The 115343-nt window shown below is 69.5% G+C and carries 109 protein-coding genes, 2 tRNA genes and 1 pseudogene (1 of these 112 running past the window's edge); 45 read left to right on the top strand and 67 right to left on the bottom strand.

Annotated elements, in window-relative coordinates; translation table 11 throughout:
* From L615_RS09860 to L615_RS09780, 17 genes are all read left to right on the top strand, one after another.
* Positions 1-380, top strand: the 3' end of a protein-coding gene (locus L615_RS09860; protein WP_145724956.1) for a transglycosylase SLT domain-containing protein. The gene continues 583 nt to the left of window position 1, outside the view; the window shows 380 of its 963 coding nt (coding positions 584-963); the start codon falls outside the window, past its left edge; the stop codon is at positions 378-380.
* A 2-nt stretch (positions 381-382) separates the two neighbouring features.
* Complete coding sequence (locus tag L615_RS09855) at positions 383-1489, top strand: flagellar hook-length control protein FliK (protein ID WP_145724955.1); 1107 nt, start codon at positions 383-385, stop codon at positions 1487-1489.
* Positions 1490-1501: 12 nt separating this feature from the next.
* On the top strand, positions 1502-1996 hold the full coding sequence (locus L615_RS09850) for a flagellar hook assembly protein FlgD (RefSeq protein WP_051486128.1): 495 nt from the start codon (positions 1502-1504) through the stop codon (positions 1994-1996).
* A 14-nt stretch (positions 1997-2010) separates the two neighbouring features.
* Positions 2011-2859 (top strand): flagellar hook protein FlgE, encoded by an 849-nt coding sequence (locus tag L615_RS09845; RefSeq protein WP_028656833.1) that lies wholly within the window; start codon positions 2011-2013, stop codon positions 2857-2859.
* 168 nt (positions 2860-3027) lie between these two features.
* The gene (locus L615_RS09840; protein WP_028656834.1) at positions 3028-3303 is read left to right on the top strand and encodes a flagellar FlbD family protein; all 276 of its coding nucleotides are present in this window, start codon (positions 3028-3030) and stop codon (positions 3301-3303) included.
* A gap of 4 nt (positions 3304-3307) precedes the next feature.
* Positions 3308-4078, top strand: a complete 771-nt coding sequence (locus tag L615_RS09835) for a motility protein A (RefSeq protein WP_036518807.1) — start codon at positions 3308-3310, stop codon at positions 4076-4078.
* Positions 4079-4080: 2 nt separating this feature from the next.
* Complete coding sequence (locus L615_RS09830; RefSeq protein ID WP_051486130.1) at positions 4081-5061, top strand: flagellar motor protein MotB; 981 nt, start codon at positions 4081-4083, stop codon at positions 5059-5061.
* Positions 5058-5495, top strand: coding sequence for a flagellar basal body-associated protein FliL (gene fliL / locus L615_RS09825; RefSeq protein ID WP_145724954.1), 438 nt, complete (start codon positions 5058-5060; stop codon positions 5493-5495). Before L615_RS09830 ends, fliL begins: the two co-directional genes overlap by 4 nt.
* 106 nt (positions 5496-5601) lie before the next feature.
* Complete coding sequence (locus tag L615_RS09820; RefSeq protein WP_145724953.1) at positions 5602-6591, top strand: flagellar motor switch protein FliM; 990 nt, start codon at positions 5602-5604, stop codon at positions 6589-6591.
* The gene (fliN, locus tag L615_RS09815; protein WP_145724952.1) at positions 6588-7484 is read left to right on the top strand and encodes a flagellar motor switch protein FliN; all 897 of its coding nucleotides are present in this window, start codon (positions 6588-6590) and stop codon (positions 7482-7484) included. Before L615_RS09820 ends, fliN begins: the two co-directional genes overlap by 4 nt.
* Before the next feature lie 4 nt (positions 7485-7488).
* Positions 7489-7971, top strand: a complete 483-nt coding sequence (locus L615_RS09810; RefSeq protein WP_051486135.1) for a flagellar biosynthetic protein FliO — start codon at positions 7489-7491, stop codon at positions 7969-7971.
* Positions 7968-8717, top strand: coding sequence for a flagellar type III secretion system pore protein FliP (gene fliP / locus L615_RS09805; protein WP_051486136.1), 750 nt, complete (start codon positions 7968-7970; stop codon positions 8715-8717). The genes L615_RS09810 and fliP overlap by 4 nt, the downstream gene beginning before the upstream one ends.
* A 10-nt stretch (positions 8718-8727) precedes the next feature.
* The gene (locus tag L615_RS09800) at positions 8728-8997 is read left to right on the top strand and encodes a flagellar biosynthetic protein FliQ (RefSeq protein WP_028656839.1); all 270 of its coding nucleotides are present in this window, start codon (positions 8728-8730) and stop codon (positions 8995-8997) included.
* Between the two features lie 9 nt (positions 8998-9006).
* A complete protein-coding gene (locus L615_RS09795; RefSeq protein WP_028656840.1) occupies positions 9007-9774 on the top strand; it encodes a flagellar biosynthetic protein FliR in 768 nt (255 codons plus the stop codon).
* Between the two features lie 7 nt (positions 9775-9781).
* A complete protein-coding gene (locus tag L615_RS09790; protein ID WP_145724951.1) occupies positions 9782-10912 on the top strand; it encodes a flagellar biosynthesis protein FlhB in 1131 nt (376 codons plus the stop codon).
* A gap of 212 nt (positions 10913-11124) precedes the next feature.
* Positions 11125-13203 carry a flagellar biosynthesis protein FlhA gene (flhA, locus tag L615_RS09785; protein ID WP_028656842.1) on the top strand — a complete coding sequence of 693 codons (2079 nt, stop codon included), beginning with the start codon at positions 11125-11127 and terminating at the stop codon, positions 13201-13203.
* Complete coding sequence (locus L615_RS09780) at positions 13200-13562, top strand: hypothetical protein (protein WP_028656843.1); 363 nt, start codon at positions 13200-13202, stop codon at positions 13560-13562. Before flhA ends, L615_RS09780 begins: the two co-directional genes overlap by 4 nt.
* Here the strand turns inward: L615_RS09780 and L615_RS09775 are convergent.
* From L615_RS09775 to L615_RS09760, 4 genes are all read right to left on the bottom strand, one after another.
* Positions 13543-15108 carry a GAF domain-containing sensor histidine kinase gene (locus L615_RS09775; RefSeq protein WP_145724950.1) on the bottom strand — a complete coding sequence of 522 codons (1566 nt, stop codon included), beginning with the start codon at positions 15106-15108 and terminating at the stop codon, positions 13543-13545. The two genes, L615_RS09780 and L615_RS09775, sit on opposite strands and share 20 nt — an antisense overlap.
* A 132-nt stretch (positions 15109-15240) precedes the next feature.
* A complete protein-coding gene (locus L615_RS09770; protein WP_028656844.1) occupies positions 15241-15681 on the bottom strand; it encodes a PaaI family thioesterase in 441 nt (146 codons plus the stop codon).
* 43 nt (positions 15682-15724) lie between these two features.
* Positions 15725-16537: an alpha/beta fold hydrolase gene (locus L615_RS09765; RefSeq protein WP_036518813.1), complete on the bottom strand. Its 813-nt coding sequence runs from the start codon at positions 16535-16537 to the stop codon at positions 15725-15727.
* Between the two features lie 658 nt (positions 16538-17195).
* The gene (locus L615_RS09760) at positions 17196-24008 is read right to left on the bottom strand and encodes a choice-of-anchor P family protein (RefSeq protein WP_186449810.1); all 6813 of its coding nucleotides are present in this window, start codon (positions 24006-24008) and stop codon (positions 17196-17198) included.
* A gap of 193 nt (positions 24009-24201) precedes the next feature.
* Between L615_RS09760 and L615_RS23230 the strand changes: the two genes are divergently transcribed.
* The gene (locus tag L615_RS23230) at positions 24202-24786 is read left to right on the top strand and encodes a class I SAM-dependent methyltransferase (protein WP_222430514.1); all 585 of its coding nucleotides are present in this window, start codon (positions 24202-24204) and stop codon (positions 24784-24786) included.
* Between the two features lie 132 nt (positions 24787-24918).
* Here the strand turns inward: L615_RS23230 and L615_RS09750 are convergent, their stop codons facing one another.
* Positions 24919-25104, bottom strand: a complete 186-nt coding sequence (locus L615_RS09750; protein ID WP_145724947.1) for a hypothetical protein — start codon at positions 25102-25104, stop codon at positions 24919-24921.
* 190 nt (positions 25105-25294) lie between these two features.
* Between L615_RS09750 and L615_RS09745 the strand changes: the two genes are divergently transcribed.
* The 3 genes from L615_RS09745 to L615_RS09735 all read left to right on the top strand — a co-directional run bounded on the left by L615_RS09745 (position 25295) and on the right by L615_RS09735 (position 27715).
* Positions 25295-26287: an alpha/beta hydrolase gene (locus L615_RS09745; RefSeq protein ID WP_145724946.1), complete on the top strand. Its 993-nt coding sequence runs from the start codon at positions 25295-25297 to the stop codon at positions 26285-26287.
* A gap of 64 nt (positions 26288-26351) precedes the next feature.
* A complete protein-coding gene (locus L615_RS09740; protein WP_145724945.1) occupies positions 26352-26903 on the top strand; it encodes a hemerythrin domain-containing protein in 552 nt (183 codons plus the stop codon).
* Positions 26900-27715 carry an MBL fold metallo-hydrolase gene (locus L615_RS09735; RefSeq protein ID WP_145724944.1) on the top strand — a complete coding sequence of 272 codons (816 nt, stop codon included), beginning with the start codon at positions 26900-26902 and terminating at the stop codon, positions 27713-27715. Before L615_RS09740 ends, L615_RS09735 begins: the two co-directional genes overlap by 4 nt.
* On the opposite strand, the gene L615_RS09730 is transcribed toward L615_RS09735, so the two are convergent.
* Positions 27705-28184, bottom strand: a complete 480-nt coding sequence (locus tag L615_RS09730) for a MarR family winged helix-turn-helix transcriptional regulator (RefSeq protein WP_186449808.1) — start codon at positions 28182-28184, stop codon at positions 27705-27707. The two genes, L615_RS09735 and L615_RS09730, sit on opposite strands and share 11 nt — an antisense overlap.
* A gap of 65 nt (positions 28185-28249) precedes the next feature.
* Between L615_RS09730 and L615_RS09725 the strand changes: the two genes are divergently transcribed.
* A complete protein-coding gene (locus L615_RS09725) occupies positions 28250-28648 on the top strand; it encodes a nuclear transport factor 2 family protein (RefSeq protein WP_145724942.1) in 399 nt (132 codons plus the stop codon).
* Between the two features lie 113 nt (positions 28649-28761).
* Here the strand turns inward: L615_RS09725 and L615_RS09720 are convergent, their stop codons facing one another.
* From L615_RS09720 to L615_RS09705, 5 genes and pseudogenes are all read right to left on the bottom strand, one after another.
* Positions 28762-29244 (bottom strand): CinA family protein, encoded by a 483-nt coding sequence (locus tag L615_RS09720; protein ID WP_145724941.1) that lies wholly within the window; start codon positions 29242-29244, stop codon positions 28762-28764.
* On the bottom strand, positions 29241-30056 hold the full coding sequence (gene nadE / locus L615_RS09715) for an ammonia-dependent NAD(+) synthetase (protein WP_261376622.1): 816 nt from the start codon (positions 30054-30056) through the stop codon (positions 29241-29243). The genes L615_RS09720 and nadE overlap by 4 nt, the downstream gene beginning before the upstream one ends.
* A gap of 448 nt (positions 30057-30504) precedes the next feature.
* Positions 30505-30629: pseudogene (locus tag L615_RS24160) on the bottom strand (IS3 family transposase); the annotation flags it as partial.
* A 290-nt stretch (positions 30630-30919) separates the two neighbouring features.
* Positions 30920-31582 (bottom strand): GntR family transcriptional regulator, encoded by a 663-nt coding sequence (locus L615_RS09710; protein WP_186449807.1) that lies wholly within the window; start codon positions 31580-31582, stop codon positions 30920-30922.
* A gap of 282 nt (positions 31583-31864) precedes the next feature.
* The gene (locus tag L615_RS09705; protein ID WP_222430513.1) at positions 31865-32569 is read right to left on the bottom strand and encodes a TetR/AcrR family transcriptional regulator; all 705 of its coding nucleotides are present in this window, start codon (positions 32567-32569) and stop codon (positions 31865-31867) included.
* Positions 32570-32663: 94 nt separating this feature from the next.
* Here L615_RS09705 and L615_RS09700 point away from each other — a divergent pair, with 94 nt between their 5' ends.
* Positions 32664-33014 carry a nuclear transport factor 2 family protein gene (locus L615_RS09700; protein ID WP_145724939.1) on the top strand — a complete coding sequence of 117 codons (351 nt, stop codon included), beginning with the start codon at positions 32664-32666 and terminating at the stop codon, positions 33012-33014.
* Positions 33015-33872: 858 nt separating this feature from the next.
* Here L615_RS09700 and L615_RS09695 read toward each other — a convergent pair.
* The 7 genes from L615_RS09695 to L615_RS09665 all read right to left on the bottom strand — a co-directional run bounded on the left by L615_RS09695 (position 33873) and on the right by L615_RS09665 (position 41277).
* The gene (locus tag L615_RS09695) at positions 33873-34973 is read right to left on the bottom strand and encodes an ABC transporter ATP-binding protein (RefSeq protein ID WP_145724938.1); all 1101 of its coding nucleotides are present in this window, start codon (positions 34971-34973) and stop codon (positions 33873-33875) included.
* A gap of 151 nt (positions 34974-35124) precedes the next feature.
* Entirely contained in the window at positions 35125-36207 is a 1083-nt protein-coding gene (locus tag L615_RS09690; protein WP_145724937.1) for a 2-oxoacid:ferredoxin oxidoreductase subunit beta, read from the bottom strand.
* Positions 36204-36533: a ferredoxin gene (gene fdxA / locus L615_RS09685; protein ID WP_145724936.1), complete on the bottom strand. Its 330-nt coding sequence runs from the start codon at positions 36531-36533 to the stop codon at positions 36204-36206. The genes L615_RS09690 and fdxA overlap by 4 nt, the downstream gene beginning before the upstream one ends.
* Positions 36530-38470, bottom strand: a complete 1941-nt coding sequence (locus L615_RS09680) for a 2-oxoacid:acceptor oxidoreductase subunit alpha (protein WP_145724935.1) — start codon at positions 38468-38470, stop codon at positions 36530-36532. Before L615_RS09680 ends, fdxA begins: the two co-directional genes overlap by 4 nt.
* Positions 38471-38477: 7 nt before the next feature.
* On the bottom strand, positions 38478-38957 hold the full coding sequence (locus L615_RS09675; protein WP_145724934.1) for a VOC family protein: 480 nt from the start codon (positions 38955-38957) through the stop codon (positions 38478-38480).
* A 13-nt stretch (positions 38958-38970) separates the two neighbouring features.
* Entirely contained in the window at positions 38971-40428 is a 1458-nt protein-coding gene (locus L615_RS09670; RefSeq protein WP_186449806.1) for an aldehyde dehydrogenase family protein, read from the bottom strand.
* Positions 40429-40491: 63 nt separating this feature from the next.
* The gene (locus L615_RS09665; RefSeq protein ID WP_186449805.1) at positions 40492-41277 is read right to left on the bottom strand and encodes an enoyl-CoA hydratase/isomerase family protein; all 786 of its coding nucleotides are present in this window, start codon (positions 41275-41277) and stop codon (positions 40492-40494) included.
* A gap of 97 nt (positions 41278-41374) precedes the next feature.
* On the opposite strand from L615_RS09665, the gene L615_RS09660 reads away from it, so the two are divergent.
* Positions 41375-42580, top strand: a complete 1206-nt coding sequence (locus L615_RS09660; RefSeq protein WP_145724931.1) for a CaiB/BaiF CoA-transferase family protein — start codon at positions 41375-41377, stop codon at positions 42578-42580.
* Positions 42581-43549: 969 nt separating this feature from the next.
* Here L615_RS09660 and L615_RS09655 read toward each other — a convergent pair.
* The 4 genes from L615_RS09655 to L615_RS09640 are packed head-to-tail and all read right to left on the bottom strand — an operon-like array spanning position 43550 to position 49163.
* The gene (locus tag L615_RS09655) at positions 43550-44776 is read right to left on the bottom strand and encodes a CaiB/BaiF CoA-transferase family protein (RefSeq protein WP_261376621.1); all 1227 of its coding nucleotides are present in this window, start codon (positions 44774-44776) and stop codon (positions 43550-43552) included.
* A 45-nt stretch (positions 44777-44821) separates the two neighbouring features.
* A complete protein-coding gene (locus L615_RS09650) occupies positions 44822-46267 on the bottom strand; it encodes an aldehyde dehydrogenase family protein (protein ID WP_145724930.1) in 1446 nt (481 codons plus the stop codon).
* A 34-nt stretch (positions 46268-46301) separates the two neighbouring features.
* Positions 46302-47495: an acyl-CoA dehydrogenase family protein gene (locus L615_RS09645; protein ID WP_145724929.1), complete on the bottom strand. Its 1194-nt coding sequence runs from the start codon at positions 47493-47495 to the stop codon at positions 46302-46304.
* A gap of 57 nt (positions 47496-47552) precedes the next feature.
* Positions 47553-49163: an NAD(P)/FAD-dependent oxidoreductase gene (locus L615_RS09640; RefSeq protein ID WP_222430512.1), complete on the bottom strand. Its 1611-nt coding sequence runs from the start codon at positions 49161-49163 to the stop codon at positions 47553-47555.
* Positions 49164-49387: 224 nt separating this feature from the next.
* Between L615_RS09640 and L615_RS09635 the strand changes: the two genes are divergently transcribed.
* Positions 49388-50044 (top strand): GntR family transcriptional regulator, encoded by a 657-nt coding sequence (locus L615_RS09635; RefSeq protein ID WP_145724927.1) that lies wholly within the window; start codon positions 49388-49390, stop codon positions 50042-50044.
* Positions 50045-50241: 197 nt separating this feature from the next.
* Here the strand turns inward: L615_RS09635 and L615_RS09630 are convergent, their stop codons facing one another.
* The 18 genes from L615_RS09630 to L615_RS09545 all read right to left on the bottom strand — a co-directional run bounded on the left by L615_RS09630 (position 50242) and on the right by L615_RS09545 (position 68779).
* Positions 50242-51396 (bottom strand): NAD(P)/FAD-dependent oxidoreductase, encoded by a 1155-nt coding sequence (locus L615_RS09630; RefSeq protein ID WP_261376626.1) that lies wholly within the window; start codon positions 51394-51396, stop codon positions 50242-50244.
* A 32-nt stretch (positions 51397-51428) separates the two neighbouring features.
* The gene (locus L615_RS09625) at positions 51429-51620 is read right to left on the bottom strand and encodes a ferredoxin (RefSeq protein WP_145724925.1); all 192 of its coding nucleotides are present in this window, start codon (positions 51618-51620) and stop codon (positions 51429-51431) included.
* Positions 51621-51668: 48 nt separating this feature from the next.
* A complete protein-coding gene (locus tag L615_RS09620; protein ID WP_186449803.1) occupies positions 51669-52364 on the bottom strand; it encodes an HpcH/HpaI aldolase/citrate lyase family protein in 696 nt (231 codons plus the stop codon).
* 56 nt (positions 52365-52420) lie between these two features.
* Positions 52421-53620 (bottom strand): alpha-hydroxy acid oxidase, encoded by a 1200-nt coding sequence (locus tag L615_RS09615; RefSeq protein ID WP_145724923.1) that lies wholly within the window; start codon positions 53618-53620, stop codon positions 52421-52423.
* The gene (locus L615_RS09610) at positions 53620-54396 is read right to left on the bottom strand and encodes a cyclase family protein (RefSeq protein WP_222430511.1); all 777 of its coding nucleotides are present in this window, start codon (positions 54394-54396) and stop codon (positions 53620-53622) included. The genes L615_RS09615 and L615_RS09610 overlap by 1 nt, the downstream gene beginning before the upstream one ends.
* Before the next feature lie 178 nt (positions 54397-54574).
* The gene (locus L615_RS09605; protein ID WP_145724921.1) at positions 54575-55780 is read right to left on the bottom strand and encodes a cytochrome P450; all 1206 of its coding nucleotides are present in this window, start codon (positions 55778-55780) and stop codon (positions 54575-54577) included.
* 66 nt (positions 55781-55846) lie between these two features.
* Positions 55847-56776, bottom strand: coding sequence for an SMP-30/gluconolactonase/LRE family protein (locus L615_RS09600; RefSeq protein ID WP_145724920.1), 930 nt, complete (start codon positions 56774-56776; stop codon positions 55847-55849).
* Positions 56777-56778: 2 nt separating this feature from the next.
* Positions 56779-57684 (bottom strand): NAD(P)-dependent oxidoreductase, encoded by a 906-nt coding sequence (locus L615_RS09595; RefSeq protein ID WP_145724919.1) that lies wholly within the window; start codon positions 57682-57684, stop codon positions 56779-56781.
* On the bottom strand, positions 57681-58082 hold the full coding sequence (locus L615_RS09590) for a carboxymuconolactone decarboxylase family protein (protein WP_186449802.1): 402 nt from the start codon (positions 58080-58082) through the stop codon (positions 57681-57683). Before L615_RS09590 ends, L615_RS09595 begins: the two co-directional genes overlap by 4 nt.
* A complete protein-coding gene (locus L615_RS09585; protein WP_186449801.1) occupies positions 58075-59286 on the bottom strand; it encodes a serine hydrolase in 1212 nt (403 codons plus the stop codon). The genes L615_RS09590 and L615_RS09585 overlap by 8 nt, the downstream gene beginning before the upstream one ends.
* Positions 59255-59572 (bottom strand): putative quinol monooxygenase, encoded by a 318-nt coding sequence (locus tag L615_RS09580; RefSeq protein WP_145724916.1) that lies wholly within the window; start codon positions 59570-59572, stop codon positions 59255-59257. The genes L615_RS09585 and L615_RS09580 overlap by 32 nt, the downstream gene beginning before the upstream one ends.
* Before the next feature lie 36 nt (positions 59573-59608).
* Positions 59609-61417: an NAD(P)-binding domain-containing protein gene (locus tag L615_RS09575; RefSeq protein WP_145724915.1), complete on the bottom strand. Its 1809-nt coding sequence runs from the start codon at positions 61415-61417 to the stop codon at positions 59609-59611.
* Positions 61418-61490: 73 nt separating this feature from the next.
* Complete coding sequence (locus L615_RS09570; protein ID WP_145724914.1) at positions 61491-61910, bottom strand: Zn-ribbon domain-containing OB-fold protein; 420 nt, start codon at positions 61908-61910, stop codon at positions 61491-61493.
* Positions 61907-63070, bottom strand: coding sequence for a thiolase family protein (locus tag L615_RS09565; protein WP_145724913.1), 1164 nt, complete (start codon positions 63068-63070; stop codon positions 61907-61909). Before L615_RS09565 ends, L615_RS09570 begins: the two co-directional genes overlap by 4 nt.
* Positions 63067-63732 (bottom strand): nitroreductase family protein, encoded by a 666-nt coding sequence (locus L615_RS09560; protein WP_145724912.1) that lies wholly within the window; start codon positions 63730-63732, stop codon positions 63067-63069. The genes L615_RS09565 and L615_RS09560 overlap by 4 nt, the downstream gene beginning before the upstream one ends.
* A 9-nt stretch (positions 63733-63741) precedes the next feature.
* Entirely contained in the window at positions 63742-64647 is a 906-nt protein-coding gene (locus L615_RS09555; RefSeq protein WP_145724911.1) for an SDR family NAD(P)-dependent oxidoreductase, read from the bottom strand.
* A 54-nt stretch (positions 64648-64701) separates the two neighbouring features.
* The gene (locus L615_RS09550; RefSeq protein WP_222430510.1) at positions 64702-66198 is read right to left on the bottom strand and encodes an aldehyde dehydrogenase; all 1497 of its coding nucleotides are present in this window, start codon (positions 66196-66198) and stop codon (positions 64702-64704) included.
* An 847-nt stretch (positions 66199-67045) separates the two neighbouring features.
* Complete coding sequence (locus L615_RS09545) at positions 67046-68779, bottom strand: iron ABC transporter permease (protein ID WP_145724910.1); 1734 nt, start codon at positions 68777-68779, stop codon at positions 67046-67048.
* A gap of 316 nt (positions 68780-69095) precedes the next feature.
* Between L615_RS09545 and L615_RS09540 the strand changes: the two genes are divergently transcribed.
* Entirely contained in the window at positions 69096-70133 is a 1038-nt protein-coding gene (locus L615_RS09540) for an ABC transporter substrate-binding protein (RefSeq protein WP_186449800.1), read from the top strand.
* 116 nt (positions 70134-70249) lie between these two features.
* On the opposite strand, the gene L615_RS09535 is transcribed toward L615_RS09540, so the two are convergent.
* Entirely contained in the window at positions 70250-71410 is a 1161-nt protein-coding gene (locus L615_RS09535) for a CaiB/BaiF CoA-transferase family protein (protein ID WP_145724908.1), read from the bottom strand.
* Between the two features lie 46 nt (positions 71411-71456).
* Complete coding sequence (locus L615_RS09530; RefSeq protein WP_145724907.1) at positions 71457-72755, bottom strand: cytochrome P450; 1299 nt, start codon at positions 72753-72755, stop codon at positions 71457-71459.
* A gap of 214 nt (positions 72756-72969) precedes the next feature.
* Here L615_RS09530 and L615_RS09525 point away from each other — a divergent pair, with 214 nt between their 5' ends.
* Both L615_RS09525 and L615_RS09520 read left to right on the top strand, forming a co-directional pair.
* Positions 72970-73773 (top strand): crotonase/enoyl-CoA hydratase family protein, encoded by an 804-nt coding sequence (locus tag L615_RS09525; RefSeq protein ID WP_261376620.1) that lies wholly within the window; start codon positions 72970-72972, stop codon positions 73771-73773.
* 45 nt (positions 73774-73818) lie between these two features.
* Positions 73819-74748 carry an NAD(P)-dependent oxidoreductase gene (locus tag L615_RS09520; RefSeq protein ID WP_145724906.1) on the top strand — a complete coding sequence of 310 codons (930 nt, stop codon included), beginning with the start codon at positions 73819-73821 and terminating at the stop codon, positions 74746-74748.
* A 12-nt stretch (positions 74749-74760) separates the two neighbouring features.
* On the opposite strand, the gene L615_RS09515 is transcribed toward L615_RS09520, so the two are convergent.
* The 3 genes from L615_RS09515 to L615_RS09505 all read right to left on the bottom strand — a co-directional run bounded on the left by L615_RS09515 (position 74761) and on the right by L615_RS09505 (position 78941).
* A complete protein-coding gene (locus L615_RS09515; RefSeq protein ID WP_145724905.1) occupies positions 74761-75717 on the bottom strand; it encodes an aldo/keto reductase in 957 nt (318 codons plus the stop codon).
* A gap of 2 nt (positions 75718-75719) precedes the next feature.
* A complete protein-coding gene (locus L615_RS09510) occupies positions 75720-76868 on the bottom strand; it encodes a nitronate monooxygenase family protein (protein WP_222430509.1) in 1149 nt (382 codons plus the stop codon).
* Positions 76869-77516: 648 nt separating this feature from the next.
* The gene (locus tag L615_RS09505; RefSeq protein ID WP_145724904.1) at positions 77517-78941 is read right to left on the bottom strand and encodes an MFS transporter; all 1425 of its coding nucleotides are present in this window, start codon (positions 78939-78941) and stop codon (positions 77517-77519) included.
* An 859-nt stretch (positions 78942-79800) separates the two neighbouring features.
* Between L615_RS09505 and L615_RS09500 the strand changes: the two genes are divergently transcribed.
* Positions 79801-80130 carry an AlpA family transcriptional regulator gene (locus L615_RS09500; RefSeq protein ID WP_145724903.1) on the top strand — a complete coding sequence of 110 codons (330 nt, stop codon included), beginning with the start codon at positions 79801-79803 and terminating at the stop codon, positions 80128-80130.
* Positions 80131-80527: 397 nt separating this feature from the next.
* Here the strand turns inward: L615_RS09500 and L615_RS09495 are convergent, their stop codons facing one another.
* Together L615_RS09495 and L615_RS09490 are read right to left on the bottom strand one after the other, a co-directional pair.
* Positions 80528-81319 (bottom strand): nuclease-related domain-containing protein, encoded by a 792-nt coding sequence (locus L615_RS09495; protein WP_145724902.1) that lies wholly within the window; start codon positions 81317-81319, stop codon positions 80528-80530.
* Between the two features lie 62 nt (positions 81320-81381).
* On the bottom strand, positions 81382-81780 hold the full coding sequence (locus L615_RS09490) for a hypothetical protein (protein ID WP_145724901.1): 399 nt from the start codon (positions 81778-81780) through the stop codon (positions 81382-81384).
* Positions 81781-81864: 84 nt separating this feature from the next.
* Here L615_RS09490 and L615_RS09485 point away from each other — a divergent pair, with 84 nt between their 5' ends.
* The 7 genes from L615_RS09485 (at position 81865) to L615_RS09455 (ending at position 90301) form a co-directional block, all read left to right on the top strand.
* The gene (locus L615_RS09485) at positions 81865-82245 is read left to right on the top strand and encodes a helix-turn-helix transcriptional regulator (RefSeq protein ID WP_145724900.1); all 381 of its coding nucleotides are present in this window, start codon (positions 81865-81867) and stop codon (positions 82243-82245) included.
* Between the two features lie 129 nt (positions 82246-82374).
* Positions 82375-83304, top strand: coding sequence for a 5'-nucleotidase (locus L615_RS09480; RefSeq protein ID WP_145724971.1), 930 nt, complete (start codon positions 82375-82377; stop codon positions 83302-83304).
* A gap of 426 nt (positions 83305-83730) precedes the next feature.
* Positions 83731-85344 (top strand): carbamoyltransferase C-terminal domain-containing protein, encoded by a 1614-nt coding sequence (locus tag L615_RS09475; RefSeq protein WP_145724899.1) that lies wholly within the window; start codon positions 83731-83733, stop codon positions 85342-85344.
* Positions 85341-86303 (top strand): glycosyltransferase family 32 protein, encoded by a 963-nt coding sequence (locus tag L615_RS09470; RefSeq protein ID WP_222430508.1) that lies wholly within the window; start codon positions 85341-85343, stop codon positions 86301-86303. The genes L615_RS09475 and L615_RS09470 overlap by 4 nt, the downstream gene beginning before the upstream one ends.
* The gene (locus tag L615_RS09465; protein ID WP_145724898.1) at positions 86300-88513 is read left to right on the top strand and encodes a family 16 glycosylhydrolase; all 2214 of its coding nucleotides are present in this window, start codon (positions 86300-86302) and stop codon (positions 88511-88513) included. The genes L615_RS09470 and L615_RS09465 overlap by 4 nt, the downstream gene beginning before the upstream one ends.
* Before the next feature lie 416 nt (positions 88514-88929).
* A complete protein-coding gene (locus tag L615_RS09460) occupies positions 88930-89109 on the top strand; it encodes an AlpA family transcriptional regulator (RefSeq protein WP_145724897.1) in 180 nt (59 codons plus the stop codon).
* Positions 89110-89128: 19 nt separating this feature from the next.
* Entirely contained in the window at positions 89129-90301 is a 1173-nt protein-coding gene (locus L615_RS09455) for a tyrosine-type recombinase/integrase (protein WP_145724896.1), read from the top strand.
* A gap of 85 nt (positions 90302-90386) precedes the next feature.
* Here L615_RS09455 and L615_RS09450 read toward each other — a convergent pair.
* The 8 genes from L615_RS09450 to L615_RS09415 form a co-directional block, all read right to left on the bottom strand.
* A tRNA-Ala gene (locus L615_RS09450) sits at positions 90387-90462 on the bottom strand.
* An 81-nt stretch (positions 90463-90543) separates the two neighbouring features.
* Positions 90544-91008 carry a hypothetical protein gene (locus L615_RS09445; RefSeq protein WP_028656172.1) on the bottom strand — a complete coding sequence of 155 codons (465 nt, stop codon included), beginning with the start codon at positions 91006-91008 and terminating at the stop codon, positions 90544-90546.
* A 69-nt stretch (positions 91009-91077) separates the two neighbouring features.
* Positions 91078-92034, bottom strand: a complete 957-nt coding sequence (locus tag L615_RS09440; RefSeq protein WP_145724895.1) for a hypothetical protein — start codon at positions 92032-92034, stop codon at positions 91078-91080.
* Between the two features lie 109 nt (positions 92035-92143).
* Positions 92144-92809, bottom strand: a complete 666-nt coding sequence (locus L615_RS09435; protein ID WP_232221803.1) for a GNAT family N-acetyltransferase — start codon at positions 92807-92809, stop codon at positions 92144-92146.
* On the bottom strand, positions 92806-93294 hold the full coding sequence (locus tag L615_RS09430; protein ID WP_232221802.1) for a molybdenum cofactor biosynthesis protein B: 489 nt from the start codon (positions 93292-93294) through the stop codon (positions 92806-92808). Before L615_RS09430 ends, L615_RS09435 begins: the two co-directional genes overlap by 4 nt.
* Entirely contained in the window at positions 93291-93761 is a 471-nt protein-coding gene (moaC, locus tag L615_RS09425) for a cyclic pyranopterin monophosphate synthase MoaC (protein WP_145724894.1), read from the bottom strand. The genes L615_RS09430 and moaC overlap by 4 nt, the downstream gene beginning before the upstream one ends.
* A gap of 16 nt (positions 93762-93777) precedes the next feature.
* Complete coding sequence (gene glp / locus L615_RS09420; protein WP_145724893.1) at positions 93778-94944, bottom strand: gephyrin-like molybdotransferase Glp; 1167 nt, start codon at positions 94942-94944, stop codon at positions 93778-93780.
* A complete protein-coding gene (locus L615_RS09415) occupies positions 94937-96340 on the bottom strand; it encodes a UTP--glucose-1-phosphate uridylyltransferase (RefSeq protein WP_145724969.1) in 1404 nt (467 codons plus the stop codon). The genes glp and L615_RS09415 overlap by 8 nt, the downstream gene beginning before the upstream one ends.
* A gap of 29 nt (positions 96341-96369) precedes the next feature.
* Here L615_RS09415 and L615_RS09410 point away from each other — a divergent pair, with 29 nt between their 5' ends.
* On the top strand, positions 96370-96972 hold the full coding sequence (locus L615_RS09410; RefSeq protein ID WP_261376619.1) for a 5-formyltetrahydrofolate cyclo-ligase: 603 nt from the start codon (positions 96370-96372) through the stop codon (positions 96970-96972).
* Between the two features lie 182 nt (positions 96973-97154).
* Here L615_RS09410 and L615_RS09405 read toward each other — a convergent pair whose 3' ends face one another.
* A complete protein-coding gene (locus L615_RS09405; protein WP_145724892.1) occupies positions 97155-99827 on the bottom strand; it encodes a penicillin acylase family protein in 2673 nt (890 codons plus the stop codon).
* Between the two features lie 123 nt (positions 99828-99950).
* Here L615_RS09405 and L615_RS09400 point away from each other — a divergent pair, with 123 nt between their 5' ends.
* The 3 genes from L615_RS09400 to L615_RS09390 all read left to right on the top strand — a co-directional run bounded on the left by L615_RS09400 (position 99951) and on the right by L615_RS09390 (position 101456).
* The gene (locus tag L615_RS09400; RefSeq protein WP_145724891.1) at positions 99951-100289 is read left to right on the top strand and encodes an FmdB family zinc ribbon protein; all 339 of its coding nucleotides are present in this window, start codon (positions 99951-99953) and stop codon (positions 100287-100289) included.
* A 79-nt stretch (positions 100290-100368) separates the two neighbouring features.
* Entirely contained in the window at positions 100369-101028 is a 660-nt protein-coding gene (locus L615_RS09395; protein ID WP_145724890.1) for an SAF domain-containing protein, read from the top strand.
* Positions 101029-101084: 56 nt separating this feature from the next.
* The gene (locus L615_RS09390; RefSeq protein WP_036518204.1) at positions 101085-101456 is read left to right on the top strand and encodes an MscL family protein; all 372 of its coding nucleotides are present in this window, start codon (positions 101085-101087) and stop codon (positions 101454-101456) included.
* A 67-nt stretch (positions 101457-101523) separates the two neighbouring features.
* Here L615_RS09390 and L615_RS09385 read toward each other — a convergent pair whose 3' ends face one another.
* Together L615_RS09385 and L615_RS09380 are read right to left on the bottom strand one after the other, a co-directional pair.
* Positions 101524-101703 carry a hypothetical protein gene (locus tag L615_RS09385; RefSeq protein ID WP_028656160.1) on the bottom strand — a complete coding sequence of 60 codons (180 nt, stop codon included), beginning with the start codon at positions 101701-101703 and terminating at the stop codon, positions 101524-101526.
* A 13-nt stretch (positions 101704-101716) separates the two neighbouring features.
* Positions 101717-102916 carry an LCP family protein gene (locus tag L615_RS09380; RefSeq protein ID WP_186449799.1) on the bottom strand — a complete coding sequence of 400 codons (1200 nt, stop codon included), beginning with the start codon at positions 102914-102916 and terminating at the stop codon, positions 101717-101719.
* A gap of 386 nt (positions 102917-103302) precedes the next feature.
* On the opposite strand from L615_RS09380, the gene L615_RS09375 reads away from it, so the two are divergent.
* The 5 genes from L615_RS09375 to L615_RS09355 all read left to right on the top strand — a co-directional run bounded on the left by L615_RS09375 (position 103303) and on the right by L615_RS09355 (position 109142).
* A tRNA-Arg gene (locus L615_RS09375) sits at positions 103303-103378 on the top strand.
* 174 nt (positions 103379-103552) lie between these two features.
* Entirely contained in the window at positions 103553-104215 is a 663-nt protein-coding gene (locus tag L615_RS09370; protein ID WP_051485892.1) for a lipoyl protein ligase domain-containing protein, read from the top strand.
* Between the two features lie 25 nt (positions 104216-104240).
* Positions 104241-105119, top strand: a complete 879-nt coding sequence (locus tag L615_RS09365) for a LysR substrate-binding domain-containing protein (RefSeq protein WP_145724888.1) — start codon at positions 104241-104243, stop codon at positions 105117-105119.
* 82 nt (positions 105120-105201) lie between these two features.
* Positions 105202-107850 carry a pyruvate dehydrogenase (acetyl-transferring), homodimeric type gene (aceE, locus tag L615_RS09360; RefSeq protein ID WP_028656158.1) on the top strand — a complete coding sequence of 883 codons (2649 nt, stop codon included), beginning with the start codon at positions 105202-105204 and terminating at the stop codon, positions 107848-107850.
* Between the two features lie 23 nt (positions 107851-107873).
* The gene (locus L615_RS09355; RefSeq protein ID WP_222430507.1) at positions 107874-109142 is read left to right on the top strand and encodes a 2-oxo acid dehydrogenase subunit E2; all 1269 of its coding nucleotides are present in this window, start codon (positions 107874-107876) and stop codon (positions 109140-109142) included.
* Between the two features lie 265 nt (positions 109143-109407).
* Here the strand turns inward: L615_RS09355 and L615_RS09350 are convergent, their stop codons facing one another.
* The 9 genes from L615_RS09350 to L615_RS09310 all read right to left on the bottom strand — a co-directional run bounded on the left by L615_RS09350 (position 109408) and on the right by L615_RS09310 (position 115248).
* On the bottom strand, positions 109408-109674 hold the full coding sequence (locus L615_RS09350; RefSeq protein WP_028656156.1) for a hypothetical protein: 267 nt from the start codon (positions 109672-109674) through the stop codon (positions 109408-109410).
* Complete coding sequence (locus L615_RS09345; protein WP_145724886.1) at positions 109671-109958, bottom strand: hypothetical protein; 288 nt, start codon at positions 109956-109958, stop codon at positions 109671-109673. The genes L615_RS09350 and L615_RS09345 overlap by 4 nt, the downstream gene beginning before the upstream one ends.
* Positions 109955-110704, bottom strand: coding sequence for a 4'-phosphopantetheinyl transferase superfamily protein (locus L615_RS09340; protein ID WP_084255251.1), 750 nt, complete (start codon positions 110702-110704; stop codon positions 109955-109957). The genes L615_RS09345 and L615_RS09340 overlap by 4 nt, the downstream gene beginning before the upstream one ends.
* A 26-nt stretch (positions 110705-110730) precedes the next feature.
* A complete protein-coding gene (locus tag L615_RS09335) occupies positions 110731-111141 on the bottom strand; it encodes a carboxymuconolactone decarboxylase family protein (protein WP_028656154.1) in 411 nt (136 codons plus the stop codon).
* On the bottom strand, positions 111141-112052 hold the full coding sequence (locus L615_RS09330; protein WP_051485891.1) for an NAD(P)-dependent oxidoreductase: 912 nt from the start codon (positions 112050-112052) through the stop codon (positions 111141-111143). Before L615_RS09330 ends, L615_RS09335 begins: the two co-directional genes overlap by 1 nt.
* A gap of 19 nt (positions 112053-112071) precedes the next feature.
* Positions 112072-112821, bottom strand: a complete 750-nt coding sequence (locus tag L615_RS09325) for an SDR family oxidoreductase (protein WP_222430506.1) — start codon at positions 112819-112821, stop codon at positions 112072-112074.
* Between the two features lie 117 nt (positions 112822-112938).
* Entirely contained in the window at positions 112939-114399 is a 1461-nt protein-coding gene (locus L615_RS09320; RefSeq protein WP_028656152.1) for an aldehyde dehydrogenase, read from the bottom strand.
* Entirely contained in the window at positions 114396-115040 is a 645-nt protein-coding gene (locus L615_RS09315; protein ID WP_051485890.1) for a hypothetical protein, read from the bottom strand. The genes L615_RS09320 and L615_RS09315 overlap by 4 nt, the downstream gene beginning before the upstream one ends.
* Before the next feature lies 1 nt (position 115041).
* Positions 115042-115248, bottom strand: a complete 207-nt coding sequence (locus L615_RS09310) for a ferredoxin (protein WP_028656151.1) — start codon at positions 115246-115248, stop codon at positions 115042-115044.
* Positions 115249-115343 lie beyond the last annotated feature (95 nt).

Below are 115343 nucleotides of genomic sequence, written 5' to 3'. Positions count from 1 at the left end.
CCGCGTCCACGCCGTACGCCGACCTGATCAACGCCGCGGCGACGCGCACCGGCGTCCCGGGCGAGCTGCTCGCGGCCGTCGCGAAGCAGGAGTCCGGCTTCAACCCGCGCGCGGTCAGCCCCGCGGGTGCGCAGGGGCTGATGCAGCTGATGCCCGCCACCGCGCGCGGCCTCGGCGTCACGAACTCGTTCGACCCCGCCCAGGCCGTCGACGGCGCCGCCCGGCTGCTGCGCTCGCTGCTCGACCGGTTCGGCAGCACCGAGCTCGCCCTCGCGGCCTACAACGCCGGCCCCGGTGCGGTGACGCGCTACGACGGCATCCCGCCCTACCGGGAGACCCAGAACTACGTCCGCAACATCATGGCGATGGTGAGGAGCTGACCGTGAGCATCGCACCCTTCCTGCCCGGGCTGCCGGCGGCGACCGCCGAGCCCGGCACCGGTGCCGCGCCCGGCGGCCCCGGCCCCACGGCCGAGGGCACTGCTGCGTCCGCCTTCGGCGACGCGCTCGCCGCGGCGCTGGCGGGCTGTGCCGGCGCCACGGGGTCTCCGGCCCCCGCCGCCACCACGGACCCCGTGCCCGCTGCCCCGCTCGAGCCGGCACCTGCGCCCGTCCAGCCGTCCCTCCTCCCCGTCGAGGCGTCAGCTGTGGCCGTCGAGGCGTCACTTGTGGCCGTCGATGCGTCACTTGTGGCGGTCGAGGCCTCGCTCCCGACCCTCGCGCAGACCCCGCAGCAGGACGCACCGGCCGGCCGTCGTACGACGGGCGAGGCGCTGCCGGGCGGACCCGCCGGCCCCGCCGGCCCCGCCGGCCTCGCCGGTGCCGGACGTGACGCCTCGACGGTCACAACTGACGTCTCGACGGCCACAGCTGACGCCTCGACGGTCACAAGTGACGTCTCGGCCGTCAGCGGCGTGGGCGGTGCCGCGGCGACCGCAGGCGGCACGGCGCTCGACCTGGCGCCGGAGAAGGTCACCCGCGCGGTCGTGCAGCAGGTGTTCCCGGAGGTGACCCGCATGGCCAGCACCGCCGGCAACGGCACGCACCGGATCACCCTGACCCTCCAGCCCGAGCAGCTCGGCGAGGTGCGGGTGACCCTGGTCGTCCGCGACGGCTCGGTGCAGGTGCGCCTGGCCGGTGGCGACGGCGCGGAGGGAGCGGCCGTGCACCGGGCGCTCGCCACGCGCGTCGCGCCGTCGTTGTGCGGCGCGCGGTCTCTCGCGCGGCCCCTCTGCGCCCCGCTGCTCCCGACGACCGCCGCCACCGCCGGCGCCTCGACCACGACCGGACAGGGCGCCGGCCCCCAGTCCGGCCCACAGGCCGGACCCGACGCGCACGCCCGCCAGGAGGCGCAGGCCCGCCAGGAGCAGGGTGGCGGCCAACCCGGCCGCGACCAGCCCCGTGACGAGCCGCGCCAGCAGCAGCCGGCGCGCGCGTCGTACCCCATCGCACCGACCCCGCTCGCCGGTCGCCTCGACCGGACCGTCTGACAGGAGGCAGCAATGTCCGTCATGCCCACGGAGGGCGTCGGCTACGGCGTCACCGGCACCGCCCGCGGCGGGACCGCGCCCGCGTCGTCGAAGGACGACAAGGACATGTTCCTGCAGCTGATGGTCGCGCAGATGAAGTACCAGGACCCGCTCAACCCGACGGACTCCTCGGAGTTCCTCGCCCAGACCGCGCAGTTCACGGCGCTGGAGAAGATGCAGGAGGTCGCCGACCAGTCGGCGATGCTGCTCAGCACCCAGCTCGCGTTCGGCGCGAGCTCGCTCATCGGCCAGACCGTGCGCTGGTACGACGAGAGCGGGGTCGAGCAGAGCGGGACCGTGCAGGGCACGACCTACCTGGCCACCGGCCCGGTCCTCAGCGTCGACGGCCGCCAGGTCGCCATCACCGACGTGCTCAGCGTCGGCGACGCACCCACCATCTCGGCGCCCACCACCAGTGGTGGTGGCACCTACGTGCCGCCCAGCGGCGCTCCGTCCACCACCGCCTGAAGGAGAAACTGACCATGCTTCGTTCGCTCTTCGCCGGCATCTCCGGCCTCCGTGTCAACCAGACCATGCTCGACGTCACGGGCAACAACATCGCCAACGCCAACACCACCGGCTTCAAGGCGAGCACCACCGTCTTCTCCGACACCCTCAGCCAGATGCTGACCGCGGCGTCGGGCGGCAACGCCGAGCGCGGCGGCACCAACCCGATCCAGGTCGGCCTCGGCGTGCAGCTCGCCGCCACGTCGACCAACTTCGGGCAGGGCTCGGCGCAGCTGACCGGCCGCGCCACCGACGTGATGCTGCAGGGCGACGGCTTCTTCGTGCTGCGCGACGGCATGGAGAACGTCTACTCCCGCGCCGGTGCGTTCACCTTCGACCAGACCGGTGTGCTCGTCGCGCCGAACGGCATGCGGGTGCAGGGCTACGCCCTCGACGGCGCCGGCCTGCCCACCGGTGGCCCGATCGACGTCGACCTGCACATGGTCGACGGCTCCCTGCCGGCCGGCGTCGAGCTGACGTCGTACTCCATCTCGGCCGACGGCAAGGTCCGCGGCGTGTTCTCCGACGGCGTCCAGCGCGACATCTGCCAGCTGGCGATCGCCGACTTCACCAACCCGATGGGCCTGGAGAAGATCGGCGACACCGCCTTCCGGGAGTCCGCCAACTCCGGGCCCGTGCAGCTCGGCGTCGCCGGCGAGGGCCAGCGCGGCCAGGTGATGGCCGGCGCGATCGAGATGTCCAACGTCGACCTGTCCGCCGAGTTCACCAACCTGATCCTCGCCCAGCGTGGCTTCCAGGCCAGCTCGCGCGTCATCACGACCAGCGACCAGGTGCTCGAGGAGCTCGTCAACATCAAGCGCTGACCCGCCCGCACGGCCGGTAGTCCCTGACGAAAAGCACCGCGACACACCGATTTCCGGTGCTTTTCGTCAGGGACTACCGCCGCCGGCCGATCAGACAGGCGAAGTGCCACGGACGGCACGACGCACGACCGATCGACTACTCGACCAGCTGCACACGGAGGTGCCGCGGTGATCTCGCTGACCCGACTCTCGGGGTCCACGTTCCTGCTGAACGCCGACCTCGTCGAACGCGTGGACTGCACCCCGGACACGGTGGTGACCCTCGTGGACGGCACGAAGTACCTGGTGTCCGAGTCCCTCGACGAGGTGCTGGCCGCCGTCATCGACTACCGCGCCGCCATCGTCGCGCGGGCCTCGCTGCCGGACGCCGAGCCCGTCCCCCGGCCCCGGGTGCGCAACGCCCGGCTCGCCGCCGTCCCCCTGCCCGACGTCGGCGAGGAGTGATCCCGTGAAGGACATCGCAGCACCGCTCGGCATCGGCGCCGCCCTCGGCGTCATCATGCTCGCCAACATCCTCGAGGGCGGCAGCCCGGCGAGCCTCTTCCTGCTCCCGCCGCTCCTGCTCGTCTTCGGCGGCACGTTGTGCGTCGCCGTCGCCGGCGGCACGGTCGCCGACGCGAAGAACGCCGTCGCGTCGGTCAAGCGGGCGCTCTTCGGCAAGGTCGCCACGTCCGCCGACGTGGTCCCGGTCGTGGTCAGCCTCTCCGACGCCGCGCGGCGCGAGGGCATGCTCGCGCTGGAGAGCCGCGTCGAGGAGATCGACGACCCGTTCCTGGTCAAGGGCGTCACCCTCGCCGTCGACGGCACCGACCCCGAGGAGCTGCGCGAGATCCTCGAGGGCGAGCTGCACGCGAAGAAGGCCGTCGACAAGCACTCCGCGAAGTTCTTCACCGACGCCGGCGGCTACGCGCCGACCATCGGCATCGTCGGCACCGTGATGAGCCTGGTGCACGTGCTGGAGAACCTCGCCGACCCCGGCGCGCTCGGGCACAGCATCGCCGCCGCGTTCCTCGCCACCCTGTGGGGCGTGCTCAGCGCGAACGTCCTGTGGCTGCCGATCGCCGCGCGCCTCAAGCGCCTCAGCGAGCTCGAGTGCAACCGCATGGAGCTGGTCATCGAGGGCATCGCCGCCATCCAGGCCGGCGCGAACCCGCGCATCGTCGCGCAGAAGCTCCAGTCGCTGCTGCCCCCGCAGGAGCAGCTCGAGGCGGCGGCCTGACCATGTCCAGCCCGAAGCGCCGACGCCGCGAGGTCGAGGAGGAGCACGAGAACCACGAGCGGTGGCTGGTGTCGTACGCCGACATGATCACCGTGCTCATGGCGCTCTTCATCGTGATGTTCGCGATGAGCCAGGTCGACGAGCAGAAGTACCAGCAGCTCAAGGACGGCCTCGCGGTCGGCTTCGGCCACGAGAAGTCGATCCTCAGCGGCGCCAGCCCCGCCAGCAACAGCAAGGGCGTCAGCGACCCCGGCGACGCGTCGTACGAGATGCTGCTCGCCCAGGTGCCCGAGGCCCAGCGCGCGACGGTCACGAAGATCCTCGAGAAGTCCGACCGCCTCCGCAACGGACGCGCGGCGGGCGAGGCCCGGGCCGAGGTCGACCGGCTGCTGAAGGTGTGGAAGCGCATCGACACCGCGCTGCGCCGCAAGGGCCTGCGCGACGACGTGCGCGCGACGATCGACGACCGCGGCCTGGTCGTCAGCCTGGTCTCCGAGCACGTCGTCTTCGAGCCGAACGTCGCCCAGCTGACCAACCGCGGCCGCCGCGTGGTCGACACCCTCGCCCCGGTGCTGGTGGAGCTGACCGAGCCGATCGAGCTCGACGGCCACACCAACCAGGAGAAGGTGAAGCCGAAGTACTACCCGACTGACTGGGAGCTCTCGCTCGCCCGGGCCGCGCACGTGCTGCGCCGGCTCGAGGAGGTGCACGGCATCCGCGCGACCCGGCTGCGGGCCACTGGCTTCGGCCACACGAAGCCGCTGGTGGACCCGAAGGTCCGCGGCTCGCAGAAGGTCAACAAGCGCGTCGACATCCTCGTCCTGAGCCAGGCCCCGGCCGAGACCCGGGCGCTGATGACCGACGCCTACGAGGAGGTACGCCGGGAGGCGGGCCTCGACCCCGAGGTCGGCGTGACCGGCCGCCGCGCCGACGGCGCCAGCGCCGCCGGCCGCCCCGCCACCACCCGAGAGGAGCTCCCGTGAGCGCCACCATCGCCGCCCCCGCCCCGAACCAGCAGGACGCCGAGGCCCCGCAGGGCAAGGGGAAGAAGCTCGTCGTCGTCCTGCTCCTGCTCGCCGTCGCCTGCGGCGCCGGGTGGTGGTTCTTCCTCAAGCCGGCCGGCTCGACCGAGCCGGAGCCGGGCGAGGTCGTCCCGCTCGAGGCGATCCAGGTCAACCTCGCCAGCGGTCACTACCTGCGCCTGGGCATGGCCCTGCAGCTGACCGACGGCGCCCACGAGGTCGACGGCAGCCAGGCCCTCGACGCCGCGATCGGCGTCTTCAGCGGCCTCCCGGTCGGCGAAGTGAACAAGCCGGCGAAGCGTGAGGCCCTGCGCCACCAGCTGGAGGAGGAGCTCGACCACCGCTACCACGGCGACGTGATGGGCGTGTACTTCACGGAGTTCGTCACCCAGTAGGCGTGCGGGCACGGCAGCCCCGCACCTGCTGCCGACCCGGACCCGGGACCGTTCCCGGGACCCCGGGTAGTCACAACGGACCACGGGACCCTGACCGTCCGTCGTCGTGGCGACCCCTCAGGTCGCCCGGCCGGCCGACGATGGGCTGGTCGTGACCCTCGCCCCGCAACGGCCCCGGCGTCGCCCGCGCACGAGCGAGCCGACGCCGTACGACTTCCGTCGGCCGATCCAGCTCAGCCGCGAGCACCAGCGCACCCTGCAGCTCGGGTTCGACGGCTTCGCGCGCCAGGCCACGACCGTGTTCACCAGCTCGCTGCGCACCGTGTGCACGGTGACGCTGGTCGGCATCGAGCAGCGCACCTACGCGGAGTACGTCGACAGCCTCGGCCCGTCGACCTACATGACCCTCTTCACCGCGGAGCCCGTGCCGGGAACGTGCGTCCTGGAGGTGCCGCTCTTCGCGACGATGTCGTGCCTGGACCACATGCTCGGCGGCCCCGGGGGCGACGAGCAGCCGGMCCGGCCGCTGACCGAGATCGAGGACGCGGTCGTCCGTGGGCTCGTCGAGCGCCTGCTCGGCGAGATGCGCTACTCGCTCGACGGCCTGGTGGCCCTCGAGCCCGAGGTCACCGGCATCGAGTACAGCCCGCAGTTCGCGCAGGTCGCGGCCGCGGCGGACGTGATGGTCGTCGTGACCATGGAGCTGCGCATCGGCGAGCGCGCGCACCGGATGTCGGTGTGCCTGCCGTTCGGTGGCCTGCTCCCCCACCTGCAGAACGCTGCCGGCAGCGGTGCGATGTCCGAGCGGGAGCGCGCGCAGCGCGCCGAGTCCGCGCTGCTGCTGCAGGAGCAGTTCAACCGCGTGCCGGTCTCGGTCGCGGTCCGCTTCCGCCCGGTCACCCTCGACCCCGCGGTGCTGGCAGCCCTGGAGCCCGGCTCCGTCGTCCGGCTGCACCACCCGGCCTCCGCCCCGCTCGACGTCTGCGTCGCCGGCGGCGGCCCCGACACCGGCACCCCGATCGCCCACGCCACCCCCGGAGCCCGCGGCCAGCGCCTGGCCGCGCTCATCGTCACCACGCCCGAGGAGACCCCATGACCGACGCCACCCCCGCCCTCGCCGAGGCCGTCGCCGAGGCGGCCGCGGCCGTCCTGCCGTCCGTCAGCCCGCTGGTCCTCGGCCCGGTCCAGCCCGGCTCGCCGCACGTGGCGGCCGCGTTCGCCGGCGGTGCGGTCGCCGAGCTCGACGGCGGCGTGCCCGGCGTCGTGGCGGTCCTCGTCGGCCGCGAGCTGGTCGACGCGCTCGCCTCCAGCCCGTTCGGCGGCCTCGACGTCGCCGCCGCGGTGCAGCCCGCCCTCGACGCCGCGGCGCTCCGCCTCGGCGCCCGGGCCCGCAGCGCCAGCACCCTCGACCTGGACGCCGCCGACTTCGACGTCACCGCCGTGCTCGGCGGCGAGTTCAGCACCGTGCCGCTGATCGGCACCGGCATCGCCGCGGCAGTGCTCGTCCCCGAGGCGACCCTCGCCGGCGCGCGGGAGCCGATCACCGAGGACGCCGGCGGCGCCGACGCCGCGGCCCCTGCGGCTGCTGCCCCGGCGAGCCAGACCGGCCAGACCGGCCAGACCGGCCAGGCCGGTCAGACCGGCCAGGCCGGTCAGACCGCCGCTGCCGCCGCCGTCGCGGCCTCGATCAGCGACGAGCCCTTCGTGCCCGCCTTCGGCTCCCCCGCCTCCCCCGTCGTGCCGCGCGGCCTCGAGCTGCTGCACGGCGTCGACATGGAGGTCACCGTCGAGCTCGGCCGCACCCGGATGACGGTGCGCGACCTGCTCGCGCTGACCCCGGGCGCCGTGCTCGAGCTCGACCGTGCCGCCGGGAGCCCGGCCGACCTGCTCGTCAACGGCCGCCTCGTCGCGCGCGGCGAGGTCGTCGTCGTCGACGAGGACTTCGGCCTGCGCGTCACCGAGATCCTCGACGCCGCCGCCACGGCCTGACCCGATGCTCGCCCTGTCCGCCGCCGACCCGAGCATCGGCGGCCTCCTGCTCCGGCTGCTCGGATCGCTCGCCGTCGTCGTCGGCCTGCTCCTGCTGATCGCCCGGTTCGCCGGTCGCCGCTTCCGCACGCCGGCAGGCGCCCCGGTCCAGGTCGTGCACCGCCAGGCGCTCGGCCGCGGCCAGGGCGTCGCCGTCGTCGCCGTCGGCACCCGCGTCCTGGTCCTCGGCACCACCGAGCAGCAGGTCACCCTGCTGGCCGAGGTGGAGCCCGACGAGGTCGGCATCGACCTGACGGCCGAGCCGTTCGCCGTCGTACCGCACGAGGACGGGGACGCGGAGGGTGACGCCGACGGCGACGCCGAGCCGGTCACTGGTCCGCGGGGCTTCACCGTGCCCGCTGCGCAGGGCGCGCTCGCGGGCTCGCTGCTGTCGGCGCAGACCTGGAAGCAGACCTGGGCCGCCGTCAGCGGGAAGCGGGCGTCGTGACCCTCGTCCAGCGCCTCGTGCTCGTGGCTGCGGAGCCGCTCGGCCCCAACGGGCCGCGCGGGCCGGGCAGCGACAGCACCGTGCAGATCGACCTGTCGGGGCTGACCGACAAGCCGAGCAACAGCCTGGTCGTCTTCCTCGCGCTGACCCTGCTCAGCCTGCTGCCGGCGATCGTGCTGACCTGCACCAGCTTCACCAAGATCCTCGTGGTGCTCGGGCTGACCCGCAACGCGCTGGGCCTGCAGCAGACGCCGAACAACCAGGTGCTCGCCGGCCTCGCCCTGTTCCTGAGCCTGTTCATCATGGCGCCCGTGCTGGGCGACATCAACGAGGCCGGGGTGCAGCCCTACCTCGACGGCGACAAGACGACGTCGGTCGCGTTCGAGGACGGCATGGAGCCGTTGCGTGCCTTCATGCTCGACAACACCGACGACGAGGAGCTGATGCTCCTCACCAGCGTCGCGAAGCGGGACATGCCGGAGAACCGCGACGACGTGTCCACCGCGACGCTCATCCCGGCCTTCGTGCTCTCCGAGCTCAAGGACGCCTTCATCATCGGCTTCATCATCTTCATCCCGTTCCTGGTCATCGACATCGTCGTGAGCGGGGCGCTGATGAGCCTCGGCATGATGATGATGCCCCCGGTGATGGTGTCGCTGCCGTTCAAGCTGCTGCTGTTCGTGATGGTCGACGGGTGGGCCCTGGTGATCAGGTCGCTCGTCGCGTCCTACGGCGGATCCGGTTAGGGGTACGACGATGACCGACACCGCGATCATCGAGATCGCCCTCAAGACGATGCTGGTGGCACTCAAGCTGTCGGCGCCGATCCTGGCGACCTCGCTGGCCATCGGCTTCACCATCTCGCTGTTCCAGTCGATGACGCAGATCCAGGAGTTCACGCTCTCGTTCGTGCCGAAGCTGCTCGGCGTCGGGATCGCGCTGCTGTTCTGCGGCAACTGGATGCTGCACACGCTGATGGAGTTCACGGCCGAGCTCTTCGCGATCCTGCCCGAGCTGCTCGTCTAGGCGGCACCCATGGTCCTGTCCGTCGACGGTGCGGCGCTGACCGCCCTGCTGCTCGCGTCCGTGCGCGTGGTGGCGTGGCTGGTCGTCGTACCTCCCTTCGCGACGCGGGGCATCCCGGCCATGGCCAAGGTGATCCTGTCGCTGGGGCTGTCGCTGACGATGGCGCCGACCCTGGCCGAGCAGGCGCTGCCGAGCGACATGCCCGGCCTGGTGATGGCGACCGCCGCGCAGGCGCTGATCGGCGTGGGCATGGGATACGTGACGATGCTGCTGTTCGCCGCCATCGGCGCGGCCGGCTCGCTCATCGACCTCTTCGGCGGGTTCGCGATCGCCTCCGCGTGGGACCCGCTCGGGCAGAACATGAACACGGTCTTCGGGCGTTTCCACCAGATGCTCGCGACCGTGCTGCTCCTCGCCACCGGCGGGCACCTGCTGGTGATCGGCGGCCTGCTCAGCACCTTCCGCTACCTCCCGCTGACCGGGATGCCCGACGTGTCGAGCTGGGACGACGTGCTGCTGACGGCGTTCTCGATGTTCTTCACCGTCGCGGTGCAGATGGCGCTGCCGATGATCGCGGTGCTCTTCGTCGCCGACCTCGCGCTGGCACTGCTCACCAAGGTCGCGCCGCAACTCAACGCGCTCAACGTGATGTTCCCGGCCAAGGTCGGGATGACCCTGCTGCTGCTGGGCCTGTCGTTCCCGATGCTGCCGCAGGCGGTCGACAAGCTGGTCCGCCTCGCCAACGAGGCGATGGCGACGATGGCGGGAGCGGGGTGAGCCGGCGGTGACCGACCAGGAGAAGACCGAGAAACCCACACCCAAGCGGAAGAAGCAGGCCCGCAAGGACGGGCAGGTCCCGCGCACGCCCGAGCTCGGCGGCTGGCTCGGGCTCTTCCTCGTCACGCTGGTGATGGGCCCGCTCCTCGACCGCGAGGGCGACGCGCTGCGCACGATGATGACCACCTCGCTGCGCGCGGCCGAGCTCGAGCCGTCCGTCCCGCTCGCGCTGACCCTGCTGGGCCAGGGCGCGAAGCACGTGCTGGTCGTCCTCGTCGTCCTCGGCTCGATGGTGATGGTCGTCGGCGTCGCCTCCGCGCTCGCGCAGGGCGGCTTCTACCTCTCTCCCAAGCTCGCCAAGCCGGACCCCAAGAAGCTCAACCCGCTCAAGGGCGCCAAGCGGCTCTTCGGCCCGCACGCGCTGTGGGAGGGCGTGAAGGTGCTCGGCAAGAGCGCCGTCGTCGCCCTGCTGGCCTGGACCGCGATCCGCTCGATCATGCCGCTGGTCGGCGGCCTGCTGCCGATCCACACCGTGCTCTCCACGATGGTCGACGAGATCTCCGACCTGCTGCTGTCGGTCTCCGTCGCCGGCCTGGTCATGGCGGCGGCCGACTACGCGATGATGCGCCGCCGGATCGGCAAGCAGACCCGGATGAGCCACGCCGAGATCAAGCAGGAGCACAAGCAGTCCGAGGGCGACCCGATGCTCAAGGGCGCGATCCGCAGCCGCCAGCTCGCCGCCGCCCGCAACCGGATGATCGCCGACGTCGGCACCGCCGACGTGCTGCTGGTGAACCCCACCCACGTCGCCGTCGCCCTGCGCTACGACCCCGAGCAGGGGGCGCCCCGCGTGGTCGCCCGCGGCGCCGGCGCGATCGCCGCGAAGATCCGCGAGCGTGCTGCCGAGGAGCGGGTGCCGCTCGTGCAGGACGTGCCCCTCGCCCGCGCCCTCTACCGCCACTGCCAGGTCGGCCAGGAGATCCCGCGCGAGCTGTGGGCCGCCGTCGCCCAGGTGCTCGCGTTCGTGCTCAGCCGCCGCAACGCCGGCCAGCACGGCGGCGAGCACCGCACCCCCCGTCGTACCGACGACCTGCCGGAGGTGCTGGCCGGGGCGCGGCGGCGCCGGGCGGGGGTGTGAGGGGTGCGGGAATCGCCGCCTAGGCGGTGAAACTCGAACTTGTTGACCTTTGCAAGGGCCAACAACCTCGGGAATCACCGCCCAGGCGGTGATTCCCGACCCCCGACTCCTCACCCCACCCCCACCCTTGCCGATGGGACGTCCGGCGACAGGACGGCGCCACCCGCAGTGCCACGGACGGCGCTCGCTCTCATCGAGAGGCTCGACGCCCCATGCCCGTGAAGTCGCTGACGAAGCTCGGCGTGCCCCTCGGCATCGTCCTCATCGTCGTGATGCTGGTGGTGCCGCTGCCGGCGGTGGTGCTGGACCTGCTCATCGCGCTCAACATCACCGGTGCGCTGCTGGTGCTGATGGTGGCGATGTTCATCCACCGCCCGCTCGACTTCGCCGCCTTCCCGTCCGTCATCCTCGTGATGACCCTCTTCCGCCTCGCGCTCAACGTCAGCGCCACCCGCCTCGTCCTGCTCGACGGGTACGCCGGCAAGGTGATCGACACCTTCGGGCACTTCGTCGTCGGCGGGTCCCTGATCGTCGGCCTGATCGTGTTCGCGATCCTGCTGGTCATCCAGTTCGTCGTCATCACCAACGGTGCCGGCCGCGTCGCCGAGGTCGGCGCGCGGTTCACCCTCGACGCGATGCCCGGCAAGCAGATGGCGATCGACGCCGACCTCAACTCCGGGCTCATCGACGAGGAGGAGGCGCGGCGCAGGCGGGCCGAGGTGCACGCGGAGGCCGACTTCCACGGCGCGATGGACGGTGCGTCGAAGTTCGTCAAGGGCGATGCGATCGCGGCCATCGTGATCACGCTGGTCAACCTGCTCGGCGGCTTCGCGATCGGCGTCGCGCAGTACGGCATGCCGTTCAGCGAGGCGATCCAGACCTACTCGCTGCTGTCCATCGGCGACGGCCTGGTCAGCCAGATCCCGGCGCTGCTCCTGTCGGTCGCGACCGGGCTCATCGTCACCCGCTCGGTGGCCGACTCCGACATGGGCTCCGACATCGTCGGCCAGATCTTCGCCCGCAAGATGCCGCTGCGCGTCGCCGGGTTCGGCGCGCTCGCGCTGTGCATCATCCCGGGCCTGCCGAAGCTGCCGTTCCTCGTCGCCGGCGGCGTCATGCTGCTGGCTGCGAGCCGGATCGACGAGTCCCCGGGCAGCACCGCGGCCGAGGCGGCCGACGCCGCGGCGGAGCTGGTCGAGTCGCCCGACTCCCCGGAGGCGCTGGTCGCGGAGATCCGCGTCGACCCGCTGGGGCTGGAGCTGTCGGCCGACCTCATCGACCTGGTCGACACCCGCAGCGGCGGGGACCTGCTCGACCGGGTCAAGGCGCTGCGCCGCAAGGTCGCCGGCGAGCTGGGCATCGTCATCCCGCCGGTGCGCACCCGCGACAACCTCGAGCTGCCGCCGGCGACGTACGCCATCACGCTGTTCGGCGCCGAGGTCGCCCGCGGCGAGGCGCCGCGCGGCACGGTGCTCGCCATCGGCGACTTCCTCGGCTCGCTGCCGGGCACGCCCACCCAGGAGCCGGTGTTCGGGCTCGAGGCGAAGTGGATCCCGGCCGAGCTGCGCCACCAGGCCGAGATCGGCGGCGCGACGGTCGTCGACCGCGCCTCGGTCGTGACCACGCACCTGTCCGAGGTCGTCCACCAGCACGCCAGCCGCCTGCTGGGCCGCGAGGACGTGCGCCTGCTCACCGACATCGTCAAGCGCACCCACCCCGTCGTCATCGAGGAGCTCACCCCGACCCAGCTGCCGCTGGGCGACGTGCAGCGCGTACTGCGCTCGCTGCTGGAGGAGCGGATCCCGATCCGCGACCTGGTCTCGATCTTCGAGGCGCTGTCGGTGCGCGCCGCGGTCTCCAAGGACCACGACGGACTCGTCGAGGCGGCGCGCGCCGCACTCGAGCCGTCGCTGGCGGCGCCGTACGTCGTCGACGGCACGCTGCACGCCATCAGCCTCGAGCCGGTGCTGGAGCAGCAGATGCTGGAGTCGATGCGACCCACCGAGCAGGGCTCGGTCATCGTGCTCGACCCGGACGTGGCGCAGAACGTGCTGCTCGGGCTGGTCCAGGCGTCCCAGAACGCCGAGAACGAGGGGGTTCGTCCCGTGCTGGTGTGTGCACCCCAGATCCGCGCAGCGGTACGACGACTGGTCGCTCCCGCTGCCGAGCGGCTGCCCGTGCTCGCCTACTCCGAGCTCGGCGCCGCGCGTGAGGTCCGCTCCGTCGGCGTGGTCGGTCCCGCCGGCGCGCACGCCGCGCTCAGCGCCGTGGGTGCCGGAGGCCGGTCGTGAGCCGCCCGGCCCGGCGGCCCTCGCCGCGCACGCCGGTGCTGCTCGACGTGCGCATCCTCGTCGTCGCGGCGCTGGTGTCCGCCCCGGCGGCCTACCGCGCCAGCCAGGGCCTGCTCACGCCGGACGAGGCGGTGAGCCGGTTCCTGGTCGTGCTCGTCGGGTGTGCGGCGCTGGCCATGCTGCTGCGGGTGGTGTGGCCGATGGTCGCGGGCGAGACGACGACCGGCACCGACAGCGGCACCGCTGACGGCGATGGCACTGGCGGCGATGGCGCCGGCGGCAACGACGGCGCAGCCGGGGACACCCGGCTGCTGGACGCGCAGGACGCAGGGACCAGGATCAGCCGACCGCAGGGATGACCCACTCGACGACGGTGCCGCCGCCGGGGGTGGAGCTCACGTCGACGTGGCCGCCGAGGTCGGTGGCGCGCGAGGCGAGGTTGCCGGTGCCGTGGCCGCGCTCGACCGTCGCGGGGTCGAACCCGACGCCGTCGTCGCCCACCCGGACGCGGAACCACGCCGAGGACGCGGTCAGCTCGACGGTGACCGACGACGCCTGCGCGTGGCGGGCCACGTTGGAGAGCGCCTCGCGCAGCGCGGTCAGCACGTGCGTGCCGGCCTCGGGGACCAGCGCCCGGTCGACCGGCCCGGAGATGCGCAGCACCGGCTGGAAGCCGAGCACGCCGGCATACTCCGCGAGCAGCGCCCGCACCTCCTCCAGCAGCGGTCGGCCGGTGCCGGTGCCGAGCTCGAAGATGGCGGCGCGCAGCTCCTTGATGGCGACGTCGAGGTCGGCGACCGCGCCGTCGATGCGCTCGCGCATGTCGGCCGGGTCGAGCGCGCGGGCGCCCTGGAGCTGCATGCCGGTGGCGAAGAGCCGCTGGATGACGAGGTCGTGGAGGTCGCGCGCGATGCGGTCGCGGTCCTTGGCGACCAGGAGCTGGGCGCGGTCGCGCAGCGCCTGGTCGCGGTCGAGGATCAGCCCGACCTGGAGGGCGGTGACGGCGACGAGGTCCAGCATGATCCCGCGCAGGGAGGGGCTCTCCTCGGCCGCCTCGACGACGATCACGCCAGACCCGGCGAGCCGGGTGGTCACGGGCACGACGAGGGTCGCCCGGCCGGGGGCGACGGAGATCCGAGTCGGCGAGCCGGCAGCGTCGACGTCGAGGATCTCGGCGGCGAGGCGCTCGACGACGGCCGAGGCGTCGCCGTCGCCGGCCACCTGGCGGATCTCCATGAGGTCGCCGTCGCGTCGGACGTAGGCGACGAGCTGGGCGTTGCACAGCGCGCGCAGCTTCACCACGAGCTCGTCGAGGGCCTCTTGCACCCGCACGGTGCCGGAGACGTCCTGGCCGACCTCGGCGGTGCTGGCCAGCCAGCGACGGCGCCACTCGGCCYGCTCGTAGGTCCGGGCGTTGTCGATCATCACGCCGGCGGCGCGTGCGAGGGCCTCGACGAGCGCCTGGTCGGTGGGGGTGAACTCCTCGCCGCCGCGCTTGTTTCCCAGGTAGAGGTGGCCGAAGGCCTGGTCCCCCACCAGCACCGGCGCGCCGAGGAAGCGGTCGATGGCGGGGTGGGAGCTGGGGAAGTGCCCAGTCGAGACGGGGTGCTCGGCGACGTGGTCGACCCGGATCGCGCGCCGCTCGCGCGGGACGAGGCCCAGCAGGCCGTGCCCGGCCGGCATCCGGCCGACGTCGGTGAACTGCGAGGCGACCGCCTCGTTGGGGACCAGGTCGGTGAACCGGCCCTCGTCGTCGACGATCCCGAGCACGCCGTACTCCGCGTCGGTGAGGCGGCACGACGCCTCGACGATGCGGGACAGCACGCCACGCACGTCGAGGTCGGAGCCGATCGCGACCATCGCGTCGAGCAGCGCTCGCGCCTCCGGTGGCAGCTCGAGGTCCATCAGTTCGATCCCCTCCCACAGCGATCGCCGTCGTCTCAGGCTAGCCCTTCTCCCGCGGGCTGCGGCGCACGGCCTGACCGCACCATCGGCACCGGGACCAAGGACCTGAGCGGTCGGGACCCGGCGGCGACCTCAGAAGCGGCGCAGCTGGTACTGGCCCGTCGTCCGGGCGACGACGGTCCCGGCCTCGTCGGTGACCTCGGTGACCAGCTCGAAGTCGGACTTGCCGGCGGCCTCGGTCTCGGCGAGCACCCGGGCGATGGTGTCCTCGGTGAGGCTCGCCCGCGCGGTGACGTCGGTGGTGGCCGGGCGCAGGAAGTCGATGGTGAGCTGCTTGACGAGCGGCACGGCGTTCTCCAGCACGAGCGAGGTGCTGGCGAAGAGGCCGCCGAGCACCTCGGCGACGGAGAACAGCGAGCCGGCGTAGATCGCACCGAAGTGGTTGACGTTCGGCCCGGCCGGGATCCGCGCGGCGACGGTCGTCCGGCCGGCCTCGACGACCTCGACCTGCATCGCGTCGAAGACCGGGATCATGGTCCGCACGTAGGCGGTGAGTTCCTCGGGGGTGGCCACCGGGTCAACGTAGTGGATGCCGCGCCGACGTCAGGGACGGGCGTCAGGCGACGTCGTACGTCGCGCTGGACCGGCGCGGGTGGTCCGAGCCCTCGAGCAGCACGTCCACCACGCGGTCGACGTCGTCGGTCATCGGGACGTGGCCGCAGCCGCGCAGCGTGATGTGGGTGGCGTGCGGCAGCGCCTTGCGGGCGAGCCGGGCCTGGTACGGCAGCAGGACCAGGTCGCGCGAGCCCCAGGCGACGGTCACCGGGATGCTCGGGTCGATGGTGCGCTCGAAGCGCGGGCCGCCGTCCATGATCGTGCGCAGCGCGGGCTTGGCGGCGACCAGGCCACGCGCGTCGCCCACGGCCTGCTCGTAGCCGAGGCGGCCGCCGCGGGTCATCAGCATGCCCATCGCCAGGTTGCGGCCGATGGGGGTGCGCAGCACGGCCGGGGCGAACGGCTGGAGCGCGGTCGCGGTGCCGGTGAGCGCCACGAACACCGCGCGGATGTAGAGGAACTCGAGGTCGTTGCGCCAGAAGCCCGCCGGCGCGAGGGTGGTCGCGCTGCTGACCAGGTCGTCGGCCGCGGCCTCGAGCGCGATCCGGCCGCCCAGGGAGTTGCCGGCGATGTGCGGACGGTCGAGGCCGAGCTCGGCGAAGAAGTCCTCGAGGATGCCGCGCAGCTGCTCCTTCACGGGCCGCCCGTCGGGCACGAGCGCCGGGGACTCACCGTGGCCGGGCAGGTCGAGCAGGATCACCTCGCGGTGCTCGGCGAGCCGGTCGACCAGCGGGTACCACGCCTGTCGTCGATGCCCGATCCCGTGGACCAGGACGAGGGGTTCTCCCGAGCCGAAGCGTTCGTGGGCGAGCATCGTGACCTCGTTTCCGCGCACCGACGCTGGTGCGACTGTGTGCAACTGGCAGTTGCGGATACCGACAGTAGGTCCGGCCGCTAGCTGCGCGCAAGCACCTTGCTCGCCGCCCGGACCGTGACCCGGGTCACAACATATAACTCAGGTTACGCGACCGGCAGGCGGGTCCCGGCGGGCGGACGCGCGGCGTCACCGGATGCGAAAACACCGACTCCACCGAACCGTCGAGACGTCACTTGTGGCCGGCCGAATGGTCACCTGTGGCCGGTCGAGTGGTCAGTTGTGGCCGGTCGAGAAGTCAGTTCCGGCCCGGCGAGTGGTCGGATCCGGCCGGTCGAGGCGTCACTCCCCGCGCGGCCGGGCCCTGACGTCGTACGGCGGCGGGGCTGCTCGCCGTACGTGACCTCTCGAAGGGCCACAACTGACGTCTCGACGAGCCACAACTGACGCCTCGACGAGCCACAAGTGACGCTTCGACGGGCCACAAGTGACGTCTCGACGGGCCAGACGAGCCGGGGAGGTGTCCTGGCCGGAGGAGCGGGTCCCCCAACCAGCGGCTCGCCCGGCCAGGACGAGACCCCGCCGGACGGGGGGCCGTGGCGGGCCGCAGCCGTGGGACACGAGGACTGCGACCCGGCCGTCATTCGGCCGGTGGGAATCAGCCGAAGGACGAGTCAGCGTGTGCCTCCGCGACCATCACCTCGATGCCCGGGCCCAGGGGGAGCAGGGCGTTGGCGACCGTGACCACCACGCGCAGCGCGCGGACGGCGATCCCGCTGTGCGGCGTGCCGGAGCAGCTGTGGGTGGCCGCTCCCCCGCCGTCGCAGAACTGCTCGTTGAGGACGATGAAGCCGATGCCCGGCAGGGTGTAGGTGGTGTTGGGCGCCGGGTTCAGCCCGACGGGCACCCCCAGGACCTCGAGGTCGACCAGTGTCGTGCCGGCGTCGGTGGACGTCGACCCGGACGGACCCGCGGTGGACCTTGCCTCGGACCTGACGGCGGTCGCCGAGACCACGCACGTGGAATCCGTGAGCCGCAGGACGCACAGGGGTCCGGACCCGTCACCGGCGACCTCGGCCCAGCTGCGCGCCGTGGCGCCGGAGGTGGTCAGGGCGCCGCTGGTGGCGGTGTCCGCGACCTTCGCCCCGACGATCCCCGGGAGCGCCACGCCCACGACCTGCTCGGTCTCGTCGCCGCCCAGGGGCGAGATCTGCACGTAGCCCTGGAGCAGGTCGGCCAGCAGCACGTTGGTGCCCAGGCGGGCGGCGTAGGCGTGCCCGCTGACGGACCGCTTCGGCTGGTTGGCGCACAGCGGGGTCTTCGGGAACTCGCTGTGGGCCGTGGCCTCGCCGACCTTGATCTCGACGGCCTGGAGCCCGAGCAGGACGCCGGTGATCTTGACGTGGATCGCCGTGACGCTGGCGTCGGCGACGTACTTGCCGCCCTTCTCCGAGATCGACGTCGAGCGCTCGTTGATCGCGATGTAGCTGTTCTTGCCGAAGATCGCGGCGTTGAGCGGGATCGTCGTCGTCTGGTTGAGGTTCACCGGCGTCTCCAGACCGAGGACCTTCAGGCTCTGGATCGTCGACCCGGTCGTGCTCGCCGTCGAGTAACCGCCGTTGGCCGTGGTCGACGCGACCGCGCGGACCGTGCCGGTCTCGACGGTGCAGACGCCCGCCACCGGGACCAGGCAGACGCCGGCGACCTCGGAAGTCGTGGTCTGCCGGGTCTCCGCCGGGGCGGCGGTGACCGAGCTGTTGCTGGTGGTCGACAGCACGCCGGCCGAGAGGATGGCCCCGTTGGCCGGCAGCTTCAGTGCCGCGACCGCGTCACTGTCCGTGGACGGCCCGCCGAGGCCGGACTGGCTGCTCACCGACTCGCTGAGGACCACCGTTGCCTTGTCCTTGATGATCACCGACAGCAGGTTGGTCACCAGGGTCAGCAGGCCCGACGCCCTCACCTCGAGGCCGACCGCCGTGCCGTTCGACTTCGCGCCGGCCGGGTTGGGCTGCGGGCTGACGAGGTCGGAGGTGACGTTCGAGCTGACGTCCGCGCCGTTGGCCAGGGACATCCGGGCCTGGTTCGGCACGGTGCAGACGGCGTTGTTGGTCACCTTGACCACCAGCCTGACCGACCCGGTGCCGCCACGCGGGGCGATCGAGCCGACGTTCCAGCTCGCCGTCGGTACGGCGCCCACGACCGTGCAGCCTCCGGTGCACGACACGAAGCCGGTGCCACCGGGGATCGCGTCGGTGAGCACGGCACCCAGTGCCTCCGCGGGTCCGTGGTTGGTCCAGGTGATCGTGTAGGTGAGCACCTGGTCGCCGTTGGACCGGACGTCGACGGACGACGTCTTGGTGAGGGTGACGTCCGGGGTGGCCGCGACGCAGCCGGTCACGCCGCCCGTGGCCCCGCTGGCCAGCAGGACGCCGTTGCTGATCGCGAAGGTGCCGGGCTGGCACCCGTTGCCGCCGGAGGTGCCGGTGAAGGTCTCCGGGACGGTCGCGGTGTAGGTGAACACCTTGCTGCCACCGGCCGCGATGGTGCCGGTCTCGCAGGTGAGCTTCCCGTCGGCCTTGGTGCAGCCGTCCGGGACGGTCGGGTCGAGCCGGTCGTCGTAGTCGTCGGTGAAGCTCGTCGAGCCGGCCGCCGAGCCGTCGTTGGTGACGGTCACGGTGTAGGTGACCTCCTGGCCCGGGTCGAGGGTCGTGTCGCTCATCTCCTTGGCGACGCTCAGGTCCGGCGCTGCCGGGACGCAGACCGTCTTCGACGCGACCTCGGCGCCCTGGATGGTGACCGAGTTGACGACGCCGTACTCACCGGGTGCGCAGGGCGCCACCCCCGACTCGCCGTCGTACGACGACGGGAGCTCGGCGGTGTACTCGAAGACCTGGTGGTCGCCGCCTGCGATGGTGCCGGTCGTGCAGGTGAGCATGCCGTCGCCCTGCTCGCAGCCGTCGGGGACGGTCGGGGTGAGCCGGTCGTCGTAGTCGTCGACGAAGGTGGTCGAGCCGGCCGCGGCACCGGTGTTGGTGACGGTGATCGTGTAGGTCACCTCGTCGCCGGGCTCGGCCAGCGCCTTGTCGACGCTCTTGGCGACGACGAGCTCGGTCCGCGCGTCCACGCACACCACGTCCGCTGCCGACCCGCCGCCCGCGAGGGTGGCGACGTTGCGGACCGGATAGGCGGGCGGCGTGCAGGTCTCCGCGTCGGGGTCGCCGGTGTAGGTGGCCGGCAGGACCGCGTCGTAGCTGTAGGTGATGCTCTCACCGGCCGCCAGGACGGGGGTCTCGCAACGCAGCTCGTGCGTGCCCACCAGCTCGCAGCCGTCGGGGGCCTCGGTGATCTCGGCCTCGGAGACGTCGGTCCACGTCGTGGAGCCCGCGGCGTCGCCGGTGTTGCGCACCACCACCTGGTAGGTCACGTCACCGCCGGGGCCGGCGACCTCGAGGTCGGCCTCCTTGCTGATCTCGAACGCCGGCGCGGCGCTCACGCAGACCTCGACGGTGTGCGAGCTGTCCCCGGTCTCGGCGGTGTTGAGGACCGAGAACCGGCCGTCGGCGCAGTCACCCTGCTCGGCACCGGCCGCGAAGGACGCGGGCATCGCGACGGTGTAGGTGAACGTCTGCGAGTCACCGGGGTCGAGACGGGTGGTCGTGCAGTCGAAGACACCACCCGACGGCGCACAGTCGTTGCCCTCGGGGTCCGACACGGCGATCGGCGGGTCGAGGTCGTCGACCGGGTAGCGCGAGGAGACCCGCACCGGGCCGTCCTCCTCGCCGATCCGGTGGGGGGGGGGGAGCCGCTCGTCGTACTCGTCGGTGAAGGTCGTGCTGCCCGGCGCCTCGCCGGTGTTGGTGACCGTGATGGTGTAGGTCACCGGGTCACCGGCTGCGACCGTCGTGGAGCTGGCCTCCTTGGTGACGAGGAAGCCCGGCTCCGCGGGCACGCACACGTCGGCGTCCGCGACGGTGGTGCCGGAGATCCGCACCCGGTTGGCCACCTGGAACTCGCCGGGATCGCACGTGCCGGTGCCGGACTCGCCGGTGAACGAGGTCGGCAGCGTCGCCGAGTAGGTGAACACCTGGGTGCCGCCGTTGGCTGCGACGACCCCCGTGGTGCAGGTCAGCTTGCCGTCGGCCTTCTCGCAGCCGGCCGGCACGGTCGGGTCGAGCCGGTCGTCGAAGTCGTCGACGAAGGTCGTCGACCCGGAGCTCGTGCCGCTGTTGGTGACGGTGATCGTGTACGACACCTCGGCGCCGGGTGCCACCTCACCGTCGACCTCGGCCGTCTTCACCACGCCGAAGTCCGGCGTCGCCCCGACGCAGAAGGTGACGTCGCCCCGCGCCCCGTCGGCGAGCTCGACCAGGTTGTGGATGCGGAACGTGCCGGGCTCGCAGGTGCCCTCACCACCGGGGCCGTCGAAGGCGGCCGGCAGCGTGGCGACGTAGGTGAAGGTCTGCGACCCGCCGGCCGGGATGACGCCGGTGTCGCAGGAGAAGACGCCGTCGGTGGCCTCGCAGTCGTCGCCCTCCGGGTCGGACGTCGCGGTGCCGACGGTGAGCCGGTCGTCGACGTCGTCGGTGAACGACGTGGCCCCTGCGGCCGTGCCGCCGTTGGTGACCGTGATCGTGTAGGTCACCGTGCCGCCCGGCTCCAGCGGGCCATCGGCCTCGTAGGACTTCGCCACGCTGAACGCGGGCGCCGCCGGGACGCAGACGGAGACGCCGGCGTCGGCGCCGTCGCTCAGCTCGACCGCGTTGGCGACCTCGTAGCTGCCCGGTGCGCAGGCTCCCCGGTCGCCGGCGAAGGTCGCCGGCAGGGTGACGTCGTAGGTGAACACCTGCGACTCACCGGCCGGGATCACCCCGGTCGCGCACTGCAGCACCTTGTCGTCGTCACCGACGACGGAGCAGGTCCCCGTGTCCGGGGCGCTCGTGATGGCGGACGGCGTCAGCCGGTCGTCGAAGTCGTCCTCGAAGGCCGTGGCGCCCGCAGCGTCGCCCTCGTTGGTGACGGTGATCGTGTAGGTGACCTGCTGCCCGGGATGCGGCGTGGTGTCGCTGACCGCCTTCGTCACCGTGTACGACGGTGCGGCAGCCACGCAGAGCTCGACGGCTGCGCCGGGGCCCTCGGCCAGGGAGGCGGTGTTGCCGATCGGGTAGCTCCCCTGGGCACACTCGCCGCCGCCCGAGGTGGGGCCGAAGGTCGCCGGCACGACAGCGGTGTAGGTGAAGCTGACCGGGTCGCCGGCGGCGACCTCACCGGTCTCGCAGGTGAAGCTCGCGGGGCCGGGGCCGGCCTCGCAGTCGTCCGGCAGCGTGACGTCCATCCGGGCGTCGTACTCGTCGGTGAAGCTGGTGGACCCGGCTGCCTTGCCCGTGTTGGTGACGGTGACCGTGTAGGTCACCGTCGCGCCGGGCTCCGGGCTGGCGTCGTCCACGGACTTCGCGATCTCGAAGTCGGCGGCGGCGCCGACGCAGACCGTGCTGTCCGCCGCCTGGGCGTTGGCCAGGGCGACCGCGTTCAGGACCGGGTAGGTGCCGGGCTCGCAGCCCTCGCCACCGGACGGGCCGCTGAAGGAGGTCGGCATCGCGGCGCTGTAGGTGAAGGTCTGCGAACCGCCGGCCGGGATCGTCCCGGTCGTGCAGTCGAGGACCTTGTTGCCCTCGTCGGTGGTCGGCTCGCAGTCCGCGCCGGTCGGGGCCGACGTCGCAGTCGACGGCGAGAGCCGGTCGTCGAAGTCGTCACGGAAGGTGGTCGTGCCCGGGGCCTTGCCGTTGTTGGTGACGGTGACCGTGTAGGTCACCTCCTGGCCCGGCGTCGCGACCGCATCGTCCACGGTCTTGGTGACCTCGAACTGCGGGTCGGCCTGGACGCACAGCGTCACGACGGCCGGCGTGCCGCCGGGGAGCGCCGCCGTGTTGGCGACCGGGTAGGTGCTGCCGGCGCAGCCGTCACCGCCGGGGCTGCCCGCGAACGTGGCGGGCATGGTGGCGGCGTAGGTGAACGCCTGCGACCCGCCCGGCGCGATGGTCCCGGTGGTGCAGCTGAAGAGCTCGTTGCCGCCGCTGGCCGTCGGCGCACAGTCGTTGCCGGACGGCGCCGAGACGGCGGTGCTGGGCGCGAGCCGGTCGTCGAAGTCGTCGGTGAAGGTGGTGGACCCGCTGGCCTTGCCGGAGTTCGTGACGGTCACGGTGTAGGTCACCGTGTCACCGGCTCCCACCCCCGAGGCGGGGGAAGCGGTCTTGGTGATGCTGAACTGTGGGCTCGCGGCGACGCACACGGTCACGACCGGCGCGGCGGTGCCGTCGACGAGCGTGGCCCGGTTGCGGACCGGGTGCTGGCCGGCCTCGCAGCCGCCTCCACCGCCGGCCCCGCTGAAGGTGGCGGGCATGTCGGCGGTGTAGGTGAACACCTGCTGCTCACCGCCGGCGATGGAGCCCGAGGTGCACTGCAGGACCTTGTTGCCGCTGACCGTGGCGGGCGTGCAGCTCCCACCCGAGGCCGGGGTGGGCGTCACCGCGGACGGGGTGACGGCGTCGTCGAAGTCGTCGGTGAACGACGTGGATCCTGCGGTGCCGCCGGTGTTCGTCACCGTGATCGTGTAGGTGACCTGCTGGCCGGGGACGGCCGCGGTCGTGCTCGCGGTCTTGGTGATGGCGAAGGCGGCCGGCGGCAGCGGCTGCGTGGCGTTGGCCTGGATGGTGTTGGCCATCGCGCCGGTGCTCTTGCCGTCGAGCTTCTCCAGCTTGAAGGCGTAGGGGCCACCGCTGACGTTGCTCGCGCCGAGGCCCTGGCCCCAGGCCCGGACGTGGCTGTCCGGGCCGCCGACGGCCAGGTGGCCGCCGAAGAGGAGCACCGCCTGGCGGGACTGACCGGGCGTGGGGTTGCGGAAGGTGACGCTGACAGTGACCAGGTCGTCCCCGCCGGCGGGCGCGCTGTGCGGCCCCACGGAGTCGCCGACAAGCACGCCGCCGTACATGGTCCACTCGCGGTCGGCGTCGGGCAGGTCGTGGTCGGAGACGAGCGGGGAGATGCCCGTGCCGGACGGCGGCACCGCGGCACCGTCGGTCGCCATCGGCAGCGTGGACGGCGGGTCCGCGCAGAGGGACGCCGACAGGCCCTGGCAGGGGTCGGCGTCCTCGACGGTGTGGTTCCACGTCGCCATCGAGTCGTAGGCGTGGATGCTGCCCTTGCGGTCCTGGTAGGTGAAGGTCAGCGTGTGCTCGAGGTCGTCGGCCGGCAGGTTGACGACCGCCCGGTGCGGCACGACGTCGTCCTCGCGGAAGTGCGAGTTGCTGCCCTGGATGGCGCCGTTGATCCAGCCGCCGGCGCACGTGGTCGCGGTGCCGGTGCCGTTCGCACACTGGTTGAACGCAGCGACGGTCGCGTCCGCCGCGGTTGCTGGCGACGACGACGCGACGGTGAGACCCGCCGCTGCCATCGCGCCGACGATGAGAAGACGCACGCCACGCATATGGAAAGCCCCCATGACTCGGTTGTGCGGCCACCCGAGTGCCTTGTTGCTCCAGCGAGGGAGACGCTGGAGCCGGGTCCCCCCACGAGACCCGTGGACGACCCTAGGGAGAGATCCCGGATCTGGTGAGCCCTTTGATGTAGGCATTGACTTCCGGCCCACGGCGGTGCTACGGCTGGCGCCCATGGCCCGGATGTCCGACCTCGAGTCCGTCTTCTGCCGGACGGCGCTGTGGCGCGCCTGGGCGCGTCGCGCCGTCCTGCCGCGGGTGCTGCCGCGCGGCCTCTCCGGCGAGGTGCTCGAGATCGGTTGCGGCAGCGGTGCGATGGCCGCGGAGGTGCTGCGCTCGGTGCCGGACATCGAGCGGTACGTCGCCACGGACGTCGACCCGGCGATGGTGGCCCGCGCTCGACGCGAGCTCGGAGAATTCGCCGCACGTGCGGAGGTCCTGGAGGTCGACGCCGCCGGGCTCCCGTTCGCCGACGCGTCGTTCGACGCAGTCGTCAGCTGGCTGATGCTGCACCACACCATCACGTGGGAGCAGGTGCTGGCCGACGCGGCTCGCGTGCTGCGCCCGGGCGGGCTGCTGGCGGGCTACGACCTGCCGGACTCGCGGCAGAGCCGCGTCGTGCACCGGCTCACCCGCTCGACGGTGCGCATGGTCGCCGCGGACGACCTCGCCGCCGAGCTGCGGGGCCTGGGCCTGTCCGACGTCGAGGTACGACCGCTCGGGGTCGCTGGCGCGTACGGGTTCTCCGCCCGTCGCTGAGCCCGCCTGCCGGCCCGCGCGTCAGGGTGCGGGCGTGAGCGGCTGCACGCGGCGGAAGAACACCAGCGGTCCTGCAGGCGCACCCTCGAAGATGGGCCCGCAGGCGCCGCGGGTCCCGTCAGTCGCCAGCCGTCAGACGGCGCCGGAGGTCGGCGGCCCGCACACCAGGCGGGCCAGGCGGCAGCGGAGCCGGCTCAGCTCCCACTGGAGGTTCGGCCGCTGGTCGCGGCGCTCGCGCAGGTGGCGTCCGCGGGGACGCCGGGGCGACCGGACCGGGCCGCCGAAGGGGGACCGGGGGTCGCGGGTGATGTCGCTCATGGATGTCCTAGCCCGAGTAACAGTGCCCAAGCGGGCGTCGCCAGCTGCTCGACGACAGGACCTCGCTACCCGCGCGCCGGGTGCGCATACCCCCACCGGGTGAATTCCGTCGGCAGAGGGTCGATCCGGGTGCCCGACGTCCTGCCGGGCACCGGGACGACGTGGTCGTCAGCAGATCGTGAGGTCGTCGATGTCGGAGTCCGAGCAGCCCAGGCCCGGGGCGCCTGCCCGCGGCGGGCGGCGTCCGCCCGCGCCGCCGGGGCTCAGCCCGGAGGCACGGGACTACCTGGAGAAGAACCGGGACTTCCCCGACCCGCCGCCCTGGCCACCGCTGGAGGACCGCGCCGCCTGGCGGGAGCTCGTCGACACCACCGACCGCGACCTGCGCCCGCTCTTCGAGGCGCTCTACCCGGGCGAGCGGCTCGAGCACCGCGAGCTCGAGCCGGGCGGTGTGCCGACGTACGAGCTCCGGCCCCGGGGCCTGCAGCCGACCCCGGACGAACCGCTCGTCCTCCAGCTCCACGGCGGCGCACTGCTGATGGGCGGCGGCGAGCTGGCCCGGCTCGGCGCGGGCGCCCAGGCGGTGCGGCGGGCCGGGCCGACCTGGGCGCCCGACTACCGGATGCCGCCGGACCACCCCTTCCCGGCGGCCCTCGACGACGTCCTCGCGGTCTACCGCGCCGCGCTCGAGGAGCACGCACCGGGCCGGGTCGTCGTCACCGGCACCTCGGCGGGCGGGAACCTCGCGGCAGCGCTCGTGCTGCGCGCCCGCGACGAGGGCCTGCCGCTGCCCGCCGGGCTGGTGCTGCACACGCCGCAGCTCGACCTCACCGAGTCCGGCGACTCGTTCACCGTCCTCGACGGGGTCGACCTGATGCGGCCCGTGCCGCCGGTGGTCCGCCTGTACGCCGACGGCCGCGACCCCGCCGAGCCGTACCTCTCCCCCCTCCTCGGCGACGTCACCGGTTTCCCGCCGACGCTGCTGCTGGCCGGCACCCGCGACCTGTTCCTGTCCACCACGGTGCGGATGCACCGCAAGCTGCTCGCCGCCGGGGTCCCGGCCGAGCTGCACGTGTTCGAGGCGATGCCGCACGGCGGGTTCGGCGGCACCACCCCGGAGGACGAGGACCTGCTCGCCACGGTCGCGGCGTTCGAGCGGCGCTGCGTCGGCGTGACCGGCTGACCCCGCATCGGGGCCCTCGTGGCGGGTACCGCGAATGGACCCGATCCCCCAGGAGGACCCCCCGATGACCTCATCGACCCAGAACGTCGTCGAGCTGCTCACCGCGCAGCACCGCCAGGTCGAGCGGCTCTTCGACGAGGTGCAGACCACCACCGACACCGACCGGTGCGCCCGTGCGTTCGACGAGCTCCGGCGGCTGCTGTCCGTCCACGAGGCAGCCGAGGAGATCGTCACCCACCCCAACGCCACCCGCCACGGCATCGGCGACGTCGTCGAGGCGCGGCACGCGGAGGAGCACGAGGCGAAGGAGCTGCTCGCCTCGCTCGACGGGCTCGACGTGAACTCTGCCGAGTTCGCCTCCGGCATCGAGCGGCTGCGGACGATGGTGCTCGAGCACGCCAGGAACGAGGAGGAGCTGGAGTTCCCCACCCTGCTGGCCGAGGCCAGCGAGGCGGAGCTGGAGAAGATGGCCGCCGCCGTGCTGGCCGTGGAGAAGATCGCGCCCACGCGCCCCCACCCCGCCGCGGGCGAGTCCGCGGTCGTCAACGCCGCCGTCGGCCCCCTCGCGTCCCTGGTCGACCGGGCCCGCGACGCCGCCCGCGCGGCGATGAGGTGAGGCCCGACGAACCGGGGTCGGGCGCCAGCCTGACCTTCGTCGGTACGGCGACGACGCTGATCCGCCTCGGCTCCTTCACCGTCCTCACCGACCCCAACTTCCTGCACCGCGGGCAGCGCGCCTACCTCGGCAAGGGCCTCTGGTCGCGCCGGCTCACCGACCCGGCTCTGCGGCCGGACCAGCTGCCACCGCTCGACGCGATCGTGCTGTCCCACCTGCACGGCGACCACTTCGACCGTGTCGCGCGGCGCGAGCTCACCCGTGAGCCGCCCGTGCTCACCACACCTGCGGCTGCGGACCGGCTGGCGGACTGGGGCTTCGACGCCCGTCCCCTGGAGACGTGGGGTCGCCACGAGCTCGTCCGGGACGACGAGTCCCTCACCGTCGAGGCGCTGCCCGCGATCCACGCCCGTGGCGTCATGGGGCGCCTGCTGCCGCCGGTGATGGGCTCGCTGCTCGTCCACCGCGTCGGCGGGGAGGTCCGGCACCGGATGTGCATCAGCGGCGACACCCTGACCGGCGACCACGTCTCGGAGATCGCCCGCCGCCACCCGGACATCGACACCGCCGTGGTCCACCTCGGCGGCACCCGGGTCCTGCTGCACACCGTGACCATGGACGGCGAGCAGGGCATCGACTACCTGCGCCGCCTGGGCCCGCGCCACGCCGTACCCGTGCACCACGACGACTACCGGGTGTTCCGCTCCCCGCTGTCGGACTTCCTCGAGCGCGTCGGCTCGGCCGGCCTGCCGACCGGCGTGCACGTGGTGCAGCGCGGGGCCACGGTGGAGCTGGGCGACCTCAGTCGGTGACCGGGCGCACCCGTCGTGCCCGCACCCGCTCCTCGCCGCCGGCCCGGCCGAGGAGGGTGGCGAGAACCCGTCTGGTGGCGGCGAGGTCTTCCTCGCCGACAGCGCGGGCGAGCGTGCGCTCGAGGTCGCGTCGGGCGCGGCGCGCGGTGCGCACCGCGTCGCGGCCGTGGTCGGTCAGGGCGAGCCGGGTGACGCGGCGGTCGGCGGCGTCCGCGTGGCGGGTGACGTAGCCGAGGACCTCGAGCTCACGGGTCGCCTTGGACGCGGCTTGCTGGGTCACGCCGAGCGCCTCGGCCAGGTCACCCACGGTCGGGTCGCCCTCGACGAGGTGCTGGAAGACGAAGCCGTGCGAGACCCGGAGGTGCGGGTGGCCGCGGCCGCGGATCCGTTGCAGGAGCATCTCGTTGGCCGCGCTGCCCGCGAGGAAGGACAGCGTCGCGACGTCGAGCTCGCTGGGGTCGACAGGCACGGGCATCCTCCTGCAGCGCGGACCATCCTGTTGACAACCATGCTTGCACAACTACGGTTGTTGATATGAGCAACGCGGTCGACGTAGTCCGTTCCTTCTATGCCGCCGTGGAGTCCGGCCAGCACGGTGAGCAGCTGGCCGGACTGCTCGCCGACGACGCCCGTACGGTCGAGCGGCCGAACCTCGTGTCACCGTCGGGCCGGGTGAGCGACCGCGACGCGATGCTCGCGGCGTCCACCGCCGGGGCACGGCTCCTCGCCTCGCAGCGGTACGACGTCCGGTCGGTCCTCGAGGTCGGCGACCTCGTCGTCACCCGGCTCACCTGGACCGGCACGGTCGCGGTCGACGCGGGCCCCTTCCACGCCGGCCAGCAGCTGACGGCGCACATCGCCCAGTTCGTCCGGGTCGTCGACGGACGGGTCGCGGAGATCGAGACCTACGACTGCTACGAGCCGGTCACCTGAGCCGCTCGCGGCGGCGAACCTGATGACGTCTTCTTGCGCTTGTCGGCCGTTGCAACGGCCGACAAGCGCGGGAATCCCCGGCTGAGCGGGGATTCCTGCACCGCCCGCCAGCCTCACCCCAGCCGGTCGAGCAGCACCTCGATCGCGGTGGCGACGGTCTCGTCCAGCACCTCGGCCGGGTCGCCGTCGAAGTCGCGGCGCACCACCTCGGTCCGGCCACCGACGCAGGTGCCGATGTAGACCGTGCCGGGCGGCTCGCCCTCCTCGTCGTCCGGTCCACCGACGCCGGTGACGGCGACGGCCAGGTCGGCGCCGAGGAGCTCGGCCACGCCGTCGACCATCTCGCGGGCGCAGGACTCGGTGATGACGGGGCCCGGCGTGACGCCGAGGACCTCGAACTTCACCTCGCTCATGTAGGACACCACCCCGCCGCCGAACCAGGACGACGCGCCCCTGCCGCGTGCCAGCGTGCTGGCGATGGCGCCGGCGGTCAGCGACTCCGCGCAGGCGACGGTGAGGTCGTGGGCGGTGGCGTGGTCCGCGATCTGGTCGACCGCGCGGGCGACGGCCTCCGCGGGCTGGGACGGGGCGCTCACGACGTCGGTCCCGCGGGGAGCTGGCGCTTGTGGGCGGTGCGGCGGTAGGCCTCCTCGATGACGGAGGCAGCCTCCTCGCCGACGTCCTCGCCGACGAGGTAGGCGTCGATCTCGGCGTAGGTGACGCCGTAGGCGACCTCGTCGGGCAGCGCCGGGCGCAGGTCCTCGAGGTCGGCGGTCGGCACCTTCTCGACGAGGTGCGCGGGGGCACCGAGCTCGCTGCCGATGGCCCGGACCCGGGACTTGGTGAGGCCGAGCAGCGGCCCGACGTCGAACGCGCCGTCGCCGTACTTGGTGAAGAAGCCCATCACCGCCTCCGCGGCCTGGTCGGTGCCGACCACCAGCGCGCCGAGGCGGCCGGCGACGGCGTACTGCGCCACCATCCGCTGGCGGGCCTTGATGTTGCCCTTGACGAAGTCGGCGACCTCGGGCGGGGTGTCGTCGGCGGTCGTCGCGGCGTGCAGTGCGTCGACCGCGGGCTTGATGTCGACCGTCAGCGTCTGCGTCGGGGCGATGAACTCGACGGCCGCGGCGGCGTCGGACTCGTCGCCCTGCGTGCCGTAGGGCAGCCGCATCGCGGTGAACGTCTTCCCGGTGCGCTCGCAGGCGACGCTGGCCAGCCGCCCGGCGACGGTGGAGTCGACTCCCCCACTGATGCCGAGCACGTAGCCCGACGCGCCGGACCGCTCGAGGTAGTCGGCCAGGAACGCGATCCTCCGCTCGGTCTCCGCGGCCGCGTCGAACTCCTCGGGCACGCCGAGGGCGGCCCGGATGGTGGCCTGGTCGACCTGTTGCTCCTGGTTGGTGCTCACGCTCTCGCCTCCTGCGTCGCGGTCTCGTGCGGCGAGGTACCCGGGTCCGGGAGGCGCAACCAGCGCCACGTCGGTCCGGCTCGCCGGCGAGGTCGCCGAGTCCCGGAGGAGGCGGAAATGACTCAGGGCCCCGTCCCTCGATGAGGTCCGGAGCCCTGGTGCCGGGTGGAGGTGAGGGGATTCGAACCCCTGACCTTCTCATTGCGAATGGCTCTCCCGGCCTTCGCGCGTCGGATTCACGCTTGCGCAGGGGTCAGATCAACTCATGCAACCACGGAGGTTGCGGCCTCGGGGTACGCCGGGGGCAAGCGCCTGTGGGGAAACGGCAGTTCGTCGCCAGCGGTCCGGACCAGTCTGGGTCGTCGACCTGACTTCCGTCGAACCGCACGCGGACTGGACCTACGTCGCGCTCGTCCTGGACGCTTCTCCCGAATGACCGTGCCACCGCTGTGAGGTCTTCGAGGGCTTCGTGGGGTCGTTGTCGTTGTTGAAGGAGTCGACCCAGTTCAGGTCCTCGACGTCGACGTGCTCGACGCCGCGCCAAGGACCTTCGGGGCGAATGAGCTCGGCCTGGTAGAGCCCGATCTGGGATCAGCGAGGGCGTTGATGCTCCTCAGATCGTTACGTCGGGTGGACCAGGGCCAACTAACTCGAGGGGAACTTCCCGGCCCCGCGGTAGATCTGCGCTACCGATTTGTGATCGCCGGCGACCCCATCACGACCCTGTCCATTGAACCCTAAGCCGGCTGGAGTCCGTACCCTCTCGACCGCCCTCGGCGGACGAGGCGAACTACGTCTCCGGCGTTGCTGTAGGCGTCAACGGTCCGGCTGCTTCGCGAAGGGTCACGACGCCCCTCCACAGGTCATCCTCCAACGAGTCCCAGGATGACCTGTGCAGCGCCCGAGCGATGCTCCTCACTGATCCCTACCAGATTGTCCAGGTCGTACTCGCGCAACGCACGGAGCATGCGCTCGTGGTCGCGGATGATGTTCTCCCTGGAGTCAGGGAGTCTGAGGTAGATCGCGCGATAGACCTCGGACAGTTGCCACAAGCGGCGCACCTGCCGCCGGAAAACGGTCAGATCGGAGAGATCGAAGATCGCAAAGTGGAAATCTCGGATGAGCCCAAGCATCTCGCCCACGTCGCCGTCACGAGACGCCTTCTCGATTCGCTTGTTGATGTCGACCAGTGCGGCCATCTGGGCCTTCGAGGGCTTGGGTAGCGACCGGAAGATCTCGGTCTCGAGAAACGCACGAAGCTTGTACACCTGCGCCAGCTCGGCAGCGCTGATCCGAGCCACGGCATAACCGCGATTCGCCTCGTATGAGACCAACCCGTCCGATTCAAGTTCCCGTAGCGCCTCGCGGAGCGGGCTGCGCGAGACACCCAGTCGGTTCGCCAGGTCAATCTGCACGATCTTCTGACCAGGCAGCAGCTCCTGGCGGGCAATGAGGGCGCGGATCTGCTCTGCGACCAAACCGCTCCCCACATCGGTTTGCTCGTCGGCGTTTGCTATCGACGTCATGGCACCAGATCTCTCAACTATCGCGCACAGCTGCGGCATTCACATGCTACCGCCGCACCCGGAGAGGCAACCAACGGCCGAACCCCGCATGGCATTCGCACCGGCTGCAACAGGAGGGTGCCGAGCAATCCTCGTAGCGAGCGGGCCTAGTCGGCCTCCGCGTCGCCCGCGAGGTCTGTGCAGCCTCGCGGGGGCGCGACTTCACCCATCACGGCGGTCCAACCTCGCGCCGCTGACAGGCTTTCAACTGCACTGCGAACAGTGCGTCCCGCCTTCCGCTGTCTAACGGGCATCCTCTGCGTTGGCGATGCGCTCCAGGAGCTCAAGCAGGAGCGCGCGCTCCGCGTCGCTGAGCGACACGTTGGCCCGCGGCAGCCCCGCGGCCAGCGCGATCGCATGGGACGCGACGCCGACGGTCGGCCGATGAGCCGACACCAGATCTTCGAAAACAGACGCTAGGACTGCCTCGCACAACGCCGCCGACAGGTCCGGATCGCGCGCATCCTCTGGCTGGCCGATCAGGCTGAGCGTCACACCGACGTTCGCCGCCAGGATTCGGGGGGCCGCCTGCCGTGGCGCCACCAGGAGGCGCCCGTCAATGGCCGCCGGCTCGAGAACGCGCAGCAGCATGTCCAAGGCCGGAGCGGTGACGGCGCAGGGCCGGCCCGGCTCGATGTTGCCGTAGAGCCGGGCATAGAAGCGAGGGTGCTCCAGCCCGAACTCTACGTGCTGCCGCCAGCCGTCGCGGATAGCTCCGACTGCGTCCGCCGAAGTGGGGGCGATGACGACGTACTGGCTGAAGCCATGCCGGGCGACCGCGTCCGTCAGACCCTGCTTGTTGCCGAAGTGGTGGTACAGCGTTGGAGCGGTGACTTGGGCGGCCGCCAGGACATCGCGGGTCGAGAAGTCCTCGCCACGATCCATCAGGTTGGTCGCCGCGAGCAGGAGCCGATCCTTGGCCGAGAGGTCGTTCCTCGAGTCGCTCACATTGCTAGCGTACCGTATATATCGCTGATATACTCGAAGGTGGCGTCCCAGGATGCATCCGGTCGCCCGCGCCCTGCCAGAAAGGAATCTCGAGATGGCCAGCACCCGCCCCTTCACCTACCAACAGGTGCCGCCGCCGATCGCCGCCTACCTCCGAGCGCACATCGACCACCGGTACGACGACGCGGTCACCCACTTGGCCGCAGGCGTTACGGTCGTCGACGACGGCAGGACCGTTCGAGGCCGCGACGCCGCTCTGGAACATTTCCGCCAGGCGTCCACCGAGTTCGAGTACGAGACCGACCTCCTGACGGTCACCGACGACAACGAGGTCTGGACCGTCGCTACGCACATCGAGGGGAACTTCCCCGGCGGCGAGGCAGATCTCAACATGGCCTTCACCCTCACGGAGGACCAGATCATTCGCCTGGAAATCAGCACCTGATCGCCCGCAGGGATCGGGGCCGAGCCGAGCCAGCCTCCGCACGTCCGGCGCCGGCGCGACGCTCCAGACCCGACCCGGGTCGCAAACCCAGCCGGCCGCCTACACGCAGGCTCTGGACGTCATCCAGGTTCCCGTCGTAGACACCAAGAGCCGGAACGAGCCGCCAGAGCGGCACCGAAACTCCCGGCGCGTTTCACAGCCACCATCCGACGTCGTGCCTCCGAGTCGCCATGCATCAGGCCGACGGCCGCCGAACTGTCGCCCAGATCCGGGCGATGGCGTTGAGATGATCCCTCGGACACAATCCCTCGTCAGCACGTGGCGAGACCCGACGATGCGAGTTTGGCGATGCCATGAACCGAGGCGGCGGCGAGCGGCGCTCCGACACCTGCGTGGAAGATGTGGCCTCTACCACGACTCGTCTTGTACGAGAGCTTCGCGCGACGCACTGGACTGCGGCCGAAAGGCTGACCCCAAGAGCGCGATCGATGCCCTCGAGACTGTCCGAGGATCGGGCTGCGGGAGCAGCCGTGCCACCAACGCCACGTTGTCGGCCAGGATGTCGATGCTGCCGAGGCGTCCACGACGTTGCGTCTCCCCGCACTCGCGGGTCACAGAGGCCGCATCAATCACTACGGCCCGCCGCCGGCCCACCTGCAGCGACGCATCGCGTCCGTAACCCGCCTGCGCTCCCGCTGCGTCGATGTCACAGCATGCGACCACCGTCTTGCCGCCCGCGAGCGCGCGAGCGTGGCCCTCGCCAATCCCTCCGGGAGCGCCCCGGTGACGCCGACGACGCGTAGCGTCCCGTCCCACTATCTATTACATCCGCGACTCTTTCGCGGGACGCGGCGCGGTTCAGAGTCGCTGACCGGCGGCGAAGACGTGGGCCTCTTCTGGTACCACGGACAGCATCACGCGATCGCCGACCTCCGCCGACTCCTCGACTCGACGCACTGCCGCGTGAAACGTCCCGGCAGCGGTGTCCACGACGTACTCGACACCGAGACCGCCGAAGATCTTGTCGAGCACCTTGCCCTCGACCAGCGGCTGGCCCGGGATCGTTTCGGCGCCCGTCGCCAGAGGGGTGAGTCGGAGGTGCTCGGCACGGACGCCCAAGAGCACGTTCTCTGCGCCTGCCGCCAGCGGTCGCAGCGCGAAGGGTCCCGCCGGAACCTCCCAGCCCGACCCGTTGGAGCGCACCTCGAATCGATTCCGGACGCCGACGAAGCGAGCGACCTCCGGGGTGGCAGGGCGGTCAAAGATCGTCCGGGGAGGCGCGAGCTGCTCGATCTGACCGTCCCGCATGACGGCGACCCGATCCCCGAGACTCATGGCTTCGCTTTGATCGTGGGTCACGTAGACACCGGTGAAGGGAAAGCGCTGGTGGAGCGCGTGGAGCTCGTCACGAAGGCTCACACGCAGGAGTGCGTCGAGGTTCGAGAGCGGCTCGTCGAGCAGGAGCACGGCCGGCTCGGACACGATCGCGCGGGCGACCGCGACCCGCTGCTGCTGTCCGCCGCTGAGCTGGCTCGGGTAGCGATCGGCCAGGTGCAGGCAGTCTACGGTCTTGAGGACCTCGTCGACACGGCCCGCGCCGATCCGCTCCTTCTTGCCACGGGACCGCAGCGGATATTCCACGTTCTGCCGAATGGTCATGTGGGGCCAGAGGGCGTACTTCTGGAAGACCATGCCGATGTCGCGAGCATACGGCGGAACGAGCACATTCCTGCCGCTGTCGAAGACAGTCTCCCCGCCGATGCGGATCTGGCCGGTGGTCGCGTCCTCGAGGCCGGCCAGGCAACGCAACAGTGTTGTCTTACCGCAGCCGCTGGGCCCGACGAGGACTAGCAGTTCGCCGGCTTCGATCGACAGGTTGATGTCCCGCAGCGCCTCGACCTTGCCGGCACCGCGCCCAAAGACCTTTCCGAGATCCTGAGTTTCGACGGACGCAGTCACCTAACTTCTCCCTTTCGGTTGTCGCACGCGACCTTCACGAAGTCGATGCTCAGCACTTGCTGCACGGTCTGTGACCTCTGCAACGCTAGTCGGCATCCATCTAGAATGTCTACATTCTCGCCGAATCTTTTGCGGGCTATCAGAATCCCGTTCATTTCACGGCCCATGTGTCCTTGCCTTGCAGCAACGAACCCAGGGCGCCGGCGAGATCATCCTCCCCTGCCGCGGCGACGGCCACCTGGCGACGGGCATCGTCGTCGTACGTCGGTCGGATAACCGACCGGAAGACGCCGATCGGCGCTTGGTGAAGGACCCCTACGTCCGTCAGACGCGAGAGCGCGAAGGCGAGGGTCGGATCCTCGCTCCCTTGGTCGTGCACGACGAGATCACCGACGTTGTCGTCGGTGACCACCGCGACCTCGACTCCGCCGTGGGCCGCACGTACGACTCCGCGTGTGCCGAGACCATCCGACCCCGGGCGACCGAACCGGATCGGGGCGCCGTGGACCAGCGGAATGATCGCATCAGCCCGGGTGTCGTTGTCCTTCACCGCGTCGAAGGCGCCGTCATTGAAGATCGGACAGTTCTGGTATATCTCGACCAGGGCCGTGCCGCGGTGAGCTGCAGCCGCCGCGAGCACCGAGGTGAGGTGTTTGCGGTCGCTGTCGATGGTGCGCGCGACGAACGTCGCCTCGGCGCCCAGCGCCAGCGACACCGGGTTGAACGGATGATCCACCGAGCCCGCGGGCGTCGACTTCGTGATCTTGCCGGCCTCCGACGTCGGCGAGTACTGCCCCTTGGTCAGACCGTAGATCCGGTTGTTGAACAGCAGAATCTTCAGGTTCACGTTGCGCCGGAGCGCGTGGATCAGGTGATTGCCGCCGATGGACAGGGCGTCACCGTCACCCGTGATCACCCAGACTGAGAGATCCTCCCGCGCTGTGGCGATGCCAGTCGCGATCGCTGGCGCCCGGCCGTGGATCGAGTGCATGCCGTAGGTGTTGAGGTAGTACGGAAAGCGGGAGGAGCAGCCGATCCCGGAGACGAACACGATGTTCTCCCGCCTCAGGCCGAGAGAGGGCAGGAAGCCCTGCATCGCAGCGAGGATCGCATAGTCGCCGCAACCGGGGCACCAGCGCACCTCCTGGTCTGACGCATAGGCCTTCCGATCCCGAGGGCCATTCTCCACCGGGACACCCGCCAGGCCAGGGAAAGGCAGCTCGACGGCGGTCATTCCTTCTCCTGGTTCTGCGGAGGAAGTCCGGCGATCATCGGCGCGTCGGCGTCGATCAGGCCCAGCTGGGCGGCACCACCAGGTGAGCCCAGATCGGCGAAGAAGCTCACGTTGGCGTCGTGGTACCCCTTCGACTCGGCCGGCACGTCGTCCTCGTAGTAGATCGCCTCCACCGGGCACACCGGCTCGCAGGCTCCGCAGTCGACACACTCGTCCGGGTGGATGTAGAGCATCCGGCGGCCCTCGTAGATGCAGTCGACCGGGCATTCGTCGACACACGCGCGATCCTTGACGTCGACACAGGGTTGGGAGATCACATAGGTCATCGCGCGACACCTTTCAGCAGGCGAGGAGCGTCCGGGCCAGTTGTCACGGACTGGAGGAGTTCGGTGAGGGCCTCGGCGAGCTCGGCCGCCTTGAGCGGCATGCCGTTGACCTGGTTGTAGCCGACCGCGTCGACGAGATACCTCGCGCGAATCAGCAGCGACAACTGGCCGAGGTTCATTTCGGGAACGAGGACCTTGTCGTAGGACCGCAGGATGTCACCAAGGTCTCCGGGGAAAGGATTGAGGTGACGCAGGTGGGCCTGTGCCACGTCATACCCAGCGCGGCGCACGCGGCGGCACGCGGCGCCGATCGGACCGTAGGTTGAACCCCAACCTAGGACAAGGACGGTGGCGCGGCCGGACGGATCGTCCACCTGCAGCGGCGGCAGCGAGGCAGCAATCCGATCGATCTTGGCCTGACGGAGTCGGACCATGCGCTCGTGGTTGGCCGGGTCGTAGGAGATGTTCCCGTGACCGTCGGCCTTTTCCAGACCACCGATGCGGTGCTCCAGGCCCCGGGTGCCCGGGATCGCCCACGGCCGGGCCAACGTGTCGGGATCGCGCGCGTAGGGTAGGAAGGACGCGCGCTCGACGTCGGGGTGGGTCGCATCAGGCTCCGACCTGCCCTCCGGCGTCGCGAACCTCGGCTCAATGCGCGGCAGGTCCTTGACGACCGGCACCCGCCACGGTTCTGAGCCGTTGGCGAGGTAGCCGTCGGAAAGGAGCATCACCGGGGTGCGGTAGGTGACGGCGATGCGGGCGGCTTCGACGGCCGCGGAGAAGCAGTCGCCCGGCGATTGGGGCGCGACGACCGGGATGGGTGACTCGCCGTTGCGTCCGTACATCGCCTGCAGCAGGTCGGCCTGCTCGGTCTTGGTGGGGAGTCCGGTGGACGGTCCGCCGCGCTGGACGTCGACGATGACCAGGGGAAGTTCGGTCATCACCGCCAGACCGATCGCCTCTGACTTGAGCGCCACGCCGGGGCCCGACGTCGTGGTGATGCCAAGGGCGCCGGCGAAACTAGCGCCGAGTGCAGATCCGATGCCGGCGATCTCGTCCTCCGCCTGAAAAGTCGTGATGCCGAACCGCTTGTGCTTGCTCAGCTCGTGGAGGATGTCCGAGGCTGGGGTGATCGGGTAGGTTCCCAAGAAGATCGGCAAGCCGGACTGCACGCCCGCGGCGACCAGGCCATAGGAGAGCGCAAGGTTGCCCGAGATGTTTCGATAGGTTCCCGGCGCCATCGCAGCGGGCTTGATCTCGTACCGGACGACGAAGGTCTCGGTTGTCTCGCCGTAGTTCCACCCGGCCTTGAAGGCCGTGATGTTGGCGTCCCTGACGGCCGGGGCCTTGGCGAACCGGGCAGCGAGGAAGTCGACCGTGGTCTCGGTGGGGCGACCATACATCCACGACAACAACCCCAGCGCGAACATGTTCTTGGCCCGGGCGGCGTCCTTGCGGGACAGACCGAATTCCCTGACGGCCTCTACGGTCATACCGGTCAGATCCAGCACGGAGAGCTGGTGGCTCTCGGCGAGCGAGCCTGCCCCCTCCTCCTCCAGCGGGTTGGCCGCGTAACCCGCCTTCTGCAGGTTGCGGCCGGTGAAGTCGTGGGAGTCCACGATGATGACCGAACCCGGCACCATGTCGCCCACGTTGGCCTTGAGTGCGGCCGGGTTCATCGCAACCAGGACGTCCGGGGCGTCTCCTGCCGTGAGGATGTCGTGATCCGCGAAATGAACCTGGAACGACGAGACGCCCGGCAGGGTGCCCTGTGGCGCCCGGATCTCCGCGGGAAAGTTGGGGAATGTGGCCAAGTCGTTGCCGAACGCCGCCGACTGTTGGGTGAACCGGTCGCCGGTGAGTTGCATCCCGTCTCCGGAGTCGCCAGCGAAACGGATGATCACACGGTCCAGCTGCTGTACCTGCTTGCTGCTCATTCGTCTTTCACTCGTCCGTGTACTCGATCTCTCCGAACATCAACTGCGAGCCCGCCATGGAGCCCACATAGGCCTCCTGGACATCGATGACTCGCGTGGTCCACCGGGCCATGAGCTTCTTGCGCGCCTCGGGCCCGAAGCCGTGGAGACGCAACTCCCCACCGGGGCGTCCCGCTGCGCGCGCCGAGGCGACTGCTCCCGCGACCGAGTCGACACCGAAGACGATCCCCCAAATTCCCTCGCCGTGGCGCTCCAGGAAATCGAGACGATCCTGGGCAAGCTCGTCGTCCGCGGCGTGCGGCGTCATGAACTCGATCCCGGCATCGAAGGAGACATAGGCTTCACGAGGGCGCCCCGACACCGTCGGTCCGTGCATGTGCTCGAACTCGACACCCAGCAGGTCTGCCGCCTCGTCGGCGTAGCGCTTGAGGTTCTCCGGTCGTACCACCCAGATGACATGGTCGACTCGACCGACGTGACGTCTCATCCGCAGGCGCTGCTCAGGCGCGATTCTGATCCAGCAGGATCTGCACGCTCTTGGAGCGCGTCATCTCCCGGATCCCGTCCATGCCGTTGACCCGCCCGTAGCCACTCTCGCCGATTCCTCCGAAGGGGAAGTTGGCATCGCCCGCGCGGTAGTGGTTGACCCATACCTTCCCGGACCGGAGGTCGCGGGTCATTCGATGCGCTCGGTTGAGGTCGGCGGTCCATACCCCCGCCGCGAGCCCGAACGCGGTTCCGTTCGCGATGCGGATGGCTTCTTCCTCGGTACGGAAGGGAATGCAGACCACGACCGGCCCGAACACCTCCTCCTGAGCGATGCGCATCTGGTTGTGGGCGTTGGTCACGATCGTCGGTGCGTAGAAGTTGCCCGTGCATCCCTCGATCAGGCCACCTCCGCACGCTATGTCGGCACCCTCCTCCACACTGCTGCGAACGAGCTCGTCGATGTGGTCGAACTGCTGGCGGGAGAACACCGGCCCGAGCTCGGTGGCGGGGTCGGCCGGGTCGCCAACGCGAAGCTCACCGACGGCCTTGATCATGCGCTCCACGACCTCGGCATAGATCGACTCGTGGATCAGCGCGCGACTGCCACATACGCAGGTCTGCCCCGCCGAGGCGGTGAATCCGCGCACAAGCCCCTCGACCGCCGCGTCCAGATCGGCATCAGGGAAAACAATGTTGGCCGACTTGCCGCCGAGCTCCAGCAGAACCGGAGCTAGCCGAGACGCGCCCGCCGCCGCGACCATGCGCCCGGCGGCAGGGCTACCCGTGAAAACCAGCTTGTCCACCCCGGGGTGGGCGCACAGGGCCGCCCCGACGGCGGGTCCAGGACCAGTCACGATGTTGACCAGACCATCGGGCAGGCCCGCCTCGAGGGCCAGGCGGCCGAACTCGAGCGTCGAGCACGGAGCGAGCTCGGAGGGCTTCACGACGACCGCGTTGCCGGTCGCCAAAGCGGGCGCTGCCGCCTGCCCAAAGATGACTCCCGGCGTGTTCCAAGGCGTCTGGATGCCGATCACGCCGTAAGGCTCGTACATCGTCATGCTCAGGACATCGGGGTTGGCCCCCGTGGGCACGTCACCGGACATCGTCTCCGCATAGCTGGCCGCCAGCCGGTAGAAGGCCGGCAGGCTCTCGTACATCCGGCGCTCTTCACTGATGGTCTTTCCGTTGTCGGTCGACTCGAGCTGAGCAAACCGCTCAGCGTCACGCTCGATCAGGTCGGCCAGCTTGCGCAGGACCTCCGCGCGGTAGCGCGGACGCCGCGTCCAGTCGGTCTCCTCGAAGGCGCGGCGGGCGGCACGGACCGCGCGGTCGACGTCAGTCTCGTCCCCCTCGGGAAAGTCGGCCCAGACCTGGCCGGTGTAGGGATTGACCGACTGCATGCGCCGTCCGGTCGTGCCGGCGTCCCACGCACCGTCGATGAACATCTGGTACGACGTGAGCTCACTCACCGCTGCCACCCTCTCAGTCATTTTCGCCGACGATAATGCATACACTCCTGCAGACACAAGGGATCACTTCCCTTCGAACCGCGGAGCGCGCCTCTCCCTGCGCGCAGCGCGGCCCTCGAGGAGGTCCTGCGAGGAGCGCGCGGCCGCGACGAAGCGGTCCACTGCGGCGAGGTCGCGGTCACCGGCATCGCGCGCCGCCTCCCGGATGCCCGCCTTCGCCGCCCGTACAGTCAACGGCGCGTTCTCGGCGATGTCAGCGGCTAGCTGATCGACGACACTCGCCAACTCCTCCGCGGGGACGACCTGCGACACCAAGCCCAGGCGCAGGGCGTCCTGCGCGTCGAAGCTGCGGGCGGTGAGCACCAGTTCAGTCGCTCGAGCGCGGCCAATGGCTTCCACCACCGGCTGGGCGGAGTCGAAGCCGAAGGGGAGCCCGAGACGGGCGGCCGGAATCGAGAAGATGCTCTCCTGCGAGCAATAACGGAGGTCGGCATGCAACGCCGTCAGCACTCCGCCGCCGATGCAGTGACCCTCGATCCTGGCGATGACGGGCTTCGTGAATCGCTGCCAGGCACCCCAGAACCGTCGGAGGTCCTGCGCCAGGTCACGGTGCTCCCTCGACGCCTCCTCCGCCAGGTCCAATCCAGAGCAGAAAGAGCGACCGCCCTCTCCCGACGCTACGACGACGCGGACCGTCGAGTCCTCCTCCCACTCCTCAAGGAGCTGCTCGATAGCGCGCCGCATTCGACCCGTGATCGCGTTGCGCCGCGCCGGATTGCTGAGCACCAACGTGGCCACCCCCCGATCGTCGACGCCACTGACGATGCGCCCCACGGATTCATCAGCCATGCTGCCCTCCTGTCGGTTGATATGGCGACAGTGTTGCATGGCGAACTGCATGCGTTATTGTCGACTAAATTCCAACCCTCACCTCAGGAACTCGCCGATGACAAGCACCCACCACGTCCTCGCCTCCGACCTACCGGACGAGGCCGGTTCTGCCGGACCTCTCGCAGATCTGGTGGTGCTCGACCTTTCCCGCGCCCTTGCCGGTCCTCACGCCGCGATGATGTTGGGCGACCTGGGGGCACGGGTGATCAAGGTCGAGTCCCCCCAAGGCGACGAATCCAGGGGCTGGGGACCACCCTTCCTCCCAGGTCGCGACGACCGAGAGCATTCGACGTACTTCTTGAGCTGCAACCGCAACAAGGAGTCGATCGCGCTTGATCTGAAGGACCCCGCCGACGCCGACGTCCTGTGGCGCCTGGTTGATCGCGCCGACGTCCTCATCGAGAACTTCAGGCCGGGCGTCATGGACCGGCTCGGCTTTTCCTTCGCGCAGTTGAGCGCCCGCAACCCGCGCCTGATCGCGCTGTCGATCAGTGGCTTTGGCCCCGATGGCCCCGCCGCGGACCGGCCCGGCTACGACCAGATCGCTCAGGGCGAGGCGGGGTTGATGTCCCTCACCGGCGCGCCTGGCGAGCCGATGCGGGTCGGGGTGCCCATCGGGGACTTGTTGGCCGGTATCTACGGCGCCTACGGGGTCCTGGCAGCTCTCCACGAGCGGGAAACGAGCGGCAGCGGACAACATGTGACCACCAGCCTGCTCGCGGCCATCGTGGGCGTACACGCCTTCCAAGGGACTCGTCACACTGTCGCACAGGAGACTCCGACAGCGACCGGAGTGCATCACCCCTCCATCTGTCCCTATGGCCTGTTCCAGGCCGCAGACGGACCGGTGCAGATCGCGGTGGGAACTGAGGCGATGTGGAGGCGCCTCGCGGAGGAGTTCGACCTAGACCGCCCCGAGTGGGCGTCGAATCCCCAGCGTGTCGGGGCTCGCGCGGCGGTCCACGAGGCCATCGCGTCCCGGTTCGGGACGCTGGAGGCTGAGGAGCTCCTCGAGCGTTTGAACCGAATCGGTATCCCAAGCGGCCAGGTCCGCACGCTGGACCAGGTCTACGAGTGGGAACAGACCGCCACTCAAGGGCTGCTCCTCGAGGTCGAACACGCAGCACTCGGTCGAATCACCCTGCCCGGCCCGCCCATCCGCTTCAACCACAGCCTGCCCGCCGGCGGGCGCAGAACGCACTTGGCTCCCCCGATGCTGAACCAGCACGGGGACGCGATCCGGGCCTGGGTGGGCGCCTGACAGGACCCAGGCCTGTGTCAACAGCCTCCCGACTGGGAACGGAGGCGGTCGTGTTGGTCCGGCTGAAAAGTATCTGGTCTCGCCCGCGGCGCCAGCCGATTTCAGCCGTGGACCAGACGGTTGCAGCGGTGCGTCGGCAGCCGCGGGGGCGTGTTCGCCTGCAGGTATCACCGGCCTCTGGAGGCGTTGGCGTGTGAGGCGTCTCGCTCCAGCCGGCGAGGCGGTGCGGAGTAGCTTGTCGCGGCCGCACGGGAAGCCGACGTTGGCATTCTTGCCCATTTGCCATGTCGAATGTGGCTGCACCAGCCAGGGCGGCCAGGGACTGTTGCGCCGAGATTGCGCCCCGACGAACACGACCTCGGCCAGCAGAATGGCCGCACTCACCGTGCCGGCTCGAGGAAGGGGCTGGAAGGTCGGGTCCGGGCGCGTCAACAGGGCTTCCTTGGCGCGGACCTCGGGCGGACCCCGGTCCTTGCGCAAGACCGTAAGCATGCCGCCCAGGGTCAGCGCGATCACCTGGCCGGCGTCAGCTGCAGCACTGGCGACCCGGCCGGCGGCGGCATCGCGCAGGTGGCCGACCAGCGCACTCGGCGCCCGTAGAGCGCGTGATGCCTAGCCTCACGATCAGTCCTCTCTCCGCCCAGAATGCGGAGATCAGCGCACCGGCCCCAGACGTGACGGTCGCGCAGTCACGCGACTCTCGGAATGCGCAGCTCTGAGGCGGGCTGCGTTCCCAGGCCGCCGGGCCCCGCAACTGTTGACAGGTATTCCCCCGAGGCGGGACTCGCTCAGTCCGGCGATGGCCCACGGGTCACTGCGGTGCAGGCACGGCTTACACCTGCCGCCACCCACGGTCCACCAATGTCGGCTACGCGTCAGGTCCACGACGACGATGGCCCCCCACGATGGGGGGCCATCTCGCTGCACCGCCGCGTACTCGGCTGAGAACGCGCCAGAATGCGGCGCAGATCAGGGGTGGGCTGGCCGCGGGCCGCTCGCACCCGGGCCGCCTGTGCCCGGAAAATGCTCAGCAGAGAGCCACTCACGGAGGTCCGCTCCGTCAGCGTCGAGCGACGGAGCGCCCGATCGGGGCGTCGGGGCGTTCTCGCTTAGGAAGAATGGGGACCTCACGTGATCGATGCCGTCGATCCTCCACAGCATCTCCAGGTCCAGGTCGCGAGCGAGCTTGAAGGCGTCTGCGATGTCGTTCACCGGCCCGACCGGTACTCCTGCTGCGGACAGCGCCTCGGTCGCCTCCGCACGAGTGAAGCCGGCGAGGCGGTCGCACAGGATCTTGCGCAGTAGCACCCTGTTCTGCACCCGAGCGACGTTGGTCGCGAATCTCTCATCGCCGAGAAGCTCGCCCAGGTCGAGCACACTGCAGAGCTGGCGGAACTGGCGCTCTGTGCCGGCAGCGATGACCACGTCACCGTCAGCCACCTCGAAGACCTCATACGGCACGACACTCGGATGGGCGTTCCCGAGCCGACCCGGGACCTCCCCCGCCATCAGGAATGCGGCCGCCTGATTGGCGAGGCCTGACAGCGTGCTCGCCAGGAGGTTCACCTCGACCAGCTGGCCCCGACCATGCGAGGCGCGCGCCGCGAGCGCTGCCAGCACGCCCATGCCACCGTGCAGGCCGCAAAGCACGTCGACGACCGCGACTCCCACCTTCATGGGAGTGCCCTCGGCTGACCCCGTGATCGACATCAGCCCGCCGGCGGCCTGCGCCACCAAGTCGAAGCCGGGCAGCCGGGCTCCCCGCGGCTGCGAACCGAATCCCGACAGCGAGCAGTAGACGAGTCCGGGGTTCGCGGGCTGGAGGGCCGCGTAGTCCAGCCCGAAGGACTTCATCCGCCCCGGGAGGAGGTTCTCGACCAGCACGTCGGCACGAAGGGCCAGCTCCCGAGCGAGAGCCTGGTCCTCGGCCTTCTTCAGATCGAGAACGATCGAGCGCTTGTTGCGGTTGACCCCCCGGAAGTAGGTGGTCTCGCCGTCGCGCCATGGTGGTCCCCAGCCCCGCGTCTGATCCCCCTCGGGGGACTCGACCTTGATCACCGTAGCGCCGAGATCACCGAGGAGCATTGTCAGGTAGGGACCCGCGAGCACTCGCGAGAAGTCGGCGACCAGGATGCCGTCAAGTGCCCCCGCGACCGAGCCGGACATCGTGTCATCACTGGAGGGCCCATTCCGCATGACATTAATGTATGCGAAAATGACGACATTTGCAACGACAGATAGTCAGAGTCCCAGAGAATTCACCGCGACCGTCTTGTTCCGCGTGTAGAAGTCGCGAGCGCTCGGGCCCGCTTCGGGGAACGGGCCGCCGGAGTTGTTCCAACCACCGAACGGCACCTGGAACTCGACGCCAGTAGTCGGGAGATTTACGCCGATCAGCCCCGCCTCCGCCCCCGCCACGAAGCGTTCCGCGACACGCAGGTCATGGGTCAGCACCGAGGCCGACAGCCCCATTCGCGACGCGCGGATCAGCGCAAGGGCATCGTCGATCAGGTCCGTCGATGGGACAACCGTCAGGATCGGTCCGAAAGTTTCCTCGGTCTGCAGCGGAGTCAGTCGGGAGGGCAGCCGGACGACCCGAGGCACGAAGAAGTAGCCCTGCTCCAGACGGACGCGGTTCTCACCCACACCCTCCAACTCGACCCGTGCCCCGGCGGCGACCGACGCCTCCACGAGGCGGTGCACGTGCTCCAGGGCGGGAGCGTCGATCAGCGGCCCGATCGCGACCTCCGGGTCCACGCCCTCCCCCAGCACCAGGTGGGACATCTCCTTCTCCACCTGCGCCATGAAGTCGTCGTACACCGCCGCATCGACGACAACCAGTCCGGCGGCGGTACATTTCTGCCCGCTCTCCCCAAAGGCGCTCTCGACGGCCACGGCTGCGGCCTCCGCGACCGGCACGTCTCTCGCCACCGCGAGCACGTTCTTGCCACCGAGCTCTTGCTGGATCCGTACGTGACGCTCAGCCGCCGCGCGGCCGATCGCCAGGCCGACCGCGGTCGAGCCCGTAAAGCTGATCGCGCGCAAGCCATCGTGAGCCACGAGGAACCGGCTGGTCTCGACATCGGAGGTAAGGACGAGCTCGACGGCACCCTGCGGGATGCCCGCGTCGAGGAACGCCCGGTGGACGAGCGACGAGGCCACCGGGACGTGCGGCGAGGGCTTCCACACCACCGTGTTGCCCCACAGAAGCGCCGGACCCAACTTCGTCGCCGCCAGGAACGCCGGAAAGTTGAAGGGGGTCACGACCAGGACCGGACCCAGGGAGTGACGCCGGGTCTCCAGGCGGACGCCGGGACGCAGCGACGGCACAGTGACACCGGTGGGCTGAAGCACGGAGCCGGCGAAGTACTCCAGAGTCTCCGCCGACCTGACGACCTCGCCCACCGCCCGCGCCAGGGGTTTGCCCTCCTCACGGGTGATGGCAGCGCCGATCGAGTCGGCACGCTGGCGCAAGTTCGCCGCCGCGCGCAGGAGGAGCGCGGCACGCTCAGTGATCGAGGTGGCATCCCACGCTGGGTAGGCATTCGTCGTGGCGACGACCGCCTCCTCGGCGGCGGCAGCGTCCGCGTCGTCGAAGTCCCCCACTACGTCGCTGAGCCGCGCAGGGTTCAGGCGCCGGAACAGGCCGGGCGCGGCACTGGACGGATCTTCGGGCGTCGGGTTCATGTCGTTCCTCCGGGGTGGGCGCCGCGGCCGCCTGTCAGCTGAGGACCGCCGGCTCGGGCTCGCTCGATCGCTGGTTGAAGCGCAGGCCGAGATACTCGGACGCGATGCGCATGCGCTGGATGTTGATCGTCCCACCCGCGAGCGCCCAACCGTGCGAGTCACGATGGAGTCGCTCGAGCTCGTACTCCGCCGAGTATCCGTAGCCGCCGTGGATCTGGATCGCGTGATCCGAGACCGACTTGGCCATCTCGTTCGCATTGCACTTGGCGACCGAGGCCGAGAGCGCCGATGGCGCGCCTACCCCAGCCTCGTTCGCCGCGGCGTAAAGAAGCATGCGGGCGCCCTGCACCTTCATCACCATCTCGGCGAGCATCGACTGCACCATCTGAAACTCGGCGATCGGACGGCCGAACTGCCGGCGCTCGCGCACGTAGGCCGCCGAGCGGTCCAATGCCGTCTGGCCGATCGCCAGTGACATCGTCGCGTTGCCCAGGCGTTCGATGGAGAACGCCGTGAACAACTTCCCGAAACCACCAGCAGGCACGATCAGGTTCGCGACGGGCACCCGCACCTCGTCGAACATGATGTCGGCGGACATGATCCCGCGGAACCCCATCAGCCTCTCCTGCGGCCCGAAGGTGACCCCAGGGGTGGCGGCGTCGATGACCACGGCCCCGATTCCTCTGGCACCCGGCGCGTCCGAGAGCCGGAGGTAGACGAGGTACTGCTCGGAGTGTCCCGCGCCGGAGCACCACCGCTTGACGCCATTGACGACAACCTCGTCGCCTTCGATCCGCCCGCGCGTCGTCATGTCAGTCGCCGCCGTGCCCGCGTCGGGTTCGGAGATCGACACGGCGAGCGTCGCCTCGCCCGCGATGATCGGGGGCAGCAGTCGCGCCTTCTGCTCCTCCGTGCCGAACAGGTGCACGACGCGGGCCGGGCCAGCGTTGGCCTCGAAGACGGGCCAGGCAGCCACTGGCGAGGCCTTGGCCAACTCCTCGAGGACGATCAGTGCGTCCAGCAGCGGACGGTCGTGGCCGCCGTACGCCTCCGGAAGGGTCAGACCCAGAAAGCCGAGGTCGGCGAGGCGGCGGCGCTCGTCGTGGGGCAGCGGGCTCGCCGCGTCGTCCCACTCACGGGCCCGGGGCGCGTAGCGTGCCGTAGCCACCTGCCGGGCGACCTCCCGGAGTGCGGCCTGCTCGTCGGTCAGCTTGATAAGCGAGTCCATCGTTGCTCTCTGTCTCGTTGGTGTCGTCGACGACCTTGGCCTGCGATCGGGCGCCGGTTAGGACGTTCGCAGGTCGAAGCCTCTGTAGTTGGCCGCTGCGACCTCGTCGCAGATCTGGCGGTAAGTGCCGAAGCCGCCGGCGTAGGGCATGAAGACCTGTGGCTTGCCTGGAACGTTCGCGCCGACGTACCAGGTGTTCTTGGCCGTGGGATAGAGGGTCTTGTCCGCCGCCGCCTGCACAGCCCGGCCCCACTCCGCAGCGGCCTCTTGGCTGGTGGACACACGAATGACGCCCTGCGCCCGACAGTGACGGATGAGGTCGAAGATCCACTCCACCTGCTGCTCGGCGGTCATGGCCTGGTTCGCGAGGACCGACGGGCTGCCCGGGCCGTTGACCACGAACATGTTGGGGAACGCCGGCACCTGGACTCCGAGGTAGGTCACCGGGCCGTCCCGCCATGCCTCCTCCATGTCGACTCCGTCCACGCCTACGGGGTTGATCGCCTTCAGCGCGCCGGTGAACGCGTCGAAGCCGGTGGCCAGGATGAGGACGTCGATCTCGAACTCACGCTCGGCCGTCACGACCGCCTCGGGCGTCATCTTCGTGATCGGCTCGCGTCTCAGGTTGACCAGGGTGACGTGGTCCCGGTTGAACATCTCGAAGTAGCCGGTGTCGGTGATCGGCCGCTTCGTACCGATCGGGTGGTCGGTGGGAATGAGGTCCTCCGCCGTCTGCGCGTCGTGCACGATGGCCCGGATCTTCTCCTCCGCGAACTCCCGAGCCAAGTCGTTGACCGCGAGGTCCACCCGCTGCTCCTGGAAGGTCGAGGCGAAGAGGATGCCGCCGCGCTGCCAACGCTGCTCCAAGGCCGCGTGGCGCTGCGCCTCGTCCATGTCACGGGGGTGCACAGGGTTCGGTCCGTGCGGCGTCCCCCCGAGGCTGACCCGCGACACCGCCCGCCGCTCCTCGTAGCCTGCAAGGATCTCGGCCCACTCCTCGTCGGTGTAGGAGTGGACGTGAAGCGGGACGCTGTAGTTCGCCGAGCGCTGAAAGACGGTGAGCGATGCCGCCTGCTCAGCCACCAAGGGGGCGAGCTGCACGCCCGAGGATCCCGTGCCGATCAGACCGACCCGCTTGCCTGTGAAGTCGACCGGCTCGTGGGGCCACTCCGCCGTGAACAGGACGTCCCCGGAGAACGAGTCGAAGCCGTCGATGTCGGGGACATTGAGGGAGGACAGGGAGCCGGTCGCGAGGACCAGGTAGCGAGCCACGGTCTGCTTCCCTGACGCGGTCCGCACGGTCCAGGTGGCGCTCGCGTCGTCGTATGCAGCGCTCGTCACGCGCTCCTCGAACGTGATGAGGTCGCGCAGGGCGAGACGGTCGGCCGCGTGCTGGAAGTAGGAGAGGATCTCGGGCTGCGTCGCGTAGTTCTCGCTCCACCTCCACTCGGCTTGGAGGCCTTTGTCGAAGGAGTAGGAGTAGTCGATGCTCTCGATGTCGCAGCGCGCGCCGGGGTACCGGTTCCAGTACCAGACACCGCCCACGTCACCGGCTGCCTCGTAGCAGGTCACGCTCAGGCCCGAGACCTTGCATTGCCACAGGGCGTAGAGGCCGGCGACTCCGGCACCGACCAGACAGATGTCGACCACATCGCTTCGACCGCTCACGTCGACGTCCATGAGGCTCCATTCAGGTCTAGGGGGAGAGGGTCACGGGTGAGACCCTGACGACACTGTATGCGTTTCTGTCGACAAATACAACGACAGATATTTCCGCGATTCCCTGCTGCCTGTGTATCGTGACCCTCGCAACGACCGCAGAATCGACAAAACCGTCGTCGGAAGGGTGCACCCGAACGCCCGTCGGACGGCCCTGAGAGGGAGCGCGAGCGATGGCTGCTGCGACGTCAGAGGACTCGGCGACGTCACCGGTGACGGTCGCCGAGAAGATCCGGGACCTCATCGTCCGCCGCGAGTTGGTGCCTGGCGAGAAGATAGTTCAACTGGACCTCGCGAATCGGATCGGCGTTTCCAGAAGTCCGCTGCGCGAGGCACTGAGCACCCTCGAGGCCGAGGGCATCGTGAAGTACGAGACGAACCGCGGCTATGTCGTGGCGCGGCTCGCCGCCGAGGAGCTCGCCCAGATCTACCGCATACGCGAACTCATGGAGACCGATGTCCTGCGCAACCTCCCGGAGGCTACTCCCGAAGCGCTTGCCGGACTCGAGCGCCTCAACGCCGAGATGACCGATGCTCTCGGCGAAGGCGACGCGGCAAAGATGCTCCGCGCCAACAGGGAGTTCCACTTCGCCATCTTCGACATGTCCGATCTCGGCGTCTTTCGCCGCGAGATCCGACGGCTCTGGCAGCTTTCCGAGGGTTACCGTGCCACCTATCTGTGGCTCCCTGACGCGCGAGAGCGCATCGTCAAGGAGCACGACGAGATCATTGAGGCCATCCGCCAACACGACCTTGACCTCGTCGTGGAGCTCAGCGACCGTCACCGGTCGGCGAGCGCGGAGGTCGTTGTCAACCTGATCGCACTCTGACGAGCCGCTGGGCCACCGAGCGTCACCGGGCCCCGCGAACGTTGCCCGGTGTCAGTACTCCTCGATGGCTGCGACGACATGCTCCTCGGGGATGTCGTAGTTGTGCGCGGCCAGGGTGTGTCTCTTGGCGAGCTCAACGAGGACATCCTGGTCGGAAGATTCCATCAGGGCGCCACAGGCTGGGCAGACGACCTCCTTCACCGGGCCCTCTCCGCGTATGCCCGTGCCAGCTTCTGACGGAATGGGATCATCTCCCGTGCGGCGTTCCAATTCAGGACGCCCTCCGTCTGGCCGTCTACCTGGAACTCCACGAGGAAGCGTGTGCCGCCGTCGTACTCAGTCACGACCTCGACCGCCCCCTCGCTGAACACACCCGCCATCTGGATCCGGGCGTCGTACTGGTCGGTCCAGAAGAAGGGCACAGGCGCAAAGGCCGCGGACGAACCGAGGATCCCCTGCGCGACGGCGCGGCCTTGCTCGGCGGCGTTCATTCGGTGCTCCAGCCGCATCGGCCGGCCCAGTGCGGGATGCTCCCATTGCGCGACGTCGCCGGCCGCCCAGATCCCGGGCCGGACGCACGAGAACCGATCGCACACGACGCCGTCGTCCAAGTCCAGCCCGGCACCGCGCAGCCAGTCGACATCCGGCTGCCCCCCGATCGACACCAGGACCGTGTCGGCCGGCAGCACGCCTCCGTCGGAGAGCCTGACCCCCTCGACCCGTCGGCCGTCGGCCCCGGGAAGGAAGGCCGCAACTCCGACACCCGTGTGCAGCGACACGCCGTGCACTAGGTGGAGGCCGACTAGTGCGTCCGAGGCGACCTCGCCGATCCGGTTGCGCAATGGGACGTCGAGCGGCTCGACGACGTCCACCGCGACACCGAGACCCCTTGCCGTACTCGCCACCTCCAGCCCTAGGAAGCCACCGCCCACGACGACCAGGTGCTCGGACACGGCGAGGCGGGCACGGAGCGCGTCGGCGTCGTCTCGGGTCCGCAGCGTCAGGACTCCGTCCAACTGGGCGCCAGGGAGGCCGCGAGCACGCACGCCGGTCGCGATGACCAAGTGGTCGAAGCAGTGCGTGACGCCGTTGCTGTCGACGATCTCGGCGCGGTCCGGGTCCAGCCGCTCCGCCGAAGTCCCCCAGCGAATGTCGAGGTCAAGGGCAGCCAACTTCTCCGAGGTCGACAGCGCCAGTTTCGCCTCCTCGACCCCTGACGAGAGATAGCCCTTCGACAGGGGCGGGCGGTCGTACGGAATATGCTCCTCGGCGGACAGGACGGTGATCGAGCCAGCCCAACCGCCGCGACGCAGGGCCTCCACGGACGCGAGGCCCGCTGCCCCCAGACCCACGACTACGACCCGGCCCACCGGCGCCGCCACAGTCACTCCTCGATCTCGATGACCATCGCGGGGCAAGCTGCCGCCGCGTCGCGTACGCTCGCAGCGAGTTCGCTCTGTGGCTCCTCGATCAGGACAACCACGATGCCGTCCTCGTCTTGGTCAAACACCTCGTGGCTCGCCAACACACACGCGCCGCTGGCGATGCATCGATCCGGATCTACGGTGACCTTCATGTCTCGCAACTCACTTTCACTCGAACAGTCGGATGTGCTGCACCGGTCTCAGTTCGACCGGCGCAGCACGTGGTTCAGATCGGAGGCTGCCGATCGCAGGAGCCGCGTGCCGCTGCCCACCGGGATCAGGTCGCAACCGTGCGCCCGCCAGCGAGCCGCGCTGGCCACGTCGGTCGCATAGGCGCCGAAGATGAGGTCGTTCTCGACGCAGGCGGCCGCGATGCGGGCCATCACATCGTCCAGCTGGCCCGAGGAGAACGCTCGTTCGGGAGCCAAACCGCAGGAGATCGACAGGTCACCCGGGCCTACCAGGACGCCCGCCAGTCCTGACACACGACAAATGTCGTCGAGATTGGCCAGCGCCCGCGCTGTCTCGATCATGACCAGGCAAACCACCCGGTCTTCGAGCAGTCGCGGGTCTCGAGGCAGGTCGTCCCTCGTCGGCCCGAAGCTGCGCTGACCGGCAGGGGGGTACCTCGTCGCGGCGACCGCCCGCTCGGCGTCGCTCGCGTCGTCGATATCCGGAACGATGACGCCGACTGCCCCCGCATCGAGGACGCGACCGATCAGCGCCTGACGGTTGTCGCTGACCCGCACCATGACAGGCGTCTGCGGCGCCGGGTCAGACCGCAGGAGCTCTGCCGCCCGGGTCTCGTCGAGTTCGGAGTGCTGACAATCGAGGCACACGAAGTCGAAGCCGGCTGCGGCGTAGGCGACCACCGTCGAGCGGCTGCGCTCGGTCACCCACCCGCCGAAGAGTGGCCGATCCGGCTCCGTGCCGGGCGTCAACGGATGCATCGTCATCGGACCGGTCCGGTCGCGGCCCGGGTCAGCAGGTGCGGCCCGAGTTCAGAGGTCGACGCACATCCGAGCAGGGTCAGGGTTCGTCCGATCTCCTCGCGGAAAATCTGCAACACGTGTTCGACACCCGCCTGCCCGTCGGCAGCCAGCCCGTACAGGTAGGGCCGTCCGATGCCCACTCCCGAGGCACCGAGGCACAAAGCCTTGACGACGTCACTGCCTCGCCGTACCCCACCGTCCAGGTAGACGGGAACCTGGGCGCCGACCGCGGCCACGATCGCGGGCAGGGCGTCGAGAGCGCCGACCGCGCCGTCGAGCTGGCGCCCACCGTGGTTGGACACGACAACGCCGTTCGCGCCCCGGCGCACGGCTTCGACGGCGTCCTCAGGGTGGAGCACTCCCTTGACCAGAAGTGGTCGGTCCCAGAGGTCACGCATCCAGGACAAGTCGTCCCAGGTGAGCTCCGGGCGCATCAGCCGCATCTGGATCTCCGCGGACTTCACCGCTGCGCCCGCACCCCGCTCGTCGAGCAGCAGCCGGGCACCGATGCGCTGGTGCCGCAGGAAGTTGAGCCACCATCGCGGCTTTCTGGCAGCGTTGAGGATCCGGCCCGGCGTCAGGACCGGGGGAACGGTCATGCCACGTCGCCGCTCGCCCTCACGATTCCCGTGGACCGGTACGTCCAGTGTTACAGCCAGTGCGGCGTAGTCGGCCTGGTGTGCTCGTTTGATGAAGGACTCGGTGAGGCCGCGGGCTCCCGAGGCAGAGCTGGCCCACGGGTAGAGCTGGAACACGTGGTTCTCGGAAGTGGCAGCGGCGACCTCTTCCGGCGTGTAGCTGGCGGCAGTACTGATGATCGCACGGGTCCCGCACGCCTCGGCGGCTCGCGCCGCCGCCGGCTCCGCAGCCCAGTGGGCCATACCCGTCATGCCGGTCGGGGCGAGGAAGACGGGAAGGTCCAGCCGGGTGCCTACCAGGTTGCACCGCAGGTCCACGCCCTCCTTGCCGGTGAGGACGCGCGGCAGGAAGGACCACCGCGAGAAGGCTGCACGGTTCGCATCGAGCGTGTGGTGGTCCTCCGCCGCCCCATCGACAAACCCCCACACCATGTCCGGGAGCTTCTTGCGCGCCAGCCGGCGATAGTCGTCTACCGACAGCGGACCGCTGGCCGTACTCAGGCGGAACTTCAGGCCGCCCATCAGCGAATCACCACCGGAGTCGTCGGGGCACCGACGGCGCCGGCCACCTTGAGCGGCGGGGCAGACACGAAGAAGTCCCACCGTCGGTCACGGGCGCATGCCTCACTGAGCGACTCGAGTCGCCAGATCTCTCCGAGCATCATGCCCAGATCCCGGATGAGGACGCAGTGGAGGGGCAGGTAGCCGGCCTCGCTGGGCAGCGCCTCGATCCCCCAGTTGTCCGAGGCGACTGCTGCCACGTCGCGCTCCCAGAGCCACTGCGCGCAGTCCAGGCCCAGCCCTGGCTCGTCGTCGAGCCACGCGCTCCAGCCGCACTCCCGCGCCTGGCGATCCTTGCCCGTGCGGACCACGACCAGGTCACCCGGTCGAATCTCGACACCCTGGACCGCGACCACCTGGTCGAGCTCGGAGGCACTGATGGTGTAGCCGCCCGGGAGCCAATCCACCTCGTGGTGTCGGGCCACGTCAAGCAAAACCCCCCGGCCTACCATCCCCGAGCCAACCTCGTGGACCCCGTTCCGCGCGGCTCCCGTCCGGCCGGTCACGTCGGCGGAGGGCACGTCGTTGTACAGCCGGCCGTCGTAAGCGATGTGGGCGAGGCCGTCCCACTGGGTGCCGGCCTGCAAGGGCAGCACGAGGTAGTCGTCGGCATAGGACACGCCATCGGGTCGCTGCAGGTCGCCGTGCAAGGCCTGGAAGGTGTGGACCGGGTTAACCCGGGTCCGGCCGTCTTGTGGGCCGTCCTTGCCCAGCGGCCAACTGAGGTCGTAGCTCACCCCCGTCACGATGCACTCCCGCGCCGCGGCGACCATGGCAGGCGATAGGTGATTCAGTGTTCCCCGCTGGTCGTCAGTCCCCCAGCGGCCCCAATTCGAGAGGCGGGCACCGATCTCGCGGAACGAGTCCGCCGGAGCGTACGAGGGCCCCTCGCGGCCAGGATCCGACATCGAGGCCTCACTTGCTCACGTCGAGGCGGATCGGGCCACGCAGCACCCAGTTCGACCCCCAGTCAACGCTCTCGATACCCCACTCCGGCAGCTTGTCGAGCAGAAGGTCGAGCCAGATGTGGACCTCGAGCCGGGCAAGGTTGAGCCCCAGGCAGGAGTGCATCCCGAATCCGAATCCGAGGTGCTGCTTGGGCGGGCGGTGGATGTCGAGCTGGCCCGGCCTATCCCACCGATCGGGATCCCGGTTCGCGACGCCTTGGAGGCACATCACCGTCTCGCCGTCATGGAGCTCGATGCCCGCGACGCTAGCGCCTCCGTTGCGCACGATTCGGCGGCCGGCGTGCACGATCGAGTTCCACCGGTGGATCTCCTCGACGGCAGCAGGGATCAGGCTGCGATCGGCCGCGAGCTCGCGGCGCTGGTCGGGGTGTGCGGCGAGGGCATTCAGCGTGTTCGCCATCAGCTTCGCCGTGGTCTCGTTGCCGGCGAAGACCAGCTGCGTATTGCTGGCGGTGATCTCGGACTCCTCCATCTCCTTCGCGAATGGAGCGACCGCCATCATGCTGATCAGGTCCGAGCCAGGCCTTCGGCGGCGCTCCTCAAGGACGTCCGCGACATAGCGGTTGAGCGCGGCCGTCGCCTCGGCGCCCCGGCGGACGAGTTCGGCACCCCGGGGGCTGCGATCGGCCTCGCCCTCCGGCACCGCCGCCATGGCGTCGCTCCATGCGCCGAACTGTTCGTAGTCGGCCGGCGGGATGCCCAGCATGTGCGCAATCACGAGGGTCGGGATGCCCCGGGTCATCTCTGCCACGGCGTCGACTGTCGCACCGCTGCGGACCTTCTCCACGAATGGTTCGAGCCGGGAGGTGATCACCTCGGTGATCATGTCGCGCTGTTTCTCGAGGTCCTGACGCCGGAATGCCTCGGCCCAAATGCTGCGGACCGGGTCGTGACGCTCCTTCTCCATGCACTCCATCGTTGCCCCGCCGAACAGGCCGACGAAGTGGTCATAGTCTGAGGCGAACCGATCAACGTTGCCGTAGATCCGGGCGATGTCGCGCCATCCAGTGATCAGGAACTGGTCCAACCCTTCGTCGTACACGACCGGACCGAGCCGGCGCACCGCCTCGAGGGCAGGATAGGGATCCGCAGCGAAGCCCTCGGCCCTGAAGTCAACGACTGTCGTCGGGATGTTGCGGGAGTCCAAGGTCATGTCGCTTCGCCTCGTCGTGAGCAGTGCCAGGTAGCGACAGGAGTGTATGCGATTATGTATGCAGATTCAAGAGCCGTGGCGCGGTCCCGCGAACAGCGGCGCACCGGGGATCCCCAGCTCGGCCTGCAGGATGCTGCCCGAGCCGGCCTCGGTCAGCAGCAGCCGTCCCGCCGAGTCTGGCAGGAAGGCGACGTTGGTGATCCCCAGCCCCGCACGGCTCGTCACCGAGGCGGTAACGATCCCCAGCGCGTCGAGCACCCACGCTCGTCCCGCGCCGTACTGGGCGACGACCAACGAGCCGTCACGTCCCACGGCGAGCCCGTCGGGCCCGCCAGACCCGCCGGCGGAGTGGAAATGGACGCCGACTTTCCCGATCCGGCCGTCGTCCCACAGAGGAACGCGATAGACGCAGTTGGCCCTCGTCACCGCCAGATACAGCAAAGAACCGTCGGGGCTGACCGCGACGCCGTTCGGGCTCGGAATGGAGTCGACGAGGAGCGAAAGCCCGCTCGCCGGATCCCAGCGGAATAGCCGACCGGTAGGAAACCTGAGATCGGATTGACCCTGGTCGGAGAAGTAGAGCGACCCATCCGGCCCGAAAGCCAGGTCGCTGAGCCCGCGGAAAGGCTCGAGTCGATAGCGATCCACCACGGTGCGCAGCTCGAGACTCTCGAGGTCCAACGTCAGAAGCCCACGTCGGTAGTCGGCGATGAAGAGAACGCCGTCGGCGCCGAGGGCCAGGCCGTTCGGCTCCCCGTGGTACTCGAATACGACGTCGAAGACCCCCGACGGCGACAAGCGCAGGATCCGGCCGTGCGCGAGGTCGGAGACCAATAACGTCCCGTCCGGCATCGGGCAGGGCCCCTCGAGGAAGCTGCCGATCGACGTGGTGCCCAAGACCTCCTGCGACCACGCCGAGGCACGGACCCGATTCAACTCCGCCGGGAGTGACGCGAGCACCGAAGCCTGCACCTCAGCGACGCCTGCGCCGAACACGACTAGCCCCGTTCCGAGGTCGCCACCCGGACTTCCGCGGCGGCCTCGTACGCCTCGATGACGTCGTTGACATCCGCCTCCGGTCCGAACTCATCTCGCATGCGCTCCATGAGACCACGCACCGTGGTCGCCAAGCTGAATCCCTCCAGAGGTTCAGGCACCAGCGCCGCAGCCAGGCCCACGTCCTTGGCCATCAAGCCGAGCGCGAACCCTTGAGCCAGGCGCTCACCGAAGACATGGCGGCCCATCGTCACCTCGGTGGCATAGCTGCGACCGGACGAGATGTTCACGCAGTCGATGAAGGCCTGCGGATCTACTCCCTGCGACGCCGCGACAGCCGACGCCTCGAACGCCAGGAGCCGGTGGGAGGCGGCGAGCAAGTTGTTGAGTGCCTTGGCGCAGTGCGCACTGCCCACCGCTCCGACATGGCGGATGTTGGGCGACACGAGCTCGAGGAGCGGGCGGGCCCGTTCGACGTCGGCCTGACTGCCACCCACCATGATTGCCAAGGTACCGGCATCGGCGCCCTGCGGGCCGCCGCTCACTGGAGCATCGACGTAACTGACATCCAGGGCAGCCAGCCTCGCCGCGATGGACCGCGACGCCACCGGGTCACCGCTTGTCGCATCTATGACCAATGAACCCGGGCCGAGGAAGTCGACAAGACCCTCGAGCCCGAACACGACCTCCTCGACATGGACCGAGGTGGGCAGGCAGATCACGACGACCGATGCATGCTGCGCGAGGTCGCGCGGACTCGCGGCGGACAGGGCCCCCAGGGCAACGAACTCACGTCGCCGCGCCTGATCCAGGTCGAACACCCGGACCTTCCTCTGGGCAATGATCCGGCGCGCGATGGCCCCGCCCATGGCACCCAGCCCGATGAAGCCGACCTCACGATTCGTCATGCCCCCTCCGTCCAGCTGGCGAAGACCTCTTCCGCCGCGGCCATCGCATTCAATGCCGGCGGGTACCCGGCGTACATCGCCACCTGGGTGATCACCGCTGCGATCCCTTCCTCGGAGATCCCGACCTGGAGCGCGCCACCGATGTGCGCGCGCAGTTGCTGCTCATGTCCCAAGGCCGCGAGGACGGCAATCGTGCACAGTGACCGCTCACGCAAGGGGAGCGTGTCGTCGGCGTATACGGTGCCGAACACGACGCGGTCTGCCAGCCGGAGCAGCGCGGCGCGATAGCCGTCGGGCGCGAAGGTACGGGTGCGCTCGTACCGTTCGTCGCCGAACAGCTGTCGCGCGATCCTCTCGCCGGCGGCATCAAGCCCGCCCGCTGGAGTCGGTTCAGGCACGCTCGGCCGCCACCTCTCGCACGGCGTCGGCGATCGGGGTGATCCTCGCCTGAAAGTGAGGATCCTTGCGATCTACCACGAACTGCCGGTTGTGGCAGATCGCGACAGCGAGACCGGTGTCGAGCTCGGCCCACCCCGTCGATCCTCCGGCGCCCGGCTGGTTCAGGACCAGGGGAAGCGATCCATCCGCCGGGATGCGGCGGCGCAGGTCCCCGCCGAGCCAGTAGCCTCCCTGACCGATCCAGGCCGGCGCCTCGAAGATGAGGTCGTCAGCGAGGGAGTCCGGCCGAGGACGGCGGCACGCTTCAATGATCTCCTCGGACAGCAGCCGGGTGCCGTGGAAAGTCCCCCGCTGGGCCAGCATCGCGAACAGCCTCGCAACCGACGGCGCGTTGGCGATGCCGCCGGCGCCCGGCAGTGACATCTGCCAGGTGGCCCGTTGATTGTGGACAGGCGGGGCCGGCGACACCTCGACCGGTTGGGCCGCGTTGCGCAGGTGGTCAGGATCAAGCTGAACCTGCCAGTCCGCTTTCAGCTGGGTGACCCGGCCGACGTGCTCGTCGGCCAGCGGCATGTGGAAGTCCGTGATGCCGAGCGGGGCACAGACCTCGTCTGCGACGAAGGTGGCGACGTCGCGCTTCTCGGGGTCGGTGCGTTGAATGACCTCGCCGATCAGCCAGCCCCAGACCAGCACGTGGTACGCGTTCACGGTCCCAGCCGGGAACCATGGCCTGAAGTTCGCGATCTGTTCGGTCATCCATGACCAGTCGCCCATGCGCTCCACCGTGACACCGACGGGCATCTGCGGGATGCCGGCGCGGTGGCACAGCGCGTCACGCACCGTGATCCTCTCCTTGCCCCGAACACCGAACTCCGGCCAGTAACGTGCGATCGGCAGGTCGTAGTCGACCAACCCACGATCGGCGAGCAGGTGCAGTGCGGTGGCGGTGAACGCCTTGGTCACCGAGAAGACCTGGAACAGGGTGTCGGCAGTCACCGGCGTCCCAACGTCCGAGTCAGCGAGGCCGGACCAGGTGTCGATGATGAGGTCGTCACCGAGGTAGGCGGCGACCGCGAGTCCCTCCTCACCCGCAGCCCGCGCGACATCCATGGCGCGCTCGACACGCTCGTCGGTCAGTTGCTCCCGCGTCATCACGTCGATCCCGCAGGCGTCACTCAAGGCCAGGGAGCCCGAAGCCGGCATGGATCGAACCTCGACTGACCGTGAGGGAGCCGTCCAGCAGGTCCCCGACCGCGGCACGCAGCGCGGCCGTCGCCTCGCTGCTGGAGTGGTTCGCCTGGGCCTGGGCACTCTCGTAGAGCTCATACATCCACACGACGTCGGCGTCGTCGGGCTGCACGTGGATCGCGTAGACCTGGGTGCCGGCCTCCCCGCGGGCCGCGGCGAGAGCCGTCTCGAGGGCCGCGACGACGTCCGCACCACGTCCCGGCTTGGCGGGGAAGCGGGCGAACTGGGCGATCTGTGACATGGACTTTCTCCTTGAGTCGTTCTTCGAGTGATGGGGTCAGACGTCCCAGACGTCGACCAGGTCTTCTTCGCGTAGCCGGCCGCGCACCGCCGACGCCGGCGGGGACGCCCCGATGCGGCCGGCCAGGCTGGCCTTGATCTGGAGCGCGAGGAACTTCGAGAAGATCCGGCACTGGGCCAGGCTGCCGGCCGTGAACCAGAGACCCGGCTGGCCGGTCCGCCGCCACATGTTTCGCAGCTCGCCCTCGTCATCGAAGCCCCAGATGGGCCCCGTGCGCTCGGCCAGCTCCTTGTCGAAGAGCATCGCCAGCAGCTCCTCCTGGCCCTTGTAGCCAGTGGCGAGGATGACCACGTCGACGTCGACATGGCGGCCGTCCTTGAACGCAATCCCCGACCGGTCGAAGGCCGCCATATCGTCCGTCTGCAGCAGCCCGATCTTGCCGTCCACCAGCAGGCCCGCGCAGCCAACGTCGAGGTAGTAGCCGCCGCCGGTGCGCAGGTACTTCATCTGGAAGCCGGTCTCGTCGGCCCCGGCGTCGAGCTTGAAGCCGACCGCGCGAAGACCGTCGAGAAGCTCCTTGTCGTTCTCTGCCAGGTCCCGGGTGAGGAGCTGGTAGCCGTGCCGCAGCGCGTTGTACGGCGTACCGATGTTGACCAGGTCGGTGTCCTCGAGCGCCAGACCCTCCAGGTACAGGTTGTAGACGCGTCCCGCCGCCTGGGGACCAACGCTCACCACCGTGCTGGGATCGTGCTGGAGGATGGAGACCTCTACCCCGCGACTCCACAGGTCCTGAGCGACGTCGTGCCCGCTCGTCCCCGTGCCGACGACGACCACCCGCTTGCCCGCAAAGTCATTGCCGTTGACGAACTGCGCCGAGTGGAGCACCGTCCCCTCGAAGTCGTCGAGTCCCGGGATTCGCGGGATGTGGGGGATACCGCTGACGCCGACCGCCATGACGATGTGGCGGGGCCGCAGCACCCGGTCGCGCCCGTCGGTCCGCACTGTCACCGCCCAGGTCGCCGATGCGTCGTCGTAGGAGCCGCCGAGGAACTCGGTTCCGGTCCAGACGTTCAACTCCATGAAGTCTGCATAGGCCTCGAAGAAGTTGGCCAGCATGTCCTTCGGGATGTAGGTCGGCCAGGTCGTAGGGAAGGGGATGTACGGCAGGTGGTTGGCGTAGATCTCGTTGTGAAGCACCAGCGAGTGGTAACGCTTGCGCCAGTTGTCGCCGACGCGATCCATGCGGTCGACGACGAGAGTGTCGACGCCCAGGCGCCGCAACCGCGCGGCAGCGGCGAGGCCGGCCTGACCGCACCCCACGACGAGGACCTCCGGCTCGCGGTCCGTGAACGCGGACTCCTCGATGCGCTTGTCGAGCCAGTTCGGCGCAGCGAAGTCACGGTGGTGATTAGATTCCTCGTCTCGCTCCGCCCCCTGAGCATGGAGGTCCTGCAGCGAGGTCATCAACGTCCAGGCCACCACACGTCCGGCATCGGGATCCTCTATCAGTCGGACCACGCCGGCCCCCGGGCCGTCCGTCGTACGGAAGGTAAAGAGCGCCTCGATCACCGTCCTGCCCGACCGGGTTACACGGCGCACGGGGACGTCGTCACGGAGCGCGACCTCTGACCAGTCGGCGTGGCCGAGGTAGCGTCGAGCCGCGGCGTTGATCTGCTCGGCGCCGTAGAAGGTGTGCAGGTCCCAACTGGCGGCCAGGATGTCACGCCAGGTGCCATCGGCGACGAAGAGATCTCCTAGGGGAGATGATCCGGGGTCGGCAATGCTGGCCTCGAATCTCGTCAGCCACTCGCCGACCGTGTCGACGTCCTTCGCGTGCAGACTCATCACCGCTCCACCTTCATATCAACCAAACATTGTGTCTACAATAATGCATACATTACGCGGGTGGGCGACGGTGTCAAGAAGCGTCTTTCACCAGAACGACAACCCGCTGCCCGACGCCGGGCACTTCGTCGAACCGAAGGCGGAGTCGGAGGCCGACCTCGAGCGCGTCCGCATCGTCGGCCAGGAGGGCGGCCCACCACCAGGGTCCTTCGTCGAGCTCCGCCAGGGCCAAGATCCCCGTCGGTTCGACATCGCCTCCGACATTGCGATGGTGCGGCACGGTCCAGCTCACCAACGTTGCCATGCCCGACGCGTCGATCGACTCGAACTTCGTCGCCGAGCACGCCGAGCACTGCTCCGCCTCCGGCTCGTTGACCGTGCCGCACGCGATACACCCGCGCAATGGAAAAGTGCCCTCGTTCCATCCCGCGAGGAAGGTTGCCGTACGCCGGTTCGGGACCGGCGCTTGAAGCGGCGGTTTCGACAAAGTCATCGTTCCGCCTCCAGGACCAACGTGGCATGGTGGTCCAGGATGCCCCCGTTGCCGCTCACCATCACCCGGTCATGCGAACGCACCTGTCGTGCCCCCGCCTGCCCACGCGCCTGGGTCACGCCCTCGACCACCGGCGTCATGCCCCATAGATAGAAGCCTGACAGCTGACCGCCGCCGGTGTTCACCTTGACCGTGCCATCCGGCCCCAGCGCGCCCGACGCTGCGAACGGTCCGCCCTCACCCTTCGGACAGATTCCGTAGTCCTCCATCGTGAGCAGTGCTGTGAAGGTGTAGCAGTCGTAGAGCTCGAAGACATCGATGTCCTCGATCTTCAGGCCCGCCATCTCCAAGGCACGCGGACCACTCTGGGCGGCCCCCGACCGGATGCCGAAGTCCTCGTCGCGCCGCATCGCCCGTCCGGGGTGGGCGGATCCCCATCCCGCCACGGCGACGACGGGCTGCTGAAGGTCGGCCGCTCGCTCAGCCGAGGTCACGATGACCGCGGCACCGCCGTTCGAGACCAGGCAGCAGTCCAGCAGACGGAAGGGCTCGGCCACCCAGCGCGACGCGAGGTACTGGTCCAGGGACAGCGGCGAACGCATCTGCGCCTGCGGATTCAACTCCGCCCACCGCCGCTGCGCGACGGCGATCGCACCCAGCTGCTCATGCGTCGTTCCGAATCGCTCCATATGGCGGCGAGCGGCCATCGCATACCGGGCGCTGCCGACGAACATCCCGGACGAGGCATAGACCGTCGTCCAGGGGCCCGGGAAGTTCCCGCCGCTGCGGCCGTAGACCGAGCCAGTGGTCGCCTGCGGCTGCAAGGGGTCATCGGCCCACACACATGCCACAGCCGACGCGGTGCCACTGATCACGGCCATCGCCGCCGTCTGGATCATGGCGATCGCGGTGGTGCCGAAAGCCTGCATCTCCGAGAGAAACCGAAGGTCACGCAGGCCCAAGTCGACCTGCAAGTCCATGCGAACTCCCCGGGTGACGCCCGACGACACCAACAGGCCGTCGATGTCCCCCACGCTCAGGCCCGCATCGGCCACGGCCAGTCGGACCGCATCCGCCGCGAACTGCGCCGCCGTGCGGTCATAGACCTTGCCGACCTCGGTGACTCCCAACCCGGCGACGGCCGCCCGCGGGACTGTCACGACTCCACGACGCTGCGCGTCGCCTCCACCGCCGGGTAGGGCTGTCCCCAGCGGTCGAGGTCCACGAAGTCCGCGAGCTCGCCCCGCTTCACCGGACCAAACTTCCCGAGCGGGTAGCCGATCGGTATCAGGGCCCAGGAACGCACCCCTTCGGGGATGCCCAAAGCCCTCTCGGTCTCCTCCTCGTACATCAGGTGCCGGGTGGTCAGCGTCGCACCCAGCCCCAGCGCACGGGCGGCCAGCAGCATGTTCTGGACTGCGGGGTAGATCGAGGCTGGCTCCGCCCGCCCCATCTTCGGGCGGTGCTCCAAACAGGGGATGATCCACACCGGCGCCTCATGGAGGTGCTCGGTGAGGTACTCCACCGCTGTCGTGTGCTTCTTGTATCCGGCGGCCGTCGTGCCCGCTGGCACATTCCCCTGGGCATAGACCGGCCCGACGATCTCGTCGTAGGCCTTCTTGTACCACTGCTGGACGGTGCGCTTGATCTTCTCGTCCTTGATCACGAGGAACCGCCACTTCTGCATGTTGCCGCCGTTCGGCGCGCACAGTCCCGCCTGCAGGATCTGCACGATGAGGTCGTCCGGCACTGGGTCCGGCTTGAGCCGTCGCATGGCACGGGTCGTCGAGATCGCCTCGAAAAGGCCGATCGGTTCATTCATCTCGTGTCCCTAGGGTCGGACGTCGTTCAGTACGGCGTTGGATTGGCCCAGTGGCTCGTAGCCACCGATCATCAGCTCGGTCCGGGTCCTCATGAGCTCCGCCGGCGTGGGGTGCGTTACACAGAACCGGCGGTTCTCTCGGATTGCCCGTACGACCATGCTTCCGGCGTCGATCGGGTCGAGCGGGACGAGCATCGGGTCGTCGGCGGCCATCGCCGGCGCCCCCGACCAATTCCCCTCGTTGCCACCTTGGCCGAGGTAATCGCTATAAGGCTTCACATGGCGTGACTCCGACTGCTGGTCGGCGGGCCGCAGTTGCTCGCTCTTGGAGATGTCGGTCCTGACGAAGCCCGGGAACAGCAGCGTCAGCCCGATGTTCTGGGTCGCCAGCTCTTCGGCCGCCGCCAGGGAGTAGTGGTCCACAGCGCCCTTCGAAGCCGTGTAGGCAGCGAGTCCGGCGGCATCCCTCATCGAGGACATCGACGACGTGTTGACGATGTGCTTTGGCCCTGGGGTCTCGCGCATTCGTGGGACGAACGCATGGTGGCCATGGATGACGCCCCACAGGTTCACGCCGATGACCCACTGGTAGTCCTCGTAGGAGGTGTCCCAGCTCGCGCGGTAAGGACGCATCGACACCCCGGCGTTGTTCGCGAGGATCTCGACCGAACCAAACTCGGCGTACGCCCGGTCAGCGAGCGCCTCGACCTGTGCCAGGTCGGAGACGTCGGCGGCGACGGCGAGGCTTCGACGGCCGGTCGCCCGCACCTCCTCGGCTACGGCCTCGGCCGTGTCCTGATTGACATCTGCGACCACCACGTGGACCCCGTGTCCCGCAAGGGCCAGGGCGATGCCTCGGCCGATCCCGCTCCCGGCACCCGTGACGACAGCGGTCTTGCCTTCAAGGGCGTCCATGCTCGGCTCCTTCTCCCACCACGTGTTGTTCCTTCTTGTCCTGCCTTCGCCGACTCATGACGGATCCGGCAGCGTGTCGGGTAGGGCGATGAACACGTTCTTGATGTGGAGGAATTCCTCGAGTCCCGCGCGTCCACCCTCCCTGCCGTAACCGCTCTCGCCGTACCCACCAAAGGGCGCGCTGGCCGACATGCCGTTGTGACCGTTGATCCGGATCGAGCCGGCATCGAGCCGCGAGGCGAGGAGATGGGCCAGCGACAGATCTCGCGTGTTGATGTTCGCGGCAAGGCCGAAGCGGGAGTTGTTGGCGATCTGCACCGCCTGCTCCGGGCTGGAGAAAGTCATGATCGAGAGCACCGGTCCGAAGATCTCCTCTTGCGCGATCTCGCTGTCGGGATCCACGTCGTCGAGCACGGTGGGTCGCACGAACCAACCGTCGGCGAGGTCGCCGTCAGTGGGACGGGTTCCGCCCATCACCAGCGAGCCGGCGCCGCTCTGCTCTGCCCGCTCGATGAGTCCGAGGACTCGCTCCTGGGAGGCGCGGGTGATCAGCGGTCCGATTGTCGTCTCCTCGGAGAAGGGATCGCCCATCTTGTAGGTCGACACCTGGGCCTTGACTCGCTCCAGCACCTCGTCGTGGATGGACTCGTGCACGAGCATGCGGGTCAGGCAGGCACAACCCTGGCCCGACATCGCGGCCAGGCCGAATGTCGCAGCCAAGGGGATCGCCTGGTCCAGGTCGGCGTCGGGGAAGATGAGATTGGCCGACTTACCACCGAGCTCCAGCGCCAGCGGCTTGATGGTCGCGGCCGACGCCTCGATCACCCGCCGAGCGGTCGGGACGCTGCCCGTGAAGGAGATCTTGCCAACTCCGGGGTGCTGGGACAGAGCCGCCCCTGCATCCGGGCCGCCGGGCACCACGTTGATCACGCCCTCGGGGACTCCCGCCTCGAGGGCGATCTCGGCGAAGCGCAGCGACGAGTACGGCGCGAGTTCGGACGGTTTGAGTACGACGCAGTTCCCCGCCGCCAGAGCCGGCGCGATCTTCATGCCGATGAAGACCAGCGGTGCGTTCCACGCCGTGATGAGTCCTACGACGCCGTACGGCTCAGCGAGGGTGTAGTTCATCCCCCGTGCCGGGAACGGTGGGTTGACGGTGCCTTCGACCTTGTCCGCCCACCCGGCGTAGTAGGCAAACCACTGCGCGGCGTAACTCGGATTCCACTGCGCGAAGCGATGGGGTGCGCCCATCTCCAGCGTGGTGATCCGAATCAGCTCGTCGGCGTTCTCGAGCAGGGCCCTGCCAAGTCGGGCAATCAGGTCGCGCCGCACGTCGGGGGTCAGGCCTCGCCAGACCGGCGAGGCCTCGTGCGCTCGCCGCACCGCGAGATCGACCTCGGCGGCGCCCGCGAGGTGAACCAGTCCGTTGACGCGCCCGTTGCCTGGATAGAGGTGCTCCTGTGCCCCACCCGTGGTGTCCCGAAGCCACTCACCACCGATCAGGAGCCTCGCCTCGGCCAGATCCGCACCTGCGGGAACGGTGAGAGCCACGTCGACTTCCTCTCCTCAGGGTCTTGCCTTGGAACGATTGCGCATTGGCGCGGGATGTTCCCGACCCTAGGATGTGACGACAAGTTTGTCTACGATTTAATCGACGATTTTGGAGAGATGTAAGGCATCCGACCCGTGCGCCTGCCGGGAGGCGCGATCTCCCGAGCGGAGAGTCGCTGCCCCCGCGAGCCGATGGGTGAAATCTCGACGACGCCGCCGCCGGTCCGCTCGTCCTCAGGACGACTCCAGCCGGCCCGGCAGCCGACCTCCGCCCCCGAAAGGAGGTGCTTGGATGGAACAACCCGCACTCTCCCCGTGGCTCGTGCTCGTCAGGCCCGCTTGAACGTCCCCTACCTCGGCGTTTCGACTCGTCGAGCAGGAAGAAGGGGAGCAGCCAGGTCCTTGAATGCGGCACGAGGACGAGAATCACCGCCGATCAGACATCCGCCATCCACGGGCCGTCCGGAACGCCTTCAAGCTGCCGTCGGCGAGGCGGTCAGCGCGGTTGCGTGCGAACGGCCGGCCGGTCGAAGGCGTCCTGGTCGTGCGCCGCATCGGCCAGGAAGTCCGCTCGACGGCATAGACATCCGTTGGCACGAAGTCGTCGATCCCCGGTCTCCGCAACCCCCGAGGCCTTCAACGCGGGCACCCGCCGTTCACCAAGTACCCCTCCGAAAGCGACGGGCCGGCCGTGGGGATCCGGTACACCAGCGGCGGCCATCTGCCGGGGACCGCCTACACCCACTGGGCGTCTTCGACCTCAAACCCGACTTCGACATGTATCGCAACACCGCGCCGACGGCGATCAGGACCAGGTACGGCGAGGACATTCCGCCTCCTTCGACGATCAGGACCTACGCCGCCAGCCACCGACGACCATCACCGCCAAGCCCGTCACCAGGGCTCCCGCGACGGTGATCACCACCAGCAGCAGCGACAGCGCCGCGAGGTTCTGGTACGACCCTTCACCGTAGTAGTCGGCGAGGAGCGCCCCGAGTACCTGGGTGTTCGTCGAACGAACAATGAGGGAAGCACTGAACTCGTGCATCATCAGCGTGAACGTCAGCAGGGCCGCGCTGAGGATTCCCACCTTCGCCAACGGAACCACGATCTTCCACAGGGTGCGGAGTGGGCTCGCGCCCGCAACCAAGGACGCCTGGCGATACTCGTCACTGGTGTTAGAGAGCGCCGTCAGCTGGATCCGCATCGAGAAGGGCAACATCACCGTCACGTACGCGACCACGATGATCCCGATCGTGCCGTAGAGGTTGAACGGCGCCTGAGTGTAGGCGAACAGGATGCCGAAGCCAAAGACGAGCGCGGGGACGCCCAGGGGAAGGTTGACGGCGAAATCGATCACGGTCTTGAGCACCTTGGGCGCGCGCGAGGACGGAAGGGTGGCCATCGCCGCAAAGAAGGTCAGCGGAACTACGATCACGACAGCCGCGACGGAGACGATCGTGCTGGTCTGGAGCGCCTGCCAGAACCGGTCGTTGGCCAACAGGCTCGAGATGTTCCCCGTCGTATAGCTCTCGAACTTGAACTCCCCGGACCAGAACGGCGAAAACGCCACATGGGTCACAGCGAGGACGGGCAGCGCCACACACGCCAGATAGAGCAGGATCGGCACGAGGCGGAGGTTCGAGACCTTGCGGGCCGTGGTCGCGGACTCGTCCCGGCTGATCACGAACCGTTCGGTGTTCCCGATGGCCCGGCGTTGGAAGAGCACCATAAGGAGGCCGAGGATGATCAGAGGCGAGACGATCGCTGATGCCAGGCCGTACTGGATCGGGAAATTCTGCGTGGAGGCGAAGCCGACTGTGGTCAGTGTGTCGATGTCGGACTGGCGGCCGAGCAGTAGCGGCGCGGTGAACTGCCCGGACCCGAGGACCAGACAAATCGCGAAGCCGTACACGATCGAGGGACGCAGCATCGGGATCGTGATCGTGCACAGGACCCGCATCGGCCGGGCACCCGACATCGCCGCGGCAGCCTCATAGCTCGGCCCCATCGCTGATACCGAGTTGTAGACGAACATGAACGCGAACGGGATCAGCATCAGCCCGGTGATCACCACGATCCAGAATGTCGTATAGACGTTGATCGGCCCGCTCTCCAGGTGGTCCCACCAGGGAAGCTGGCGCAGCAGCTGGTTGCCGTAGCCGACGCGCGGCGCAAACAAGAAGAGCCAGCCGATGACAAGGACCGGTGGAGGCACGAGCAGACTGATGAGTGGGACGGCGACGGCGATGTTCCGCTTGCGGCCACTCAGGCCGGCAGCACTCCAGGCCGCCGCTGTGCCGAAGCCGATGGCGATGGCCGCAGACACGAGCCCCAGGATGAAGGTGCGCCAGGCAACGGCGCCGATCCCCGGCAGGTCCCTCATCGCCCTGAAGGCGTCAGCATCATCCGCGAGCATGCGGCGCACGAGCTCGACGACCGGAAGTCCGACGAGTACCAGCAGTACGGCAGCGAGCAGCCACCAGCCGCTAGTACCGAGCAACCGCGTCGGCCAGCTCCGCCGGGGCTGACGAGGCTCCGTCAGTTCGTGCGCGCTGGGCTCGGCTGTGAGGGTGCTCATCGACCCGTCCCCTTCGTGTCGTGCGTGCGAGACCCAGGCCTGGGACGCATCGGCGTGGCTCACCACGGTAGATCGACGCGGCGAATCTGTCTACATTCTAGTCGACAGTTTCGACGAGCCGCCAGACCTAGTGCCGTCATAAAAGTCGGCGTGACTGTAGACATTCTTGCCGTCATTCGATTACTGTGCCGCGCGTCACACCTTGTTACCCTCGGCCGCTCCAGTGGCAGCCGATCAGCCAGAGGTTGGGGCGCGCCCCCCGTGGCGTGTTCCTTGGGACCAGCCTCGTCAGACCACCTTGCGGAGTATGAGAAATATGCGTTCCCCTTCAAGAATCACATCGGCCGCCGTTGCCTTCGCCGCAGCCCTGGCGACGCTCGGCCTGTCTGCATGCGGCTCCGACGGCTCGGACCCGGCCGAGGTCGCGGATGCCTCCGACTTCGACGCGGTCGTCGAGGCCGCCAACAAGGAGGGCAAGCTGAGCCTCTACACCAACCTCGCGATCGGCTACGAAGAGGTCATCGCGGAGTTCAACAAGGAGTACCCGGACATCGAGGTCGAAGCTTTCGTCGGCAAGGACGCCGACATCCTTGCCCGGGTCGAGCAGGAGCAGATGTCCAACGCGGCCGGCGCCGACGTGGTCTGGGTCAGCTCGAGCCAGTTCTTCAAGGCCCAGGGGGATGGTGTCCTGCACGAACTGACCGAGCTCCCGTCGGCCGCGTTGTGGGACGGCTCTCCGTACTTCCACGACACGTACATGCAGGTGCTGCAGTTCCCCGCAGTGCTGGAGTACAACAAGAATGTCACCGACCCGCCGACGGACTACCCCGATCTCCTCGACCCCAAGTACAAGGGCAAGATCGGCACCGTCGACCCCACCCTGACCCCCAACCTCGTCGCCTTCAACAACTACCTGAAGGAGAAGTACGGGGCGGACTACCTCGAGAAGCTCGGCGAGCTCGGCATCAAGTTCTACGACAGCGGCCCGTCGATCGAGGCGGCACTCCAGTCGGGCGAGATCGACGTCGCCGCGTACGCCTCCGCACTCGGCGCCGAGAACGGCATCCGCAGCGGCGCCCCCGTGGCCTACAACCCCGCCCCCGAGACCCCAGTGACCAATGCCTCCGCCGGCGCCCTGCAGTCGGCCGACCACCCGAACGCCGCACTGGTCTGGATGAACTGGATCCTCAGCAAGGAGGGCCAGGACGCCATGGTGGCGACCCAGCCCGAGGGCGTGTTCGTCAGCACCTTGGACACCGAGGCGAAGGTGTACCTCCTGAAGCCCGAAGAGCTCTCTCCGGAGGAGTGGCCGAAGGTCGGCGCCGAGCAGAAGAAGGAAATGGGCGGTAACTGAGGCCACACCCGCCCCAGCGAACAACTGAGGGGCCCGGAGCGTTGCTCCGGGCCCCTTCTGCTTGCCATCTGACCGCCGCGGTGACCGGGCACCGGACAGAACCCGTCCCGTGATGTTCAGGCAGGTCCAGGCATCGGCGCAGGGAATCCGTCCGCCAGCGTCGTCAGGCCGAGCTCCTCCAAGATGGCATCGCCGTTCTCACCAGGGACGGGCGCGGGCAGGCGCACGGAGGCGGGCGTCCGACTGAAGACGATGGGTTGACGGATCACGTCAACGCTCCCGCGTTCGCTGTGCTCGACCTCAGCGGTCATGCCAAGGTGCCGCACCTGGGGGTCGGCCATGGCCTGGTCGATGGTGTAGATGGGGCCCGCGGGGACACCGACCGCGTCCAGAGCGGCGCAGACGTCGGCCGTCAGCAGCGACGACGTCGCCGCCGCGATGATCGCATTGAGCTCGTCCCGATGTGCGTAGCGATCCGGGCGCGCGGCAAAACGCGGGTCGTCCGCCAGTTCGGACCGGCCGATGGCACCACACAACCGGATCCACAGCTTGTCGCTGGCTGCTGCAATATTCACCCAACCATCTCGCGTGGGGTAGACACCGATCGGCGCGATCGTCGGATGATCGTTCCCCTCCTGGCCGGGCACGATGCCGTCGATGGTCCACCGCGCCACCTGAAAGTCCAGCATGCCGATGAGCGACTCGATCAAGGAAACCTGAACCCATTGGCCCCGCCCGCTGATATCGCGTTCGCGCAATGCAGCCAACAGGCCGAAGGCTAGGAAATGACCGGCGGACAGGTCGCCAATCGCCGTGCCGACGCGCATCGGCCCGCGACCAGGCTCGCCCGTTACGCTCATCAGGCCCGACATGCCCTGAGCGATCTGGTCGACGCCGCCCTGATCGGCTCGCGGGCCGTCTTGGCCGAAGCCGGAGATGCTCCCGTAGACGAGGCGTGGATTGCGCTGCGATAGGGTCTCGTAGTCGATGCCGAGTTGGTGCTTGACCCGAGGCCGGAAGTTCTCTACGAGAACGTCAGCCCAGTCCACCAGCCGGAGGAAGACCTCCTTGCCCTCGTGCGACTTGAGATCCAAACGCAGCGAGCGCTTATTGCGGTGCAGGTTGAGGTAGTCCGAACTCCGCGAGTCGACCCAATCGTTGGCCGGGGGGCCGTCGACCCGAACCACCGTCGCACCGAGATCGGCGAACTGGCGTACCGCGGTCGGCCCCGCCCGAGCGAGCGTGAGGTCAAGAACCTTGATTCCGGTGAGCGGCATGGTCAGTAGCTCCTTCCAACGGACGCGCTGGTGCTTCAGGTGCCTGCTAGCGCAGGGACAGCTGGATCTCCTCGTAGCCGGCGTGCAAGAAGTTGGGCCGCCGCCGGACGTCGTTCTCGAGGCGAATGCGGGGATAGCGGCTCAACAGTGACGAGATCGCGACCTCGACCTCCTGCCGCTGGAGCCAGGCACCCATACATGTGTGTACACCGAACCCCAGGCTGAGCGGCCGCGCTTCGTCGGACCTGTCGAGGTCGAGCTCATCGGGGTTCGCGAAGGCCTCCTCGTCGTGGTTGGCCGAGGCGAGCATCAGTCGCACGCTCTGCCCCTTGGCGATGGGGACGCCTCGAAGCTCGGTGTCCTCGGCGGCCACACGGTGGATCGCGTGCACCGAGGTGCGGAACCGCAGCAACTCGTCGAGCGCGGTGCGATAACGACGTGGCGACTCGCGGATCAGCTCGAGCTGCTCGGGGTGCTGCAGCAATGCGACCAGGCTGTTGCCGATGGCGTTGGTCGTCGTCTCATGGCCGGCGAACAGTGTTCGCACGAAGAAGCCGACGATCTCCTCGTCGCTCTGCGCCTGTCCCCCTTCGTCTCCCAACAGGATCGACATCAGATCGGGCTTCGGCCCCTCGCGCCGGCGCCCCTCAACCAAGTTCACAATGTAGTCGGAGAACTCCACGAGGGCCTTGTACGCCTCATCGACATTTGAGTACTCCGTGCCGAAGGCAACGGCGATGACCTCAGACCAACGCCGGATGTCGTCACAGTCCTCCAACGGTGCGCCGAACATCTGCACGATGACGCGAAGGGGCAAGGGGAAGGCGAGGTCGGCGACAACCTCCAAAGTTCCAGCATCGTCGGCTCTGGCCAACAGGGAGTCGGTGAGTGCCTGGATGTCGTCGCGCATCGCCCCGACGCGGCGGGGAGTGAAGGCGTGGTTAACCAGGCCGCGCAACCGGGCGTGCTCCGGGTCATCGTTCTCCGTCATTGCCATGCCCTGGGTCCTGACTATCGCGCGAAGCTTCTCCACCCCAGCGGCGTCGAGCTGTGCCGCGCGAGCCTCGATGATGGAACCGGTGTTGCGCCGTGACGAGAAGGTAGCGGGGTCTTTCAGCACGGCCAGCACGTCCTCGTGCCGCGAGACCACCACCATGCGGTCGAGCTGCAGGACGGGTGCCTCGTGCCTCATGCGCCGGTAGAGCGGATAGGGATCCTCGAGCAGAGCAGGATCTGCGGCGAAGAGGCGGGCAACATCCTCAACGAGTGTCGGCGAACTACCAGTCACGACTTTGTCTTTCCTTTCGAGATGACCACCGGGCCGCAAGGACTCGACGGTCGCCACAGAGGTTGCCTCAGAGTGGGCTCGTCGGAGGGCGTCAACGGTGTTCCCGGTACTTGGGGCGGTGTGCCGACTCACGGGCCTGAGGGTGGCACTCCCTACTACACCAGATGCAGACAGGAATGTCTACGATTTGATCGTCACTTTGGTCTTGCGGAGACGCCGCAGCATTGCCAGAATAGTTCTGCATGCATAAACGCATGCACATTAGAAGGGCGTGATTCCCATCATCGAAGAGCTCCTCGGCGAGCGGCATGGTCATGTCCTCGTCTTGACCATCAACCGACCCGAGGCTCGCAACGCGGTGAACCAGCGGCTGTCAGTGGCGATGGGCGAGGCATTGGAGTGTGCAGACGGCGACCCGGATGTCCGGGCGATCGTGGTGACTGGGGCCGGCTCCGCCGCGTTCTGCGCCGGCGCCGATCTCAGGGCAGCGGCTCGCGGCGAGTCTGTCCACCACCCCGACCCCGAGCTCGCGATGCGGTGGGGATTCGCCGGCATCACAAACCACGCGATCTCGACCCCACTGATCGCCGCAGTCAACGGCTTCGCGCTGGGCGGTGGCACGGAGATACTGCTTGCCTGCGACCTGGCCGTCGCCAGCAGCACCGCCGTCTTCGGGCTGCCGGAGGTCACCCACGGCCTCCATGCTGCCGCTGGAGGCGCACTGCGCCTGCCGGCCCAAATCCCCGCGAAGATCGCGATGGAGCTGCTGTTGACGGGTGACCGTTTCGACGCCGAGACCGCTTTTCGTTGGGGCTTGGTCAACCGGGTTGTCGAACCGGAGGACCTCCTCCCCGCCACCTTGGAGCTCGCCGCCCGGATCGCGCGCAACGGCCCCCTCGCCGTGGCCGCCACCAAGCGAGGGGCACGCAGCATCATCGACGGGCAGTTCGCGGCCGAGGAGCAGTCCTGGAACATCGCACGGCGCGAGCTGGCACAACTCCTGCTCAGCGAGGACGCCTCTGAGGGCAAGCGAGCGTTCGCCGAGGGCCGGTCGCCCGAATGGAAGGGGCGTTAAGCCGCGCTCCGCGGTAGCGCCACCACAATCGAGCAAGGACAAGACATGGACGTCTCCGCGACTGCGTCGCCCCGTCGCCGCATCACCTTCATCGGACTGGGCAACATGGGCGCCGCCATGGCCTCGAGATTGGTCGACGCCGGACATCAGGTGACCGTCTTCGACAGGCGGCCCGAGGCCGCGGAACCGCTCGTTGCCCTCGGCGCGAGGTCAGCCACCTCGGTCAGCAAGGCCATCGTCGGTGCTGAGGTCGTGATGACGTCTCTGCCCGGCCCCGCACAAGTCGAGGCTCTCGTCGTCGGCGACAGCGGCCTCGCCGCGGGAATGCAGCCCGGCTCCCTGTTCGTCGACCTGTCGACGAACTCACCCGAGGTCCTGGAAGGACTCGCTTCCGCCCTGGCCGAGCGAGGGATTCGCTGTCTGGAGGCCCCCGTCTCCGGAGGCGCGCAGGGCGCTCGGGCGGGCACGCTGGCACTCTTGGTCGGCGGCGACGAAGGCCTCCTGGACGAGTACTCCGGCCTGCTGGACCCCCTGGGCACGGTGATCCACGTCGGCGGCATCGGAAGCGGCAATGTCGCGAAGATCGTTCACAACCTCGTCAGCCTGGTCAGCGTGCCCATTCTGGCTGAAGGATTCACGCTGGGCGTCAAGGCCGGGGTGAAAGCGCCCGCCCTGCTGGAGGTGATGCTGGCGGGCGCCTACGGCCAAGGACAAGTCCTCAAGACCATCATCGGCAAGGTGATCATGTCAGGAGACTTCTCGCAGATGACCTTCGGCCTCGACCTGGCCCGCAAGGACGTAGCCCTCGCGACGAGCCTCGCCGAGGCGATCGGCGTGGACATGCCCCTGTCCAAGCTTGCCGAGTCGATGTACGTCCGCGCCCTGGAGGAAGGTCTCGAGGACCTCAAGTCCGTGGCGGTCTGGGCGCTGCAGGAGCAGGCCGCCGGGGTCGTCGTTAGACGTGAGGGCGAGTGACGGCGAGCAGCGTCAGCGACGTCGGGTCGACTGCTCGTCGAGCCGCGCGACGAACCGCGCGGGCAGCTCGCAGCTTTCAACGGCCAGCGCGGCCTCGAGCTGGCGGGCCGTGCGGGCGCCGACGATCGGCGCCGTCACACCGGGACGGTCGCGGACCCACGCCAGCGCCACCTCTAGCGGGGACCAGTCGACCTCCTCGGCGACCGAGATGACCGCATCCACGATCGCGACCGACTGCTCATCGCGGTAGTTGCCGACCGCGTCTGCGAGCACACCCGAACCGGCAGCCCGCGAGCCGGCCGGGACACCTGATCGGTACTTGCCGGTCAGGATTCCACGGCACAGCGGCGACCACGGCAACACCCCCATCCCCAGGGCCTGGGCGGCCGGCAGGGCCTCGCTCTCGATGCTCCTGTTGAGCAGGGAGTACTCGAGTTGGGTCGAGACCAGCGGCGCCCCCGCGGTGAGCGTCTGATGCGTCGCGGCCTGGGCCGAGCGCCAGGACGACCAGTTGGACACGCCGACGCTACGGACACGGCCCGATCGCACCGCCTCATCCAGTGCGGACAGCGTTTCTTCGACCGGGGTCAACTCGGACCAGACATGGACCTGCCAGAGATCAACATGGTCGACGCCCAGGCGGTTCAGCGAGCGGTCCAGGCAACTCAACAGGTATTCGCGCGAGGTGTCCGTGCGGCGGACCTCACGATCGTCGTACGCGAGCCCCGCCTTCGTGGCGATGACCAGGTCGTCCCGGGCGAAACCGCTGCGCAGCAGGCTACCGAGCGTCTCCTCCGAGGCGCCACCTCCATAGGCGAAGGCGGTGTCGACCAGCGTCCCGCCGGCCTCCAGGAAGACGGTGAGTTGGTCACGGGCCTCATCGACCGGGGTCTGCGTGCCCCAAGTGAGGAGCCCGAGCCCGAGGCGGGACACCATCGGTCCGCTGCTGCCGAGCCGGCGCATCTGCACCCTCAGCCGCCGGTCCCCACGAGTCCTGCCAACTCACGCAACCGGGAGTCGCACTCGGCGATCATCGTCCGCGCAACCTCCTCCGCCCCACGGAGTTCCGTGAAGGAGCCGACAACCTGGCCGATGAAGAATGACTGCAGCCTGCGGGCACCTTCCTGGCCAGCTCCCGAAGCAGCATCGATCCGCTGCCAGGCGGGGTGCACCAACATGGATTGCAGCGGCATCGGTAGCGGGGTAGGCGCGTCGGGGGCGTCCCACTCGTCGTGCCAGCTCGAGCGCAACTGGCGGCAGGGCTTTCCCGTCCGGGTCCTGGACCGCAGGGTGTCAGCCGAGTCCGCCGCCAGGAACTTCTGCTTGATGTCCATCGGCGTGATGTCCTCGCGGGTGGACAGCCACACTGATCCGGTCCACACCCCCTGCGCCCCGAGCGCCAGGGCGGCCGCCATCTGGCGTCCGGAGGCGATGCCGCCGGCGGCCAGCACTGGGCGCCCCTCCGCGGCATCGACGATGTCCGGCGTCAGGACCATGGTCGCGATGCTGCCGGTGTGGCCGGCTGCCTCGGTGCCCTGTGCGATCAGCACATCGACGCCCGCGTCGATCTGGCGGACGGCGTGCTTACGCTGGCCCACCAGGGCAGCGACCAAGACGCCGTGCGCCTTAGCGCGCTCGACGAGATGCGGAGGCGGTGGCCCGAGAGCATTGGCAACCAGCTTGATCGGGTGAGAGAACGCGACCTCCAGGAGCGCCTCGGCCCCCTCAGGGGTGAGGTTCTCGGCGATCATTGCGCCGCGGTCGGGGGCGTCGGCCAATTCCGGGACGTCGTACTTGTTGAGCATGCCGTCGACGAACTCGGCGTGCTCCGTGGGGATCTGGGACCGCAGCGCAGCGGACCTGTCATGATCGTCCACCTTGATCTGACGGTAGGGAACCAGAAGGTCGATTCCGAAGGGTCGGCCGTCGGTGTTGTTCGCGATCCAGCTCAGCTGCTCGTCCAACTGATCGGGCGTGAACTGCGTCGCAGCCAGCACGCCCAGTCCTCCCGCGCGCGACACCGCTGCAACGACCTCAGGCGAGCGATTGAAGCCAACGAGTGGGGCATCGATCCCTAAGGCAACGGTCAACGGGGTGCGCATGGCGTTCTCCTCATTCACGTCAGATGATCCGAACATAGTCAGAGTCGGCTAAAATGTCTACATAACTGCCGATTACATCGCCGGGCAGATCGCAACCGAACCGTGCGACTCGAGATCGGTGAGCAACACCGTCGTGGTCGCCAGATTGGGGAAGCCGTCGTGCGCCCGACCGCGCGAGGTCCCCCGCGATCGACCTCTCACCCCGTCCCACCACCACTTCAGCCACTCCCCCGTCCCGCGGGCCGAAAGCGATCGCCGCTGCTCGGCCCGCCGTCATCTGGCGAGCCTCCGCAGTCGCGTCGCCCGCGCAGGTGACCGTCTCGTCACACCAAGCCGCGACCGCGCCCATGGACCTCGGCCGAAGCGGAGTTCCTCGGCCTGGGCGAGGGCGGCCGCCAGGAGAGTCGCCTTCGAGATGGCTCGCGGCGACCCACTCATTTTCGATGAGCTGCTCTTCGGTGACGCACTCCTCGGTATAGTCCCGTCGCTGGCTGCTCGCTCGAGTCAATCGCGAATGGCAGCACGGCCGGTGCACTTCTGCCGTCGTCGGTGATGACCGCTGTCTCTGCGTTGACGCTATGGCGAGGTCGAAGTCTCGATCGCGGTGCGCCTGTGTGTCTACGCGTACGGTGTCGGGCAGTTGATTTGGGTTGTAGGCATTGGCCGTCATGCAGCTACTCGTTCGATGACGTCTTCGCGTGATTCCTGTGTGCGTCGGAGCCCTGCAACCGCGAGGGTCAGGCAGGCGATGGCGACGATGAGCGGCACCCACCAGCCGGCGCGGTAGGCGTCGACCTGATCGATCGGGCCCGCGGATGTATCCAGGTTGCTCGTGTAGACGGCGGCGGTCACGGCGAGCATCAGGGCGGTGCCGAATTGGATCGAGGTCTGCAACACACCGCCAGCAATGCCTTGCTCCTCGGCGGGGACACCCGCGGTGGCGGTAATCGAGGCAGTGGCAAAGACCAGGGTGAAGGCGAGGCCGATGAGAGCGAAGACAGGGAAGAGGCCGCTCCAGTAGGGGCTGCCCACCTCAATGAGCTGCAGCAGCGCGTAGGAGCCGACACTGAGCCCTAGTCCCAGGCTCATGACGCCGAGCAGGCCGATGCGCGCGATTAGTCGGGCAACATAGGGCGCCAAGAAGAGCCCGAGGATGCCGCACGGCCAGAACGCCGCTGCGGTCTGGAGCGGCGTCCAGCCACGGGTGTCCTGCATGTAGAGGGTGAGCAGGAACTGGGCGGCGCCCCAACCGCCCACGAGGCCGGGGGCGATCAGGTTGGCGCGGATGCGCGGCCACGAGGTGAACAGGTGCAGTGGGATCAGCGGGACCTTCACCGTGCGCTCGACCATCACGAAGACGACCAGTGCCACGGTCCCAGCGACGAAGAACGCCCAGGTGCCTGGACTGCCCCAGCCTCTCTCGGGGCCGGTAGTGAGTGCGTAGACGATCGACATCATGGCGGCGGTCACGGTCAGGGCGCCCGCGAGGTCAAGGTGGCCGCGCCGACGCTGCGGTTGGTCGCGGTCGATCAGGACATAGCCCGCGATCAGGGTGAGCAAGCCAGCGACGGCGGGCATGAAGAAGACCGCACGCCAGTTCCATTCGGTCAGCAGCCCGCCGAAGGCCAGGCCGAGGGTGAAGCCGGCCGACCCGGTGGCGGTGTAGAAGGACAATGCGCGGTTGCGTGCCGGGCCTTCGGCAAAGCTGGCTGTCAGGAGCGAGAGGGCCGCGGGTGCAGTGAATGCCGCAGCGACACCCTTGAGGAATCGAGTCGCAATCAAGACCTCGGCGTTCCAGGCTAGGCCGCCCAGGGCCGACATGAAGACGAACCCAGCCAGCGCGGTCAGTAGAACTCGTCGACGCCCGAAGATGTCGGCCGCGCGGCCGCCGAACAGCAGCACTCCGCCGAACCCGAGCACGTAGCCAGCAACTACCCACGGCAGCGAGCTGGTCATGTGCAGCGCCGCTCCGACGTCGGGCACGGCAACGTTGAGCATCGACACGTCGAGGGCGTCGAGGAAGAACGCCGCGCAGATCACGACAAGGAGGCCGAGCGCACGGCCTTTGAGCTCGGTATACGGATGAGACATGTCCCCACTATAGCTTCGCTATATAGTCTTGTATACCACCGGCACTTTCCTCAAGAACGGGACTGCGAGCGCGGCCCGCACTGGTTACAGTGCCCCGGGCTCACGGTCCAGTGGTTGGCGCACACCCGGTCGGTGGTGGCCGCAGCCCCCTTGGGCAGATCTGTCCACCGTGGCAGATCGCGTGACCGCCAGTGGGCAGGATTCATGTCCATAACCGGTCAGTTCCTACGGTCCCTTGACAGTGGACAAACGGCCCTGGCCCGCCCGCCCGGCGACCTGTCCTGACGCTCTGCAGGGTGACAAAGCGTGGCCCTGCGTGCCATCCGCTACGACAAGCTCGCGACCGCCTACCTAGGGGCCGCGTCCTACAAGACATTGCCAACTGGCTCGCGACTGAGGAGACACGCCCTAGCGGGCGTGAGCGTGAGCCAGATGGTGCCGCTAAAGCCTCTTCATTGCGGCAAGCCGATCGCGGGGCGTCGCCACTCCTGCCGCGCCAGCGTCGAATGTCGAAAGGCCCAAGAGGCCAGCTCACCCGGCAGGGACAGTGACGCCCGACCGCGGCCCTTGCCCAAGTCCAGCCAGCCAGACCCGTCGACCCAAGCCAGCCCGAACCCGTCGAACGTCCGTCAGCAACGCGCCTCAGCTGCCCCAGATTCCGCGGCCTTCCAAGTCCCACACACCTCTTGCATTCTCGGCGCGGAAACATCCGGCGTAATGCCTGACAGCATGCGGAGCTGCCGCGTCCCCCTTTGCCGGCGAAAGTTCCCGCCGCGCAATGATCGCTCAAGAGACTGGCGATGTCTTAGGAGACCAGGAGGGGTGCAACCAGCACCCACGGGATCAAGACAGGCACGCGATGAGCGACAGCGAGCACGCCCTTGAACAACCAGCCCTCTGGGACGAACCCACACCGGAGCCGATACCGACACGCCGCCGCACGCGACCACGCCCTGAGGCTGCTCCCCCACCTCAGCCGACCGCTCCCGCGAACCTGCAACGCCACCCGGCTGGCGAGCGCCTGTGGACGGCGGCCGACGTGGCGGCGTACCTCGGAGTACCCGTCAAGACCGTCTACGCCTGGCGCAGCCGAGGACGCGGACCCAAGGGATTCCGCATCGGCAAGCACCTGCGCTGGCGGGTGGCCACGGTCTTCGAATGGTCGCTGGACCAGGAGCGGAACCAGTGATCATCGAGAAGGCCTGTCCCCGATGCGGCCGACCGTTCTTCGTCTCGGATCGACCGAAGCCCGGACGCCCGCAGCGGTGGTGCAGCAGTGCCTGCCGGAGGCTTGCATCCGAGGAACGCCGAGCTGCTCAAGCGGGCCACACAGCGATCACCTATGTCACCGAACCGGTGAGCATCGAGCGACACGTCAGCGCCGTTCTCGACTCCCCAAGTGCCTGCCGACGCGTCCTCCGAGAGCTCAACGACCGCAGCGCTCGGGGCGAGCTCGTGGACGCGAAGTGGAGCTCGGTCGCGGACGAAATCGCTCGCCTCCGTCGACCGAACACGGGGAGCCGCTGGCTTCGGTGAACAAACTGGCGGACGTTTCGTCGGGTGAGGTTGGCTGCGCACAGCCACCCTTAGGCACGCTCTGCCTCCCGAAGTCCGGCTGCCTTGAAAGCGGTCGTGCGGTACGCCGTCAGTTGCTCGAGCAGGTCCTTGGCTGCGTCCGAAGGCACTGGTGGCCCGTCGAGTCTGCGGAGCCAGTCGACCAGCTTGCGACCATCCACGAACTGCACCCCGTCCATCTCTCGGCCGTCCTTCACCATCTCCCGCGCTGCTCCCCACAGCACCACGGCCGCCTCAACGTTCACCGGTTGCGCGCGTGCCCGATGCTTCGCTCCGCGCTCTGACTTGAGCATGGATCTGGCGAGCCCCTGTGCCCTGATTGCTGCCTTCTTCGCGGATGCGGTCATCTCCACAACAGCGTCCGCGTCGATCGAGCTGCGCCACTTGGAGTCCAGCACGACGATGCCACCCGAGCGCGTGACCACCACGTGGTCGAGGTCGCCACCCTGCAGCGTGATGCTGTCGACCCACCCCCAGACGAGCCGCCGCCGCTTCGCCCTTTGCAACTCCGAGCGCGTGTTTTCCTCACCCCACGCGCCCCTCAGCTGCCACACCGCGCTCGCTTCGTGGGCGAGGAACGCGGAGTTCACTAGATGAAGCGCCGCGGCCAACAGACCGGCGTGAAACACGCCAATGACGTACCAGCGGCCGGCCAGACCAGTCATTGCTACCCCGAAAGACACCAGCGCCGCCATGAGGGCGAACCCCACAAGCAGGAACGCGACAATCCCCCAGTTCCGGCGCAGCCACCGTCGCCGCAATCGCTTCAGTTCGCGCCGCGGGAAGGGCTGGAACGAGCGCATCTGACCTCCTCGAGCTTTGCACCATGGAAGCCGAAGCACCGGCCGCTCGTCCGGCGAATCGGTCAGTACGGCGGTGCTCGATGCCGCCGTTCGGCTGCTTCGGCGGCGGCTCGATGTTCGGCGCAGAGCACTTCGATCAAGCCTTGGATCGCGCTCCTCTCGCCAGGTTCCCCGCAGACCTCACAAGTCCTGCTCGCAACTTCGGAGGCCGACCCGACGATCGCAGCTAAACGATTGGCAAGTTCTGGGGACGACAGCGCGGCATCGAAAACGAGCTCGCCCCCGGTGCGGGCAATCGCGAAGAGGTGATAGCCAGGATCGAGGGCCGCCAGCGCCCGATCGAGCTCTTCAACGAGCGCGAACCAGCCTTCACCACACCGGATCGCGTGCCCGGTCATCGTCATGCGCGCCACCACTCGCCCGGGAAGGGCGTCAACCTCGCGCTCCATACTTTCTTCCATAAATGGAAGATACGCCGGAACCCCCGGTCGTCCATCGCCATCCACAGGCCCGAATCGACGACTTTCGCGCCGTATGTTGGACCGGTGCCGAAGCCTCCCTCGACCATGCCCCGGGACCTTCTCGAGGAGCCGGTCGTGTTCGGCCGGCCCGGCGACGTCACTTGGGTCCAGCCGACGACGCCCGCGGCGTACGCGAGCGCACGGGCGGCCGAGTTGCAGCACCACTTCGTGGTCGAGACGACCGATCGCTTGGAGCGGCTCGGGCGTTCGAAGTCCTGGCTGGAAGAGCGCTCCGGGATCACGGCCGGACGCCTCAGCAAGCTCCTGCGCGGGTACGCGCAACTCACGTTGAGGGACGTTGTAGCCCTCGAAGGGATCCTCGGCCCGATGCTGACCGAGCTGGACTTCTCTCCGTTCGGAGTTCGGGACTCGAGCCTGCAGGCGCGCTATCAGCACGGGCAATAACGGCGGAAGGACGCACCTTCGCCGCGCGCGTCGGTCGCTGCCGTCGGACGCCCGTGTCGGCGGTGGGCTTTGGTTCGGTCGAGTTTGTCCACGAGGAGCGGCCGGAACTCGTACGGTGGCGTCGTGGCTATGAACTGGTCAGAGACCCTCGTAATAGGCGTGGCTTCGAGTGCCCTCTTCGACCTGACCGAGTCGCATGCCGTCTTCGAAGAGTACGGAGAGGACGAGTACCGGTCTTTCCAAGAGACGAAGTACGAGGAGCAGCTCGCTCCCGGCATCGCGTTTCCTTTCATCCGTAGGTTGCTCGGCCTGAACGACCTCGCCCCGGGTCCGTCTCCAGTTGTTGAGGTCATCGTGCTTTCGCGTAACGACCCGGAGACCGGGGCTCGAGTCATGCGCTCCATCGAGACGCACGACCTCCCGATGACGCGGGCCGTCTTCACGCAGGGAAGGTCCCCCTACAAGTACATGCCGGCTTTCGGAATGAAGCTGTTCCTATCGGCGAACCCGAAGGACGTCGCAGAGGCTACCGAGCTCGGATTCCCGGCAGGACAGGTAGTTGGGTCCGTTGCCGACCTCGAGGCGGACGATCCCTACGACCGCGATCTGCGGATCGCGTTCGACTTCGACGCGGTTCTTGCTGATGACTCTGCAGAGCGGGTGTATGTCGCCGAGGGCATAAAGGGCTATCACGAGCACGAGACGACGATGGCGGAGGTGCCCCTGCCGCCCGGCCCCATGAAGGACCTACTTGCGGCTATCAACCGTATCCAGGATCTCGAGGACGCCAGAACGAAAGATGACGACACTTACTCGCGTCGGCTTTTTGTCTCAATTGTGACAGCCCGGAACGCTCCGGCATACGCCCGAGCAATCAAGTCATTGAAGTCGTGGGGTCTGCGCGTGAACGATGGATTCTTCCTCGGTGGTTGGGAAAAGAGCGCGGTGCTGGAGATTTTGAAGCCACACATATTTTTCGATGACCAGATGTCGCACCTCGAAGGAACGCAGAGCTTGGTTCCGAGCGTTCACGTTCCCTTCGGTGTAAAGAATTCTTAGGACGCGCGCAGCTGTCTGCAAGGCTGATAAGCCGTGCGCGATGGAAACGGTGAAGCCCTAAGAACCTCCCACCCACCAGGGGGTGGGGGCGACCGGCGACGGCTCGACGCACGGCACGCGGCACATCGCGGCTCCGCGGTCACAATGCGCAGCATGAGCTGCGCGCGGACAGCGATCCCGTCCGTTCACACGCCGCTGGACGGAGACCCAGCAAAGTGGCTGCTACGGCCCCGATGGCCATGCCGGAACCCACGGCTGGGTGAGGGGAAGTCATATCCCCCGACATGCCGCGCCTGCTGGGCAGAACGCAACTTTTCTACTATTAGTGTTTGGGCGAACGGAGACGCGACTCCGCGCCGCTGGTGAGAGCCACGGTGGCTCTGTCGAAGGCGCCGTACTTCGGAGCAGATTGCAAAGGGGTCTTTCGTGGACGTTGTCGGATACAACCCAGGCCACGATGGCGCCGTCGTTCAACTTCGAGCGGGTCGCCTCACTGTCGCGGTGGAGGCCGAGAAGGACTCGAACTGGCGTCACACGCCGGTCGGCAGTAAAGAACTCATGGACGCGTTCACTCGACTGGACGAAACGCCAGACGTGCTAGCCGTCGGGGGATGGTGGCCACGCGAAGCCCGCCCGACCGGCACCCCCGCACACGTCGGTTACAGAGGCATCGGTCCGGACGATGTCCACCACGAGGACCGGCGCTTCCTAGGGAAAGCAGTCCGCTACTTCTCGTCGTCGCACGAACGGTCACATCTAATGTGCGGATACGGGATGTCGCCGTTTCCTCAGGGTCAGCCGTGCTACGCGCTAGTTTGGGAGGGTGAGATCGGTGCGTTCTACGAGATCGACTCCGATGTCGTCATCACACGCGTTGCCGACGTGCTAAATCAACCGGGCAATCGCTACGCCTCCATCTATGGGCTGGCAGACCCCACCTTCCCGAAAGACGCGCCCTTCTCGAGATTATCGGATGCAGGCAAGCTCATGGCGCTCGCATCCTTCTCCCAGCGCAAAACACCAACCGGCGATGAGGAAAAGATCATCGAGTTCCTTCTGTCCTCGCGCGACGTGCGCTGGGACCTGTACCAAGAACTCGAATCTTCAGTACATTACAACGTTGGTGTCGAAGACGTCGAATTTCGCAACTTCGCTGGAATCTATAGCGATCGGATCTTCGAAACCTTTCATCAGTTCGCCGCATCGCACCTTCGTCAAGGGTGGCCTCTCATCGTCACCGGCGGCTGTGGTTTGAACTGTGATTGGAACACTAAGTGGCGCGAAAGCGGAATCTTTTCCGACGTCTTCGTTCCTCCTGTCGCTAACGACTCCGGCTCGGCGATTGGAACTGCGATCGACGCGCAGTGGCACTGCACCGGGAACGCAAAGATTGAGTGGGACGTCTACTCCGGATTGCCGTTCGACACCAGCGCAACCACTGACCTCAGTAGCTACGACGTCCGCGACGTTATCCCTGCGGAGGTTGCCACCATGCTCGAGCGCGGACTCATCCTGGGATGGGTCAACGGGCGGTACGAGATCGGTCCACGTGCCCTTGGCAACCGATCCATCCTCGCGGCTCCCTTCGACGACGCGACCCGGGTCCGCCTCAACAACATCAAACAGCGCGAGCAGTTCCGACCGATCGCACCTGTTTGCTTGCAATCCGACGCCGCGCAGTGGTTCGGCTGCACGGACGCTAGCCCCTACATGCTTTACACCTATCGCGCGACCACCGACGCGCTTGCCGCAGTCACTCATGTAAACGGCACCGCGCGATTGCAAACTGTCACATCTACATCGAACGCCCCCCTGCACGACCTGCTCGTTGAGTTCAAGCAGCGCACCGGGTACGGCGTCTTGTGCAATACGTCGCTGAACTTTAGTGGCAAGGGCTTCGTCAACAACCTACGAGACCTGGCCGATTACACCTCCGCGCACGGGCTTGATGGGTTCGTCGTCGAGGGTCGTGCCTATCTCCTCAAAAAGTCGGAGCGGTATGCGGCGTATCGGGCGAATAGGCGGGAATTCCTCAGTTGAGCGACGAGCCTCGCGCCCACTCGATCGGGCACGCCAGCGCCGCGCCCTGGACCGACCTGCCACCGATCAACCCCACGACGAACGCGCCGTTTCCGGACGGGTTTGAAGAGGATGACGACCTGAGGTCAGAGTTCATTCGTCAACTGGCCTGCACATCGCTGCGTTTCCAGCAGTCAACGAGAGGACCAGACGCGACCGGTCACGCACACGCCGCCCGCAGTTCTTCGATACCGCGCACGCTCGTTCGCTTCTGGCACGACTCGCGACACGTCCCTGCCGACGTCCAGGCTTGTCTCGACAGTTGGGCTCCCTTGCGCAAGGAGGGCGTGACCTTTCGGATGTTCGACGACGAAACAGCCGCGACCTACATCGCTCACCATTATGGATCGCCGCAGGTCGCCGCTTTCGCTCGGTGTGAGCATCCTGCGATGCGCAGCGACTACCTGAGAATGTGCTTCGTCCTTGCCGAGGGTGGCTTCTATGTTGACGCCGACGACGTGCTGCTCGACGACGGCTGGCGACGAGTGTTCCGTGACAACACGCTGAAACTACAACCACTGTGTTATGACATTCCGGGAGCCACTATGGTTGCGGCAACTGAATCCGGTCTCTTGGAGCGCCCAGACCCGCGGCGCATCTTCTATATCAACAACAATCCAATTGCAGCGCCCCCGGGTCACCCGGTCTTACGGCGTGCACTCGCCCGGGCCACGCGGATGCTTCTCGATCGGACTCGCGTATGTGAGATCCAGTCCACCACCGGCCCGGGCAATCTAACAGCGGCGCTCGCCGCACATGCCCACGATGACCTGATTGCTGCCCGCCGCCTGAGCCTCGACCTCCTGTTTGATTGGGAATCAACCGCCCTTCCAAATTGGAATCTCGGGTATCGCCACGACGGCCGCAACTGGCGGAATTGGGATTTCGCCAGCACCGAGCGGCAGGTTCGCGACGGATGAACATCCACGATGCCCTGCGGCCGTCGCGCCATCAAGTGTTCCGTGTCTGGCGCCGCCTGACGACTGCCCTTCCGGCTGGACGGCTCCGAGCGTTCGGGGACCGCTCCGACCAGATCAACGCCGTCATTGTCATCAACTTGAAGCGGCAACCGGCCCGGTGGCGTCTCCTGATTCGCGAAGTGGGTCGGTTCCGAACAGCTGACGGTGCGCCCATGAGCACGATGACGCGCAGACTCTCAGCTGTGGACGCCCGTGACGGTCGTGCAGTTGCAGCCACCGCCGACGTCGACGTCACGTACCGCGTCGGCGACCAGCTGTACGTGCAGCCGGACGCCCGACTTGCCGACTCCTTCGAGCCGAATGAGCCGGTGCGAATGACCAGACAGGAAGTGGCCGTTGCCCGCTCGCACATCGAAGTGTGGAAGACGATCGCTGCAGGAGCTGACGACCACGTCCTCGTGCTGGAAGATGACGTGTGGTTCCGCCCTGGCGCGAGGGCGGCGATCGACAACGGCTGGCGCGACGCCGTTTCCCACTCGGCTGGTCGGCAGGGCCCGCAACTGCTGTACCTCTCATACGCCGTCGCCGACCCCGATGTGCAGCACCATAAGGTCACAAGGTCGGTGTTTCGCCCGAAACGAGGCCTCTGGTTCCTGTCGGGTTACGTGTTGTCCCGTAGCGGAGCCGCAGAGCTGCTCCGTGCTATGCCCGTCGTTGGGCCTGTCGACCTGTGGATCAACTATCAGCTGGACAATCTCGACGCGTTCGCGCTGGCGACACCCGCGCTCGCACAGCGGAACGACGTAGTCTCTAGCAACGCGTACTCCATATTGCCGTACTTGGCGCGCGCCGGGATCGTCGACGCGGAGCGCGAACTCACCCATCCCGGCGTACCGCGCACGGGCCCGGTGCTCGGGTGGAGCTGCGGCGGAGAGGTGGAAGGCCTCGCCATGGCACTCTCGATGCTTGGACTTCGGGTCCGTGCCTTCGACGGAGACGAGCAGCCGCTCAACCCGCAAGACCTGCGGCAAGCACTCCAAACCTTTGACGCCCTCGTTGATGCACCACTGGACCCGACGACTCTCTCCCTGATTTCGGCCGACGAGACCGCGGTCGTCGTCGTCGAGCAAGACGCGGCGGTGCCGTCTGACCTGAGTCCCGCACACCTCGGACCGCAGCGAGCGGTGGTGATCGAGAGCGCAGCGTCCACGGCCTGGCCACCGATATGCAGACTGCTGGGCGTCGATGTGCCCGCCGACCCTTACCCCGCCGGGGTGCCGCGAGCCTTCGGCATCTTCCGTGATGCGCGCCCAGAGGCGCGGGTAAGGGCGCCTTGGGGCGCCAGCGCAGACGTCGGTGTCAGTGTCGGTAAGGTCATCCAGTCGAGTACTGCAGCAACCTTCAGGGCGGACATCAGGCAAGGCCGCGAGGTAGGCGGGCAGCAGCCTAAACGCGCGGCTCTCGACCGCGACGACACGCCCTGGGTGTTGCCGCCCAGCAGCGACTGGCGGCCGCTGCTGCATACGGGCAATGCACCACCTCCTGCTGGATCACCGCGCATCGACGCATCGATGAACCAACCGACACCGGCTCTTACGGCACTCGCCGAGACGTTTCCCGGAAACTTGGCTTCATTCAGCCGAACAAACGTCCGACACCACCCGGACGGACTCCACCTCCAGCTCGAACTTGAGAATCGGGGGCACCGCCCATACCGATCCGGCGCGGTCGCTTCCACCGACTGGTTCACCCATGGACGGTTCGAGGCGAGCATCAGACCTGCTCCGGGGCCGGGAGTCGTCACTGGCTTCTTCCTTCATCGTGCGACGCCGCGCCAAGAGATCGACATCGAATTCATCGGCTCTCATCCCACCCGGATGCTGACGAACGTCTACTTCAATCCTGGCGATGACGGCACGGCATCGAGTTACGGCTACCGCGGGTCACCTTGCTGGGTGGAACTTGGATTCGACACCACCGCTGAGTTCCACACGTATGGCATCGACTGGCGCCCAGGCTGCATCTCCTGGCTGGTGAACGGCACCGTCGTGCACCAGCGCGCCAGCTGGGATCCGACGCCAATTCCTTACCTACCCATGCGCCTTCATGCCAACGTGTGGGCGCCTCGCTCCCATGAGCTCGCCGGGCGCCTCGGTGACCGCGACTTGCCCGTAGCGGCCGTCATCGAAAACCTGCGCGTGACCGCTTGAGCGCCACGAGCGTCGGGCACCGCGCCTCGCCAGGCAACTGTCCGGACGGGGCCGCGATCCGGTGACTACACGACCCAGCGGAAGATGCGATTGGGTTCGGCGAGTCGGCCAGTGAGATTCGCTCGGCAATGGGCCGTGCGCATCTCGTTCGCAAGTTAGAGGGGCGACAACACCTCGCCTCGATTCTGATACGGAGCCCCTTCTGGGCGGAAAGCCCGCAGCGCATCGGCAGCCGCTGGCTTTCCGGCAGTTCGAAGGAACCACGGATCTGTCTTGCGCTTCGTCGATCGCCGGCGGGCTGAGCATTGCAGGAGATTCACTGCCGACATCTGATCGCTCGAGCGCCCATCGGTTCCTTAGGTGACTGTCAGGAGTCTTGGGCGGCGGTCGCCGCTCTCGGAGTCGGAGGTGACCAGATGGAAACGGTGGAGGAGATCCTCACCAGCAGTGAGGTGGCGCGGTGGATCCGGGTGTCGGAGTCGACGTTGTGCCGGTGGCGGCAGCGTGGGATGGGTCCGCGGGTGACGTGGATGACGTCGACCTGTCCGCGGTACCGCCGCAGCGACGTCGAGCAGTGGCTCGCGCGGGCGTCCTGACCATCAGCCGGCAACGGTCATGATCGAGAAGACCTCGGGCGGCCGGTTCCGGGCTCGGTTGAAGAGCGGGCGGCAGTTCGTCGCGAGCCGCACGTTCGACACCAAGCGTGAGGCGAGCGAATGGCTGGCGCGGGAGAAGGCTGCGCTCGACGGCGGGATCGATCTCATAGGGGCCCCCCGGCCGGTGCGGACGCTGCTCGAGGAGTGGCTGGTCGTACGGGAGTTCACGGTCGCGGCGAAGACGTACCGCAGCGACCAAGCCCTGCAGCGCTTGGTGCCGACCAGCATGCAGGCGATGCAGGTCGGCGCCGTCTCCGAGCGGGAAGTCGCGCGGTCCTTCGAGACCCTGATCCAGCGCGGGCTCAGCGAGCGCTCGGTGGTCCGGTACCGCGCCAGCCTCTCGACGTTCTTCGCCTGGTGCGCGCGGGAGAAGGCGGTCGTCCGCAATCCCGTGACCGCGACGAAGGTGCCACGGTCCTCGGAGGAGCCGACCGAGATGCGGCCGTGGACCGAGGCCGAGCTCGAGGCCACCTACGACCGCTGGAAGGCCCGCGACCCGCACCTGGCCGACGTCCTGCTGGTGCTCGGCTGGACCGGGATGCGGTGGGGCGAGGCGCGGTCCGTGCTGGTGGAGGACGTGGTCGACGTACCCACGCCCGGGCTGCTGGTAAGGCGTTCGCAGACCGAGGGCGGCGCGGTCAAGGCGACCAAGGGCCGGCGCGGGCGGCGGGTGCCGGTCGCTGACCGGGTCCTGCCGATCGTGCAGCGCATGGCGGAAGGCAAGGAGCCGACCGACCTGCTGATCACCACCGGCGGCGGTGCCCAGCTGCATCGCACCGCGGTGCTGCGCACGGTCAAGTGGGACCAGACCGCGGGTGGCCGGCGCATCCACGACCTGCGCCACACCGCGGCATGCCTGTGGCTGGCGCGCGGCGTCGATCCCGGCACCGTGCAGGCGTGGATGGGCCACGAGTCGATCGCGACCACGAACCGCTACCTGCACTTCCTCGGCACCTCGGCGGACCAAGCCGGCCTGGACCGGTTGAACGACCCCAGCCGCGGCCCCGCGACCAAACCCGACGCCGAGACCGAGGCATCAGACCTCCTCGGGCGGAGCACCCGGGAGGCTCTCCGCGGCTCCCCCACAGGCCGGGGGTACGCCGGGGGTAAGCGCGACGGCCCGATGCGGTGAATCCCGTCCGTGGAAGTCCCAACGCAGCAGAGCCGAAAACGCAAGAACCGGCAGGTCAGAGGCGACCTGCCGGTTCAAGCTGTGCTGGTGGAGGTGAGGGGATTCGAACCCCTGACCTTCTCATTGCGAACGAGACGCGCTACCAACTGCGCCACACCCCCAAGCGAGGAGAAACGGTAGCACCACCCCTCGGGCGGCGCCGAATCCGGGTCCCCGCCCCGGGCGGGGCGCGGGTCAGCGGGTCACGGCTGCTGGTAGGGCGCGTCCGGCGGGGCCGCGTCCTGGTCCTCGCCGTACGACGTCTGGGCGGTCGCGTCGTCCTGGCTGGTGACCTGCTCCGGCTCCTCGCCGTAGCCCGAGGTGGGCGGCTCGGCGTCCTGGTCGGCGTTCTCGGCGCGGTGCTTGCCGAAGTACTCCGCCTGCTCGGGGTTCCGGTCCTCGTCGGCCGTGCCCGGCGGGCGCGGGTTGTCGTAGCCGCTCGGTCCCTGATCCACGTCGGAGCTGTGCCGCGGCTTGGGCGGGTCGTCGAAGACGGTCGACTGCCCCTTGCCGACGAGGTCGTCGTGCGACAGCTCGTCGCCGACCTGGTCCGGGTCGGAGAACTGGGTGTCCGGCGACACGGCGGTCGACGACTCGTCGGCCTGCCGCTTCTCCTGCTCGCGCGCCTGCTGGGCTTCCTGGCGGTCTGCTGCGTTCTCCTGCGTCATGCCCGGGCGGTACCCCGCCCTGCAGGACCTACCCGACCCGGAGCCGGTCAAGGGCCGGTCAGGGGCGGGTCAGGAGCCGGAGGCGCGGCGCTCGTCGACCTGCGCGTCGGCCTCGGCCTGCGCGCGCTGGGCGTCGGCCTCGCGGGCGAGCTGGGAGTCGGCCTCGTTGCGGCCCGAGCTCCACACGCCGGTGGAGTCGAGGTCGATGGTGCGCACGGTGCGGCCGGCGGGGGCCTTGGCGACGTACGTCGGCAGCGGCACCGGGACCGGCGTCCAGCCGCCGGCGGCGGGCGCCTCGTCGAGCACCTCGGCGGTGATCGCCGGGATCTCGTCGGTGTTGTCGGTGTCGTCGTCGGCATCGAGGGTTGCGGCCGGCTCGTCGGCGGTTGCTCCGGAGCCGGCGTCCTCGGCGGCGATCGCCTCGTCGGCGAGGGTGCGGCGGCGACGGCGGCTCGCGGCCGCACGGACGGCCCGCTCGCGGCGGACCATGACCCGGCAGGCGACGAGCCACAGCACCAGGAGTCCGGCGGGGAGCGCGGTCCACGCCAGGGCGATGACCTTGCCGATGCCGAGGCCGGCGACGACCAGGGTGGCGAGGAGCAGGGTCGAGAAGACGCGGCGGCGGCGCTCGGCGGCGCGCCGGGCGGCGGCCGTCCGGGCACGGCGGCGGCGCCGTTCCTCCGGGGTGAGGTCGACCAGGCGGTCGGGACGCGGGGCACGCGGCGCAGGGGTGGGCGCCGCGGGCTCCTCGTCGCTTCGCTCGGGCTGCTCGGCGACCGGCTGGTCGATGGTCGCCGCCGGCTCGTCGGCCGGCTCCTGGGCCTTCGCCGGCTTGCCGCCTGCGGTGACCAGCTCGGCCTCGGAGGCGGACACCGGCTCGCGCCGGGCCAGCACCCGCAGCCGGTCGGAGAACCCGTCGACCGAGCGGTTCGCGGAGTCCTCCTCGTGGTACTTGAGCGCCTTCGGCACGAGGTAGACCGCCCAGGCCACCGCCAGTGCGACGAAGATCAGTGCGCTCAGGTCCACACCGAGAGGTTAGGAGTCCCGGCTCGAAGTGGGACGCAAGTGCATCGGTGTGTCACGAACTGATTGGTGTGACGCGTGTGATCCCGGTCGGCCCGCGGCCGCAGCGGGCTCAGGCCTCCGGCTCGTCGAGCCGGACGAGCACGCCGCGCGGCGCCTCCTCGCGGGTCACCGCGAAGATCCGGTGGTCGCGCCACTCGCCGTCGATGTGCAGGAAGTGCGGCGCGTAGCCGACCTCGTGGATGCCGAGCTTCTCGACCACCCGCAGCGAGTTGGTGTTCTCCGGGCGGATGCAGATCTCGATGCGGTGCAGGCCGGCGGTGAAGAAGCAGTGGTCGATGACCATCGCGACGGCACGCGGGATGATGCCGCGGCCGGCGAAGTCCTGGTCGATCCAGTAGCCGACGGAGGCGAACTGCGCCGACCCGCGGACGATGTTGTTGACGCTGACCTGGCCGGCGAACCGGCCGTCGACCTCGACGACGAACGGGAAGGTCGTGCCGCGGCGGGCCGAGCGGCGCAGCCGCCGCACCAGCGCCTTGAACGACATCGGCCGCGCGTCCGAGCCGGGCGGCGCGGTCGCGTCCCACCGGGCCAGCCAGAGCGCGTTGCGGCGGCGGGCCGAGCGCCAGTCCTTCGCGTCGCGGCGGCTGATCGGGCGGAGCCGCACGACCGGGTCGGTGCCGGAGATCAGCTCGTTGGGCCACGCCCTCCCGGGCGTGCCGGTCACCATCCGCGCGCGCCCCGGCCGCGCCTCACGCCCCGTGCCGCTGCTCAATGGTCGCTCCCGACGACCTGCTCGACGGCGTGCTGCACGACCGGCGCGAGCACCTCGAGCGCGTCCTTCACTCCCCCGCGCGAGCCGGGCAGGTTCACCACGAGCGCCCGGCCGGCGACCCCGGCCAGCCCGCGGGACAGCACGGCGGTCGGCACGCCCTTCGCGACACCCGCCGCGCGGATCGCCTCGGCCAGGCCGGGGACCTCGCGGTCGAGCAGCGGCTGGGTCACCTCGGGGGTCCGGTCGGTCGGGGTGAGGCCGGTGCCGCCGGTGGTGAGCACGACCCGCGCGCCGGCGTCGACGGCGGAGGCGATGGCCAGGCCGACCGGCTCGCCGTCCGGGCAGACGACGGGGTCCCCCACCGTGAACCCCCACGAGCGCAGGGCGTCGGCGATCAGCGGACCGGTCGTGTCGTCGTACACACCGGCCGCGGCGCGGTTGGACGCGACGACCACGACGGCCGGCAGGCCGCTGCCCTCGCTCACCGCGACCAGTCCCCCGACTTGCCCCCGGACTTCGACTCGACCCGCACGTCGGTGATCACGGCCGCCTTGTCCACGGCCTTGACCATGTCGACGACCGTGAGGGCAGCGACGGAGACCGCGGTGAGGGCCTCCATCTCCACCCCGGTGCGGTCGGTGGTCTTGACGGTGGCCGTGATCTCGACCGCGTCGTCGGCGACGGAAAGGTCGACCTTCACCCCGGAGACGGCGAGCGGGTGGCAGAGCGGGATCAGCGCCGGGGTCTGCTTGGCGCCCATGATCCCCGCGATCCGGGCGACCGCGAGCGCGTCGCCCTTCGGCACGCCGTCCCCGCGCAGCAGCGCGACGACCTCCGGGGAGACCAGGACCCGGCCGGATGCGCGGGCGACCCGGGTGGTCACGTCCTTCGCCGAGACGTCGACCATCCGGGCAGCGCCGGACTCGTCGACGTGGGTGAGCCGGTCGGCCATCAGATCTCCCTCGGGTTCACAGGTCCAGCACCTCGATCGCCTCCGCCTCCAGGGTCCGCCCGAGGGGCGGCACGACCAGCAGCACCTCGGCTCGGGCGAGCAGCCGCTGGGAGTGCCCCGCGTGGCCGGGAAGGGGGACGACGTGGCCATTGTCGTCGTAGACGCCCGGAAGGAGAACAGTGCGGTCGCCGGCGTGGACGGGCGCGCCGAGCCGGACCCGCCGCACGGGCGCCCCGGCCGGGTCACCGGCGAGGACCGCGAGTGCGTCGCGGCCGTAGAGCAGGAAGGCGCCGTACGCCGCGACGGGCGTGCCCGGCAGCGTCAGCACCGGAACCGCGCGACCGTCGACGTCGAGGACGCCGAAGCCCTGCGGCCGGCCGGGCCGCTGGGCGACCTTGCCGAACCAGAAGCCGGGCTCGTCGCGCAGCACGGCCTTCACGACGTCGTGGTCGCCGGCGGAGATGCCGCCGGTGGTGACGACCAGGTCGGACGCTGCGGCGGCGTCGCGCAGACGAGCGCGGAAGGCGGCGGGGTCGTCGCCGACCGGGCCGAAGCAGGTCACCTCGGCCCCCAGGCCGGCGGCGGCTGCCGCGATGGTGGCGGAGTTGCTGTCGGGGACGTCGCCGTTGACCAGCTCGGCGCCGGTGGACAGCACCCCGAGGCGCGGGCGGGGGCGCACGGGGACGGTGCGGTGCCCGACGGAGGCGAGCAGGCCGACGTGGGCGGGGCCGAGCGTGGTTCCGGCCGGTACGGCGACCTCGCCGGCGTCGACGTCCTCGCCGCGGCGACGGACGTGGCGGCCGGCGGCGGCCGTCTCGAGGACCCGCACCGGGTCGGTGCCGGTCGTCCACTCGAAGGGGACGACGAGGTCCGCGCCGGGCGGGAGCTCGGCGCCGGTCATGATCCGGATCGCCGTACCCGCCGCGAGGGTGGGCACGGGGTCGCCGGCCGCGACGACGCCGGTGACGGGCAGCTCGACGGGCACGGACCCGATGTCGGCCGCCCGCACGGCGAAGCCGTCCATGGCGGCGTGGTCGAACGGCGGGACGGCGAGCGCGGCCACCACGTCGGTGGCGAGCACCCGGCCGCGGGCACCGGCCAGCGGCACCTCGACCGGCCCGGGCAGGGGCGTGAGGGCCTGCCGGACGCGCGTGCGGTGATCGGCGACCGAGGGGTCAGGCATCCGACCCGCTGGGGTCGCCGGAGAGCACCTCGCCGGCCGGCACGCGCTGCACGCCCTTGCCGCCGAGCTCGACGTCGCCGACGACCTGGACGTTCGGGCCGAACGTCCAGTCGCCCTGCACCTTGAGCGAGGACGCCTTCGCCAGCGACGGCGCCCCCTCGGGGAAGCGCTTGTCGAACTCGCCCACGACCTTGAAGTGGTTGTCGTCCAGCTCGACGTAGGGCACGTTCGCCGCGACCTGGTCGAGCGAGAAGTCCGGGCCCATCTCGTAGACGTCGGAGCGCAGCACGAGCAAGTCGTTGGTCGTCTTGACCGGGATGAACCGGTCGCGGCCGACCTCGATCAGCCGGGCGCCCTCGAACACCTCGATCGCCGCGCCCATCGCGGTCTCGACCTGCACCACCTTCGGGCTGGTCGGGTCGGCCGGGTCGACGGTCTTCTCGTTGCGGATCAGCGGCAGCCCGAGCACGCCCTCGCGCGCGTCGAGGGTCGCCTTCATGGCGTGCAGGTCGAACCAGATGTTGTTGGTCGAGCAGTACTGGTGCCGGCTGAGGTCGGCCAGCGCCTCGCGGTCCTCGGGCAGGGTCTGCGCGGTCTCGCGCAGCACCAGCCGTCCGTCGGCCTTGCGGCGCGCGAAGTGGCCACCCTTCTTGTCCGAGGGGGTACGACGGACCGCCTCGATCGCGAAGGGCGCACCCGACGCCGCGAACCAGCCGGCGACCCGCGGGGCGGGCACGGCACCGAGGTTGTCGGAGTTCGACACGAACGCGTAGCGGTAGCCCTGCTCGATGAGCTGGTCGAGCAGGCCGGTGCCGCGCAGCGCGGTGTAGATGTCGCCGTGGCCCGGCGGGCACCACTCGAGGTCGGGGTCCTTGGGCCACTCGACCGGCTTGAGGCTGTCGAGGAGGAGCTTGGGCTCCATGTTCTGGCGGAACTCCAGCGGCAGGTCGGGGAGCTTGAGGTCCTCGTACCTCGCCAGCGCGGCCAGCGAGTCGGCCGACGTGCGGAACGAGTTCATCAGCACCAGCGGCAGCCGGACGCCGTACTCCTGGCGGAGGTGGAGGGTCTGCCGCGCGATGATGTCGAGGAAGGACAGCCCGCGGCGCACGCACAGCAGCGACTTCGCCCGGTCCATGCCCATGGAGGTGCCGAGGCCGCCGTTGAGCTTGATCGCGACCGTCTCCGCGATCGCCTTCGCGGCGACGTCGTCGGGGACCTCGACGTCGGCGATGCTCTCGATGTCGACCGGCTCGATGCTCGCCTCGGGGATCATCCCGGTCTCCCCGTGCTCGAGGAGCCGGTAGTAGTGCGCGAACGTCTCGATCGCCACGGGGTCGACGCCGGCGTCGACCATCTTGGCCCTCGCCAGCTCGAGCCCGGAGCTCCGCCCACTCATACCCATGTTGCCGATCGTAGGCTTGCGGCGTGACGAGTGGGCAAACCGGCCACGGTGCGATCGGAAAGCTCGCACTCCGCGACCAGCTGCTGACCGCGCGGCGCCGCCGGCCGCTCGCCGAGGTGGGCACCGCGGCGCGGGCGATCGCCGATGCCCTGCTCGCCGCGCCGGAGGTCCGACGGGCCGCCACCGTCGCCTGCTACGTCTCCGTCGGCACCGAGCCCGGCACCACCGACCTGCTCGACCGCCTGGTCGAGGCCGGCAAACGGGTCGTGCTGCCGGTGCTGCTGCCCGACAACGACCTCGACTGGGCGACGTACCACGGCCCGACCTCGCTCGCCCCCGCCCGCCGCGGGCTGCTGGAGCCGGTCTCCCCCACCCTCGGCGTCGACGCGGTCGCCACCGCCGACGCCGTGCTCGTCCCCGGCCTGGCGGTGGGCGCCGGCGGCCTGCGCCTGGGCCGCGGCGGCGGCTCCTACGACCGCGCCCTCGGCCGGGTGCCGGTGGGCACCTTCACGTGCGTCCTGCTCTACGACGACGAGCTGCTCCCCGTCGTGCCCTCCGAGCCGCACGACCGCCCGGTCACCGCCGCCGCCACCCCCGCCGGCATCACCCGCTTCCCCACCCGCTGAAGCTTCACGTCCGGCTCGTCGAGACGTCACTTGTGGCCTGTTGAGTGGTCACCTGTGGCGGGTCGAGTGGTCACGTCGTACGACGGCGCCACAACTGACGCCTCGACGAGCCACATCTGACCACTCAACGCGCAACAAGTGACGTCTCACCAGGCCACAAGTGACGTCTCGACGGACCCGGGTCAGCTGTCGGGGGTGAGGGTGAGCTCGTCCTCGGCGGCGTCGGCGACGGCCTCCTCGGTGAACGGCCAGGCGAGGGTCTCGCCGCGGGCCCAGAGGTCGGTCTGGTCGGTGTAGTTCGGGTGGAAGGCGTGGCCGGAGACGCCGGTCAGGTTGATCCAGCGCGCGGCGTCGAGGTCGTCCAGCGGCACGACCATCCGCATCGACGGGGCGGTGACGACCTGGTAGCCCTCGCTGGCGTCGGAGGCGGTCGCGTTGACCAGGGAGCTGCCGCCGGCGACGTCCCAGCCGCCGCGGTTGAAGAGCCACTCGACGACGCCGATGCCGGACTCCCCGAGGGTGGCCGAGCGCAGCTCGAGCTCGTGCAGCTCGCCCCACGACCACTCGTCGGCGTTGGGCGACTGGAGGGCGGTCAGCTCGTCGCGGGCGGCCATCATCGCGTCACGCAGGATGTCGTCGCGGCGCTCGACCTCGTCGGTCTCGACGTCGTCCCACCAGTGGTTCGAGGAGCGGCGCAGGATCCGCGACACCACGGTGAACCAGCGGTCGCCCCCGTCGGGCTCGAGCGCGGCGGGCAGCTCGTCGGCGAAGGTGCGCTGGAGCAGCTCGCGCCACACGACGTTGAAGTACGCCGCAGCCCCGCTGTCCGCGCTCTGCCGGTAGTTCCACGTGCGCAGCAGCCGCTGGCCGTCGGAGTAGTAGCCGGCCGGCAGGTCGATCTTGAGCAGGTACGGCGTCAGCGCCTGCCCGATCGCGCTCCAGTCGTCGAGCTGGATGGCTGCCATCTCGTCGACGCTGAGCTCGTCGTCGGCGGCGAGCAGCTCGTTGATCCGCGTCGAGCGGTAGCCCTGGTCCCAGTCGTCGGTGAGCCGCAGCGGGTAGCGGCGCGGGTCGATCACGGCCTGGTTGGCGGTCGCGATGATCCCGGAGTCCGGGTCGAGCACGTTCGGCATGGCGTCGTAGGGCACGTAGCGGCCCGTCCAGGCGGTGCTGCGGACCCAGCCGGCGGCGGGCGCACGGCCGACGTGGCCGGCCCGGCGCACCGGCACGCGCCCGGTGGCCTGGTAGCCGATGTGGCCGCGGGTGTCGGCGTACACGACGTTCTGCCCGGGGACGGCGAAGTCGGCGAGCGCGGCGCGGAAGGAGTCCCAGTCGGTCGCGAGGTCGAGGGCGAGCAGCGCGTCCGCGGTCGGGTGCGGCTCCAGCGCGGTCCAGGCCAGCGAGACGCCGACGTCCCAGCCGGCTTCCTCGGCGTCCAGGGCGGCCCCGGCGACGTCGTCGACCTGCTCGACGAGTCCGTCGTCGGCGACCTCGAGGGCGTCGAGCTCCTCGTCGACGTCGACGAGGTCGGTCAGCAGCGGTCCGTGGTCGGTGGAGCGGACGGTGACCTCGACGTCCTCGCCGTCGCGCACCTCGATGACCTCCTCACGGGTGGTCATCGGCAGCGCGCGGCCGCCGGACTGCCAGAGGTCGCCGGCGACCCGCTCGACGTACAGGTCGGTGACGTCGGGGCCGAGGTTCGTGAAACCCCAGGCGATGTCGCGGTTGTGGCCGATGACCACCCCGGGAACGCCGGAGAAGCTGAACCCCGAGACGTCCATCGGGCAGTCACTGGTGATGCGGCGGCAGTGCAGCCCGACCTGCGCCCACACGCCGGGCAGCGAGATGCCCAGGTGCGGGTCGTTGGCGAGGATCGGGGACCCCGTGCTGGTGTGCTCACCGTCGACGACCCACGCGTTGCTGCCGAGGCCGTCGCCCTTGCCGAGCAGGGCCGGCACGCCGGCGAGCACGTCGCGGATCCCGGCGAGCGCCGCGACGGTACGACGACCGCCCGGTGCCGGACGCTGCAGGAGCTCGGTGCCGGCGCTGGCGACGTCCTGGTCGAAGACGTCGCCGAGCAGCCCGCCCTGCTGGACGATCGGCGGGTGCCGGTCGAAGGGGTAGGCCGGGTAGAGCTCGTCGACGGCCTCGGGGCCGACCGCGGCCGAGGCCAGCGCGCGGCCGATCTCCTCCTCGAGGTTGCCGCGCAGGTCCCACGCCATCGCCTTGAGCCAGGCGATGGAGTCGACGGCGCTCCACTTCTCCGGGGTGTAGTCGAGGCCGGTCAGCCCGAGCAGGGTGTACTCCAGCGCCATCTCCGACGGCGAGCGGTCGGAGATGTAGGCGTTGACGCCCTCCGCGTAGGCGTCGAGCGCGCTGCGGGTGGCCGGGCGGAGCATGGTCAGCTCCTGCTCGGCGACCTGGCGCCAGCCGAGGGTGCGCACGACGAGGTCGCTCTCGAGGCCGTCCTCGCCGAAGAGCTCGGACAATCGCCCGGCGGTGGCGTGGCGGCGCACGTCCATCTCGAAGAACCGGTCCTGGGCGTGCACGAACCCCTGCGCCAGCATCAGGTCGTGCAGGGTGTCGGCGTAGATCTGCGGGATGCCGGCGTCGTCGCGCAGCACCCGCACCTCGGACTCGAGGCCGGGGACCTCCAGCTCGCCACTGGTCTGCGGCCACGGCCGGCGGACCAGGACCACCGTGGTCACCAGGCCGGCGACCAGCGCGAGCACCAGCAGGATCGCGATGCCGGCCATCCAGCGCAGCGCACCGGACCAGCTGCGGAAGCCGCGGCGGGTGCCGTCCTGCGGGGTCGCGGCGGGTGAGTCGTCCGTGCTGCTGCTTCCGTCCACCATGGTGGGCGCCATTGTGCCTGCTGGCCATGGTGGGACCGTGAATGCCCGCCCCCGGCGGGGTGTGCCGTATTCTTGGCACTCGACAGTCGAGAGTGCCAACCCGCTTCACCACGGAGTCCGCCGATGCCCACCTATCAGTACCTCTGCACCGAGTGTGGCCACGCCTTCGAGCAGTTCCAGAGCTTCAGCGACGACGCCCTCACCGTCTGCCCCGAGTGCGAGGGCCGGCTGCGCAAGGTCTTCAACTCCGTCGGCGTCGTGTTCAAGGGCTCGGGCTTCTACAAGACCGACAGCCGCTCCTCGAGCTCCGCGACGTCGACCGCGTCCTCCTCCAGCAGCTCGGACTCCAGCAGCTCCGGCAGCAACTCCAGCAGCTCGGACTCCTCGAGCTCCTCGAGCTCGTCGAGCAGCTCCACCTCCGGCAGCTCGTCGAGCTCCGGCGCCGCCGCCGCACCTGCCTGATCCCGCTCGTCCCGGCGGCCTCCCGGACCGCCTGTGGATGAGCCGCACGAGCGGTCCCGGCGCGACCTAGCGTCGCGGCATGGACTCGCCGCGCCCTCCCCTGCTCCTCCCGCTGCGCCACCGGGTCGCCGACACCCTCGCCGCGGTACGACGACGGGTGCTGCGCCGACGCCGCCTGGTCGCGGTGGTGCTCGTCGCCGGGGCGGTCGCCGCGTCCCTGCACACCCTGGCCCCGCCACCACCGGCGAGCACCGGCGTGCGGGTCGCTGCCCGCGACCTGCCGGCGGGCCACGTGCTGGAGGAGGGCGACCTGGTCGACGCACGCGTGCCACCGGACGTCGTACCGGCGGGGGTGGTGGGTGACCCTGCGGGCCGGGTGCTCGCTGCCCCGTTGCGCGCCGGCGAGGTCGTCACCGACGTGCGGCTGGTCGGCGCGGACCTCGCCGCGGGCCAGCCCGTCGGCACGGTGGCCCTGCCCGTGCGGCTCTCCGACGCGGGGCAGGCCGCGCTGCTCACGGTGGGCGACCGGATCTCCCTGGTGGCGACCGACCCGCGGGCCGGCACGGCCGAGCCGGTGGCCGACGACGCGCAGGTGCTGGCGGTCCCGGACGCCGCGCACGCGGCGGACGGTGCCCTTCCGGGCCGGCTGGTGGTGCTCGCGCTGGACGCCTCCGACGTGTACCGGGTCACGTCCGCCGCGGTCGCGTCCTACGTGACTTACACGTGGCGACCTAGTTAGGTTTCAGTGCTAACGAGCACCTCCACCACCACAATTCTCGGGATTGAGGAGAAATCATGTCCGGGTTCAAGAAGTTCCTGCTCCAGGGCAACCTGGTCGACCTGGCCGTCGCCTTCATCATCGGCACGGCGTTCGCCGCGGTTGTCACGACCTTCAGCGAGACCCTCATGGGCTTCATCGGCAAGATCTTCAAGCAGCCGGACTTCGGTGCCGCGGAGATCCTCGACGTCAACGTCGGCAACTTCATCAACGCCCTGATCGCGTTCGTGATCATGGCCGCGATCGTCTACTTCCTGGTCGTCACGCCCTACACCAAGGCGAAGGCGCGCTTCTTCCCCGACCAGCCCGAGGCCGAGGCCCCCGACATCGTGCTCCTGACCCAGATCCGCGACACCCTGCAGGCCCAGCAGCAGAAGCCGCTGACCTGATCACCCGCCGGCCCGTGGGCCGGCCGCTGCCCACGGGCAGCACCAGCGACACCCAGGTGCCGCTCCGTCACTGACCGTGGTGGGGCGGCACCTGTTCCTTCAGCCACCGGTCGGTGGCGGACTCGCGACCCTTGGCGGGCGCGTCGTCCTTCTCGTCGGAGGTCACCGACGGCTCGACGTCACCGAAGATCGCGGCGAGGCGCTTGCGGCGCTTCCACTCCGGCTCGTCCTGTTTGTCGTCCGCCATGGCGCCCGCGTCCTCAGCAGAGTCCGGCGGCGGCGCGGGCCTCTTCGGAGAGGCCGGTCCGGCCGTTCGTCGTACCGTCGCCGGCGGTGTCGCCCGGCGTGCCGGTCGTGCCGCCGCTCGGGCTGCCGTCGTTGCTCGGCGACTGGCTGGTGCCGTCGGTGGCGCCGTCGGTGCCGCCCGAGGGACCACCGGTGCCCGCCGAGGCAGTGCCGTCGGGCTTGTCGCCCGCGCTGAGCGAGTCCTTGAGGAACTCCGCGGTCAGCGGGCGGTCCTTGCGGACCAGGCGCCACAGCTTGTCGACCTCGGAGGTCCACTCGATGCCGGCGCTGACCTTGTCGGAGTAGACCCACGGCGTGGTCACGAACTTGATGTTGCCGGCGCCGATGCCCTTGGCGGTGATGGCGATGTCGGCCATCTCGGCGATGCCGTTGAAGTCGGTCTGCAGCGACGACGTCGCCGCGCTCATGAACCGGACGAGGCGGTCCGGGCGGGCGAGCATGCCGGCGGTGAGCGCCTTGTTGATCATCGACCCGATGAACGCCTGCTGGCGGCGGGTGCGGTTGGGGTCGGTGCCGTCACCGATCCGGTAGCGGGCGCGCACGTAGGTGAGCGCCTCGTTGCCCTTGATCTCGCGGGTGCCGGCCTCGAGGTGCACGTCGTGGGCCGGGTCGTCGATGTCCTGCGGGATGCAGACCTCGACGCCGTCCAGGGCGTTGACCATGTCCTTGAACTGGTTGAAGTCGACGACGACGTAGTTGTCGATGCGGACCCCGGTGAGCTGCTCGACCTGCTGCTGGGTGCAGGCGGGCCCGCCGGCCGCGAACGCCTCGTTCCACTTCACGTAGCCGCTGGTACCCGGGATCTCGGTGCCGTCGTCCTCGTAGCAGGTCGGCCGCATCACGGCGGTGTCGCGCGGGATCGAGATGCCGTAGGCGAACGTCCGGTCCGCGGAGAGGTGGAACAGGATCGTGGTGTCGGACAGTCCGCCGCCGGACTCGCCGTCGATGCCGTTGCCCTTGCCGGAGCGCGAGTCCGAGCCCATGACGAGCACGTTGAGCGGCTCCTGCGGGCCGGCGACCGCCTCCTTCTCGGGGCGGTTGCGCAGCTGGTCGGCGACCTCCTCGTGGAGGATGTTGCCGTTGAGGTTGTTGTAGACCGCCACGACGCCGACGCCGGTCAGCAGCCCGAGCCCCAGGAGGCTCGACAGGATCACCTTGAGGACGACCTTGCCCGGCTGCGGCCGCTTCCGCCTGCCGCGGACGCGGGTGCTCCGCCGGGGTCGATCTGCTCGGGAGGTCGACACGCGCCGAGCCCGGCTACCGGGCTCGCGAGGACCTCCCGACGGTGGCCGGGGAGGAGCTACCTGCGTCATCAATCACCTGGTCGTGCGGCCGCTCGGGGCGGAGCTGTCGGTCGTGTCTGGGTGCCGCTGCCGAGTCAGCTGCTGCGCGGCGGCTGGGCGCCGCCCCCAAGGTACGGAACCGGGCAAGCCGATCCGTGGTATGGACCATTCTCGCCGCTGACCCCGCCGCACGCCGAATCCGCCACGCCTCCCCCGACTCGGCTCGTCGTACCGGATCCTGACAAGATGGACTCGACGCCCCAGTAGCTCAGTGGATAGAGCAGCCGCCTCCTAAGCGAAAGGTCGCAAGTTCGACTCTTGCCTGGGGCACCAGAACCCATGCCTCGGGTGGTCCGGGGCCGGGCCGGGAATCACCGCCTGGGCGGTGATTCCCGAACTTGTTGGCCGCTGCAGCAGCCAACAAGTCCGGGAAACAGCCACCAGGTGCCACGCCCGGCCGCCCGCCCGGCGTTCCCCGGACCCCACCCGGTGGGGGATGATCCCGGCGTGCGCGTGCTGCAGCTGACCGGGTCGATGGCCGACTTCCACGCCCGGGCGGTCCCCGACGACCTGACCGGCGCGGAGGTGTGGCTCTTCGAGCCAAACAGGCGCGGGCTGGTGCTGGGCAGCGCGCAGCAGGAGACGACCGCGGACCCCGCGGCCACGGCGCTGGCCGGCGTCGAGGTGGTGCGGCGGCGCAGCGGCGGAGGTGCGGTGTACGTCGACCCGGCGCGGTGCGTCTGGGTCGACGTGGTCGTGCCGCCGGGCGACCCGCGGTGGAGCGACGACGTGCGGGCGTCGGCGTACTGGCTCGGCGGGGCCTGGCAACGGGCGCTGCAGGCGCTGGGCGTGGACGCCGAGCTCTACGAGGGCGGGCTCGAGCAGACGCCGTGGGGACGGCTGGTGTGCTTCGCGGCGCTGGGCCCCGGCGAGGTGCTGGTCGGCGGGCGCAAGGCGGTGGGCATCTCGCAGCGGCGGACCCGCGCCGGGGCGCGCTTCCAGTGCATCGCCTACGACCGGTGGGAACCGGCCGACGTGCTGGGCCTGCTGCAGATGACCGACGAGGACCGACGCGAGGCGGCCGCCGACCTCGCCGACCGGGCGGTCGGCGTGGGCGACCGGCTCGCCGACCTGCGCGACGCCGTCGTCGCGGAGCTGCTGGCCACCTGACCCATGCGCTGGGAGCATGGCTCCCATGGACCTGGACACTATCCGCGCATTCCTCGCGGTCGCCGACGGACACACCGTCACCAGCACGGCCGAGCAGGTGCACCGCACGCAGCCGGCGGTGTCCCGGGCGCTGGCGCGGCTCGAGCGCGACGTCGGGACCCCGCTCTTCCAGCGGGTGGGGCGCACCCTCGTGCTCACCCCCGCCGGCCGGGAGCTGGCCCGGCACGCACGCGACTCGATCGACGCCTTCGAGCGTGGGGTCCGGTCGGTGCAGGACATCACCGCCCCGGACGCCGGGTTCGTGCCGCTGGCCTTCCTGCACACCCTCGGGACCTGGCTGGTCCCCGAGCTGATCCGGGAGTTCCGCACCCAGCGCCCCAACGTCCGCTTCGACCTGCGCCAGCACGGCGACGCCGGGCTCGTCGACGACCTGCTGCACGGCGTGGTCGACCTGGCCATCACCGGCGACCGGCCGCACCACCCGCAGTTCACCAGCGAGCGGCTGTTCCTCGAGCCGCCGGACCACCGGCTGGCGCGGCGTCGTACGGCGCGGCTGGGCGAGGTCGCCGACGACCAGTTCATCGCGCTCAAGGACGGCTTCAGCCTCCGCCGGGTGACCGAGGACCTCTGCGCGGAGGCGGGGTTCACGCCGCTCGTCGGCTTCGAGGGCGAGGAGGTCGAGACCCTGCGCGGCCTCGTCGCGGCCGGGCTCGGCGTCGCGCTGCTGCCGGAGCCGCGCGCCGGCGCGACGCCCGCCGCGCCGCACCTGCGGGTCACCGACGTGCCCGCCTCCCGCGAGATCGGCCTGGCCTGGCTCAGGGACCGCGAGCTGCCACCGGCCTCCGCCGAATTCCGCGACCACGCCCTCAGCAGCAGTCGCCGGGTCCATGCATCCAGCGCATGATTTGATCCAGAACTAGGCATTGGACGCATGCCTTGTCCGACCTCCACGATGGTGACGCCCATCACCGACCGGAGGACACGGCATGACCGACATCGACCCTGCCGAGACGCAGGAGTGGCGCGAGGCGCTCGCGGCCGTCCTGGAGTTCGAGGGCGAGGAGCGCACGAAGTACCTGCTCGACCAGGTGATGGAGGAGGCACAGCGACTCGGCTCGCGGGTCCCGTTCGTCGCCACGACGCCCTACGTCAACACGATCTCCACCGCGGACGAGCCGGCCCACCCCGGCGACCGCGACGTGGAGCACCGGATCCGCTCGGCGATCCGCTGGAACGCGCTGGCCATGGTGCTGCGCGCCAACAAGACCTCGACCGAGCTCGGCGGCCACCTGTCCAGCTTCCAGTCCGCGGCGACCCTCTACGACGTCGGCTTCCAGCACTTCTGGCACGCCGCGTCCGAGGAGCACGGCGGCGACCTCGTCTACGTCCAGGGCCACTGCTCCCCCGGCATCTACGCCCGCGCCTTCCTCGAGGGCCGGCTCACCGAGGAGCAGCTCGACAGCTTCCGCCAGGAGACCGGCGGCAACGGCCTGTCGTCGTACCCCCACCCCTGGCTGATGCCGGACTTCTGGCAGTTCCCCACCGTCTCCATGGGCCTCGGCCCGCTGATGGCGATCTACCAGGCCCGCTTCCTCAAGTACCTCCACGCCCGCGGCCTCGCCGACACCGCCGGCCGCAAGGTCTGGGCGTTCCTCGGCGACGGCGAGACCGACGAGCCGGAGTCGCTCGGCGCGATCTCGATGGCCGCCCGCGAGCGCCTCGACAACCTCGTCTTCGTCGTCAACTGCAACCTGCAGCGCCTCGACGGCCCGGTGCGCGGCAACGGCAAGATCATCCAGGAGCTCGAGGGCGTCTTCCGCGGCGCCGGCTGGAACGTCGTCAAGGTCGTCTGGGGCTCCGGCTGGGACCAGCTGCTCGCCCAGGACACCACCGGCGCGCTCAAGCGGCGGATGATGGAGTGCGTCGACGGCGAGTACCAGACCTTCAAGTCCAAGGACGGCGCCTACGTCCGCGAGCACTTCTTCAACGTCGACCCGGTGCTCAAGGAGATGGTCGCGGACTGGACCGACGACGAGATCTGGCGGCTCACCCGCGGCGGCCACGACCCGCAGAAGGTGTACGCCGCCTACGCAGCCGCGTCCGCGCACACCGGCTCCCCCACCGTCGTCCTCGCCAAGACCGTCAAGGGCTACGGCCTCGGCAGCGCCGGGGAGGCGCAGAACATCAGCCACCAGGCCAAGAAGGTCGCCGAGCCCGCGCTCAGGGCGTTCCGCGACCGGTTCGGCATCCCGGTGCCGGACGAGCAGCTCACCGACCTGCCCTACGTGACCTTCCCGGAGGGCTCGCCCGAGCACACCTACCTGCACGCGCGGCGCAAGGAGCTCGGCGGCTACCTGCCGAGCCGGCGCCGTACGTCGGCGGCGCTGGCCGTGCCGGGCGCGGACACCTTCTCCGCCCAGCTCGCCGGCTCCAACGGCCGCGAGGTCTCCACGACGATGGCGTTCGTCCAGATCCTCACCAAGCTGCTGCGCGACCCCGAGGTCGGCAAGCGGGTCGTGCCGATCGTCCCCGACGAGGCCCGCACCTTCGGCATGGAGGGCCTGTTCCGCCAGGTCGGCATCTACTCGCAGGCCGGGCAGCTCTACACGCCCGAGGACGCCGAGCAGCTGATGTTCTACAAGGAGGACGCCGGCGGGCAGATCCTCCAGGAGGGCATCAACGAGGCCGGCGCGATGTCGTCGTGGATCGCCGCCGCGACGTCGTACTCCAGCAGTGACACCCCGATGATCCCGTTCTACATCTACTACTCGATGTTCGGGTTCCAGCGGATCGGCGACCTGGCCTGGGCCGCCGGCGACATGCGCGCCCGCGGCTTCCTGCTCGGTGGCACCGCCGGCCGCACGACGCTCAACGGCGAGGGCCTCCAGCACGAGGACGGGCACAGCCACCTGCAGGCGGCGATGATCCCGAACTGCGTGGCCTACGACCCGACCTACTCCTACGAGCTGGCGGTCATCGTGGCCGACGGCCTGCGCCGGATGTACGCCGAGCAGGAGGACGTCTTCTACTACCTGACCCTGATGAACGAGAACTACGAGCACCCGCCGATGCCGGAGGGGGCCGCCGAGGGGATCGTCAAGGGGATGTACCTGCTGCGCCCCGGCAAGGGCCGCGGCAAGGCGAAGGTGCAGCTGCTCGGCTCCGGCACCATCCTGCGCGAGGTGCTCGCGGCCGCCGACCTGCTCGCCGAGGACTTCAAGGTCAAGGCCGACGTGTGGAGCGTCCCGAGCTTCACCGAGCTGCGCCGCGACGGCCTGGCGACCGAGCGGTGGAACACCCTGCACCCGCTGGAGGAGCGGCGCACGTCGTACGTCGAGGTGTGCCTGGGCGGCACGTCCGGCCCGGTCGTCGCCGCCACCGACTACATGAAGGCGTACGCCGACCAGATCGGCGCCTTCGTGCCCGGTAGCTACACCGCGCTCGGCACCGACGGCTTCGGCCGCTCCGACTACCGCCGCAACCTGCGCCGCCACTTCGAGGTCGACCGGCACTTCATCGCCGTCACCGCCCTGCGCCGCCTCGCCGAGGAGGGCACGGTCACCGCCGACGTCGTCGCGGAGGCCATCGAGAAGTACGGCATCGACCCCGACCGGCCCGACCCGGCCCTCGCCTGAGGCCCGACACGATGGAGAGCACCGTGGAGATTCACGTACCCGACATCGGCGACTTCGCCGACGTACCGGTGATCGAGGTCCTCGTCACCCCCGGCACCGTCGTGCGGGCCGAGGACCCGCTGATCACCCTCGAGACCGACAAGGCGACGATGGAGGTCCCCTCCCCCGTCGACGGCACCATCACCTCGGTTGCCGTCTCGGTCGGCGACAAGGTGAGCAAGGGATCGCTCATCGCCGTCGCCGAGGTCGCCGGTGGTGGCTCCGACGACACCGACGGCACCGCCGCCGAGGCGCCGGCCGCCCCGGTCGAGGTTGCCGTCGAGGCGCCGGCCGAGGTCGTGCCGGTCGAGGCCGCGCCGGCCCCCGCCGCAGCTGCCCCGGCCGTCGAGGCCGGGGCCGAGGACGGCCTGCGCGCCACCCCGCTGGTGCGCCGCCTGGCCCGTGAGCTCGAGGTCGACCTGGCGGCCGTCAGCGGCAGCGGCGCGAAGGGCCGGGTGACCAAGCAGGACCTGCTGGCCCACTACGACCGCAGCGTCGCGGAGTCCGCCGGCAGCACCGGCGCCGGCATCCCGCCCGTGCCCGAGGTCGACTTCAGCAAGTTCGGCCCGGTCCGCACCGTGCCGCTGTCGCGGATCAAGAAGATCTCCGGCCCGCACCTGCACCGCTCGTGGCTCAACGTCCCGCACGTGACCCACTCCGACGAGGCCGACATCACCGACCTCGACGCCTACCGCCGCGAGCTCGACGAGGCCGCGAGGGCCGAGGGCTACCGGGTCACCCTGCTCAGCTTCCTGCTCAAGGCGGCCGCCGCGTCGCTGCGGAAGTTCCCCGAGGTCAACAGCTCCCTGGCCGGCGACTCGCTCGTGCTCAAGGACTACGTGCACGTCGGCGTCGCCGTCGACACCCCCGACGGCCTCGTCGTCCCGGTGGTGCGCGACGTCGACCGCAAGGGCGTGACCGAGCTCAGCCAGGAGCTCGGCGAGCTCTCGGCCCGGGCCCGCGACGGCAAGCTCTCCGCGGCCGACCTGCAGGGCGCGACCTTCACCATCAGCAGCCTCGGCGGGATCGGCGGGACGAGCTTCACCCCGATCGTCAACGCCCCCGAGGTCGCCATCCTCGGCGTGGTCCGCTCGAAGATGTCCCCGGTCTGGGACGGCGAGGCCTTCGTGCCGCGGCTGATGCTGCCGCTGTGCCTGTCCTACGACCACCGCGTCATCGACGGCGCCCTCGCCGCCCGCTTCACCGCCCACCTGGCCCACCTCACCGCCGACGTACGCCGCCTGGTGCTGTAGGCGACGTACGCCGCCGGGAACGCGCCACTAGGTGACGTCTTCTTGCGGTTGTCGGCCGTTGCAAACGTCGACAAGCGCAGGAATCCCCGCTCAGGCGGGGATTCCTGCACCCCGGCGAACACGTCGCGATCCCGACGCAACCGATCGGCGTCCTGCGGCGTCAGTACGGGTGTGACGATGATGTGGACGGCTGCGTTGGTGATGTGGGCTCTCGTGCTGCTGGTGGCAGCGGTCGCGCTGGCGCGACGGTGACCGCCGGAGCGGGTCAGCCGCGGCCGGCGCGCAGGCGGGCGAGCAGGACCAGGGCACAGGCCGGGGTGATCACCAGGTTGGGGATCGCGATCGGCAGCAGGCCGTTGGCGAAGCCGTAGACGACCCACGCCGCGCCCTGGACGGTGGCGATCGACCACGTCCAGACGCTGAGCCCGCGCAGCGCGGCCGCGTCGCGGCGGCGGGCGAGGGTGTGGCGGGTCTGGGGCAGGAACTGGGCGACGTCGATGATGCCGACGAGCCAGCCCAGGGCGGCGATCACGTGCGGCGCCGGCGGGCACCGGCGGCGAGCGCGCCGAGGATGACCGAGGCGCAGCACAGGTTGACGGCCCCGGCGAGCACGACCGGGCGGGCCTCCATGGCCAGGCCGTACGACGCGAGCAGCACGTTGAAGACCACGGCGACCAGGTAGGTGGTGCGGCTCAGCGCCGCGAGGGCCTGTGGGTCGGCGCGGTGCCGCACGGCACGCACGGCCTGCGGGATCCACATGGTGGCGGCGCCGGCACTGCCGACGTACCCGATCGCCTCGACCACGAGGCGGCTCAACCGCGGACGGCGACTGCGGCGCCGTAGCCCTCCGGGACGACCACGTCGCGCACCGACCAGCCGTCGATGGTGCGTGCCGGGGCCTCGTCGGTGCCGAGGTAGTCGAGGTGCGGGTCGCGGCCCAGGCCGATGCCGATGCCCTTGAGGTAGGCCTCGGTGCGCGACCAGGCGCGGGTGAAGCGGACGGTGGCCTTGCCGCCGTCGAGCCGGCCGTGGGCGGCCGCGTCGATCTCCTCGGTCTCCCGCGGGTGCAGGAGCCGGGACAGGGCCAGCGGGTCGTCGGGGTGCCGCTCGACGTCGACACCGACGGGGACGTCGGCGACCGCGACCAGCACCTGGCCCGGGGTGTGCGAGAGCGAGAACTCCACCGACGCACCCTCGGCGCGCGGGCGGCCGTGCGGCTCGCCGCAGGCCGGGCAGGGATGGCGGCCCCAGACCACCTTCTCGGGCGGGGTGTCGGTCGTCGCGCCGACCAGCAGGCGGGCGGCGGCATGGGCGAGCACGTAGGCGCGCTGCAGCTCGGCGCGCACGTACGACGACGCCTGGCCGCGCTCGGCGTCATCGAGCCAGCCGGAGCCGAGCTCCAGCTCGTCGTCACCGAACCGGGCGACCTCGATGCGCCACAGCCCCAGGTGGACGCCGGCGTCGGCGCGCGGCTCAGGGGCGTCGAGCAGGGAGTCGAGGGTGGAGGGTTCGACGGGGTACGCCGAGGGATCCGGCTCTGCCTCCGACACGTCGCGACTCATCACCTCCGAGGCTAACAAGGGCTTGGTCAGCTCCCGGCGGCGGTCTCGCCCTCCGCCTTCGCCCGGGCGCGGGCCGCCTTGGCGATGGTGTCCTCGACGACGGAGTTCATCCGCGACCCGTTCGGCCAGCCGTCGTAGTGGCAGGCGAGGATGACCAGCTCGCGCAGCTCCTCGTCGCTGAGCTCGCCGTTGGCGTGCGCGGCGGGGACCTGTATGCCGAGCACGTCGTTGGCGCGCTGGCCGACGAGCATGCCGATGAGGAACAGCCGGCGGTCGCGGGTGGTGAGCCCGGGCCGCTGCCAGATGTCGCCGAAGAGGTGCTCGGCGGTGTAGCGGAAGAAGTCGCCCGTGCCGTCGGTCATGTCGAAGCCGTAGACCTCCTCCATCTTCTCCAGCCCGCGGCGGCGGGCCTCGGGAAGGTCGTCGAACTTGCCCATCAGTGTTCTCCTGCGGCAGTCGGGGTGGTGGTCGGGGTGGTCGGTGCGGCGGTCGGGAGGCCGAGGCCGGGACCGAGGCGGTCGACGGCCAGCTCGGCGAGGGGTACGTCGACGCCGAGCTCGTGCGCGAGCTGGATCGCGAACCCGAGGTCCTTCTCCCCCAGCGAGGTGACGTTGGCGAAGACGCCGTGCCAGAAGTCGCCGGGGTCGAGGGGTGCGGTGGTCTCGCGGTGCATGATCGCGCCCGGCCCGCCGGTGATCGCGTCGGTGTGCCGGACCACCTCGCCGAGGTCCTTGAGGCTGAGCCCGGCCGCCTCGGCGAGGCGCTGCGCCTCGGTCGCGGCGGTGAACGCCACGAAGTGCATCATGTTGCGCGCCAGCTTGAACTTCGTGCCGGAGCCGATCGGCCCGGCGTGCACGACCTTGCTGCCGAGCACCCTCAGCACCGGCTCCGCGGCGGCGAACGCCGCGTCCGAGCCGCCGACCATCAGCGCGAGGCTGCCGTCGGTCGCCCCCATCGCGCCGCCCGAGACCGGGGCGTCGAGCAGCCTGACGCCGTGCCGGGCCGCGGTCGCCTCGAGCTCGGCGGGGGTGGTGGGTGCGACGGTGGAGTGGATGACGACGGTCAGCCGGTCGTCCTCGAGGCCGACCGCCCCGCGCAGCGCCTCGGCGAGCACGTCGCGGACCTGGTCGTCGTCGCGCACCATCACACCGAGCACGTCGACACGACCGGCGAGCTCGGCGACGCTCCCCGCGACCCGCGCCCCGGCCCGCTCCGCCTCGGCCAGCGGGTCCGGCGCGACGTCGTACACCCAGACCTCGAGGTCGGCGGCCTCCTGCTGCTGCGCGAGCCGGAGCGCCATCGGCCTGCCGATGTTGCCCAGGCCCACGAAGCCGACGGTGGTGGTCATCTCTCCTCCTTCGACGCGATCAGAGGCGGAAGGTCTGGCCGCCGTCGACGGCGAGTACCTGCCCGGTCACCCACGACGCGTCGTCGGAGAGCAGGAAGAGCAGCGCGCCGACCATGTCGTCGACCGAGCCCATCCGCTTGATCGCGAGGCTGTTGCGCACGATGTCCTTCGCGGCGTCGCCGGCCTGGGTGCGGGTGGCCTCGGTGTCGGTGGGGCCGGGGGCGATCGCGTTGACCCGGATGCCCTGCCCGCCGAGCTCGTGGGCGAGCTGCTGGGTGAGGCTGTTGATGCCGGCCTTGGCGAGGCCGTAGAAGCCGGAGTAGAGGTACGCCGCGGTGCTCGACTGGTTGACCACCGCTCCCCCGCCGCGCCTGGCGATCTCGGGGTAGGCGGCGCGGGTCATCACCAGCGCGCCGTCGAGGTTCACCGACATGAACTTCTTGTAGTAGTCCCAGTCGACGGAGATGAGCAGGTTGAACTCCATCGCCCCGTAGATCGCGGCGTTGTTGACGAGGAAGTCGATCCCGCCGAGCTCGGCGACGGCCTGCTCGACCAGCGCCTGCGCGGACTCCGGCGAGGAGACGTCGCAGCTGATGAAGACCGCCTGCCCGCCGCCCTCGTTGATCGACGCCGCGACCTTGGCCCCGGCCTCCTCGTTCAGGTCGGCCACGACGACGGCCGCGCCCTCCTTCGCCAGGGCCCGGGCGTAGGCCTCGCCGATCCCCTGGGCTGCGCCGGTGACGACGGCGACCTTGTTCTCGAAACGCATGATCACTTCTTCCTCATCTGTCACAAGATTCACCGCCTAGGTGGTGAAACCCGTGCTGGGCTCACGAAATCAGGGGACTCTCGTCGGGGTTTCACCACCTAGGTGGTGAAACCCCACCTACGCCGGCTCCGCGATCGTCTTCATCTCCAGGTACTCCTCGAACCCGGCCACCCCCATCTCGCGGCCGAGCCCGGACTGCTTGTAGCCGCCGAAGGGTGCGTCGGGGCTGAACCACACCCCGCCGTTGACCGCGAGCGTGCCGGTGCGGATCCGGGCGGCGACCGCCTTCGCCCGGTCCAGGTCGTCGGAGTCGACCGACCCCGAGAGGCCGTACGCCGAGTCGTTGGCGATCCGGACCGCGTCGTCGTCGCCGTCGTGCGCGATGACGACGAGGACCGGGCCGAAGATCTCCTCCTGCGCGAGGCGGGAGGTGTTGTCGAGGCCGGCGACGACGGTGGGGCGGACCCAGAAGCCGGGCTGGTCGACGACCTCGCCGCCGGTGGCGAAGTAGCCGCCCTCCTCCCGTGCGACGTCGAAGTACGACGCCACCCGGTCGCGCTGGCGCTCGGAGATGACCGGGCCGCAGATCGCGCCGGGGTCGCCCGGGTCCTTGATGCCGATCGACTCCATCGTCGCGGCCGCGACCTGCACCGCCTCGTCGTACTTCTCGCGCGGGACGAGCAGGCGGGTGGTGAGGGCGCAGCCCTGGCCGGCGTGGATGCAGGTCGTGAACGCCGTCGCCCCGGCGACCGCGGCCACGTCGGCGTCGTCGAGGGCGATCGCGGCCGACTTGCCGCCGAGCTCGAGGAAGACCTTCTTCAGCGTGGGTGCGGCGGCGGCCATGATCGCCTTGCCGACGGCGGTGGAGCCGGTGAAGGAGACCATGTCGACGCGCGGGTCGGTCGACAGCACCGAGGCGACCTCGTTCGACCGTGGCGTGACGACGTTGAGCACGCCGGGGGGCATGTCGGTGTGCTCGGCGACGAGGCGACCGAGCTCGGCAGCCACCCACGGGGTGTCCGGCGCCGGCTTGAGCACGACGGTGCAGCCGGCGGCGAGCGCCGGGCCGACCTTCGCGAGGTTGATCTGGGTCGGGACGTTCCACGGCGTGATCGCCGCGACCACGCCGACCGGCTCGCGGCGCACGGTGCGTCGCGACGGGATGCCCATCGGGGAGGCGACGCCGAGGTCGGTCTCGAACTCGTAGCCCTCGATCAGGTCGGTCACCCACCGCAGACCCTCGACGGGGACGTCGAAGCCGGCTGCGCCCATCATGAAGGTCGGCATGCCGACCTCGGCCGTGGTCAGCGCGCGGAACGCGTCGGCGTTCTCCAGCAGCGCGGCGTGCAGCTGGCGCAGGCAGCGCACCCGCAGCTCGCGGTCGGTCGACCACGCCGACTCGTCGAACGCCCGCCGGGCCGCGGCGATCGCGGCGTTGACGTCGTCGGCGGTGCCGTCGGGGGCGTGGCCGATCTCCTCACCGGTGGCCGGGTCGAGGATCGGGTACGACGACCCGTCGCTCGCACCGACGAGCTTGCCGTCGATGAGCTGCTGGGCCGGCGGCGGCAGTGCGCTCACGCGGTCACCCCCGGCGCGGGCGCCTGGGTGACGTACCTCCCGGCCTCGACCGGCGGCGGCCACACGGTCGAGGGCAGGTCCTTCAGGTGGTAGTGCCCGGGCACCTCGTGGCCGAAGACCTTCATCCGCTCCAGCAGGCGGTCGGACGCCTTGTCGGCCTTGAGGATCTCCATGAACGTGTGGGTCGTCGACGGCATGTCGAACCAGTCGCGCTGCCAGTCGATCCTGACCTGGCCGGCGTCGGCGCCCTCGGTGACGCGCTTGAGGCCGAACCACGAGCCGCCGATGCCGAGGATCTCGTACTCCTCGCCGGTCTCGTCGTTGACGATCCCGGAGCGCTGCTTCCAGAAGCCGAGCACCATGTTCTTGGTGTCGTCGATCATCGTGCAGACGTAGTCGTAGTGCCAGCCGTCGAAGCCGTCCATCTCGATGCCGATGGCCCAGTCGCGGATCTGGTCGCGCCCGACCGCCATGAAGTGCTCGTCGTGGCTGTACATCCAGCCGTAGGTGGCGTCCTCGGCGTACCAGTCGGCCATCACCCGCCAGTCGCCGCTCTCCTCGGCGCGGCGGTTGACGTCGAGCCAGGAGTCCCAGAACTCCTCGATCTCGGCCCGGCTCAGCCGGGCGTCCAGGTCGGTCATGTCAGTCCTCTTCCTCGATGGCGAGCGCGAACGCAGGGCAGTACTTCACGGCGGTGGCGACGTCGTCGCGCACCGACGGGTCGGGGTGGTCGTCGAGGAGCACGACGACGTCGGCGGCCTCGTCGAAGCCGAAGACGGTGGGGGCCTCGCCCTGGCAGAGCTGGTGCCCCTGGCACAGGCCGCTGTCGGCGGTGACGCGGAAGCTCATCGGCCCTCCCCCGTCCGCACCGCGTGGTCGGTCCCCGCCCGGTGGCTCGTCCCGTTTCGGTGGTTGAGGTGCGACGAGCGCCAGCGAGGAGCCGC

Source organism: Nocardioides sp. J9, from assembly GCF_007829375.1.
Classification (GTDB): Bacteria; Actinomycetota; Actinomycetes; order Propionibacteriales; family Nocardioidaceae; genus Nocardioides.
Note: the sequence above shows the minus strand (reverse complement) of the source record. Positions and strands in the feature narration are given on the sequence as shown.

Excerpts from the sequence above, each read along its gene's own strand:
- L615_RS09650 (WP_145724930.1), bottom strand. The coding sequence starts at position 46,267 with ATGAACCCGACGCCCGAAGATCCGTCCAGTGCCGCGCCCGGCCTGTTC.
- L615_RS09690 (WP_145724937.1), bottom strand. The coding sequence starts at position 36,207 with ATGACCGCCGTCGAGCTGCCTTTCCCTGGCCTGGCGGGTGTCCCGGTG.
- L615_RS09480 (WP_145724971.1), top strand. The coding sequence starts at position 82,375 with ATGAACTGGTCAGAGACCCTCGTAATAGGCGTGGCTTCGAGTGCCCTC.
- L615_RS09595 (WP_145724919.1), bottom strand. The coding sequence starts at position 57,684 with ATGACGAATCGTGAGGTCGGCTTCATCGGGCTGGGTGCCATGGGCGGG.
- L615_RS09445 (WP_028656172.1), bottom strand. The coding sequence starts at position 91,008 with ATGACGCAGGAGAACGCAGCAGACCGCCAGGAAGCCCAGCAGGCGCGC.
- L615_RS09465 (WP_145724898.1), top strand. The coding sequence starts at position 86,300 with ATGAACATCCACGATGCCCTGCGGCCGTCGCGCCATCAAGTGTTCCGT.
- L615_RS09750 (WP_145724947.1), bottom strand. The coding sequence starts at position 25,104 with ATGAGCGACATCACCCGCGACCCCCGGTCCCCCTTCGGCGGCCCGGTC.
- L615_RS09680 (WP_145724935.1), bottom strand. The coding sequence starts at position 38,470 with ATGAGCAGCAAGCAGGTACAGCAGCTGGACCGTGTGATCATCCGTTTC.
- L615_RS09560 (WP_145724912.1), bottom strand. The coding sequence starts at position 63,732 with ATGAATGAACCGATCGGCCTTTTCGAGGCGATCTCGACGACCCGTGCC.
- L615_RS09545 (WP_145724910.1), bottom strand. The coding sequence starts at position 68,779 with ATGAGCACCCTCACAGCCGAGCCCAGCGCGCACGAACTGACGGAGCCT.
- L615_RS09520 (WP_145724906.1), top strand. The coding sequence starts at position 73,819 with ATGGACGTCTCCGCGACTGCGTCGCCCCGTCGCCGCATCACCTTCATC.
- L615_RS09395 (WP_145724890.1), top strand. The coding sequence starts at position 100,369 with ATGGACTCGCCGCGCCCTCCCCTGCTCCTCCCGCTGCGCCACCGGGTC.
- L615_RS09415 (WP_145724969.1), bottom strand. The coding sequence starts at position 96,340 with ATGAGTGGGCGGAGCTCCGGGCTCGAGCTGGCGAGGGCCAAGATGGTC.
- L615_RS09810 (WP_051486135.1), top strand. The coding sequence starts at position 7,489 with ATGCTCGCCCTGTCCGCCGCCGACCCGAGCATCGGCGGCCTCCTGCTC.
- L615_RS09325 (WP_222430506.1), bottom strand. The coding sequence starts at position 112,821 with ATGCGTTTCGAGAACAAGGTCGCCGTCGTCACCGGCGCAGCCCAGGGG.
- L615_RS09830 (WP_051486130.1), top strand. The coding sequence starts at position 4,081 with ATGTCCAGCCCGAAGCGCCGACGCCGCGAGGTCGAGGAGGAGCACGAG.
- L615_RS09495 (WP_145724902.1), bottom strand. The coding sequence starts at position 81,319 with ATGCGCTCGTTCCAGCCCTTCCCGCGGCGCGAACTGAAGCGATTGCGG.
- L615_RS09310 (WP_028656151.1), bottom strand. The coding sequence starts at position 115,248 with ATGAGCTTCCGCGTCACCGCCGACAGCGGCCTGTGCCAGGGGCACCAG.
- L615_RS09385 (WP_028656160.1), bottom strand. The coding sequence starts at position 101,703 with ATGGCGGACGACAAACAGGACGAGCCGGAGTGGAAGCGCCGCAAGCGC.
- flhA (WP_028656842.1), top strand. The coding sequence starts at position 11,125 with ATGCCCGTGAAGTCGCTGACGAAGCTCGGCGTGCCCCTCGGCATCGTC.
- L615_RS09645 (WP_145724929.1), bottom strand. The coding sequence starts at position 47,495 with ATGGACTCGCTTATCAAGCTGACCGACGAGCAGGCCGCACTCCGGGAG.
- L615_RS09575 (WP_145724915.1), bottom strand. The coding sequence starts at position 61,417 with ATGAGTCTGCACGCGAAGGACGTCGACACGGTCGGCGAGTGGCTGACG.
- L615_RS09625 (WP_145724925.1), bottom strand. The coding sequence starts at position 51,620 with ATGAAGGTCACCGTAGATCCGGATCGATGCATCGCCAGCGGCGCGTGT.
- L615_RS09740 (WP_145724945.1), top strand. The coding sequence starts at position 26,352 with ATGACCTCATCGACCCAGAACGTCGTCGAGCTGCTCACCGCGCAGCAC.
- L615_RS09615 (WP_145724923.1), bottom strand. The coding sequence starts at position 53,620 with ATGGGCGGCCTGAAGTTCCGCCTGAGTACGGCCAGCGGTCCGCTGTCG.
- L615_RS09850 (WP_051486128.1), top strand. The coding sequence starts at position 1,502 with ATGTCCGTCATGCCCACGGAGGGCGTCGGCTACGGCGTCACCGGCACC.
- fliN (WP_145724952.1), top strand. The coding sequence starts at position 6,588 with ATGACCGACGCCACCCCCGCCCTCGCCGAGGCCGTCGCCGAGGCGGCC.
- L615_RS09570 (WP_145724914.1), bottom strand. The coding sequence starts at position 61,910 with ATGACTTTGTCGAAACCGCCGCTTCAAGCGCCGGTCCCGAACCGGCGT.
- L615_RS09460 (WP_145724897.1), top strand. The coding sequence starts at position 88,930 with ATGGAAACGGTGGAGGAGATCCTCACCAGCAGTGAGGTGGCGCGGTGG.
- L615_RS09795 (WP_028656840.1), top strand. The coding sequence starts at position 9,007 with ATGGTCCTGTCCGTCGACGGTGCGGCGCTGACCGCCCTGCTGCTCGCG.
- L615_RS09605 (WP_145724921.1), bottom strand. The coding sequence starts at position 55,780 with ATGACCTTGGACTCCCGCAACATCCCGACGACAGTCGTTGACTTCAGG.
- L615_RS09455 (WP_145724896.1), top strand. The coding sequence starts at position 89,129 with ATGATCGAGAAGACCTCGGGCGGCCGGTTCCGGGCTCGGTTGAAGAGC.
- L615_RS09330 (WP_051485891.1), bottom strand. The coding sequence starts at position 112,052 with ATGACCACCACCGTCGGCTTCGTGGGCCTGGGCAACATCGGCAGGCCG.
- L615_RS09505 (WP_145724904.1), bottom strand. The coding sequence starts at position 78,941 with ATGTCTCATCCGTATACCGAGCTCAAAGGCCGTGCGCTCGGCCTCCTT.
- glp (WP_145724893.1), bottom strand. The coding sequence starts at position 94,944 with ATGCCTGACCCCTCGGTCGCCGATCACCGCACGCGCGTCCGGCAGGCC.
- L615_RS09535 (WP_145724908.1), bottom strand. The coding sequence starts at position 71,410 with ATGCCGCTCACCGGAATCAAGGTTCTTGACCTCACGCTCGCTCGGGCG.
- L615_RS09400 (WP_145724891.1), top strand. The coding sequence starts at position 99,951 with ATGCCCACCTATCAGTACCTCTGCACCGAGTGTGGCCACGCCTTCGAG.
- L615_RS09580 (WP_145724916.1), bottom strand. The coding sequence starts at position 59,572 with ATGTCACAGATCGCCCAGTTCGCCCGCTTCCCCGCCAAGCCGGGACGT.
- L615_RS09405 (WP_145724892.1), bottom strand. The coding sequence starts at position 99,827 with ATGGTGGACGGAAGCAGCAGCACGGACGACTCACCCGCCGCGACCCCG.
- L615_RS09335 (WP_028656154.1), bottom strand. The coding sequence starts at position 111,141 with ATGGGCAAGTTCGACGACCTTCCCGAGGCCCGCCGCCGCGGGCTGGAG.
- moaC (WP_145724894.1), bottom strand. The coding sequence starts at position 93,761 with ATGGCCGACCGGCTCACCCACGTCGACGAGTCCGGCGCTGCCCGGATG.
- L615_RS09655 (WP_261376621.1), bottom strand. The coding sequence starts at position 44,776 with ATGCGGAATGGGCCCTCCAGTGATGACACGATGTCCGGCTCGGTCGCG.
- L615_RS09540 (WP_186449800.1), top strand. The coding sequence starts at position 69,096 with ATGCGTTCCCCTTCAAGAATCACATCGGCCGCCGTTGCCTTCGCCGCA.
- L615_RS09700 (WP_145724939.1), top strand. The coding sequence starts at position 32,664 with ATGGCCAGCACCCGCCCCTTCACCTACCAACAGGTGCCGCCGCCGATC.
- L615_RS23230 (WP_222430514.1), top strand. The coding sequence starts at position 24,202 with ATGGCCCGGATGTCCGACCTCGAGTCCGTCTTCTGCCGGACGGCGCTG.
- L615_RS09490 (WP_145724901.1), bottom strand. The coding sequence starts at position 81,780 with ATGGAAGAAAGTATGGAGCGCGAGGTTGACGCCCTTCCCGGGCGAGTG.
- L615_RS09340 (WP_084255251.1), bottom strand. The coding sequence starts at position 110,704 with ATGAGTCGCGACGTGTCGGAGGCAGAGCCGGATCCCTCGGCGTACCCC.
- L615_RS09665 (WP_186449805.1), bottom strand. The coding sequence starts at position 41,277 with ATGGCTGATGAATCCGTGGGGCGCATCGTCAGTGGCGTCGACGATCGG.
- L615_RS09585 (WP_186449801.1), bottom strand. The coding sequence starts at position 59,286 with ATGCCGGCTTCGGGCTCCCTGGCCTTGAGTGACGCCTGCGGGATCGAC.
- L615_RS09675 (WP_145724934.1), bottom strand. The coding sequence starts at position 38,957 with ATGAGACGTCACGTCGGTCGAGTCGACCATGTCATCTGGGTGGTACGA.
- L615_RS09725 (WP_145724942.1), top strand. The coding sequence starts at position 28,250 with ATGAGCAACGCGGTCGACGTAGTCCGTTCCTTCTATGCCGCCGTGGAG.
- L615_RS09800 (WP_028656839.1), top strand. The coding sequence starts at position 8,728 with ATGACCGACACCGCGATCATCGAGATCGCCCTCAAGACGATGCTGGTG.
- L615_RS09710 (WP_186449807.1), bottom strand. The coding sequence starts at position 31,582 with ATGACGTCGATAGCAAACGCCGACGAGCAAACCGATGTGGGGAGCGGT.
- L615_RS09555 (WP_145724911.1), bottom strand. The coding sequence starts at position 64,647 with ATGGACGCCCTTGAAGGCAAGACCGCTGTCGTCACGGGTGCCGGGAGC.
- L615_RS09660 (WP_145724931.1), top strand. The coding sequence starts at position 41,375 with ATGACAAGCACCCACCACGTCCTCGCCTCCGACCTACCGGACGAGGCC.
- L615_RS09315 (WP_051485890.1), bottom strand. The coding sequence starts at position 115,040 with ATGACCGACCTGGACGCCCGGCTGAGCCGGGCCGAGATCGAGGAGTTC.
- L615_RS09500 (WP_145724903.1), top strand. The coding sequence starts at position 79,801 with ATGAGCGACAGCGAGCACGCCCTTGAACAACCAGCCCTCTGGGACGAA.
- L615_RS09390 (WP_036518204.1), top strand. The coding sequence starts at position 101,085 with ATGTCCGGGTTCAAGAAGTTCCTGCTCCAGGGCAACCTGGTCGACCTG.
- L615_RS09745 (WP_145724946.1), top strand. The coding sequence starts at position 25,295 with ATGTCGGAGTCCGAGCAGCCCAGGCCCGGGGCGCCTGCCCGCGGCGGG.
- aceE (WP_028656158.1), top strand. The coding sequence starts at position 105,202 with ATGACCGACATCGACCCTGCCGAGACGCAGGAGTGGCGCGAGGCGCTC.
- L615_RS09845 (WP_028656833.1), top strand. The coding sequence starts at position 2,011 with ATGCTTCGTTCGCTCTTCGCCGGCATCTCCGGCCTCCGTGTCAACCAG.
- L615_RS09765 (WP_036518813.1), bottom strand. The coding sequence starts at position 16,537 with ATGCTCGCCCACGAACGCTTCGGCTCGGGAGAACCCCTCGTCCTGGTC.
- fdxA (WP_145724936.1), bottom strand. The coding sequence starts at position 36,533 with ATGACCTATGTGATCTCCCAACCCTGTGTCGACGTCAAGGATCGCGCG.
- L615_RS09365 (WP_145724888.1), top strand. The coding sequence starts at position 104,241 with ATGGACCTGGACACTATCCGCGCATTCCTCGCGGTCGCCGACGGACAC.
- L615_RS09635 (WP_145724927.1), top strand. The coding sequence starts at position 49,388 with ATGGCTGCTGCGACGTCAGAGGACTCGGCGACGTCACCGGTGACGGTC.